General features: G+C 72.2%; 71 protein-coding genes and 2 pseudogenes. 24 read left to right on the top strand and 49 right to left on the bottom strand.

All coding sequences use genetic code 11. The annotated features are described in order from the left end of the window. A pseudogene (locus VMF51_RS15855) lies at window positions 1-851 on the bottom strand (glycine hydroxymethyltransferase); the annotation flags it as partial. A gap of 294 nt (window positions 852-1145) precedes the next feature. Between VMF51_RS15855 and VMF51_RS15850 the strand changes: the two are divergent. From VMF51_RS15850 to VMF51_RS15835, 4 genes are all read left to right on the top strand, one after another. Then, on the top strand, window positions 1146-2867 hold the full coding sequence (locus VMF51_RS15850; protein WP_325475422.1) for a nitrite/sulfite reductase: 1722 nt from the start codon (window positions 1146-1148) through the stop codon (window positions 2865-2867). Then, complete coding sequence (locus VMF51_RS15845) at window positions 2864-3061, top strand: hypothetical protein (RefSeq protein ID WP_325475421.1); 198 nt, start codon at window positions 2864-2866, stop codon at window positions 3059-3061. The genes VMF51_RS15850 and VMF51_RS15845 overlap by 4 nt, the downstream gene beginning before the upstream one ends. Then, a complete protein-coding gene (locus VMF51_RS15840) occupies window positions 3058-3807 on the top strand; it encodes a phosphoadenylyl-sulfate reductase (protein ID WP_325475420.1) in 750 nt (249 codons plus the stop codon). The genes VMF51_RS15845 and VMF51_RS15840 overlap by 4 nt, the downstream gene beginning before the upstream one ends. Window positions 3808-3880: 73 nt before the next feature. Next, window positions 3881-4624 (top strand): sirohydrochlorin chelatase, encoded by a 744-nt coding sequence (locus VMF51_RS15835; protein ID WP_325475419.1) that lies wholly within the window; start codon window positions 3881-3883, stop codon window positions 4622-4624. A gap of 63 nt (window positions 4625-4687) precedes the next feature. Here VMF51_RS15835 and VMF51_RS15830 read toward each other — a convergent pair whose 3' ends face one another. Next, window positions 4688-5068, bottom strand: a complete 381-nt coding sequence (locus VMF51_RS15830) for a DUF3037 domain-containing protein (protein ID WP_325475418.1) — start codon at window positions 5066-5068, stop codon at window positions 4688-4690. Then, a complete protein-coding gene (locus VMF51_RS15825; protein WP_325475417.1) occupies window positions 5065-5841 on the bottom strand; it encodes a HipA family kinase in 777 nt (258 codons plus the stop codon). Before VMF51_RS15825 ends, VMF51_RS15830 begins: the two co-directional genes overlap by 4 nt. A 113-nt stretch (window positions 5842-5954) precedes the next feature. Here VMF51_RS15825 and VMF51_RS15820 point away from each other — a divergent pair, with 113 nt between their 5' ends. Then, a complete protein-coding gene (locus tag VMF51_RS15820; RefSeq protein WP_325475416.1) occupies window positions 5955-6635 on the top strand; it encodes a hypothetical protein in 681 nt (226 codons plus the stop codon). Window positions 6636-6667: 32 nt separating this feature from the next. Here VMF51_RS15820 and VMF51_RS15815 read toward each other — a convergent pair whose 3' ends face one another. The 6 genes from VMF51_RS15815 to VMF51_RS15790 form a co-directional block, all read right to left on the bottom strand. Further along, a complete protein-coding gene (locus VMF51_RS15815; RefSeq protein WP_325475415.1) occupies window positions 6668-7510 on the bottom strand; it encodes a PPK2 family polyphosphate kinase in 843 nt (280 codons plus the stop codon). Further along, window positions 7510-8004, bottom strand: coding sequence for a phosphoribosyltransferase (locus tag VMF51_RS15810; protein WP_325475414.1), 495 nt, complete (start codon window positions 8002-8004; stop codon window positions 7510-7512). Before VMF51_RS15810 ends, VMF51_RS15815 begins: the two co-directional genes overlap by 1 nt. A gap of 26 nt (window positions 8005-8030) precedes the next feature. Beyond that, window positions 8031-8702 (bottom strand): regulatory protein RecX, encoded by a 672-nt coding sequence (locus VMF51_RS15805; RefSeq protein ID WP_325475413.1) that lies wholly within the window; start codon window positions 8700-8702, stop codon window positions 8031-8033. 198 nt (window positions 8703-8900) lie between these two features. Beyond that, window positions 8901-9944, bottom strand: coding sequence for a recombinase RecA (gene recA, locus VMF51_RS15800; protein ID WP_325475412.1), 1044 nt, complete (start codon window positions 9942-9944; stop codon window positions 8901-8903). 191 nt (window positions 9945-10135) lie between these two features. After that, entirely contained in the window at window positions 10136-10330 is a 195-nt protein-coding gene (locus VMF51_RS15795; protein ID WP_325475411.1) for a DUF3046 domain-containing protein, read from the bottom strand. 36 nt (window positions 10331-10366) lie between these two features. Beyond that, on the bottom strand, window positions 10367-10906 hold the full coding sequence (locus VMF51_RS15790; RefSeq protein ID WP_325475410.1) for a DinB family protein: 540 nt from the start codon (window positions 10904-10906) through the stop codon (window positions 10367-10369). A 69-nt stretch (window positions 10907-10975) separates the two neighbouring features. On the opposite strand from VMF51_RS15790, the gene VMF51_RS15785 reads away from it, so the two are divergent. Together VMF51_RS15785 and VMF51_RS15780 are read left to right on the top strand one after the other, a co-directional pair. Beyond that, window positions 10976-11470 carry a GNAT family N-acetyltransferase gene (locus VMF51_RS15785; protein ID WP_325475409.1) on the top strand — a complete coding sequence of 165 codons (495 nt, stop codon included), beginning with the start codon at window positions 10976-10978 and terminating at the stop codon, window positions 11468-11470. A gap of 79 nt (window positions 11471-11549) precedes the next feature. Then, window positions 11550-11759, top strand: coding sequence for a hypothetical protein (locus VMF51_RS15780; protein WP_325475408.1), 210 nt, complete (start codon window positions 11550-11552; stop codon window positions 11757-11759). A 3-nt stretch (window positions 11760-11762) separates the two neighbouring features. Here VMF51_RS15780 and VMF51_RS15775 read toward each other — a convergent pair whose 3' ends face one another. The 10 genes from VMF51_RS15775 to VMF51_RS15730 all read right to left on the bottom strand — a co-directional run bounded on the left by VMF51_RS15775 (window position 11763) and on the right by VMF51_RS15730 (window position 21742). Then, the gene (locus VMF51_RS15775) at window positions 11763-12548 is read right to left on the bottom strand and encodes an ABC transporter permease (protein ID WP_325475407.1); all 786 of its coding nucleotides are present in this window, start codon (window positions 12546-12548) and stop codon (window positions 11763-11765) included. After that, window positions 12545-13336: an ABC transporter permease gene (locus VMF51_RS15770; protein ID WP_325475406.1), complete on the bottom strand. Its 792-nt coding sequence runs from the start codon at window positions 13334-13336 to the stop codon at window positions 12545-12547. Before VMF51_RS15770 ends, VMF51_RS15775 begins: the two co-directional genes overlap by 4 nt. A gap of 12 nt (window positions 13337-13348) precedes the next feature. After that, on the bottom strand, window positions 13349-14287 hold the full coding sequence (locus tag VMF51_RS15765; protein ID WP_325475425.1) for an ABC transporter ATP-binding protein: 939 nt from the start codon (window positions 14285-14287) through the stop codon (window positions 13349-13351). A 67-nt stretch (window positions 14288-14354) separates the two neighbouring features. Continuing rightward, on the bottom strand, window positions 14355-15350 hold the full coding sequence (locus tag VMF51_RS15760; protein WP_325475405.1) for an LLM class flavin-dependent oxidoreductase: 996 nt from the start codon (window positions 15348-15350) through the stop codon (window positions 14355-14357). 67 nt (window positions 15351-15417) lie between these two features. Continuing rightward, on the bottom strand, window positions 15418-15786 hold the full coding sequence (gene mnhG / locus VMF51_RS15755; protein ID WP_325475404.1) for a monovalent cation/H(+) antiporter subunit G: 369 nt from the start codon (window positions 15784-15786) through the stop codon (window positions 15418-15420). Then, window positions 15783-16085, bottom strand: coding sequence for a monovalent cation/H+ antiporter complex subunit F (locus VMF51_RS15750; protein WP_325475403.1), 303 nt, complete (start codon window positions 16083-16085; stop codon window positions 15783-15785). The genes mnhG and VMF51_RS15750 overlap by 4 nt, the downstream gene beginning before the upstream one ends. Then, the gene (locus tag VMF51_RS15745) at window positions 16082-16648 is read right to left on the bottom strand and encodes a Na+/H+ antiporter subunit E (RefSeq protein ID WP_325475402.1); all 567 of its coding nucleotides are present in this window, start codon (window positions 16646-16648) and stop codon (window positions 16082-16084) included. Before VMF51_RS15745 ends, VMF51_RS15750 begins: the two co-directional genes overlap by 4 nt. Then, window positions 16645-18345, bottom strand: a complete 1701-nt coding sequence (locus tag VMF51_RS15740) for a Na+/H+ antiporter subunit D (RefSeq protein ID WP_325475401.1) — start codon at window positions 18343-18345, stop codon at window positions 16645-16647. Before VMF51_RS15740 ends, VMF51_RS15745 begins: the two co-directional genes overlap by 4 nt. Continuing rightward, window positions 18342-18857, bottom strand: a complete 516-nt coding sequence (locus VMF51_RS15735) for a Na(+)/H(+) antiporter subunit C (protein ID WP_325475400.1) — start codon at window positions 18855-18857, stop codon at window positions 18342-18344. Before VMF51_RS15735 ends, VMF51_RS15740 begins: the two co-directional genes overlap by 4 nt. Then, the gene (locus VMF51_RS15730) at window positions 18854-21742 is read right to left on the bottom strand and encodes a Na+/H+ antiporter subunit A (RefSeq protein ID WP_325475399.1); all 2889 of its coding nucleotides are present in this window, start codon (window positions 21740-21742) and stop codon (window positions 18854-18856) included. Before VMF51_RS15730 ends, VMF51_RS15735 begins: the two co-directional genes overlap by 4 nt. Window positions 21743-21906: 164 nt before the next feature. On the opposite strand from VMF51_RS15730, the gene VMF51_RS15725 reads away from it, so the two are divergent. Continuing rightward, a complete protein-coding gene (locus VMF51_RS15725) occupies window positions 21907-26493 on the top strand; it encodes an ATP-dependent helicase (protein WP_414689475.1) in 4587 nt (1528 codons plus the stop codon). 1 nt (window position 26494) lies between these two features. Beyond that, window positions 26495-27298, top strand: a complete 804-nt coding sequence (locus VMF51_RS15720; RefSeq protein WP_325475398.1) for a DNA-formamidopyrimidine glycosylase family protein — start codon at window positions 26495-26497, stop codon at window positions 27296-27298. A 10-nt stretch (window positions 27299-27308) separates the two neighbouring features. Here VMF51_RS15720 and VMF51_RS15715 read toward each other — a convergent pair whose 3' ends face one another. From VMF51_RS15715 to VMF51_RS15670, 10 genes are all read right to left on the bottom strand, one after another. Then, window positions 27309-27617, bottom strand: a complete 309-nt coding sequence (locus tag VMF51_RS15715) for a helix-turn-helix transcriptional regulator (RefSeq protein WP_325475397.1) — start codon at window positions 27615-27617, stop codon at window positions 27309-27311. Window positions 27618-27650: 33 nt separating this feature from the next. Beyond that, a complete protein-coding gene (locus tag VMF51_RS15710; protein ID WP_325475396.1) occupies window positions 27651-28154 on the bottom strand; it encodes a CinA family protein in 504 nt (167 codons plus the stop codon). 101 nt (window positions 28155-28255) lie between these two features. Continuing rightward, window positions 28256-35971, bottom strand: coding sequence for an ExeM/NucH family extracellular endonuclease (locus tag VMF51_RS15705; RefSeq protein ID WP_325475395.1), 7716 nt, complete (start codon window positions 35969-35971; stop codon window positions 28256-28258). 245 nt (window positions 35972-36216) lie between these two features. Then, on the bottom strand, window positions 36217-38772 hold the full coding sequence (locus VMF51_RS15700) for a 5'-nucleotidase C-terminal domain-containing protein (protein ID WP_325475394.1): 2556 nt from the start codon (window positions 38770-38772) through the stop codon (window positions 36217-36219). An 83-nt stretch (window positions 38773-38855) separates the two neighbouring features. Beyond that, window positions 38856-39464 carry a CDP-diacylglycerol--glycerol-3-phosphate 3-phosphatidyltransferase gene (gene pgsA / locus VMF51_RS15695; protein WP_325475393.1) on the bottom strand — a complete coding sequence of 203 codons (609 nt, stop codon included), beginning with the start codon at window positions 39462-39464 and terminating at the stop codon, window positions 38856-38858. Further along, the gene (rimO, locus tag VMF51_RS15690) at window positions 39465-40880 is read right to left on the bottom strand and encodes a 30S ribosomal protein S12 methylthiotransferase RimO (RefSeq protein WP_325475423.1); all 1416 of its coding nucleotides are present in this window, start codon (window positions 40878-40880) and stop codon (window positions 39465-39467) included. A gap of 791 nt (window positions 40881-41671) precedes the next feature. Then, a complete protein-coding gene (locus tag VMF51_RS15685) occupies window positions 41672-42070 on the bottom strand; it encodes a universal stress protein (RefSeq protein WP_325475392.1) in 399 nt (132 codons plus the stop codon). After that, a complete protein-coding gene (locus tag VMF51_RS15680) occupies window positions 42067-43626 on the bottom strand; it encodes a tripartite tricarboxylate transporter permease (protein ID WP_325475391.1) in 1560 nt (519 codons plus the stop codon). Before VMF51_RS15680 ends, VMF51_RS15685 begins: the two co-directional genes overlap by 4 nt. Further along, entirely contained in the window at window positions 43626-44150 is a 525-nt protein-coding gene (locus VMF51_RS15675) for a tripartite tricarboxylate transporter TctB family protein (RefSeq protein ID WP_325475390.1), read from the bottom strand. Before VMF51_RS15675 ends, VMF51_RS15680 begins: the two co-directional genes overlap by 1 nt. Then, a complete protein-coding gene (locus tag VMF51_RS15670; RefSeq protein ID WP_325475389.1) occupies window positions 44147-45133 on the bottom strand; it encodes a Bug family tripartite tricarboxylate transporter substrate binding protein in 987 nt (328 codons plus the stop codon). The genes VMF51_RS15675 and VMF51_RS15670 overlap by 4 nt, the downstream gene beginning before the upstream one ends. An 86-nt stretch (window positions 45134-45219) precedes the next feature. Here VMF51_RS15670 and VMF51_RS15665 point away from each other — a divergent pair, with 86 nt between their 5' ends. After that, window positions 45220-46836 (top strand): sensor histidine kinase, encoded by a 1617-nt coding sequence (locus tag VMF51_RS15665; protein WP_325475388.1) that lies wholly within the window; start codon window positions 45220-45222, stop codon window positions 46834-46836. 3 nt (window positions 46837-46839) lie between these two features. Next, a complete protein-coding gene (locus VMF51_RS15660) occupies window positions 46840-47508 on the top strand; it encodes a response regulator (RefSeq protein WP_325475387.1) in 669 nt (222 codons plus the stop codon). Here the strand turns inward: VMF51_RS15660 and VMF51_RS15655 are convergent. After that, a complete protein-coding gene (locus VMF51_RS15655; protein WP_325475386.1) occupies window positions 47490-49229 on the bottom strand; it encodes a helix-turn-helix transcriptional regulator in 1740 nt (579 codons plus the stop codon). The two genes, VMF51_RS15660 and VMF51_RS15655, sit on opposite strands and share 19 nt — an antisense overlap. Then, on the bottom strand, window positions 49226-51946 hold the full coding sequence (locus tag VMF51_RS15650) for an FtsK/SpoIIIE family DNA translocase (protein ID WP_325475385.1): 2721 nt from the start codon (window positions 51944-51946) through the stop codon (window positions 49226-49228). The genes VMF51_RS15655 and VMF51_RS15650 overlap by 4 nt, the downstream gene beginning before the upstream one ends. 165 nt (window positions 51947-52111) lie before the next feature. Here VMF51_RS15650 and VMF51_RS15645 point away from each other — a divergent pair, with 165 nt between their 5' ends. Next, window positions 52112-56074 (top strand): Ig-like domain repeat protein, encoded by a 3963-nt coding sequence (locus VMF51_RS15645; protein ID WP_325475384.1) that lies wholly within the window; start codon window positions 52112-52114, stop codon window positions 56072-56074. 7 nt (window positions 56075-56081) lie between these two features. On the opposite strand, the gene VMF51_RS15640 is transcribed toward VMF51_RS15645, so the two are convergent. From VMF51_RS15640 to VMF51_RS15620, 5 genes are all read right to left on the bottom strand, one after another. Continuing rightward, window positions 56082-56777 carry a hemerythrin domain-containing protein gene (locus VMF51_RS15640; protein WP_325475383.1) on the bottom strand — a complete coding sequence of 232 codons (696 nt, stop codon included), beginning with the start codon at window positions 56775-56777 and terminating at the stop codon, window positions 56082-56084. Window positions 56778-56830: 53 nt separating this feature from the next. Then, entirely contained in the window at window positions 56831-58516 is a 1686-nt protein-coding gene (locus VMF51_RS15635; protein WP_325475382.1) for a ribonuclease J, read from the bottom strand. Window positions 58517-58525: 9 nt separating this feature from the next. After that, entirely contained in the window at window positions 58526-59434 is a 909-nt protein-coding gene (gene dapA, locus VMF51_RS15630; protein ID WP_325475381.1) for a 4-hydroxy-tetrahydrodipicolinate synthase, read from the bottom strand. A 112-nt stretch (window positions 59435-59546) separates the two neighbouring features. Then, window positions 59547-60464: an LLM class F420-dependent oxidoreductase gene (locus VMF51_RS15625; protein WP_325475380.1), complete on the bottom strand. Its 918-nt coding sequence runs from the start codon at window positions 60462-60464 to the stop codon at window positions 59547-59549. 27 nt (window positions 60465-60491) lie between these two features. Beyond that, window positions 60492-61106, bottom strand: coding sequence for a TetR family transcriptional regulator (locus tag VMF51_RS15620; protein ID WP_325475379.1), 615 nt, complete (start codon window positions 61104-61106; stop codon window positions 60492-60494). Window positions 61107-61206: 100 nt separating this feature from the next. Here VMF51_RS15620 and VMF51_RS15615 point away from each other — a divergent pair, with 100 nt between their 5' ends. Beyond that, complete coding sequence (locus VMF51_RS15615) at window positions 61207-62646, top strand: MFS transporter (protein WP_325475378.1); 1440 nt, start codon at window positions 61207-61209, stop codon at window positions 62644-62646. Here the strand turns inward: VMF51_RS15615 and VMF51_RS15610 are convergent. Genes VMF51_RS15610 through gcvT form a run of 6 tightly spaced genes read right to left on the bottom strand, consistent with a single transcriptional unit; the run spans window position 62643 to window position 67486 of the window. After that, window positions 62643-63140 (bottom strand): dihydrofolate reductase, encoded by a 498-nt coding sequence (locus VMF51_RS15610; RefSeq protein ID WP_325475377.1) that lies wholly within the window; start codon window positions 63138-63140, stop codon window positions 62643-62645. The genes VMF51_RS15615 and VMF51_RS15610 overlap by 4 nt on opposite strands. Continuing rightward, a complete protein-coding gene (locus VMF51_RS15605; RefSeq protein WP_325475376.1) occupies window positions 63137-63931 on the bottom strand; it encodes a thymidylate synthase in 795 nt (264 codons plus the stop codon). Before VMF51_RS15605 ends, VMF51_RS15610 begins: the two co-directional genes overlap by 4 nt. A 9-nt stretch (window positions 63932-63940) precedes the next feature. Further along, a complete protein-coding gene (locus tag VMF51_RS15600; protein ID WP_325475375.1) occupies window positions 63941-64771 on the bottom strand; it encodes a PhzF family phenazine biosynthesis protein in 831 nt (276 codons plus the stop codon). A 17-nt stretch (window positions 64772-64788) separates the two neighbouring features. Beyond that, window positions 64789-66075, bottom strand: coding sequence for a hypothetical protein (locus VMF51_RS15595; protein ID WP_325475374.1), 1287 nt, complete (start codon window positions 66073-66075; stop codon window positions 64789-64791). A 24-nt stretch (window positions 66076-66099) separates the two neighbouring features. Beyond that, window positions 66100-66357 (bottom strand): hypothetical protein, encoded by a 258-nt coding sequence (locus VMF51_RS15590; protein WP_325475373.1) that lies wholly within the window; start codon window positions 66355-66357, stop codon window positions 66100-66102. A 4-nt stretch (window positions 66358-66361) separates the two neighbouring features. Further along, entirely contained in the window at window positions 66362-67486 is a 1125-nt protein-coding gene (gene gcvT, locus VMF51_RS15585) for a glycine cleavage system aminomethyltransferase GcvT (protein WP_325475372.1), read from the bottom strand. A gap of 39 nt (window positions 67487-67525) precedes the next feature. Between gcvT and VMF51_RS15580 the strand changes: the two genes are divergently transcribed. Next, the gene (locus VMF51_RS15580; protein WP_325475371.1) at window positions 67526-69025 is read left to right on the top strand and encodes a leucyl aminopeptidase; all 1500 of its coding nucleotides are present in this window, start codon (window positions 67526-67528) and stop codon (window positions 69023-69025) included. Window positions 69026-69245: 220 nt separating this feature from the next. Next, window positions 69246-70541: an HNH endonuclease gene (locus VMF51_RS15575; RefSeq protein WP_325475370.1), complete on the top strand. Its 1296-nt coding sequence runs from the start codon at window positions 69246-69248 to the stop codon at window positions 70539-70541. A gap of 217 nt (window positions 70542-70758) precedes the next feature. On the opposite strand, the gene VMF51_RS15570 is transcribed toward VMF51_RS15575, so the two are convergent. Next, a complete protein-coding gene (locus tag VMF51_RS15570) occupies window positions 70759-71121 on the bottom strand; it encodes a hypothetical protein (RefSeq protein ID WP_325475369.1) in 363 nt (120 codons plus the stop codon). Window positions 71122-71262: 141 nt separating this feature from the next. On the opposite strand from VMF51_RS15570, the gene lpdA reads away from it, so the two are divergent. Both lpdA and sucB read left to right on the top strand, forming a co-directional pair. Further along, window positions 71263-72666 (top strand): dihydrolipoyl dehydrogenase, encoded by a 1404-nt coding sequence (gene lpdA, locus VMF51_RS15565; RefSeq protein WP_325475368.1) that lies wholly within the window; start codon window positions 71263-71265, stop codon window positions 72664-72666. A gap of 36 nt (window positions 72667-72702) precedes the next feature. Further along, entirely contained in the window at window positions 72703-74481 is a 1779-nt protein-coding gene (gene sucB, locus VMF51_RS15560; RefSeq protein ID WP_325475367.1) for a 2-oxoglutarate dehydrogenase, E2 component, dihydrolipoamide succinyltransferase, read from the top strand. Window positions 74482-74498: 17 nt separating this feature from the next. On the opposite strand, the gene VMF51_RS15555 is transcribed toward sucB, so the two are convergent. After that, complete coding sequence (locus VMF51_RS15555) at window positions 74499-77639, bottom strand: response regulator (RefSeq protein ID WP_325475366.1); 3141 nt, start codon at window positions 77637-77639, stop codon at window positions 74499-74501. A gap of 57 nt (window positions 77640-77696) precedes the next feature. Here VMF51_RS15555 and VMF51_RS15550 point away from each other — a divergent pair, with 57 nt between their 5' ends. Further along, entirely contained in the window at window positions 77697-78611 is a 915-nt protein-coding gene (locus VMF51_RS15550) for a TIGR01777 family oxidoreductase (protein ID WP_325475365.1), read from the top strand. Here the strand turns inward: VMF51_RS15550 and VMF51_RS15545 are convergent. Continuing rightward, complete coding sequence (locus VMF51_RS15545; RefSeq protein WP_325475364.1) at window positions 78574-79110, bottom strand: hypothetical protein; 537 nt, start codon at window positions 79108-79110, stop codon at window positions 78574-78576. The genes VMF51_RS15550 and VMF51_RS15545 overlap by 38 nt on opposite strands. Window positions 79111-79175: 65 nt before the next feature. Here VMF51_RS15545 and lipB point away from each other — a divergent pair, with 65 nt between their 5' ends. Then, entirely contained in the window at window positions 79176-79889 is a 714-nt protein-coding gene (gene lipB, locus VMF51_RS15540; protein ID WP_325475363.1) for a lipoyl(octanoyl) transferase LipB, read from the top strand. Window positions 79890-79917: 28 nt separating this feature from the next. Here lipB and VMF51_RS15535 read toward each other — a convergent pair whose 3' ends face one another. Next, window positions 79918-81408, bottom strand: coding sequence for an IPT/TIG domain-containing protein (locus VMF51_RS15535; RefSeq protein WP_325475362.1), 1491 nt, complete (start codon window positions 81406-81408; stop codon window positions 79918-79920). Window positions 81409-81659: 251 nt separating this feature from the next. Here VMF51_RS15535 and VMF51_RS15530 point away from each other — a divergent pair, with 251 nt between their 5' ends. From VMF51_RS15530 to VMF51_RS15515, 4 genes are read left to right on the top strand one after another with little or no spacing between them, the layout of a single operon-like run. After that, entirely contained in the window at window positions 81660-82607 is a 948-nt protein-coding gene (locus tag VMF51_RS15530) for an ABC transporter ATP-binding protein (RefSeq protein WP_325475361.1), read from the top strand. Then, window positions 82604-83620 carry a hypothetical protein gene (locus VMF51_RS15525; RefSeq protein ID WP_325475360.1) on the top strand — a complete coding sequence of 339 codons (1017 nt, stop codon included), beginning with the start codon at window positions 82604-82606 and terminating at the stop codon, window positions 83618-83620. Before VMF51_RS15530 ends, VMF51_RS15525 begins: the two co-directional genes overlap by 4 nt. Before the next feature lie 53 nt (window positions 83621-83673). Then, on the top strand, window positions 83674-84615 hold the full coding sequence (gene lipA, locus VMF51_RS15520; protein ID WP_325475359.1) for a lipoyl synthase: 942 nt from the start codon (window positions 83674-83676) through the stop codon (window positions 84613-84615). 44 nt (window positions 84616-84659) lie between these two features. Then, window positions 84660-85367: a DUF4191 domain-containing protein gene (locus VMF51_RS15515; protein ID WP_325475358.1), complete on the top strand. Its 708-nt coding sequence runs from the start codon at window positions 84660-84662 to the stop codon at window positions 85365-85367. 84 nt (window positions 85368-85451) lie between these two features. Here the strand turns inward: VMF51_RS15515 and VMF51_RS15510 are convergent, their stop codons facing one another. Continuing rightward, window positions 85452-86306 carry an LppX_LprAFG lipoprotein gene (locus tag VMF51_RS15510; RefSeq protein WP_325475357.1) on the bottom strand — a complete coding sequence of 285 codons (855 nt, stop codon included), beginning with the start codon at window positions 86304-86306 and terminating at the stop codon, window positions 85452-85454. Between the two features lie 75 nt (window positions 86307-86381). Beyond that, entirely contained in the window at window positions 86382-86804 is a 423-nt protein-coding gene (locus VMF51_RS15505) for an RDD family protein (protein ID WP_325475356.1), read from the bottom strand. 188 nt (window positions 86805-86992) lie between these two features. Between VMF51_RS15505 and glnA the strand changes: the two genes are divergently transcribed. Beyond that, the gene (gene glnA / locus VMF51_RS15500) at window positions 86993-88420 is read left to right on the top strand and encodes a type I glutamate--ammonia ligase (RefSeq protein WP_325475355.1); all 1428 of its coding nucleotides are present in this window, start codon (window positions 86993-86995) and stop codon (window positions 88418-88420) included. A gap of 747 nt (window positions 88421-89167) precedes the next feature. Here the strand turns inward: glnA and VMF51_RS15495 are convergent. Further along, a pseudogene (locus tag VMF51_RS15495) lies at window positions 89168-90170 on the bottom strand (hypothetical protein); the annotation flags it as partial.

The raw sequence follows: 90170 nt of genomic DNA, 5'->3' as shown, positions 1-90170 counted from the left end.
ATGCCACCGCGCGGCCCGCGTAGCGACTTGTGCGTGGTGGTTGTCACGACGTGAGCGTGTGGCACCGGGTCGAAGTCACCGGTGAAGACCTTGCCGGCCACGAGCCCGGCGAAGTGGGCCATGTCGACCATCAGGGTCGCGCCCACCTCGTCGGCGATCTCGCGCATCGTGGCGAAGTTCACCCGCCGGGGGTACGCCGAGTAGCCCGCAACGAGGACGAGCGGCTTGAACTCCTGCGCCTTGGCGCGCACGGCGTCGTAGTCGAGCAGCCCGGTCTCCGGGTCCGTGCCGTACTGCTGCTGGTGGAACATCTTGCCGCTGATGTTGGGGCGGAAGCCGTGGGTCAGGTGGCCGCCCGCGTCGAGCGACATGCCGAGCAGGCGCTGGTTGCCCAGTTCGTTGCGCAGCTTCTCCCAGTCGGCCTCGGAGAGGTCGTTCATGTTCTTGACGCCCGCGTCCTGCAGCCACGGAACCTCGACCCGGTGGGCCAGGATCGACCAGTACGCCGTGAGGTTGGCGTCGATGCCGGAGTGCGGCTGGACGTAGGCGTACTCGGCGCCGAACAGCTCCCGGGCGTGCTCGGCCGCGAGCGACTCCACGGTGTCGACGTTCTGGCAGCCCGCGTAGAAGCGGTGGCCCACGGTGCCCTCGGCGTACTTGTCGCTGAACCAGGTGCCCATCGTCAGCAGCACGGCGGGCGAGGCGTAGTTCTCGCTGGCGATCAGCTTCAGCGAGCCGCGCTGGTCCGCGAGCTCCTGGCGGGTCGCGGCGGCGATCCGGGGCTCCACCGAGGCGATGACCTCGAGTGCTTGGGAGTAGGCGCTGCTGGTGAGGGCGTCGAGGTCACTCATGGCCCTCAGCCTACGGCTCCGCGGCCCCGGGCAGACACTCGGGCGATGCGGCCTGTCTCACATCGTGGCCATCGATCCCACATCATGAGATCGGCGTTTGTGGCGAGGGGGTCCGGTGGCTGAGACTCCTTGACATGATCTCCGCTGCCACCCATGTCTTCCTCGTGGTACGTCGCCACGTGGACCTGGGCCGCACGCGCAGCTCCATGTGTTGGCCTCGCTGAGCCCGGCCCTTCTCCAGCAGCCCTCGCGCAGTCTCCGCGCGCACTCCTCAGCGTAAGGACGCACTCCCTCATGCCCGACCTCCGGTTCAAGTCCCAGCCCCCCGCGCACACCGAGATCCCGCGCACCAAGAAGGGCGAGGGTCAGTGGGCGCTCGGGTACACCGAGCCGCTGAACAAGAACGAGCAGTCCAAGAAGGACGACGACCCGCTGAACGTGCAGGCGCGCATCCTGCACATCTACTCCAAGCGCGGCTTCGACTCGATCGACCCGGCCGACCTGCGCGGCCGGTTCCGCTGGATGGGCCTCTACACCCAGCGCGCCCCGGGCTTCGACGGCGGCAAGACCGCGCTGCTCGAGGAGGAGGAGCTCGACGACCGCTACTTCATGATGCGGGTCCGCTCCGACGGCAAGCTGCTGAACGCCGCCACCGTGCGTGCGCTCGGCACCATCGGCCGCGACTACGCCCGGGACACCGCCGACGTCACCGACCGCGAGAACATCCAGTACCACTGGATCCGCATCGAGGACGTCCCCGCGATCTGGGAGACCCTCGAGAGCGCCGGGCTGAGCACGCTCGAGGCCTGCGGCGACTCGCCGCGGCCCTTCCTCGGCTCGCCGGTCGCCGGCGTCGCGAAGGACGAGATCATCGACGGCAGCTCCGCGCTCGACGAGATCTACCGCCGCTACATCGGCAACCCCGAGTTCTCGAACTTCCCGCGCAAGTTCAAGACCGCGCTGACCGGGCACCCGGGCCACGACGTCTCCCCCGAGACCAACGACGTCTCCTTCGTCGGCACCGTCCACCCCGAGCACGGCCCCGGCTTCGACCTGTGGGTCGGCGGCGGCCTGTCCACCAACCCGATGCTCGCCAAGAAGCTCGGCGTCTGGATCCCGCTCGACGAGGTGGCCGACGCCTGGTCCGGCGTCGCCGGCATCTTCCGCGACTACGGCTACCGCCGGCTGCGCTCGCGGGCCCGGCTGAAGTTCCTGGTCCAGGACTGGGGCGTCGAGAAGTTCCGCGAGGTGCTGGAGAAGGAGTACCTCGGCCGCGAGCTGGTCTCCTGCGAGTCCCCCGCCTCCCCCGTCGGTCACCGCGACCACATCGGCGTGCACGAGCAGAAGGACGGCAGGTTCTACGTCGGCGTCGCGCCGACCGCCGGCCGCGTCTCCGGCACGCTGCTGATCCAGCTCGCCGACCTGATCGAGGAGTACGGCGTCGCCGGCGCCCGGCTCACGCCGTACCAGAAGATCGTGCTGATCGGCGTCGAGGGCGACCGCGTCGAGGAGCTGGTCGCCCGCCTCGACGAGATCGGTCTCTCGGCCCGCCCGTCGAACTGGCGCCGCAACACGATGGCCTGCACCGGCATCGAGTTCTGCAAGCTCGCCATCGTCGACACCAAGGAGCGCGCCCGCGACCTGGTGGCCGAGCTCGAGCGCCGCTTCCCCGACCTCGACGTGCCGATCACGGTCAACGTCAACGGCTGCCCCAACGCCTGCGCCCGCACCCAGGTCGCCGACATCGGCCTGAAGGGCCAGCTCGTGATGAGCGACGGCCAGCAGGTCGAGGGCTTCCAGGTGCACCTCGGCGGCGCCACCGGCCTGCAGGCCAACTTCGGCCGCAAGCTGCGCGCCCACAAGGTCACCAGCGCCGGCCTCGACGACTACGTCACCAACGTCGTCACGGCGTTCCTGGCCGACCGCACCGAGGGCGAGACCTTCGTCGACTGGGTCCAGCGCGCCGACGAGGAGCTGCTGCGCGGCGAACGCGCCCTGGAGAGCGTGCCCTCATGAGCGAGCGCGCCGTCCCCTTCCACTGCCCGTTCTGCGGGGAGGAGGACCTGCGCCCGCACGAAGTCGTCTCCGAGTCCGGCGAGGTCACGTCCCCCCACGGCGCCTGGGAATGCCGAGGCTGCCTGCGGGCCTTCTCCCTGCGGATGCTCGGACTGGTCCGACCGTCCTCCGCACGAGAGGAAGCCACGTCATGACCGCCGTGACCACCACGACCGCCGCCCGCAACGCCCGCGGGGTGCAGACCGAGGGCCGCTCCCCCGAGGAGCTGCGCGAGCTGGTGTCCCACTGGGGCGCCGAGCTCGAGCTCGCCCCCGCCGAGGTGATCGTCGAGTGGGCCGCCGCCACCTTCGGCGAGCGGTTCTGCGTGACCTCCTCGATGGGCGACGCCGCCCTCGCACACCTGGTCTCGAAGGTCGTCCCCGACGTCGACGTCGTCTTCCTCGACACCGGCTACCACTTCATCGAGACCATCGGCACCCGCGACGCGGTCCAGGCCACGATGAACGTCAACCTGCTCTCGATCACGCCCGTGCAGAGCGTGGCCGAGCAGGACGCGGCGTACGGCAAGGACCTCTACAAGACCGACCCCGACCTGTGCTGCAAGCTGCGCAAGGTGCAGCCGCTGGCCGGCACGCTCGACAAGTACGACGCCTGGGCGACCGGGCTGCGGCGCGCCGAGACCCACAACCGGGTGATCGCTCCGGTCATCGGCTGGGACGCCAAGAAGGGCAAGGTCAAGGTCTCGCCGCTGGCGCGCTGGTCCGACGAGCAGATGGAGCGCTACATCGCCGAGAACGGCGTGCTGGTCAACCCGCTCGTGTACGACGGCTACCCCTCCATCGGCTGCGCGCCCTGCACCCGCCGGGTCGCGCCGGGAGAGGACCCGCGCTCGGGCCGCTGGGCCGGTACCAACAAGACCGAGTGCGGGATCCACTCGTGACCGCCTCGCCGAACCCCATCCACACGGACAACGTGGTCCGTCGTACCCCTGCACCCCCGAGGAGGCCGCGCTGATGGCTGCTCCTGCCCTGGTGGCCCTGGCTCACGGTTCCCGTGACCCGCGTTCCGCCCGCACCATCACCACCCTGGTCGACGAGGTCCGCGGCATGCGGCCCGACCTGCGCGTCGAGCAGGCGTTCCTGGAGCTGTCGAAGCCGTCGTTCCAGACGGTCGTCGACCGGCTCGTCAAGGCGGGCCACGACGAGATCGTCGTCGTCCCGCTGCTGCTCACGGAGGCCTACCACGCCAAGGTCGACGTCCCGTCGGCCGTGGCCGAGGCCGCCGCGCGCCACGAGGGGCTGCGGATCCGCGCCACCTCGATCCTCGGTCTCGAGGCGTGCTTCCTGGAGGTCCTCGACGTCCGGATGCGCGAGGCGCTGAGCGCGGCCCGGGTCCGCGAGCTCGACGCCCTGGTGCTGGCCGCGGCCGGCTCCAGCGACGCGCTCGCCAACCAGGCCGTCGCCCGGCTCGCTCGCGTCTGGGGAGCGCACCACAAGCTCCCGGTCACGGCTGCGTTCGCATCCAGCTCGCCGCCCGCCACCGGCGAGGCCGTGCGCGCCTTCCGGGCCGAGGGCCGCCGCCACATCGCGGTCGCCTCGCTGTTCCTGGCCCCTGGGTTCCTCCCCGACCGGGCCGCCGAGCTCGCCCTGGAGGCGGGCGCTATCGCTGTCTCCGCCCCGCTCGGCGCCCACCCCGAGGTCGCCCGGACCATCCTGGCCCGGTACGCCGTCGGCGCCGTCGAGCTCGTCCCCGTCTGACCGCCGACCCGGCGTGAGTTTGTCGCCGACCCGGCGCGAACTCGCGCCGGGTCGGCGATGGGGTCAGTTGACGAGGCGCTCGCGGAGGCGGGTCAGCTCGGCAGCCGGGTCGTCGGTGACGCCACCGTGCACGGGGCCAGGCTGCAGGACCGTGCTCTTCGGTGCTTTGAGGAAGCCGAAGCGCTGGCCGATCGGGTGGCCGGCCGCTGCTCCCCCGCGCCGGTCGCCGGAGCAGACACCCTCGACGAACCCCAGCCCATCGCAGACCTGGTCGAGGTCGAGCCGCGGGGCGAAGGCCGCGAGGCGGTCGCGGTCGACGTCCCAGGAGACGTCGAGGTAGTCGGTCGCCTGGCAGTAGAGCACCACGCCGACGTTGAGGAACTCCTCGCGGTCGACGCGCGGGACGCAGCGCAGGACGACGTACTGGTAGGACAGCGAGGTCATCGGACCACCTCGGGCAGCCACTGCCGGGTCGCGAGCCGCGCCGTCAGGAAGGCGACGTACGCCGCCCGTACGGCGTCGGGCGTCTCCGCACCCGGGACCGGCTCCAGCCAGGCGTCCGGCACCAGCGACAGCACCTCGGGGAGGTCGTCGGCGGACAGCAGCTCGCGCACGGCATCGTCCGCCGCGGGCAACGCGTCGGCGTACCGCTCCAGGACGTGGTCGGTCAGGTCCCAGGGCTGGGCCGCGAACCTCTCGGCCGCTCCCTCCTTGGTCAGCGAGCCTCCGGGCCACGCGTGGTGGAAGTACAGGGAGGCGCCGTGGTCGATGACCCACAGGTCGCCGTGCCAGACCAGCAGGTTGGGGTTGCGCCAGGACCGGTCGACGTTGGCGCAGAACGCGTCCAGCCACAGCACCCGCGCGGCGACGTCCGCGCCCGTGGGCACCTCGCCGTCGTACCCGAACGAGCCGGGGAGGAAGTCGACCCCGAGGTTGAGCCCGATGCTCGCCCGCAGCAGGTCCTGGACCTCCTCGTCGGCCTCGTAGCGGGCGATCTCCGCGCCCAGGTCGAGCGCGACGAGCCGCGGCGTACGCAGCCCGATACGGCGGGCCAGCTCGGCGACGATCGTCTCGGCGACCAGCACCCGCACCCCCTGCCCGGCTCCGCGGAACTTGCACACGTAGGTGCCGAGATCGGCCGCCTCGACGATGCCGGGAAGGCTGCCGCCCTCCCGGAGCGGGGTGACGTAGCGGGTCACCGGAACGGTCGGAATCACCGGGCAACCCTATCTGTGTCACAGGTCCGTTTAGGACCGCTCTTGCGGAGGTAAAGAACGTCCAGCGGCTCGGGCCGCCACTCCCTCCCGCACTCGAAGAATGGACTCCCGCCTTGCGCGCACGCCGCCTCCTGGCCGCCGTCGTCACGACCGGCCTGATCGCTCCCACCGCGGTCGTCGTGGCCTCCTCCACGGCCCCTGCCTCCGCCGCGACCGCCACCCGGGTGGTCTCCGGTTACTCCAACCAGCCCGCCGTGTACGCGAGCCGCAAGCCCGCCACCACCGGTGACAACGTCTACGCCGCCGGCTACGCCCTGGACGGCGCCGGCCGCCGGGTCACCGAGGGCACCGTCTACCTCCAGCGTCAGCTCGCCGGCGAGGCGACGTGGAGCAACATCGCCGTCGGCACGACCAGCTCGGTCATCGCGACCAGCAAGGCCGTTCGCAACGCGAACTACCGCGTCTACTACACCGGCAGCGCCAACTTCACCCCGTCGTGGACCCCGACGATCAAGATCAACGTCGGCCGCAAGGTCAAGACGAAGAGCATCCGCGGCAAGCAGGCCGGCCTGAAGGGCAACGTCAAGCCCGCCGCCAAGGTGAAGATCATCGTCCAGAAGAAGGTCGGCAAGAAGTACAAGAAGTTCAAGACGCTGCGCACCAACCGCAAGGGCAGCTTCAAGATCATCCTGCCGGCGCCGCGCTCGGGCCGCTCCTACTGGAAGATCACCTTCGCCGGCAGCAAGGGCTACAGCAAGACCGTGTGGAAGGGCTACACCTACAAGTCGTTCTGATCGGCTTCGCACCAGACTGACCACGCAACGGGTCAGGCGATCGGCTCCTCGCCGGTCAGCCTGGCCCGTTCGTGCGTCACGTCGAAGTCGGCGGCTGGCCACTGCGGGTCCAGGCCGCGCAGCGTCTCCAGGAGCAACTGCGCGATCGCCAGGTCGCGGTACCACTTCCGGTCGGCGGGTACGACGTGCCACGGCGCCGCGTCGGTGCCGGTGCGCTCGAGGGCGATCTCGTACGCCTCCCGGTACGCCGCCCAGTGGACGCGCTCGTCGATGTCGCCGGGGTTGAACTTCCAGTGCTTCGTCGGGTCGTCGAGCCGGGCCAGCAGCCGCTCCTTCTGCTCGGCGGCGGAGATGTGCAGCATCACCTTCACGATGGACGTTCCGGACTCGACCAGGCGGCGCTCGAAGTCGACGATCGCGGCGTACCGGCGCTCGATCTCCTCGGCGCTCGCCAGGCCCCGGACCCGAGCGATCAGCACGTCCTCGTAGTGCGAGCGGTCGAACACGCCGAGGTAGCCCGGCGCCGGGAGCGCTCGCTCGATGCGCCACAGGAAGTCCTGCGCACGCTCCTCCTCTGTCGGTGCCTTGAACGAGGTGATCCGGACGCCCTGCGGGTCCACGAGCCCGACGGTGCGCTTGAGCGTGCCGCCCTTGCCCGAGGTGTCCATGCCCTGGAGCACCAGCAGCAGACGCCGCGGCGACCCCGCCTGTCCCTCGGCCCACAGCCGCTCCTGCAGGTCGGCCAGCTCCTCACCCAGCGCGGCCAGGGCTTCGCGACCCGCCGCCTTGTCGCCCTCGAAGCCCGGCGTCGCGTCGCTCGGGATCGCGCGCAGGTCCACCGGACCGGCCGGGACGCGCAGCAGCTCGGCGACCATCAGTGCGCCCTTCCGCCCCGGCGGTCGACCAGCGGCGGTTCGGAGGACCACGGGAAGTTGATCCACAGGTCGGTACGTCGCCAGACGTAGTCGGCGCGCACGACCGTGTGCGGCTTCTCGTAGATGACCGCGGTGCGGGCCTCGGCGACGTGGTCGGCGCAGAACTCCTGGACGATCTCCAGGGTCCGCCCCGAGTCGGCGACGTCGTCGGCGATCAGCACCCTCAGTCCCGACAGGTCGACGGCCTGCGGGGTCGGCGGCAGCATGATGGGGACGTCGAGTCGCTCGTCGACGCCGGTGTAGAACTCGACGTTCACCGCGGACAGGTTCTTCACGTCCAGGGCGTAGCCCAGTCCCATGCCCAGGCCGAGGCCGCCGCGGGCGATGGAGAGCACCAGGTCGGGCTCGTAGCCGGAGTCGACCACCTGCTGGGCCAGGTCTCGGACGGCGGTGCCGAACAGGTCGTAGGTCAGGATCTCGCGCTCGTCGGCCACGAGGGCATTCTTTCCTCCCGACCGGGTCAGTCGTCCAGTGACGACCGTCCCGCCACGGCCAACTCGTCGCGAACCACCGCGAAGGCCAGCCCCGATCCGTAGCCCTTGCGGGCCAGCATGCCGACCAGCCGGCGCGTGGCGACCGTGTCGTCGACCCGGGTGAGGGTGCGCAGCTTCTTGCGGACCAGGGCGCGGGCCGCCTGCTCCTCGTCGTCGGGGTCGATCTCGTCGAGCGCCTCGCGCGCGACCTCATCGTCGATGCCCTTGCGGCGCAGCTCCTGGGCCAGCGCCCGCTTGGCCAGCGCCCGGCCGCCCCCGGCGCCCCGGCTGGCGACCCAGGACCGGGCGAACGCGCCGTCGTCGACCAGCCCGACCTCCTCGAACCGGTCGAGGAGGCGGGTGGCGATGTCGGTGGGGACGTTCTTCTCGGCGAGCTTGTCGCTCAGCTGCTGGCGGCTGCGGGCCTGCCCGGTCAGCTGGTCGAGCAGGATCTTGCGGGCCACCGACTCCGGGTCCGCCTCGGGCACCTCGGTGCGGCGGTCGGGCGGCGGCGCCGCCTGACGGCGTCCGGACCGCCGCGCCGTCCGGGGCCTCTCGGGCACCACCGGGGCCGGCCCGGACGCACGTCGCGTCCAGGCGTCGACCCCGGCCGAGACGTCACCGGCCCAGGAGGGCGCGGGGCGGTCGTCGTCGATCATGGTCGGCACCTCCGGGTTCCTGGGTCTCGATACGCTCGCTGGCGCTCGCTACTCGACCAACGTGCGCTCTCGGTGGTCGAGTGCCGTCGCGAGGGACGAGCGACGGTGTATCGAGACCCCCGCGACGGCGTCTCCTGTCGGGTCACCGGGTTTCGAGGCTCAGGCCTGGCGGCCTTCACACCTCAACCAGCGGGTGGCTCAGAAGTCGTCGACGCCGACGGGGTCGGCCACCTCGGCGGGGGCGTCGGCCTGGGGGCCGACCCCGAGCTTCTCGAGGATCCGCTTCTCCAGCTCGTTGGCCAGGTCGGGGTTGTCCCGGAGGAACTTGCGGGAGTTCTCCTTGCCCTGGCCGAGCTGGTCGCCCTCGTAGGTGTACCAGGCGCCGGCCTTGCGGACGATGCCCGCCTCGACGCCGACGTCGATTAGACCGCCCTCGCGGCTGATGCCCTTGCCGTACATGATGTCGAACTCGGCCTGCTTGAACGGCGGGGCGACCTTGTTCTTGACGACCTTGACCCGGGTCCGGTTGCCGACCATGTCGGTGCCGTCCTTGAGAGTCTCGATGCGACGCACGTCGAGGCGGACCGAGGAGTAGAACTTCAGCGCGCGACCACCGGTGGTGGTCTCGGGCGAGCCGAACATCACGCCGATCTTCTCGCGCAGCTGGTTGATGAAGATCGCGGTGGTCTTGGAGTTGTTGAGCGCACCGGTCATCTTGCGCAGCGCCTGGCTCATCAGGCGGGCCTGGAGACCGACGTGGCTGTCCCCCATCTCGCCCTCGATCTCGGCGCGGGGCACCAGGGCCGCCACGGAGTCGATGACGATCAGGTCGAGCGCGCCCGAGCGGATCAGCATGTCAGCGATCTCCAGCGCCTGCTCACCGGAGTCGGGCTGGGAGACCAGCAGCGCGTCGGTGTCGACGCCGAGCGCCTTGGCGTACTCCGGGTCGAGCGCGTGCTCGGCGTCGATGAAGGCGACGATGCCGCCGGCCGCCTGGGCGTTGGCCACCGCGTGCAGGGCGACGGTCGTCTTGCCGGAGGACTCCGGGCCGTAGACCTCGACCACCCGGCCGCGCGGCAGGCCGCCCAGGCCCAGCGCGACGTCGAGCGCGATCGATCCGGTGGGGATGACCTCCAGGGGGGCGCGCGTCTCGTCACCGAGGCGCATCACCGAGCCCTTGCCGAACTGCTTCTCGATGTTCAGCAGGGCGGCGTCGAGGGCCTTGTCGCGATCTCCAGCCATGGCCGGACCTTCTTTCTTCGCTCGTCGGGTGTCAGGCACGTCGACGACGCTAGAGCGGACCACCGACAGCGCCTGATCAGCGCCGTCGTGCCTGTGGAGAACCCGCCCCGACGTCATGCCTGTGGACCCAACCTAGCCCGAACAGGTGTTCGATCACACCATCGACACGCGCATGTCGCGGTCCGGTGGGCTCAGCGCTCGGTCTCAGGCAGCCCGAGCGCCTGCCACACCGCGGCCCAGACCTCCTTCGGCGGTACGCCGGCGTCCAGGGCCTCCTGGGCCGTCCGGCCGTCGAGCGCACCCATCACGTGCTGGCTCGCCCAGGTCGGGGCGTACGCCGACCCGAGCGCGTCGTCCATCCGCGACCAGAACTCGGTGTGCCTCACGCCGACGAAGCGTACGACCCCACCCCAGCCGCGGGATCAGCCCTCCCCGGTCACCGCGTTCCGCACGTCGTAGGCGTGGTGGACGATGTCGTGCAGGTGGTAGCGACCGAGGCTGTCGACGGTGAACTCGCTGCCGTTGCTGCGCCGCCCGGTCCGCTCCCAGGCGTCCGCCGGCACCGCGTCGTACGCCGCCGCGACGGCCTCGGCGGCCGCGACCAGCTCGTCGGCGACGACCGCGGGGTCCTGGCGGTCGTAGCGTTCGGCGACGGCGGTCTCGTCCTGGTCCCAGTTCGCGAAGACGGGGTCGTCCTGGTCGAGCATCAGCCCGACCCGCTCGCCGAAGATCCGGTGCACGTCGCGCACGTGGCAGGCGTACTCCAGCACGGACCACACCGACGGCGCCGGGCGTACGGCGGCGCCTGGCGCGGCGAGCAGCGGCGGCCAGAGTGCGGCGTTGGTGCGCACCACCGCCCCCAGCTCGGCGCGGGTCGGCGCCTCCGCGACGAACCCGCACTCGGGACAGGGCTCGTGCAGGACCCAGGTCCAGTCCTTGGTGTCGGGCTCGATCGCGCTCATGAGGCGATCCTCGCGGGTGCCGCGCCCCCGGGCCACGGACTTCCTGCCAACCTCCGCGAAGATGGCGCCATGCTCGTGCGCTCCGCCACCTCGGCCGACCTGCCCGCGATCAAGACGATCTACGACGTCCAGGTCCGCGACGGCGTCGCGACCTTCGATCTCGAGCCCCCGCCGCTCGCCTACTGGGAGGCCCGGCTCGGGAGCACCGAGCCCGGCGACCACGTGCTCGTCGCCGACGAGGAGGGCGTGGTGCTCGGCTATGCCTACTCGTCGGCGTACCGCCCACGGCCGGCGTACCGCCACACCCGCGAGACCTCGGTGTACGTCGACCCCGCCGCGCTGGGCCGCGGCCTCGGCCGGGCGCTGTACGACGAGCTGCTGGCCCGCCTGCGCGCGGACGGCATGCGCACCGCGGTGGCGGTCGTCGCGCTGCCCAACCCCGGCAGCCGCGGCCTGCACCGGGCGTGCGGCTTCGAGCCGGTCGGCGTGCTGCGCGACGTGGGCTTCAAGCACGACCGCTGGATCGACACCGAGTGGTGGCAGCTCGCGCTCGCCGAGCGGTGAGGGCGCAATAGTCCGTTCGGGCCTCTCCGATCTGGGGAGGCGCCGCCCACCCTGGGGACCAGGGACGGAGGTGGTGGACATGGCGGACACGGCCAGGATCGGGGTCGACCGGCTGAACGGGATCGTCGACGTGGCGGCGGCGCACGCGTGCCGGGCACTGCTGGAGCTGCAGGACCACCGGCGCTCGCCGGATCCGGGGATGCGGGCGGCGTACCAGGCGGTGCACGACCTGATCGGCGACCTGGGCGGTCTCCGGCTGGCGCTCGCGGTGCTGGTCGATCCGCGCTGAGGTCTAGGTCAGCAGCAGCGTGTCGAGCCGCTTGCGCACCACGAGCAGGCCGACCAACCCCATCACCAGCAGGTAGACAACCGAGATGGCGGAGTCCCACGAGAGCGCCCCCGTGGTCAGCTCGCGGCACAGCACCACCCCGCGGTAGAGCGGCGTGCACTCCACCACCCAGCGCAACCAGCCGTCGAACGCGGTCACCGGGAAGAACGTCGCCGAGAACAGGAACAGCGGCAGCTGCACGAGGGTGACCTTGTCGAAGTCCTGCCACGAGGTCATGTACGTCGTGAGTGCCATGCACACGGCGCTGAAGGCGAAGCCGATCAGCAGGGCGGCCGGGAAGGCCAGCACCGCCCACCACGAGTCGACGAGCCCCATCGCGACCATCACCAGGAGGAACGCCAACGAGTAGCTGCCGCCGCGCAGCTGCCCCCACAGGATCTCCGAGCGCGCGATGTCGCCCGTCGTGAGCGGGGTGGCCAGCAGCTGGTCGTAGAGCTTGATGAACTTCAGCTTGAAGAAGACGTTGAAGGTCGAGTCGAGCAGCGCCCCGTTGAAGGCCGACGCGGCGAGCATCGCGGGCGCGACGAACACGGCGTACGGGACCGTGCGGCCGTTGAACTCGAAGGAGTCGATGAGCTGACCGACGCCGACGCCGATGGAGAGCAGGTAGAGGACCGGCTCCAGGAAGCCGGTCAGGAAGAGCTTCCAGGCGTCCTTGTAGACGAGGTAGTTGCGCAGCACCAGCAGACGCATCGCCTGCGTGCTCGACAGCGGGGCCGCGGTGCTCACGAGACCAGCCGCTTCCGCAGACCGGCGATCGCCCAGAACCAGCCGACGACCACCAACGTCACCAGCACGACCACGTTGACCGCGGCGGTCGACCAGTCGATATCGTCCAGGCAGAACATCCGCGACAGGCTGACGCCGTGCCACAGCGGCGTCAGCCGGGCGAGCCAGGAGCCGACCTCGCCGAGGTTGGCGACCGGGAAGAACGCCCCGGAGAACAGGAACATCGGGATCACGCCGATCCGGAACAGCAGCCCGTAGGCCTGCTCGTCCTCCAGCCGGGCGCTGAAGCCGTAGACCCAGACCCCGAACGCCATGCCGACCAGCAGCTGCCCGGCGTACGCCACGAACGGCCCCCACCAGGACTCGAACACCCCGAACGGCGCCAGCACCAGCATGTAGACGGCGCAGGTCGTCGCCACCCGGAAGAAGACGAACGACAGCGTCGCGCCGGCGAGGTGCTGGACCTGCAGCGGCGTGGCGAGCATCGAGTCGTAGACCCGCTGCCACTTGATCAGCCCCATCACCGGGTACGTCGTCTCCCCCACCGCCGTCTGCATGGCGTGGGCCGCGACCAGGCCCGGCACCACGAAGGCGAGGTACGACGTCGCGCCCTCCAGCTCACCGGTGTCGGACTCGACGAACCCGCCGAGCAGCACCCCCATCGCGACGACGTAGAACAACGGAGCGACGAAGGAGCTGAAGACGGAGGAGCGCCAGGTGCGCTTGTAGACCGTCAGCCAGTAGTCGGTCTGCCGGCGTACGCCGTCGGCGAAGGCGAGATCGGGCACCGCTCCTCCCACTCAGTCGACCAGCGTGCGGCCGGTGAGGCGCAGGAAGACGTCCTCCAGGGAGGAGCGGCGCACCAGCGTCGCGACGGGGGTGAGCGCGCGCTCGTGCACCTTCGCCACGACCTCCTCGCCGTCCTCGCTGTAGACCAGGAGCCGGTCGGGCAGCACCTCGACCCGGACGCCGAGGTCGGCGACCTTCTCGGCGAGGGTCTCGTGGGTCGCGCCCTCCTCCGCGACCCCGAACCGGAGCTCGGCGACCTCACGGGTGGAGTGCTCGCGGATCAGCTGCAGCGGCGATCCCTCCGCGACGATCACGCCCTTGTCCATCACGACCAGGCGGTCGCAGAGCTGCTCCGCCTCGTCCATGTAGTGGGTGGTGATCACCAGCGTCACGCCGGCCTGCTTGAGCCGGAACAGCCGGTCCCACAGGACGTGGCGCGCCTGCGGGTCCAGGCCGGTGGTCGGCTCGTCGAGCAGCAGCAGGTCGGGGCGGTTGACCAGGCTGCGGGCGATCGTCAGGCGCCGCTTCATGCCGCCCGAGAGGTCCTCGACCTTGGCCTTGGCCTTCTCGGTCAGCTGCACGAACTCCAGCAGCTCGTCGACCCGGTCGCTCACCTCGGCCTTCGGGATCCCGAAGTAGCGGCCGTAGATGTAGAGGTTGTCGCGGACGTTGAGCTCGATGTCGAGGGTGTCCTCCTGCGGGCACACCCCGAGCCGGCCGCGGATCGCCGGCCCGTCGGTCGCGGGGTCCATGCCGAGGATCCGCAGATCGCCGCCGCTGACCGGCGAGACCGCGGCGATCATCCGCATGGTCGAGGACTTGCCGGCACCGTTCGGGCCGAGGAAGCCGAACGCCTCCCCGCGTCGTACGTCGACGTCGATGCCCTTGACGGCCTCGAACTCCGCGCCCGGCGGACCGAAGGACTTGCGCAGGCCGCGCGCCAGGATCATGGAGTCCGGATCCACCGAGAAGTCGGGCACGACCAGCACCCTAGTGCGGCCCGCCGACACGGCGTGCTCAGGCGCGGGCGGTCGTCGGCTCCAGCGCCTCGGCGGTCAGCTCGACCGAGCGCAACCGGCCCTCGGTGGTGGGCGCCTGGTGGGCGGTGATCAGCTCGTCGGCGGCGATCCGGTCCCGGAAGCCGTGCAGGTAGTCGGCCACCTCCGGCGGCGTACCCACGGCGGCGTAGGTGAACATCTGGTCGACGTGCTGGCCGGCACCGCGCCGCAGCAGGACGTCGGCCTCGACGTCGGAGAGCTCGCGCCCGCCCGCGAAGAGCCCGATCGCGAGGGTCCGCCGCATGGCGGCGTGCTGCTCGTGGGCCTGCTCGGCGGTGTCGGCGGCGATGACGTTCACGCCCGCGATGACGTACGGCGCGTCGAGCTGGTCGGAGGGCCGGAACTCGCGGCGGTACGCCGCCACCGCGGCCTCGAGCGCCTGCGGGGCGAAGTGGCTGGCGAAGGCGTACGGCAGCCCGAGGCGGGCGGCCAGCTGAGCCCCGAACATCGACGAGCCGAGGATGTAGAGCGGGACCCGCGATCCCCGGCCCGGGATCGCCTCGACGCCCGGCACCCGCGACTCCCCCGCCAGGTAGCCCTGCAGCTCCAGGACGTCCTCGGGGAACCGGTCGGAGGAGCTCGGGTCGCGCCGCAGGGCGTACATGGTGTTCTGGTCCGAGCCCGGGGCCCGGCCGAGCCCGAGGTCGATCCGCCCGGGGTACATCGCCTCGAGCGTGCCGAACTGCTCGGCGATCGTCAGCGGGGCGTGGTTGGGCAGCATCACCCCGCCGGCGCCGAGCCGGATGGAGCTGGTGTGCGCGCCCACGTGGGAGATCAGCACGCTGGTCGCCGAGGACGCGATCCGCGGCATGTTGTGGTGCTCGGCGTACCAGACCCGCTCGTAGCCGTGCTGCTCCGCGCGTCGGGCGAGCTCGACGCTCGCGGCGATGCTGCTGGTGACGCTCTCCCCCCGGGTGATCGGGGCGAGGTCGAGCACGGACAGGGGGATCTGCATGGGAAGCCTTCCGGTCGGGGTTCCCCTGGACAACGCCCGGCGGCCCCGCTCCCTTCCCGGCCACGGTCTACGGCGCCCCGCGGGGCTCCTCCCAGTCGTCGGCCCGGTCCCCGAGTTCGTCGACCACCAGCAGGTCGTGGCGGACCTGGCCGGCCCGGAACGCGGCCCGGCCGACCATGTGGCTGGCGACGACGCTGGTCGCCATCTGCAGTACCACCACCAGAGCCAGGATCCCCAGCACCGACGGCTCGCGCAGCTTCAGCGCGACCCCGGTGAGCACGAACATCAGGCCGATCACCTGGGGCTTGGTCGCGGCGTGCATGCGGCTGAGAAGGTCGGGGAGCCGGAGCACGCCGATCGCCGCGACCAGCGCGAAGCCCGCGCCGGCGAGCAGGCAGGCGGCGGCCAGGACGTCGGCGAGCGTGGTCCAGCTCATCGCTCCCCCTGCCGCTGGTCGTCGTCGTCCTCGGCCGCGACGTCGTCGCTGCCGCTGGCGTAGCGGGCGATGCTGACGGCGCCCACGAAGCCCACCATGCTCAGCCCCAGCAGGAGGGGCAGCACGGTGGTCGAGCCGGTGTGGCCGGCGTACAGACCGACGGCGCAGATGGTGACCGCCATCAGCACGTCCAGCGCCACGCTGCGGTCCAGGATGGTGGGGCCGACGGTCATCCGCACCAGGAGCACAGCTGCCGCCAGACCCAGCATGGCGGCGACCACGATGACGACGATGCTCATGCGGGCCTCCCGGCGACGTGCTCCTCGCGCGGGACGAACGCCGCGAGGAAGCGCTGCTCGACCGCGAGGGCCTCGGCCCGGAACTCCTCCGCCCGCTCGCGGTCAGGGGTGTCGAGGACGTGCAAATACAGCGTGTGGGTCGAGCGACGTACCTCCACGACCACCGACCCGGGCACCAGCGACAGCATCGCGGCGACGCCGGTGAGGACGAAGTCGGAGGAGCTCTCGAGGTCGACCGCCACCACCGCGTTGCGCACCGGACGGCGGCGCAGCACCACGAGGGAGACCTGGACGCTGGCCCGCACGATGTCGACCATGAACCCGGCCGTGAGCACGACGAGCGGCCAGGCCCGGACCTGGGAGAACAGCACGACGGGCGGGAGCGGGAAGACCAGGCAGACCAGGACCGCCACGACGACCCCGGAGGCGACCACCAGGACGCTGAGGTCGCCCCACAGCGCCGTCCACACCAGGACGAGCCACGCGACGGGGACCGGCTGCACGGCCCGGTGCCGGGACGGGCGGGTCGTGCCGTCGCGGCGGGTACGGGTCTGCGGGCTCATGGGCGCTCCTCGGGGGGACCGTCCGGCAGCACGACCCCGATGTACGTCGTCGGGTCGAGCAGGTCCTCGGCCGCGCGGTCGGAGTAGGCGAACAGCGGGCCGGCGACCGCCGTGAGGGCGACGCTCAGCACGACCAGCGACGCCGCCGGGACCACCATGCTCGCCGGGAGCCGGCGGTTGTCGTCGCCCGCCTGGATCAGCTGGTGGAGGTCGCGGTCGGGCTGCTCGTCGTCGCCGAGCCGGCGGGCGTCCGCGACGTCCTGCGCCGAGACCACCCCGGTGGCGGTGTGCAGGTGGCCGCGGTGCCGGATCGGCAGGTCGCCGCCCTCCGGGGACGGGTCGTCCTCGCGCCCGAGGGCGGCGAGCGCGTCGTGGGCCTCCTCCGGCGTACGCCAGAAGGCGACCGCCCAGGTCTTGGCGACGGCGTACAGGGTGAGCAGGCTCGTCAGCACGCCGCCCACGACCAGCACCCAGGCCAGGGCGCTGCCGTTCTGCTGGGCGGCCTGCAGCAGGCCGACCTTGCCGATGAAGCCGGAGAACGGCGGGATCCCGGCGAGGTTCATCGCCGGGACGAAGAAGAGCACGGCCAGCATCGGGGCGATCCGGGCCAGGCCGCCCATCCGCAGCAGCGAGGTGCTCCCGGCCCGGCGCTCGACCAGCCCGACGATGAGGAACAGCGCCGTCTGCACGGTGATGTGGTGGACGATGTAGAAGATCGTGCCGGAGACGCCCGCGCGGTTGGCGAGCGCGATCCCGAGCACGAGGTAGCCGATGTGGCTGACCAGGGTGAAGGACAGCATCCGCTTGATGTCGGACTGCGCGATCGCGCCCAGGATCCCGATGACCATCGTGAGCAGGGCCGCCCACAGCAGCAGGTCGGTCAGCGGGCTGTCGGGGAAGAGCAGCGTCTGCATCCGCAGGATCGCGTAGACGCCGACCTTGGTCAGCAGGCCCGCGAACACCGCCGTCACCGGCGCCGGAGCGGTCGGGTAGCTGTCGGGCAGCCAGAACGACAGCGGGAAGACGGCCGCCTTGATCGCGAAGGTGGTCAGCAGCAGCAGCTGCAGCATCAGCGCGACGTGGTCGGGCAGGTCGGCTATCCGCTCGGCGAGGTGCGCCAGGGTGAGCGTGCCCGTGGCGGCGTACACGACCGCGATGGAGATCAGGAACAGCGTCGAGGACAGCAGGTTGACCAGCACGTAGATGGTGCCGGCGCGGATCCGGGTGGCGGTGCCGCCCAGGGTGAGCAGCACGTAGCTGGAGAAGAGCAGCATCTCGAAGCTGACGAACAGGTTGAACAGGTCGCCGGCCAGGAACGCGTTGGCGACGCCGGCCACCAGCACCAGGAAGGTCGGGTGGTAGATCGAGAGCGGCGCGCCCTCCTCGTCCTCGGTCATGCCCTGGCCGATGGAGTAGCCGAGGACGGCGAGCGTGACCAGGGCGCTGACCAGCAGCATCAGAGCGGCCAGCCGGTCCGCCACGAGGACGATGCCGAGGGTCTCCGGCCAGCCGCCGACCCACTGCGTCTGCGGGCCGGACGTGTCGGCCTGCACCATGAGGACGGCGGCGACGGCGACGATGCCGACGAGCACGACGATGCTGACCCAGCGCTGGATGCGCGGGTAGCGGCCGAGGACCAGGGAGATGCCGGCCCCCAGCAGGGGCAGCACGACCGGGAGCGGGACGAGGGCGTTCACGGGCGCTCCTCGGGATCGGTGTGCTCGACCGGCTTCGCCGGCTCGTCGGGCTCGCGCGGAGGGCCGAGATCCTCCGCGGTCGGCTCCTCGCGCGGGTCGTCGGGTCCGGGCGAGTCGGTGACGGCGCCGTACGCCTCGGAGGTCACGTCGGCCGTCGCCAACCGGCGGATCCGGGCGTCCTCGACGTCGTCCTGGACGTCGTCGTGGGAGTTCAGCTGCCAGCTGCGGTAGGCCATCGCCAGCACGAACGACACGGTCGCCAGGGTGATTACGATCGCGGTCAGCACCATCGCCTGCGGCAACGGGTCGGCCATCGGTTCGCCCTCCGTCTCCCCCACGATCGGGGGTGCGCCGGCCGGGCCGCCGGCGACCAGGAACGCGATGCTGACGCCGTTGCCCATCATCACCAGCCCGACGAGCACCCGCGACAGGCTGCGCTCGAGCAGCAGGTAGACCCCGCAGCCGAGCAGGGCCGCGGAGACCAGGACCAGGGTGAGGTTCACGTCGGTCATGCGGACACCTCCGAGTCCGCCGCGTCGGCGGCACGCCGCTCGCGCAGCACCTGACGGTCGATGTGCGAGCCGAGGGCGCGGAGCAGGTCGAGGACGAGGCCGACCACGACGAGGTAGACGCCGATGTCGAAGAGCACCGAACTGACCAGGTGCAGGTCGCCGACCAGCGGGACGTGCACGTCGACGACGGCGCTCTGCAGGACCGAGCCCCCGAAGGCGAGCGGCGCCACGGCCGCCACCGCCGCCACGGCGAGCCCGGTGCCGATCAGCCGGCCCGCGTCGACCGGCGCCGCCTCGTCGAGCTCGTAGCGCCCGCCGGCCAGGTAGCGGATCACGAGGGCCAGGCCGGCGACCATCCCGCCGGCGAACCCGCCGCCCGGGTCGTTGTGACCGGCGATCAGCAGGTAGACCGAGAAGATCATCACCGTGTGGAAGATCATCCGGGTGATCACCTCGAAGACGATCGAGCGCTTCTCCGGGGGCAGGGTGCGGGGCGCGGGCAGCCAGGCCCGGCGGCCGGGGCCGGTCGACTGCTTGCGCACCCCGGCGGGGAACGGGATCTGGTTGACCCGGCGGATGTCCGCGCCGCGGGCGTCGATGAAGATCAGGCTGGCGACGCCGGTCGCCGCCGCGACCAGCACGGAGATCTCGCCCAGGGTGTCCCAGGCCCGGACGTCGACCAGGATGACGTTGACGATGTTGTAGCCGCCGCCGTACTCCACGGCCTCGGCGGGGAGCGCGGTCGAGACCGGCTCCGCGGTGCGCGAGGACGCGCCGACCAGCATGAAGCCCGCGGCCGCCACGGCGACTCCGAGACCGAGGCCCATCCGCCAGTACCGCTGCCGGTTGAGCGGGCGGTCGGTGAAGTACTCCGGCATCCGCCGCAGGGCCAGCACGAACACGACGACGGTCAGCGTCTCGACCAGCACCTGGGTGAGCGCCAGGTCGGGGGCGCCGTGCAGCACGAAGATCAGCGCGGTGCCGTAGCCGGTGGCCCCGGCGAGCAGGACCGCACGCAGCCGTCGACGGGACCGGACCGCCATCACGGCGGCCGCCACGATGATCACGCCGACGAGGGCCTGTGCCGGGACGTCCCAGGCGCGGACCGAGACCCGGTCCCAGGCTCCGATCAGCGTCGAGCCCGGCAGCAGGACGACGACCAGCAGGATGATCCCGAGGTACGCCGCCGCGGAGCCCCGCTGGACGACGGCCGTGACCTCCACGGCGGTCCGGTCCAGCATGCGCACGCCGCTGCGGTAGGCGTTCTCCAGCGAGAGGTCGTTCGACAGGCTCGCCTGGAGCCGCTCGACCGGCGCGCGCGCCACGAAGAGCAGCCCGCCCACGAGCACGGCCGCGACCGTGGCCGCCAGCGGCAGGCCCACCCCGTGCCACAGCTCCAGGGCGGGCTCGTGGGCACCCGGCGGCACGACGTCGGCGTACGCCGCGACCGCGCTGGTCACCGCGCCACCGAGGAAGCCCGTCGCCAGGGAACCGGCCGCCAGCACGACGGGCCCGATCGCAAACCCCGGTCGGACCGGGCGTACGACGAGCTCCTCCTCGACCGCGCGGTCGGCGAAGGCGCCCCAGACGAATCGCGCGGAGTAGGCGACGGTGAGCGCCGAGCCGAGCACCACCCCGGCGAACAGCAGCCAGCCCGGGACGCCCTGGAGGCCGGTGCCATCGCCCGTCCGGGCCACGTCGACGAGCGCGACGAACACGCTCTCCTTGGCGAGGAACCCGAGCGTCGGCGGCAGTCCCGCCATCGAGGCGGCGGCGATCGCCGCCGCCACCGCGATCACGGGCATCCGGTGCCGCAGACCGGTCAGCCGGCGCAGGTCGCGGGTGCCGGCGCAGCGGTCGATGACGCCGACGATGAGGAACAGGGCCGCCTTGAACAGGGCGTGCGCGAGCAGGAGGCCGAGCCCGGCCACCAGCGCGCTGCGGGAGCCGAGGCCCAGCACCAGGATGAGGAAGCCGAGCTGGCTGACCGTGCCGTAGGCCAGCAGCAGCTTGAGGTCGTGCTGGCGCAGTGCCCGCAGCCCGCCGAGGAGCATCGTGACCAGGCCGAGCACCAGCAGCACCGCGTGCCAGCCCGCGACGCCGGCGAACGCCGGGGCGAGCAGCGCGACGAGGTAGACGCCGGCCTTCACCATCGAGGCGGCATGCAGGTAGGCGCTGACCGGGGTGGGCGCGGCCATCGCGGCGGGGAGCCAGAAGTGGAAGGGCACCAGCGCCGACTTGCTGATGGCACCGACGAGCAGCAGGTGCACCGCGACCACCACGGCGGTGCCGGTGGGCGGGTCGGCCAGGATCGCGCTGATCCGGTGGGTGCCGGCCTCGTGCCCGAGCATCAGGGCGCCCACCAGCATCGCCAGCCCGCCCAGCGTAGTGACGACCAGGGCCTGGATGGCGGCCTGCCGGTTCGCCCGGCGGGCGGGGTCGTGACCGATGAGCAGGAAGGAGAAGACGGTGGTCAGCTCCCAGAAGACGTAGAGCAGCAGCAGGTCGTCGGCGATGACCAGTCCCAGCATGGCTGCCACGAACGCCGTCAGGACACCGGCGAAACGCGCGACGCCGAGGCTGTCCTCGTGGAAGTACCACCCGCAGTACGCGAGCACGATCGCCCCGACGCCGAGCACCACCAGGGCCAGCAGCCACTGCAGCGGGCCGAGCCGGAACGCGAGCTCCATCCCGATGGCTCCGACCCACGGGTGCACCTCGACGAGCGCGTCGCCGTCGAGGACGGCAGGACCCTGGGCAGCGACCCAGACCGTGCCGGCGAGCGGCCCGAGGGAGATCAGTGAGAAGGCTCGGCGCCCGAACCGGAGCACCAACCAAGGCGCGACCGCCGCGAGGACGAACAGCGCGACGACCGCGAACAGCAACAGGATGGAACCTTCCAGGGTCTCGGGTGCCCGCCTTCATCCTGCCTCGTCGGCCCAAGTCGGCGCTATGGGGTCCACCACCCATCTCCGGTCGTGGTCGGCGAGTGCCGCCGTCGGCCTTGCTGTCGGCCGTGTTGTCGGTGGCGTGAGCAAGACTGGTCGGCGTGTCCGACGTGCTCGCCCGGTTCACCGCCCCGACCCGCACCTGGTTCGAGGCGGCGTTCGCCGCGCCCACCCCCGCCCAGGCGGGCGCGTGGGACGCGATCGGTGCCGGTCGGCACGCGCTGGTGGTGGCCCCGACCGGCTCGGGCAAGACGCTCAGCGCGTTCCTGTGGAGCCTCGACCGGCTGCTCTCCGCTCCGGCTCCCGAGGACAGGCAGCGGCGCTGTCGCGTCCTCTACGTCTCCCCACTCAAGGCCCTGGCGGTCGACGTCGAGCGCAACCTCCGCGCGCCGCTGACCGGTATCCGCCACACCGCGGACCGACTCGGAGAGCCGGTCTCCGAGGTGCGGGTCGGCGTCCGCTCCGGTGACACCCCCGCGGCCGAGCGCCGCAAGCTGGTGACGGCCCCGCCGGACATCATGATCACGACGCCCGAGTCGCTGTTCCTGATGCTCACCTCCCAGGCCCGCGAGTCGCTGCGCGGCGTCGAGACGGTGATCGTCGACGAGGTGCACGCCGTCGCCGGCACCAAGCGCGGCGCCCACCTCGCGGTCTCCCTGGAGCGTCTCGACGCCCTGCTCGATCGCCCGGCCCAGCGCATCGGCCTGTCGGCGACCGTCCGCCCGCTGGAGGAGGTGGCCCGCTACCTCGGCGGCACCGCCCCCGTCGACATCGTCGCGCCACCCTCGGCCAAGGAGTGGGACCTGAAGGTCGTCGTCCCGGTCGAGGACATGACCGCTCCCGGAGAGTTCGAGGAGGACGGCGACGAGCCGGCCCGCGCCCAGTCGATCTGGCCGCACGTCGAGGAGCGGGTCGTCGACCTGATCGAGCAGCACCGCTCGACGATCGTGTTCGCGAACTCACGCCGGCTCGCCGAGCGGCTGACGGCGCGGCTCAACGAGATCGCCACCGAGCGCGCCGGCGGGGAGTTCCCCGACGACGCCGTGCCGGCCGAGGTGATGGCGCAGTCCGGGCAGTCGCAGGGGGCCGAGACGGTCATCGCCAAGGCCCACCACGGCTCGGTCTCGAAGGAGCAGCGCGCGCTCATCGAGGACGACCTCAAGCGCGGCCGGCTGCCGGCCGTGGTCGCGACCAGCAGCCTCGAGCTCGGCATCGACATGGGCTCGGTCGACCTGGTCGTCCAGATCGAGTCGCCGCCGAGCGTGGCGAGCGCGCTGCAGCGCGTCGGCCGCGCCGGCCACCAGGTCGGCGAGGTCTCCCGCGGCGTGCTGTTCCCCAAGCACCGCGGCGACCTGGCCCAGACCGCGGTCGCGGTCGAGCGGATGCGCAGCGGGGCGATCGAGTCGCTGCGGGTGCCGGCCAACCCGCTCGACGTGCTCGCCCAGCAGATCGTCGCCGCGACCGCCCTCGAGTCCTGGGACGTCGACGAGCTGTTCGCGCTGATGAGGCGCACCGCCTCCTTCAGCCAGCTCCCCCGCCCGGCGTACGACGCCACCCTCGACCTGCTCAGCGGTCGCTATCCCTCCGACGAGTTCGCCGAGCTCCGTCCGCGCATCGTGTGGGACCGGGTGACCGGCGAGCTGACCGGCCGTCCCGGGGCGCAGCGGCTCGCGGTCACCAGCGGCGGCACCATCCCCGACCGCGGCCTGTTCGGCGTCTTCCTGGTCGGCGACGGCAGCGGCCGCCGGGTGGGCGAGCTCGACGAGGAGATGGTCTACGAGTCGCGCGTCGGCGACATCTTCGCGCTCGGCGCGACCAGCTGGCGGATCGAGGACATCACGCACGACCGGGTGCTGGTCACCCCGGCGCCCGGCATCCCCGGCCGGCTGCCGTTCTGGAAGGGCGACGCCCTCGGTCGCCCCGCCGAGCTCGGCGCGGCCATCGGCGCGTTCACCCGCGAGCTGGCCGCCCTGCCGAAGCCGGCCGCCGAGGCCCGCGCCCGGGAGGGCGGTCTCGACGCGTGGGCGGCCGGCAACCTCGTCACCTACCTGCACGAGCAGCTCGACGCGACCAACGTGCTGCCCAGCGACACCACCCTGCTGGTGGAGCGCTTCCGCGACGAGCTCGGCGACTGGCGTCTGGTCGTGCACTCGCCGTACGGCACCCCCGTGCACGCGCCCTGGGCGCTCGCGATCAACGCCCGGCTCCGGGAGCGCTACGGCGTCGACGGCCAGGCCGTGGCCTCCGACGACGGCATCGTGATCCGGATCCCCGACACCGACACCGAGGCTCCCGGCGGCGAGCTGCTGGTGTTCGAGCCCGACGAGATCGAGGACCTCGTCACCGCCGAGGTCGGCGGCTCGGCGCTGTTCGCGGCCCGGTTCCGCGAGTGCGCCGCCCGCGCCCTGCTGCTGCCCCGGCGCGATCCGGGCCGGCGCTCGCCCCTGTGGCAGCAGCGGCAGCGTTCGGCGGCCCTGCTCGAGGTGGCCTCGCGCTACCCGTCGTTCCCGATCGTCCTGGAGGCGGTGCGCGAGTGCCTCCAGGACGTCTACGACCTGCCGTCCCTGGTGACGCTGATGCGGCGCGTCGACCGCCGCGAGGTGCAGGTCGCCGACGTGTCCACGCACGCGCCCTCCCCGTTCGCGCGCAGCCTGCTGTTCGGCTACGTCGCCCAGTTCATGTACGAGGGCGACTCCCCCATCGCCGAGCGCCGGGCCGCCGCCCTCTCGCTCGACCAGGGGCTGCTCGCCGAGCTGCTCGGCCGCGCCGAGCTGCGCGAGCTGCTGGACCCCGAGGTGCTGGCCGAGGTCGAGGCCGAGCTGCAGCGCCTCGCCCCCGACCGTCGCGCCCGCAGCGCCGAGGCGCTGGTCGACACGCTGCGGCTGCTCGGCCCGCTGACCACCGAGGAGGCCGCCCTGCGCTGCGTCGAGGGCGCGCCCGCCGGAGCCTGGCTGGGCGAGCTGGCCGCGGCCCGGCGCATCGTCGAGGTGCGGATGGCCGGCGAGGAGCGCTGGGCGGTCGTCGAGGACGTCGGCCGGCTGCGCGACGGCCTCGGGGTCCCCGTCCCGCCCGGCACCCCCGACGCGTTCACCGACCCGGTCGAGGACCCGCTCGGCGACCTCGTGGCCCGCTTCGCGCGCACCCACGGCCCCTTCACCACCGACCAGGTCGCCGCCCGGCTCGGGCTGGGCGCCGCCGTCGTGCGCCACACGCTGCAGCGACTGGGCGCCCAGGGACGGGTCCTCGACGGCGAGTTCCGCCCCGCCGGCGCGGGCCCGGAGTGGTGCGACGCCGAGGTCCTGCGCAAGCTCCGACGGCGCTCGCTGGCGCGGCTGCGCCAGGAGGTCGAGCCCGTCGAGCCCGAGGCGCTGGGCCGCTTCCTCGCCGCCTGGCAGCACGTCGACACCGGCGGCCGCGGCGGACCCCGCGGCGTCGACGGCGTGCTCACGGTGATCGACCAGCTCGCCGGGTGCCCGGTGCCCGCGAGCGCGCTCGAGCCGCTGGTGCTCGGCTCCCGGGTGCGCGACTACGAGCCGTCGTACCTCGACGAGCTGACGGCCTCCGGCGAGGTGATCTGGGCCGGTCACGCCGCCCTCCCCGGCTCCGACGGCTGGGTCAGCCTGCACCTCGCCGACCAGGCACCGCTCACCCTGCCCGAACCGGCACCGGGACCCGAGGGCGGCGACCAGGCGGGCACGGAGCTCGCCCAGGCTGTCCTCGACGCCCTCGCCCCGGGCGGCGCCTGGTTCTTCCGCCAGCTCGCGACCAGCGTCGGCAGCACCGACGACCAGGCCCTCTCCGCCGCCCTGTGGTCGCTCGTGTGGTCCGGCCGGATCAGCAACGACACCCTCACCCCGCTCCGAGCACTGACCCGCGCCGGCACCGCCAGCCACCGGACGAAGCGACCCCCGGCGCGCCCGCGGATGTCCTCGACCACCGGGCGCGGGCGGATGCCCGCCCGCACGGGTCCGCCCGAGACGGCCGGGCGGTGGGCGCTGCTGCCCGAGCTCGACACCGACCCGACCCGGCGCGCCCACGCGAGCGCCGAGCACCTCCTCGACCGTCACGGCGTGGTGATCCGCGGCGCGGTGCTGAGCGAGCGCGTCCCGGGCGGGTTCGCGGCGACCTACAAGGTGCTGTCCGCCTTCGAGGAGTCCGGGCGTTGCCGACGGGGCTACTTCGTCAACGGGCTCGGTGCCGCCCAGTTCGGCACCGCGGGCGCGATCGACCGGCTGCGGACCTTCAGCGAGACGTCGACGACCTCGACCACCGGCGGCGACGCCAAGCCGACGGCCGTCGCGCTGGCCGCCACCGACCCGGCCAACCCGTACGGCGCTGCCCTCCCCTGGCCCGCCTCGACGACCGCCGCGGGCGAGAAGGGCGAGGGCTCCGGGCACCGCCCGGGCCGGAAGGCCGGCGCGCTGGTCGTCCTGGTCGACGGCCGCCTGGTCCTGTACGTCGAGCGCGGCGGCCGGACCCTGCTCACCTGGTCGGACGACGTCGACCTGCTCACGCCCGCCGCCGCGTCCCTCGCGGAGTCCGCCCGGCGCGGGGCGCTCGGACGGCTCACGGTCGAGCGCGCCGACGGCACGCAGCTGCTCGGCTCGGGCGGCACCCCGCTGCGCGAGGCCCTGCAGGCCGCCGGATTCGTCGTGACCCCCAAGGGCCTCCGGCTGGGGCGGTCCTGAGGTGCCCGAGGGCGACACCGTCTACCGCGCGGCCCGGCTGCTCGACCGGTCCCTCTCCGGGCACCGCCTCACCGCCACCGACTTCCGAGTGCCGCAGCATGCGACGGCCGACCTCACCGGCGCGACCGTCGTCCAGACCGTCAGCCGCGGCAAGCACCTGCTGACCCGGATCGCCGGCCCCGACGCCGAGCGCTGGACGCTGCACACCCACCTGAAGATGGAGGGCAGCTGGCGGGTCTACGAGCCGGGCCGTCCCTGGCGCCGGCCGGCCCACCAGGCCCGCGTGGTGCTGCGCACCGAGGGCGCCGTGGCCGTCGGGTTCTCGCTCGGCATCGTCGAGCTGATCCCGACCGACGGCGAGGACGACGTCGTGGGTCACCTCGGGCCGGACCTGCTCGGCCCGGACTGGGACGAGGACGAGGCGCTGCGCCGGCTGACCGAGGACCCGGCCCGGCCGATCGTCGAGGCGCTGCTGGACCAGACCCGGCTCGCCGGGATCGGCAACATGTATGCCGCCGAGCTCTGCTTCGTCGCCGGCGTCCACCCCGCGACCCCCGTCGGCGACGTGGCGGGGCTCCCCCGCCTGGTCCGGCGCGCCCGGCAGATGCTCGACCTCAACAAGGAGCGGGCCGTGCAGTCGACGACCGGCGACCTGCGCGAGCGGGAGCGAATGTGGGTCTACCGCCGCGACCGGTCGCCCTGCCGACGCTGCGGCACGCCGATCGTGGTCGCGCAGCGCGGACCGGCCGGCCGGGAGCGGGCGTCGTACTGGTGCCCGGCGTGCCAGCCGGCGCCGGCGACCTGAGGAGCGAGGGTCAGGCGGCGGAGGCGACCACGTCGGGAGCGCCCACGCGCGCGCCGACGCCGATCGGCGTCGCCGTCAGGGCGGCCTCCTCGACGGCCACCGCGTCGGAGACCTCGCGCAGCACGTCGGACAGGGTGACCTCGAGCGCCGTGCACAGGGAGGCGAGCAGCTCGGAGGAGGCCTCCTTCTGCCCGCGCTCGATCTCGGAGATGTAGCCCAGGCTCACCCGGGCCTCGGCCGAGACCTCACGCAGCGTCATCCCACGCTCCATGCGTTGGGCGCGCAGAACGTCGCCGAGCTGTCGACGGAACAGCACCATGCGGGTCTCCTTCCTGGCCTGTGTGGCCCAACGCTACCCGAGACCTACTTCTTCCCTCTGCAGGATGGCAGCCAGCGCCGACAGCGCCTCGTCGCAGGTGCGATCCGTGATCTCCGCCCGGTCGCCCGACAGGTCGAGCGCCACCGCCTCCAGCAGGCCGGGGCCGGCGAGGCCCACGTAGACCGTGCCGGGAGGCTTGCCCTCCTGCTCGGCCGGCCCCGCGACCCCCGTCGTGGCGATCCCGAAGCTCGCGCCGGTCCGGGCCCGGATGCCCGAGGCCATCGCCCGGGCGCACTCCGCGGAGACGACGCCGTACTGCTCGACCACCTCGTCGGACACGTCGAGCAGGGTCTGCTTCAGGGCCGTCGCATAGGTGACCACGCCTCCGAGATAGGTCTCCGACGCCCCGGGGGTCTCGGTGAACCGCACCGCCAGCTTGCCGCCGGTGAGGGACTCCGCGGTCGCGACGGTGAAGCCGCCGGACCGCAGGAGGAGATGGGTGCGGGTCGCCTGCTCCTGACGATCGCGTGCGCGCATGGCCGCAGGGTATCCGGGCCGGATGCGACGCAATCACCCTGCCGAAATCGGCCGGCGGGAGCCGGTCCTGAGGACCGACTCCCGCCGAGCTCCGTCCCGGGCTACCGCTTGCGGCGCACCGTCAGGGACAGCCGGTCGTTGCTCGGCTCCAGCAGGTCACTGCCGAGGTAACGCACGGTGACGCTCTTCCGGCCCGTGCTGGTGAACGGCGCCAGCCTCAGCGCCGCCCGGCCGTTGCGGACCGTGACCGTCTTCGTTCGTTGACCCGCAACGGTGATCCTCACCTTGCCGGTGGCCCGCACGCCGTCCGCACCGGTGACCACGACGCGCACGGTGGCCCGGGTCTTCCTGACCACGATCTTCTTCGGCGTGACCGTGCCTCGGGTCCTCGAGGTCGCCTTGGCGATCCGCGCGGTCAGCGTGGCCGACCCCGGACCGAACCGGCCGTCCCCGGAGTACGACGCCGTCAGCGTCGTGGTCCCCGGCGTCAGCGACTTCGCCGGCAGGGTCACCACGGCCACCCCGGCGGCGACCGCAGCCGAGCCGAGCACCCGGTTCCCGGCCCGGACCGAGACGCTCCCGGTGGCACTCGGGTCCAGCCGGACCCGGACCGTGGCTGCCTTGCCGTAGCGGAACGACACGTTGTCGGCCGCGATCGGGCTGGTCGCCTTCGCGACCGTCAGGACGACGTCCTCGGACACCTCGTCGTAGATGTCGTCGCCGGAGTAGACGACCGACAGGTCGTGCTCGCCCGGCTCGACCGACCGGGCCGCGATGGCGACCGTGGCCGCCCCGTCGACCAGCGGGGCGGACCCCAGGACGGTCGCGCCGTCCCGGACCTCGACCGTGCCGGTCGGCGTGCCCCGGTTGCCGCTGACGGTGACGTCGATCGAGGCCGCCTGACCCCAGGTGACCGAGTCGCCCTCGGCGGCGACCGTCGCCGCCGCCGCGACCTCGGCGACCTCGACGACCACCGGGATCTCGGTGCCGGTCGTGGCGCCCCGGACCGTGAGGGTGACCGGGCCGGGCGGGAGGTCGTCGGGCAGGTCGACCGTGACGCTCGCCTTGCCGGCGTCCTTCACCGTGGTGTTGTTGTCGGGCGCCTCGCCGGTCGAGTTGTCCACGGTGGCGGTGCCGAGCGACTCCTCCCCGAGGAACACCTCGACCGTGGCGTCCTTCTTGTCCGCGACACCGGCCGCCGAGCCCGTCATCGCGAGCGCCGCCAGGTCGAAGGACACCGTGCCGCCCGGCTCGTACGACGCCGGAGCATCGGCCGGGAACTGCACCTGCACGGCCCGCTGGTCGTACGCCGGCTCGATCGACTCCGTGCCGGAGCCGAACTCGTCGAAGTAGTCGACCATCGACTGCAGGTCGGTCATGCCCCAGTCGGTCTTCTGGGTTCCCCCGGCGAAGGCGCGGAAGTTGTCTCCGCCCGGCGAGAGGAAGGAGTTGACCGTCACGGAGTACGTCGCGGCCGGGTCGATCGGCTCACCGTCGAGCCACATCCCCGTCACGACGCCCTTCTTGGCGCCCGCGATGGCCGGGTCGTCGATCTCCTCGTAGGTGTAGGTGAAGCCCTCCGAGACACCGAGGCGCAGGAACGCCCGGGTCGGTACGGCGCCCGCCGCCGTCCGCTGCCACTGCTGCTCGAGGGCGGCCTTGATCTGGTCACCGGTGAGCCGCATGTTGATCAGCGAGTTGGCGAACGACTGGACGTTGGCGGCCTGCCGGTAGGTCAGGTCGCGCGGGAACGCGCCCGACCCGCTGCCGACCATGTCGCCACGGATGCCACCGGGGTTCATGAAGGCGATCTGGGCACCCAGCCGCTCCGGGGTCGCCCAGCGCTGGACCTCGGCGATCAGGTTGCCCGCCGTCGACGAGCTGCCGCGGTTCTCCGTGCCGTTGCTGTACTTGGCCCGGCTGAACGGCGCCGCGATCTGACCGAGCACCTGGTCGCCGATCGGTCCGGCGGCCGTGACGGCCGCGTCGACGATCGACTTGGTCGCCGGGTCGACCGGGTAGAGCGCCGGCGGCAGGCCGGGGCCGGAGCCGTCGGGGTCCGGACCCATGAGCGGCAGCAGCGCCTGCTGGATCGACTGCAGCTCGGCGTCGTTGTCGAAGGTGAGCTTCAGCTGGTTCAGGTTCATGCCGTACTGGCCGGCCGAGACCACCGGGCGCTCCTTGACGGGGCGGTCCGCCCACGCCGCGACCGGGAACCTGCAGTCGTAGGCGAGGTGGGTGTGGCCCGAGACGATCGCGTCGACGTCGGCGTTGACGCCGGTCACGATGTCGCCCCAGGTCGTGCCCGGCTGGTTCTGCGGGGCGCACGCGGTGCTCGGGGCACCCTCGTGGACCAGCATGATCACCGCGTCGGCACCGTCGGCCTTCAGCTCCGTCGCCTCGGCGTTGACCGACTCGACGATGTCGCGGACGTCGAGCTCGGCGATCCCGTCGGGGTTCACCAGGCTCGGCAGGTCCTCGGTGACGGCCCCGACGAACCCGATCTGGACGTTGCCGAACTCCTGCAGGAAGGTCGCGGGCACGGCGTCGTCGCCGGTGGCCTTCATCTTCAGGTTGGCGGCGATGTACTGCCACTCGGCCCCGCCGAGCGGGTTGTCCTCGGCGTCGTAGTCGGCCAGCACGCGCTCCATGAGGTCGGCGTACCCGCCGTCGAGCTCGTGGTTGCCCACGGCCGAGACGTCGAGACCGGCCTCGTTGAGGGCGTCGATGGTGGGCTTGTCGCGCTGCACGAACGAGTCGAACGTGGAGGCGCCGATCAGGTCGCCCGCGGCCGCGAAGACCGTGTCCGGGTTCTGCGCGCGCAGCTGCTTGACCGCACCGGCGAGGACGGCGGCACCGGCCTCGCCGTTGGAGGCGGTCTGCGGGATCCGGCCGTGGAAGTCGTTGGTCGCCAGGACCTGCACGACCTGCTCGCCGTCGTCGACGGTGATCTCCACCGGGACCTCGGTGCCCGTCTCCGGGCCGACCAGCATCAGCGTGGTCCGCCCGTCGGGCAGGCCCTGCGCGGGCAGCGGCACGCTGACCGCCGCGGTGCCGGTGTTGTCGTACGGCGTCGTGCCGACCGTGTTGTTGACCGTCGCGGTGCCGAGCACCTCGTCACCGAGCTTGACCTGCAGCAGCTGGTCGCGAGCGTCGTCCGCGGCCGACATCGACCACGAGGCGACGTCGAAGGCGACCGTCGCGCCCGGCGCGTAGGTCTGGGGTGCGCCCGCCGGGAAGGTCACCTCCACCCCGCGCTGGCGATAGTCGACCGCCAGCGGGTTCGCGACGCTCTGATACTGCGCCATGTAGTCGACCATCGCCTCGAGGTCGACCTTGCCGGTGTCGACCTTGTCCGTGCCGTCGGCGAGGGTCCAGAAGTTGTCGCCCCCGCCGCCGAGGAACGAGTTGACCGTCACGGAGTACGACGCGGCCGGGTCGACGGGCTCGCCGTCGAGCCACATGCCGGTGACCTCGCCCACGAAGGTGTTGACGGGCGCCGCGTTCGGCACGGAGACCGTCACGGCCTTCTCGGTGTAGGTGTAGGTGAACCCGGCCGAGACACCGAGGCGCAGGAACGGTCGCGACGGCACGCCGCCCGCGGCGTTGCGCTGCCACTGCTCCTCCAGCACCTCCTCCAGCTGGACACCGGTGAGCTTCAGGTTGACCAGCGTGTTGGCGAACGGCTGGACGTCGGCGGCCTGGCGGTAGGACAGGCTGCGCAGGTCGCCCTCGGCCGTGCCCGGCATGTCGGCGCGCAGGCCGCCCGGGTTCATCAGGGCGAGGTCGGTGTCGATGCCCGCCTGCTGGGTCGCCCAGCGCTGCACCTCGGCCACCTGGTTGCTCAGCGTGGACTCGCCACCGCGGTTCTCGATGTCGGTGTTCTGCGCGCGGTAGGTCGCCCGGTCGAACCGGCCGTCCATCTTGCCCAGCGGCTTCGCACCTTCGACGGCCGCGAAGTCCACCGCGTCGTCGACGATGCCCTGGACCGTCGGGTCCGCGGCGTACCCGACGCCGGCCGCCGCCACGACGTCCTGGGTGACGGCGACGAGCTCGTCGGTGGTGGTGTCGAACTTGAACACCAGCTTGTTGAGGTTGGTGCCGTACTGGCCCGCCGAGACCACCGGGCGCTTGGTCACCGATCGGTCACCGGAGACCCAGTCCGCGACCGGGAAGCGGCAGTTGTAGGCGAGGTGGGTGTGGCCCGAGATGATCGCGTCCACGTCGGCCGAGGTGTTCTGGACGATGTTGCCCCAGGTGGTGGCGGCGTCGGTGAAGCTGGACGACGCGCAGTCGGTCGAGGGCGAGCCCTCGTGCACCAGGAGCACCACGAGGTCGACGGGCTCGGGGCCGGAGCGGAGCGCGGCCGCGGCGGCGTTCGTCGCGTCCACCACGTCGGTGACGGTGACGCCCTCGATGCCGGCCGGGTTGACCAGGGCCGGGAGGTCCTCGGTCACCGCTCCCACGAAGCCGATCCGCTTGCCGTCGATCGTCTTGGTCCACTGCTCCGCGAGGTCGGTCATGCCGGGCTCGACGTCGACGTTGGCCGCGATGTACTCCCAGTCGGCCAGGTTCTGGATGCGGCCGACGAGGTCGTCGTACCCGCGGTCGAACTCGTGGTTGCCCGCGGCCGAGACCTCGAGGCCCATCGCGTTGAGGGCGTCGATCGTCGGCTCGTCGTCCTGGACGAACGACTCGAACGTCGAGGCGCCCACGAGGTCACCGGCCGCCGCGAAGACGGTGTTCGGGTTCTCCTGGCGCAGCTCCTCGACCGCCGTGGCGAACGGCGCCGCCCCGGCCGCGTTGCCCGCGTCGGGCAGCAGGCGACCGTGGAAGTCGTTGGTGCCGAGGACCTGGATCTCCTGGTAGTCCGTGGGCGTGAAGTCCGGGACCTCGATGCCCACGATCTCCGGGTTGTGGTCGGAGGTCGCGAACGGCCGGTCCGGCTGCCAGAAGTTCGTCAGGTTGTAGTTGAAGCGGCTGTACTGGAAGGCCACCGACTCGTTGGCGTTGATCTCCCAGATGTCGGCCCCGGTCACCATGGCCATCGCGGCCTCGTTGCCGAGGACGTGGTCGAGCGAGCCGGAGAGGCCGTTGTAGGAGTACGACTCGTCGCCGGGCTGGTCGGACTCGATCAGCTCGAAGCCGCCGTCCTCGAGGACCGTGATCGGCTGCTCCTTGGTGTAGGCGTTGAAGTCACCGGCGAGGAAGACCGCGTCGATGTCGCGCTCGGCGGCGAAGTCGTCGGCGAACTCCACCAGGCGCGCGGCCTGGCGGGTGCGGTCGCCGTTGAACGCACCGACGCCGGTCTCGGTGTCGTTGGCGTTGTCGCCGCCGGCCGGCGGGGCGGGGTCGGCGTTGTCACCCTTGGACTTGAAGTGGTTGACGATCACCGCGAACGCGTCGGAGTCGGGCGCGCCCTTGGCCTTGAACGCCTGGGCGAGCGGCTCGCGGGCGTTGGCGAACTGGTCGGTGCCGAACAGGATGTCGGACTGGCCGACGGGCTCCACCCGGTCGCGCTTGTAGATGAAGGCGGGCCGGATGACGTCCTGCTCGGCGACCGCGGCGGCGGTCATCGCCTCGCCGGGGCTGCGGACGTAGGCCCAGGTGCCCGGGTCGGCGTCGTTGAGGAGGCCGACCAGGTCGGCGACCGCGTCGTCGCGGTTGGACTCACCCGGGAGCTTGATCGAGTTCTCGATCTCCTCCAGGCCCACGACGTCGGCGCCGAGCGCGTTGATGGTGTGGACGAGCTTGGCCTCCTGGCGGGCCAGGCTGGCGTCGGTCGCCGCGCCGCGCGGGCCGCGCCCGTCGTTCGGGTTGGAGCTGGTGTAGGTCTCGCCGGGCTGCTTGACGCCGCACTGGTCGTTGCCGATGTCGTTGCCGGCGCGGTCCTTGTAGTAGGCGCAGTGCGTGACGATCGGCGGGTTCTGCTGCGCGCCGGAGTCGACGTAGGCGTGCCCCGTGGTGTTGAAGTAGTTGAGGACGTTGAACGTCGCGATCTTCAGGTCGCCGCCGACGTTCTGCGGCACCAGGTTGGCCGCGCGGGTGTCGGAGAAGGTCGCGACGTCCGCGCCCTCGTCGGTCACCTGCTCGGTGGGCTGGAGCTTCCAGGCGTTGTTGCGCCAGTCGAGGACGACCGGGCCGGTGAAGGTCGCCCGGGCACCGACCCGGACCGGGTTGGCCGTGCTCAGCCACGGCAGCGGCTGGTTCTTGGCCTGCGCGTTGGTCATGTAGTTGAGCGAGGAGCCGTCGTCGAGCAGGACGCCGCGGGCGGCGTTCTCGGCCTTGACGGCGTCGATGGCCGGCTTGTCGCTCGGAGCGGCGTGCTCGGTCATCTGCTTCAGCGGAGTCGTGCCGGTCGCGAGGCCGATCTCGGCGAAGGTGTTGATGTTGTAGTTGTTGGTGACCGTGAAGTCACCGGTCGGGGCGATCAGCTCGCCCTCGAGGACCTCGCGCTCGGCATCGGTGGTCGGGTACGCGACCGACTTCGGGGTGACCGTGCCGAGGCTGGTCTCCAGCGTCGTGACCCCGCCCGCGCCCGGGACGATCTGGGTCAGGTTGTTGAACTCGGCGACCGGGCCGGTCACGCGCACGGAGTCGCCGATGGCGAGCGTCGAGGGCACGTTGGCGTTGGTCGGCCCGCCGTAGACGAAGATGCCGTCGGAGGCGTCCGGGGTGTCCGCGCCCGGCGTCTGGATGTAGACGCCGTTGAAGCCACCGGAGGGGTAGACCGCGGTGACGACGCCCTCGGTCGACACCACCGTCGTGCCCGAGCCGTTGCCGGTCGCCGGTGCCAGGGGCGAGCGCGGACCCGTCCCCTGGATCTCGGCGATCGGGCGGATGTCGGGCGCGGCCGTCACCGTGATCGTGAAGGTCTCGCTGGACGTGGCCGGGGTGGGCGTCGCGGAGTCGGTGGCGGTGACGGTCACCTCGGTGGTGCCCGTCTGCATGGGGCTGCCCGCGATCTGGCTGCCGGTCAGGGTGAGGCCGTCGGGCAGGGCCGTCGACTGCCAGGTGTACGGCGGGGTGCCGCCGCTCGCCGCGAGGTTGACGGTGAGCGCGCCGCCGACGAACACGGACTTGTCGCCCGGGTCGGTCGCGTCGAGCGGCTCGGGCACCGACGTGCTGGTCGGGCTCGGCGCTGCCGCGGCCGCGAAGTCGTCCGCGTTGGAGTCGGTGTCCTGGACGACCGCCGGGCTGCCGGTGGTCTTGCGGGAGATCGAGGTGCCGTTGGCGGTGGCGGGCGCGGTGTTGCGCGTGGCCGGCGCCACCGGAGTGCCCTCGTAGCTGGTCGTCGACGTGCCCCAGCCGACGAAGTCGATGACGTTCGGGTTCGAGATCGTGCCCGTGCCCGGGTCGACCGCGCCCGTACCGTTGGCCAGGAAGATCTGACCGCCGGTGCCCGACAGACTGAGCGTGCTGCCGGTCGTCTGGGCGTCGGGGGTCACCGGCAGTGGCTTGTCCGTCACCGTCGTGCCCGCCGCGGCCTGAACCAGGAAGTAGCCACCCGGCTGGATCGTCTTGTTCGGGAGAGCGAAGACGTTCGACGAGCCGGGTGCACCGGAACCGCCGGCGGCGCGGTACTGCAGGCTTAGCCCGTTGACCGAGATCGGCTGCGAGCTCGGGTTGTGCAGCTCGATGAAGTCGTTGGTGAAGGCGGCGCCGCCGTTGCCGCCACCGCCGTACACCTCGTTGATCACCAGGCCGGTGCCGGCGGGGTTGGCCAGGGCCGAGGGGGTGGCGACCAGCTGGAGGCCGGTGACGGCGAGTCCGAGGCCGAGAGCGGAGGACAGGTGCAGCCGGGTGCGTGAGGACACGTGGGGGACCTTTCGGGGGCACGATCGAACCGGGGGGACCGTAACCCGCCGATTCGGGCCGTTGTCCGGACATTCGATGAACGCGACGTAACGCTTTGACCCAAGACGGATCACGACCGGACGACTACTGCAGGCTCCGCCAAAGGACCGGCAATTCTTTGTCGGGTTCTACCGTTGCCGGAAACGCCGGACGCCGGGCGGGGTCCCGGAGGACCCGCCCGGCGCCGGGTCGGAGCGAGGGCGGCTCAGCGCCGCGTGACGCGCACCCGGATCGTGCGGGTGGCCCGCTTGACGGTGGTGGTCCCCAGGTAGGTGATGTCGATCCGCTTGCGCCCCGGGAACCGGAAGGTGGGCAGCCACATCACCGCGCGGCCGTTGACGAGCCGCAGCCGCGCCCGCTTGCCGCCCTTGATGACGACCCGGACGTCCCCGCTGACGCTGTCCAGCCCGGCCGGCGGGCGTACCCGGACGGCGAGCAGCGGCCGGTGGCGGCGTACGACGATCCGCTTGGCCTTGACGTCGACCAGGAGCTTCCGCGGGGTGGCCTTCGCGACGCCCACCCGGATCTCCCTCCCGGCGTTGGAGCCGAGGTTGTCGTCGCCGAGGTAGGCGACGCGGAGCCGGTGGTAGCCCGGCGCGAGGCTCCGGCCGGCGACGGAGATCGTGACCTTGCCGTCGACCAGGTCGGCGCGCCGGACCAGCCGGTCACCGTCCATCAGCCGCACCCGTCCCGAGGGCAGGAGCGGGCCGCCGACGGTCACCGGGATCGACCAGGCCTGGCCGTAGGTCAGCTTCGCCGGCAGCGGCGCGCTCAGCGTCGAGGGCAGCTTGGGTAGCGCGGCACCGACGAGGGTCCGGCTGGGCTCGGCGATCAGCGCGAGACCCTGCTCCCCCGCCAGGTCCGCGGGCACGGTCAGGTCGACCGAGGCGGCGCCGTTCGTGACCGGGAAGGTGCCGAGCTCGCGGTAGCTCGCCCCGGAGACGGCGAACGCCTTCACCCGGGTGTTGGCGGGGCTGCCCTGCGACGTGAGGTCCAGGTCGGCGAGGTCCACGTCGACCTCGTCGCCCGCGCCGACCGTGGCGGGCAGCGTGCCGCTCACCTCGACCTGCTGACGGGCGTAGTCCGGCCGGACCGTCTCGGCCCTGCGCAGGTGGTCGGCGAACATCTCGATGTCGAGGATGCCCGTGTCGGTCACCTCGCCCTGGCGGAAGGCCGTGAAGCCGTCGGCGCCGCCGGCCAGGAAGCTCAGCGTCGAGACGGTGTACGACGTCGCCGGCTGCAGCAGCGTGCCGTCGAGCCGGATCGAGGTGATCCGGTCCCCGGCGGGGCGGCTCGGGTCGGCGGTGACGCGCAGGTTGTCCGAGACGCCGAGCTGGAGGTACGGCTCCTCCGCGTCCTCACGCCACTGCTGCTCGAACAGCTCGTCGATCTGCGCCCCGGTCATCTCCACCAGGGCGACCGTGTTGCCGAAGGGCAGCACGGCCGCGGCCTCGGCGTACGTGACGACGCGGTCGGCGTTGAGCGGATTCTGGGCGGTGTCGCCGGCGGCGAGCAGCTCGGCCCGCAGACCGCCGGGGTTGGTGACGCCGAAGTCGGGGTCACCGGCCGCGGGACCGGCCAGCAGGGTCTCGGCCACCAGGTTGCCGAGCGTCGACTCCCCGGACCGGTCGTCGCGGGTGCCTCCGGTGTAGCGCCCGTTGGCGTACGTCCCGCCCGTGTAGGCCGTGGTGATGTCGCCGACCTGGCGGCCGATGGGCTGGTTGCCGACCTGGGCGGCGTGGGCGAGCGCGGCGTCCACGATGCCCTTCACCTTCGCGACCGCGGGGAGCGCGGTGTTCGCCTCGGCGACGCGCGGCACGTTCGTGGCGTCGTACGACGTGACGGTGTCGGTGTCGGGGTCGTAGGTCAGCGTGACCCGGCCGACGTGGGCGCCGTACGACCCGGTCTGCACGATCGGGCGGGTCGCCCCCTCGCCGTCCGGGACGGGGGCGTCCCAGGCGTAGGTCGCGTGCGTGTGCGCGGTGAAGATGACGTCGACCGCGGCCGAGGTGTCCTCGACGATGGAGGCGAACGCCCCACCCTTCGCGACCTCCCCGGCCAGCGTCGAGTCGGCCTCTCCCTGGCCGGCGCCCTCGTGGTACTCGGCCACCACGACGTCGGCCTCGCCGTTGCCCGGGACGCCGTCGGTCAGCCGGCCGGCCACCCGGTTGACGGCCTCGACCGGGTCGCCGAACTCCAGGTCGGCGATGCCGGCGGGCGTGACGGCGGTCGCGGTCTCCTGCGTGACGACCCCGATGACCCCCACCGTGACCCCGCCGACCTCGAAGGTGTCGTACTCCGGGAGCGCGGGCGTGGTGGTGCCCTTGCGGTAGACGTTCGCGCCGAGGTAGCGCCAGTCGGCGCGGGCCTCGATCCGGCCGGTGAGGTCGGCCGCGCCCTTGTCGAACTCGTGGTTGCCGACCGCCGAGCTCTTCAGGCCGAGGGCGTTGAGGACGTCGATCGTTGGGTTGTCCTGCTGGGTGCTGGAGGCGAACACCGTGGCCCCGACGTTGTCGCCGGCCGAGAGCAGCAGGGTGTTCGGCTCGGCGGCCCGCAGGCCCTCGACCGTCGTCGCGAACTTCGTGGTGTCGGCGTCGATGCGGCCGTGGAAGTCGTTGAGGTTGAGCAGCTGCAGCTCGACCGGGTCGGCGGCGTGGGCCGCTGGAGCGGCCACGACGCTGAGGGCGGTGCCGGCCAGCCCGAGGGCGGTGGCGGAGGCGACGGCGCGCCACAGGCGCCGGGAGGAATGCGGAGCGGACACGGCGACGGGCCTTCCCGAGGGCGATTGGTTGGCTCCGGCACCTTAACCGTCGCCTCCCCCCGTGCCCGGGAGCCTCGCCCGGCTCAGCGCAGGCTGGCGCGCTGCCGCCACACGTCGCGGTAAAACTCGTAGCCCGACCACAGGGTCAGCGCGACGGCGACGGCGAGGCACGCCTGCGACACGTAGAACACGACCTCGCCCGGCGTCTGCAGCGCGCTCGGGAGGTCCGCGTCGCGCAGCGGCAGGATCAGCCCGCCGAGCGCCAGTGCCTGGAACGTCGTCTTCAGCTTCCCGAGGTCCTTGGCCGCGATCACGACCTTCTTCAGCACCGACAGGCGCAGCAGCGTGACGCTCCACTCGCGCAGCAGCACGAGGATGGTGACCCACCACCAGATGTCGCCGACGATCGAGAGCCCGATGAAGGCCATCCCGGTGATCGCCTTGTCGGCGATCGGGTCGGCGATCTTGCCGAAGTCGGTGACCAGGTTGCGCGAGCGGGCGATGTCGCCGTCGATCTTGTCGGTGATCATCGCGACCGCGAAGATCACCCACGCCACGGTGCGCCACACCGCCGACTCGCCGCCGTCGATGAGCAGCGCCCAGGCGAAGAACGGGACCAGCACGATCCGCAGGGTCGTGAGGACGTTGGGCAGGTTGAAGTTGCTCACCCGCTGCTGCTCGGTCCCGGTCATTCAGACCTCCTTCGCGATCAGGTCGACGCCGTCGGTGGCGACCACCTCGGCGCGCACGAGGTCCCCGACCTGCGGACCCGGCCGGTCGAGGTACGTCGTACCGTCCACCTCGGGACCCTGGTGCGCGGCCCGTCCGGCGACCTCGCCGTCCTCGACGGACTCGACGAGCACCTCGACGATCTCGCCGATCCGCTCCTCGGCCCGCTGGGCGTTGAGCTCCTCGACGAGCGACTGCACGTGCTCGGTGCGGGCGCGGACCTCGTCCTCGTCGAGCTTCCCGTCGTACGACGCGGCCTCGGTGCCGTCCTCGTCGGAGTAGCCGAACACCCCGGTGACGTCCATCCGCGCGGCGACCAGGAAGTCGCACAGCGTCTGGAACTCGTCCTCGGTCTCGCCCGGGAAGCCGACGATGACGTTGGAGCGCACGCCGGCGGTCGGCGCCAGCGCGCGGATCCGGTCGAGCAGGCCCAGGAAGCTCTCGGGGTCGCCGAAGCGACGCATCCGCCGCAGCACCGTCGCGCTGGCGTGCTGGAAGGAGAGGTCGAAGTACGGCACCACGCCGGGGGTGCTCGCGATCGCCTCGACCAGACCCGGGCGGGTCTCGGCCGGCTGGAGGTAGGAGACCCGGACCCGCTCGACGCCGTCGACCGCGGCCAACTCGGGCAGCAGCGTCTCGAGCAGTCGCAGGTCGCCGAGGTCCTTGCCGTACGACGTGGAGTTCTCCGAGACCAGGAAGAGCTCGCGGACGCCCTGGCTCGCCAGCCACTGCGCCTCGACCAGCACGTCGGCGGGCCGGCGGCTGACGAAGGAGCCGCGGAAGGCCGGGATCGCGCAGAACGTGCAGCGCCGGTCACAGCCGCTGGCCAGCTTCAGCGGAGCCATCGGGCCGCCGTCGAGGCGGCGGCGCAGGCCGCGGGGTCCGGTGAGCGGGCCGCCGATCCCGACGTCGCCGCTGGTGGCGACGGCGTGACCGGGCACGCTCAGCGCGGAGGCGTCGCGCTCGGCCGGCGAGATCGGCAACAGCCGGCGCCGATCCTGCGGGGTGTGCGCCTGGTGGGTCTCCCCCGCCACGATCGAGCGCAGCCGCGCCGCGATGTCGGGGTAGTCGTCGAAACCCAGCACCGCGTCGGCCTCGGGCAGCGACTCGGCGAGGTCCTTGCCGTACCGCTCGGCCATGCAGCCGACCGCCACGACCGCCTGCGTGCGGCCGGACTCCTTGAGGTCGGCGGCCTCCAGCAGGGTGTCGACCGAGTCCTTCTTGGCCGCCTCGACGAAGCCGCAGGTGTTGACGACGACCGTGTCGGCGTCCTCCGGGTCATCGACCAGCAGGAAGCCGTCGGCCTCCAGCCGGCCGGCCAGCTCCTCGGAGTCGACCTCGTTGCGGGCGCACCCGAGGGTCACGAGGGCTACGGACAGCAGGTCGCGGGCAGGGGACGTCTCGGTGGTCTGGCTCATGGTCGTTCCCGAGTATGACCGCCCGGAGCCCACGTCCGCGAACTGCCGCACGCTGGTTGAGGTGCGAGGGCCGCCAGGCCCGAGCCTGCCCCGACGCTGGTTGAGGTGCGAGGAGCTCCAGCGACGAGCCTCGAAACCCAGCAAGACCTACGACGGCCCCGATCGAGGCCGACGCTCGACAAGACGGGTTTCGAGGCCCCTCCGCTCGTACCTCGCTCCGGAGCACCTCAACCAGCGGCACACGCCGGTCGAGGTGGCCCCGACGACGCTGGTTGAGGTGCGAGGAGCTCCAGCGACGAGCCTCGAAACCCGGCGAGACGTACGACGGCCCCCGATCGAGGCCGACTCTCGACAAGACGGGTTTCGAGGCCCCTCCGCTCGTACCTCGCTCCGGAGCACCTCAACCAGCGGCACACGCCGGTCGAGCCCGCCCCGACGCTGGTTGAGGCGCGAGGGCCGCCAAGGCCCGAGCCTCGAAACCCAGCAAGACGTACGACGGCCTCGATCGAGGCCGACTCTCGACAAGACGGGTTTCGAGGCCCCTCCGCTCGTACCTCGCTCCGGAGCACCTCAACCAGCGGCACGACCACGCTGGTTGAGGTGCGAGGGACGAAGTCCTGAGCCTCGAAACCCGGCAAGACGCACGACGACCCCGACCGAGGCCGACTCTCGACAAGACGGGTTTCGAGGCCCCTCCGCTCGTACCTCGCGCCGGAGCACCTCAACCAGCGGCATACGTCCTCGACCAGCGCTCAGACCGGCTCCGTGTCCGGCTTCACGGTGAGCACGGGGCAGTGCGCGCCGAGGATGACCCGCTGGGCGACGCTGCCCATCAACAGCTTGCCGACGGGCGTACGCCTCCGCATGCCGAGCACGATGAGCCGGACCCGCTCCTCCTCGGCGATCCTGAGCAGCTCGTCGGCCACGTCGGCGACGACCGGCTGGCGCACCTCGACGTCGACCCCGTCCAGGTCGTCCCCGACGTGCTCGAAGACCTCCGGGGCGGCGAAGCGCTGGTCGACGTACGCGTCGCCCTTGCTGCCGTTCACGATCAGCAGGTCGTAGCCACGCTGGCGGGCCTCGACGGCGGCGTGCCGCACCGCCGCCCGGCCGTACTCGTCGGGCGTGAAGCCCACCAGGATCGTGCTCATCGGTCCACCAGCTCTCGATCGTCGGACGGGCCGTCGGCCGGGCCGTCGTCAGCGGGGTCGTTCGTCCGGTCGAACCGCGACGGGAGCAGGAAACGCGCCGCGATCGGCACGACCAGGAACAGGGCGATCAGCACGTAGACGATCACCGACAACGGCTCGTTCACCAGCCCGGAGGCGTCCCCGCCGGAGAGGGCCAGCGCCTCGCGGAGCTTGGACTCCATGATCGGCCCGAGGATGACGCCGAGGATCAGCGGCAGCACCGGCAGGCCGAAGCGGCGCATGGCCAGGCCGAGCAGCCCGAAGATCAGCAGCAGGAACAGGTCGAATGCGTCCAGGTTGACCGTGTAGGCACCGAGCGAGGCGAAGAACAGGATGCCGGCGTACAGGTAGGGCCGCGGCACCCGCAGCAGCTTCGCCCACAGCGGCGCGAGCGGCAGGTTGAGGACGAGCAGCATGGTGTTGCCGATCAGCAGGCTGGCCAGCAGCGTCCAGACCAGGTCGGGCTGCTCGGTCATCAGCTGCGGCCCCGGCTGGATGCCGTAGCTCTGCAGCGCGGCCAGCATGATCGTCGCGGTCGCGGTGACCGGCAGCCCCATCGCCAGCAGCGGCACGAAGGTGCCGGCTGCGGAGGCGTTGTTGGCCGCCTCCGGTCCCGCCACGCCCTCGATCGCCCCCTTGCCGAACTCCTCGGGGTGCTTGGTGAGCTTCTTCTCCGCCAGGTAGGACAGGAAGGTCGGGGTCTCGGCGCCGCCCGCCGGGATAGCCCCGAACGGGAAGCCCAGCGCGGTCCCCCGCAGCCACGGCTTCCACGAGCGCCGCCAGTCCTCCTTGCCCATGAAGGGCTGGCCGACGGGGGTGATCTGCAACGGCGTACGACGCAGGTGCGCGGCGACCCAGAAGGCCTCGCCGAGCGCGAAGATGCCGACCGCCACCACCACGATGTCGAGCCGGTCCGCGAGCTGGGTGGTGCCGAAGCTCAGCCGCGGCTGCCCGGTGTTCAGGTCCAGGCCGACCAGACCGATCGTCAGGCCGATGAAGAGCGCGATGAAGCCGCGCAGCTTGGAGCTGCCGAGCACCGCCGTCACCAGCACCAGCGCCATCACCGTGATCGCGAGGTACGACGGCGCGCCGATCTTGACCGCCACCTCGGCGAGCGCGGGGGCGAAGAAGACCACGCCCATGGTCCCGATCGTGCCAGCGATGAACGACCCGATGGCGGCGGTGGCGAGCGCCTGCGCGGCCCGCCCCGCCTTGGCCATCTTGTTGCCCTCGATGGCGGTCATCACCGACGCCGACTCACCGGGGGTGTTGAGCAGGATCGACGTCGTCGAGCCGCCGTACATGCCGCCGTAGTAGATGCCGGCGAACATGATGAAGGCCTGGGTGGCGTCCAGCCCGTAGGTCACGGGCAGCAGCAGCGCCACGGCCATGGCCGGGCCGATGCCCGGCAGCACGCCGACGAACGTCCCGAGCAGCACGCCGAGCGCGGCCCAGAGCAGGTTCTCGGGGGTGACGGCGGCCTCGAGGCCGCCCCAGAGCAGGTTGAGACTGTCCATCAGAGGATCCCGTCCAGGAGGCCGGGGCTGAGCGGGATCCCGAGACCGACGTAGAAGCCGTACCAGCTGGCCACCGACATCACGATGCCGACGAGCACGTCCCGCACGAGGGTGGTGCTGCCGAGCGCCCAGGCGGCGCCCGCGAAGAGCAGCGCCCCGGAGATGGCCCAGCCGAGCACGGTGATGGTGGCGATGGTGAAGACCAGGACGCCGACCAGCTTGCCGACCGTCACCCAGTCCGCGGGCGTGTCCAGGTCGACGTCCTCGCCGTCGTCGGCCTCCGGGCGCGAACCGCGCAGGGTGGCGATCACGAGCAGCACGGCCAGCAACAACAGCACCGAGCCGATGACGTAGGGGAAGACGCGCGGGCCCACGGGGTCGGCGAACCCGACCTCGAGGGTGCTGGCGTCGTACAGGGTGTAGCCGCCCAGCAGGGCGAGGAAGCCGGCCAGTCCGAACTGAGCGCGGTCGATCCGGACCGGCTCGGTGGCAGCCGCGGTGGTCTCGTGGCTCGTCTCGGTCACAGCAGACCGACCTCCTCCAGGGTCGACGCGACGCGCGCGTCCTGCTCGTCCAGGAACTCGCCGAACTCGTCGCCCGTCTTCAGCGCATCGGTCCAGCCGTTGTCCTCGAGGGCCTGCTCCCACTGTGGGGTGGCGTGCATCTCCTCGATGAACCCGATCAGCTCGGCGCGACGCTCCTCGGAGATGTCCGGCGGTGCGAGCACCCCGCGCCAGTTGGTGAACACCAGGTCGATGCCCGACTCGGTCAGCGTCGGCGCGTCCTTGACCGACTTGCCGGTGAGCCGTTCCTCGCCCGAGACGGCGAGCACCCGAAGCTCGCCGGCCTCGATCTGGCCCTCGAACTCGCCGAGACCCGAGAAGCCGACCGCGATCTTCTCGCCGAGCAGGGCGCTGGTCAGCGGCCCGCCGCCGTCGTACGGCACGTAGCGGACCTCCGACGGCTCGATGTCGACCGCCTCGGCGAGCTGCATCGGGAACAGGTGGTCGGGGCCGCCGGGGCTGGAGCCGCCGCCGACGGCGATGCCGGAGGGGTCGGCCTGCCAGGCCGCGACGAAGTCGTCGATGCTCTGGTACGGCGAGTCCGCCGGCACCAGCACGCCCTCCTGGTCCTCGATCAGCTGGGCGATCGGGGTGGCATCGGTGACCTTGTAGGGCAGCGCGAAGGAGTACGCCGAGCCGACCACGCCCAGGCCCATGGTCATCAGGGTGTGCTCGTCGCCCGACGCGCCCATCAGCCGGGTCAGGGCGACCGAGCCGCCGGCGCCGAGGATGTTGGTGACCTCGAAGTCGCCACCCGTGATGTCGGTCTGGTCGAAGACGCCCACCGCCGCGCGGCCGGTCTGGTCGTACCCCCCGCCGGGGCTGTTGGGGATCCACATCGCCAGGTCGCGGCTCTCGTCGCCGCGGGTCACCCCGCACCCGGCGAATGTCGTCACCGCCATCAGCGCGACCGCGGTCGCGACCACTCGTGTTGCCGTCAGCATGGTTCTCCTGTCAGGTTCCGTGGTGACGAGCATCGTCACGAATGTGGCAGCGGTCACTCTTGGGAAACCAAAGGAGGTTGTGGAACTTGTGGTCACGTGCGGCACGGGTGTCGCTGGCCGGCCAGTTCCTGGCCCTGCAGCTCGCCGTGCTGCTGGTCGTGCTCGTCGTGGTCAGCGTCTTCTCGGTCCGGCAGAACGACGCGGACTTCCGCGACCAGCGACGTGACCGGATGACCGCCGCGGCCGAGGCGGTCGCCAGCACGGCTGCCGTTCAGGACGGCTTGGAGGGCGAGCCGGACCGGATGGCGCTGGCCTTCTCGCTCCAGCAGCGCGCCGACGACGTCGGCGCGTCCGTGGCCTTCCTGACCGACACCGACGGCACCGTGCTCGTCAGCACCGACCCCACGCGCGAGGGCGACACGGTCGACCTCGGCGAGCAGGAGGTGGTCGGGCGCCGCTCGTTCGGCGAGACCGAGGACCGCGGCTCGCGGGCAATCGGCGTGTCGGTCCCGGTGATCGCCAACAACGACCCCGAGGACGGGCCGCCGCCCGTAGGCACGCTGGTGGGTGGCGTCGTCATGCTCGAGCGGTACCCACCGCTCGGCGAGCGGCTCGCCAACGCCTTCGACGACCTGCTGATCTTCCTCGCCCTCGGCCTCGCGCTCGGCGGCGCTGGCTCGTGGCTGCTCTCCCGCCTCATCAAGCGCCGCACCCGCGGCCTGGAGCCCGCCGAGATCGCCGCGCTCGCCGACCAGCGCGAGGCGCTGCTGACCTCGATCCGCGAGGGCCTGGTCGCCGTCAGCGCCGACGGGGTCGTGACCGTGCTCAGCGAGAGCGCGCGGGAGCTCCTCAACCTGCCCGCCGACGCCCAGGGCCGGTCGCTGCGCGACCTCGACCTCGAGCCCCGGGTGGCCGACCTGCTCGGCGGCGCCGACCAGGTGCAGGACGCGGTGCTCCTCGTCGACGGGCGCCTCCTGGTCGTCAACCGGAACCCGGTCGAGGCCGCGGGCCGCCCGGCGGGGACGGTCGTGACGTTGCGCGACCGCACCGAGCTGCTCGCCATGCAGAGCGAGCTCAGCGCGCGCCAGGGCGTCACCGAAACGCTGCGCGCGCAGACCCACGAGTTCAGCAACCAGCTGCACACCATCTCCGGCCTGCTCCAGCTGCAGGAGTACGACGAGGCGGGCCGGCTGATCGGCACCCTCACCCGTCGCCGCGCCGAGATCAGCGACGCCGTCACCGCGCTCGTCGAGGACCCCGCCGTCGCGGCGCTGCTCATCGCCAAGACCAGCCTCGCCGCCGAGCGCCGGGTCGAGCTCCGCCTCGACGAGGACAGCGCACTCCCCCGGCTCGACCCCGACCTGTCGGCGGACGTGGGTACGGTGCTCGGCAACCTGGTCGACAACGCCGTGGACGCGGTGGCCTCCACGGGCGCGCCGGGCACGGTCGTCGTACGCCTGCTCGCCGACGGGGACGCGGTCGTGCTCCAGGTGGCGGACACCGGGCCGGGCGTCCCGCCCGAGCAGGTCGCCTCGGTGTTCCGCCGCGGCTTCACGACCAAGCCCTCGGACGCCAGCGGCCGCGGCGTCGGACTCGCGCTCGTGCAGGTCGTGTGCGAGCGTCGGGGCGGCTCGGTCTCGGTGCACAACGAGAACGGCGCCGTCTTCACCGCCCGCCTGCCCGCCGAGGACCTCCAAGATTGAGCCATGACTGACCTGCGCGTGCTCGTGGTGGACGACGACTTCATGGTCGCCTCGATCCACACCCGGTTCGTCGACCGCACGCCCGGCTTCGTCGTCGTCGGACAGGCGGCCACCGGCGCGACCGCGCTCGCCGAGATCGAGCGGCTCGTCCCCGACCTGGTGCTGCTCGACGTCCACCTGCCCGACCTGAGCGGCATCGAGGTGCTGCGGCGGCTGCGCGGCGCCGGCAACGACGTCGGGGTGATCGTGGTGACGGCCGCCCGGGAGTCGGACACCGTCCGCGCCGCGTCGGCCGGCGGCGCCACGCACTACCTCGTCAAGCCGTTCGAGTACGACGACCTGGTCGCCCGCCTCGAGGCGTTCCGCCAGTCGCACCGGGCGCTCGCCGGCTCCGAGGCGCCGGACCAGGACGACATCGACGCGGTCTTCGCGCCGGTCGGCCGCGCCCGGGTCGCGCTCCCGAAGGGGCTGAGCCCGGAGACCGCCGCCCTGGTGGACGCCGCCCTCGACGAGGGCGAGCTGTCCGCGGCCGAGTGCGCCGAGCGGGTCGGGATCTCCCGGGTCAGCGCGCGGCGCTACCTGGAGCACTTCGTCGCCGCGGGCCGCGCCGCCGTCCGCCTGCAGTACGGCGGAGGCGGGCGGCCCGAGCGTCGTTACCGACGGACGACGTAGGTCTGCGACGCGCGCTCGCCGGTCTCCCCGATCGCCTTCGCGTCGCCGTCGCCCACGGTGACGACGAGCGAGCCGTCGGAGCTGGTGACCTTGATCGGGGTGACGACCTTCTTCAGGGTCTTCACCTGACCGAAGGCCAGGTCGCCGGTGAACACCAGCTGGCCCTCGCCGTCGACGACCTTGACGGCCGCGCCCCCTCCCGCGGCGTCGAGCCGCAGCGAGGTGACCGAGCCGGTGGCGCTGCTGCTCAGGCCGGCCGAACCGTCCAGCGGCGGCTCCTTGTCGAGCGCGACCGGACCGTCCATGAACAGGCGGGCGACCGACCAGGCGAGCACCAGCACCATCACGGCCGCGACCAGCACGGACCAGCTCGGCCCGCCGCGGGTACCGCGGATGCCGCCGCTGCTCCCGGTCGCCAGCTCCGCCTCGAAGACCCGTCGCGGGTCGACGGGCGCGTCGGCGTACCGCTCCTCGTAGGTGGCGAGCAGCGGGGCCACGTCGATGCCGACGATCCGGGCCAGCGTGCGCAGGTGGCCGCGGGCGTAGAAGTCGCCACCGCACGGCGCGAAGTCGTCGACCTCGATCGACTCGATGACGTGGGGGCGGATCCGGGTGCGCTCGGCCAGCTGGTCCACGCTCAGCCGGAGCCGCTCGCGGGCCGCGGCCAGCTGCGGACCGATGACCGGGTCGGGTGCGGCCTCGGGCGCCTCGAGGTCGTCGATGCGCAGCGGCGCGACCGCCGTGACGCTCGCCGCCTCGACCTCGGGCACGGCCTCCTCGACCAGGTCGACGCGCCCCGGACGGCGGAGCTCGCGCACCGCCGTCTGCTCGAGCTCGTCGGGGTCCGTCGTGAGGTCGCTGCGGACCTCGATGCGCGCGGCCGTCAGCGGGTCGCGCAGCGGGGCCGGGGTCGGGGTCGTCTCGGCCAGCGCGGCGACGTGCTCGTCGGCGATGACCTGGTCCTCCGGGACGCCCTCACCGGGAGTACGGCGCAGCCGCGCCAGCCCGTTGATCGCGCCCGCCAGCCACGGCCGCGGGTCGGGCAGCCGCCGCTCCTCGGCCCGCTCCTCGGTCTCGTCGGGCACGAGCTCCGGCGCCTCGGCGGCAGCCACGGCCGGCTCGGCTTCGATCCCGGTCTCAGGCTCGATCTCAGACTCGACCTCGGACTCGACCTCGGACTCCGCCGAGTAGTCGTCGTACACCTCGACGACCTCGGCCGCACCGGCCGCGAGCGCGTCGAGGGCGGCGGTCAGGTCGTCACCGGCGCCGGCGACACGGGTCGACAGGGACAGCGGCACGGAGAGCGGCTCGCCCTCGACCGGGAAGACCTCCAGCCGGCCGTCGCGCAGCACGCTGGTGCGGGGCAGGTGCTCGAGCGCCTCGACGGCGTCCCACGGCATGCCGTGCCAGGCCCGGCCCTGCCGGACCCGCAGGCCGTGGGCGTCCGCGACCAGCAGCGGGGTGCGAGCGTCGACGAAGGCCTGCAGCCAGGCGGCGGCGACCGCGCCCATCCCCAGGCACAGCGCCCAGTCGAGCCAGGCGCCGCTCCCGCTGGCGCGGGAGAGGTAGAGGATCGCGACGACGGCCGCGACGCCGCCGATGGCGCCGGCCAGGCCGGCGTTGCGGCGGACGGTCACCTCGACGGGCGGCGTACCGGCCCCGTCGACGTCGGTGACGACGTGGGTGTCGGTAATCTCGTGGTCGTGCAGCTGCTCGCTCACATCTCCCCCTGCAGGGTCGCGATGACGCCGTCGATCTCGTCGGGCTTGACCAGCACGTCGCGGGCCTTCGAGCCCTCGCTGGGACCGACCACGCCGCGGCTCTCCATGATGTCCATCAGTCGTCCGGCCTTGGCGAAGCCGACCCGCAGCTTGCGCTGCAGCATCGACGTCGAGCCGAACTGCGTCGACACGACCAGCTCGATGGCCTGGATGACCAGGTCCATGTCGTCGCCGATATCGTCGTCCAGCTCCCGCTTGGACGCGGCGGGTGCCGTCACGTCCTCGCGGTACGTCGGCTCGAGCTGGCCCTTGCAGTGGTTGACCACCTGGGCGATCTCGGCCTCGGTGACCCAGGACCCCTGGACGCGCAGCGCCTTCGAGGAGCCCATCGGCAGGAACAGGCCGTCACCCTGGCCGACCAGCTTCTCGGCGCCCGGCTGGTCGAGGATGACGCGGCTGTCGGCCAGCGACGACGTCGCGAACGCGAGCCGCGACGGCACGTTGGCCTTGATCAGGCCTGTGACGACGTCGACCGAGGGGCGCTGGGTCGCCAGCACCAGGTGGATGCCGGCGGCCCGGGCGAGCTGGGTGATCCGGACGACCGAGTCCTCGACGTCGCGCGGGGCGACCATCATCAGGTCGGCGAGCTCGTCGACGATCACCAGCAGGTAGGGGTACGGCGAGAGCACCCGCTCGCTGTGCGCGGGCACCTCGACCTTCCCGGCGCGGACGGCCTTGTTGAAGTCGTCGATGTGCCGGAAGCCGAAGTTGGCGAGGTCGTCGTAGCGCATGTCCATCTCGCGCACGACCCACTGCAGCGCCTCGGCCGCCTTCTTCGGGTTGGTGATGATCGGGGTGATCAGGTGCGGGACGCCCTCGTAGGCGTTCAGCTCGACCCGCTTGGGGTCGACCATGATCATCCGCACCTCGTCCGGCGTCGCCCGCATCAGCACCGAGGTGATCATCGAGTTGATGAACGACGACTTTCCGGAGCCGGTGGCGCCGGCGACCAGCAGGTGCGGCATCTTGGCCAGGTTGGCGACGACGAAGCCGCCCTCGACGTCCTTGCCGAGGCCGGCCACCATCGGGTGGGTCGCCGACCGGGCCGCGTTGGAGCGCAGCACGTCGCCGAGGGAGACGATCTCCTTGTCGGTGTTCGGGATCTCCACGCCGACCGCCGACTTGCCCGGGATGGGCGAGAGGATCCGGACATCGGCCGAGGCCACCGCGTAGGCGATGTTCTTCTGGATGTTCATGATCTTCTCGACCTTGACGCCGGGGCCGAGCTCGACCTCGTAGCGCGTCACCGTCGGCCCCCGGGTGTAGCCGGTGACCTGGGCGTCGATGTTGAACTCCTCGAGCACCTGGGTCAGCCGGTCGACCACAGCGTCGCTGGCCTTCGACTTCGCCTTGTGCACGGAGCCGGGCTTGAGGACCTCGTCGGCCGGGAGGGAGTAGACGATGTCGCCCGACAGGGCGAGCTGCTCGACCCGGGCCGGGAGCGGCGTGTGCGGCGGCGGCACCAGGTCGGCCTTCTCGGCGTCCGGGTCGCGGACGACCGGTCGCTCGACGGTGTCGTCGGGGCCGCGCGCGCTGATCGCCTCGGAGACCTGCGTCTCCGCGTCGGCGTCGACGTCGTACACCTCGTCGGGCGAGAACAGGTCCACGCCCACGTCCTGCGGGTCGTCCTGCTCGAGCGCGACGTCGACCGGGTCCTTCTTGCGCCGGCGCTTCTTGACCTCACGGTCCTCCAGCACCGGGGTGTCGTACGCCGGGTCGCCCATGTCGGGGTCGATCTCGTCGTCGTCGCGACGGCCGCGCCCGCGCGGCTCGTCCTCCTCCTCGTAGTGCTCGCGGCCCAGCAGCCGGTCGCCGAGGTCGCGGAGCCGGTCCGGGACCTGGTAGAGCGGCGTCGCGGTGACCACCAGGACGCCGAAGAAGGCGACCAGGGCGAGCAGCGGTACGACGACGTACGGCGAGCGGAGCAGGTCGAGCAGCACCGAGGACACGACGAAGCCGATCGCCCCGCCGGCGTCCTGCAGCGGCGCGGTGTCGCCGTCGATCGGCTCGGGCGAGCCGTTGGCGATGTGCACGATGCCGAGCACGCCGAAGGCGACCGCCGTCCAGCCGATCACCTGGCGGCCGACCGGACCGTTGTGCTCGGGGTCGCGCAGGGTCCGCCAGCCCGTCCACACCAGGACGAGCGGGACGAACCAGCCCATCTTGCCGACGGAGCCGGCCACCGCGGTCCGGGTGAACGACATGACGTCGCCACCCGGCTGGAACCACACCGCGGCGGCGACCACCAGCGCGATGCCCATCACGAACAGGCCGGCACCGTCGCGCCGGTGCGCCGGGTCCAGGTCGCGCGCGCTGCGGCCGATGCCGCGCGCGAGCGCCCCGACGCCGTGGGCGACGGCGAGCCAGATCGTGACCAGGCCGCGGGCGAGGCTGGTGAAGAGTCGGGCGACCGGCCCCGGTCCGCTGCGCACCGCCCGAGGTGCCGGGCGCGCGCTGCTCCCGCGGGAGCTCTTCGCGGGGGCGCGCTTCGCCGGTCGCTTGGCCGGCTGCTTGCCGGTCCGCGACGAGCTGGTGCGGCTGCTGCTGGTACTCCGGGCACGGGTGCTCGAGCCACTACTTCGTCCCGAGCCTCGCGACCCGGAAGTGGACGTGCTCTTGCTCCGCGACCCCGGCGGGGAAGACGTACGGGTCGCCATGGTCCCGACCCTAGGCGATCGTCACACCCGTCACAGGGACCCCAGGAGTGACGGGGCGGCGTGTCGTCCCCCTGGACCGCTGTCGGCGGGTATCCCTAGGGTTTCCGCTGGCGGCGGGCCTGGTCCGCGCCACCCACCACATCCGCGTCGAGGGGTAGCTCAGTCGTGAAGATCCTCAGTCAAGGCCTCAGCCTCGTGCTGCTCGGCGCCGGCCTCGCGGCCGTGCCCCTCGCCACGAGCTCGGCAGCCCCGGCGGCCGCCGAGCCGTCGATCGTGCAGCGCCTGAAGGACGACGCCCAGGGCACGGCCCGGGTCGCCGTGGAGCCCGCGACGGGCCGGATCGGTTTCGCGCGCGCCCGCGACCTGCTCCCCTCCGTGCCGGCGACCTCGCGGTCGTCCGCGACGGCCAAGGCCACGGCGTACCTCGACGAGTACGCCCCCGCTTTCGGCGCGCGCGCGAGCGAGCTGGAGCGCGGTGAGGTCCGCAGCACGACCGGCGGCTGGACGATCGAGTACCACCAGTCCTACCGCGGTGTCCCCGTCTTCGGCGCCGAGCTGCGGGCCCACGTCGACGCCGAGGGCGACCTCACGGCGGTCAACGGGTTCGCCGTGCCCGGCCTCGACCTCTCCGTCACCCCGGGTCTCAGCGAGGCGGAGGCCTCGGCGAAAGCCGTGCGCCTCGTGCGGAACGCCCCGTCCGGCGGGAGGGAGGCCCAGCAAGGGGCCGCCGGCCTGCGCGCCGCGAGCGCCGAGCTGATGGTCTACCGGATGGGCTCGACGCGCGGCGTCGAGGGCGACGCGGTCCTCGCCTGGGTCGTGGAGGTGACAAACGAGCAGGACACCCGCGAGACGGTGATCCTCGACGCCGACACCGGCAAGTCGGTCAACCGCTGGTCGATGATCGCCCACGCCCTCGACCGGGAGCTGTACGAAGCGCACGACAACGGCACACCCCGCGACTTCAGCGACGACACCCGCACCCTGGAGTGGCAGGAGGGCGACCCCTTCCCGGCCGGGCTCGACGACGACCAGGCCAGCGAGGTCCTCGGCGCGAGCGAGACGTACTGGCTGTTCAAGAACGCCTTCGGCTACGACTCCTTCGACGGCGCCGGCGCGAAGATGATCACGGTCAACAACGACCCGCAGATCCAGTGCCCCAACGCCAGCTGGAACGGTGTCTCCACCAACTACTGCAGCGGCGTCTCCTCCGACGACACGGTCGCGCACGAGTGGGCTCACGCCTACACCGAGTACACCTCCGGTCTCGTCTACCAGTGGCAGTCGGGCGCGATGAACGAGGCGTACTCCGACATCTGGGGCGAGACCGTCGACCTGCTCAACGACCGGATGAACGCCGACGAGGACCTCCCGCGGCAGGCCGAGGACTGCTCGGCGTACAGCAAGGCCCTGATCACCGTCGAGATCACCGCACCCGCGAGCGTCGCGGGCCCCTGCCTGGCCGCCGCGGCCGCGGGTGCCGACAGCTTCGTCGGCGAGACCGTCGCCCAGGTCGTCGTCGGCCGGGACAGCGCCGCGAGCGGCAGCACCACGGACGGGTGCAGCCCGTTCACGAACGCCGCTCAGCTCGCCGGCAAGTGGGTCTATGTCGACGAGAACCTCACCCGGAACGGCTGCTACAACACCACCCAGGGCGAGAACGCCGCGGCCGCCGGCGCGACCGGCATCATCATCGGTTCCGACCCCGCCTTCGCGCCGTGGAACATGCCGGGCGAGGAGTTCACCATCCCCGCCCTGCAGGTCGACGGCGGCTCGGGAGCCCGCTTCAAGACCGCGGGCACCAGCACGGTGCGCGTGGCCGCGACGACGGTCACCGACGACCCGTCGGCCCGGTGGCTGTCCGGCGAGGAGGACGCCGCCTTCGGCGGCGCGATCCGCGACATGTGGAACCCCACCTGCTACGGCGACCCGGGCAAGGTCTCGGACGAGGAGTACCACTGCGACACCTCCGACGCGGGCGGCGTCCACCACAACTCCGGCGTGGTCAACCACACCTTCGCCCTGCTCGTCGACGGGAGCACCTACAACGGCGTCACCGTGCCGGGGATCGGGCTCGACAAGACGGCGCACATCTTCTGGAAGACCCAGGTCGACTTCCTCACACCGACGTCCGACTTCGCCGACCTCGCCGACAGCCTCACCCAGTCCTGCTCCGACCTCATCGGGGAGGACATCAAGCAGCTGGTGATCGGCACCAGCGAGACCGGCGGAGCCGAGGTCGCCGCGCCGCTCGCCGACCCCGTCACCGCGACCGACTGCGAGGCGGTCACCGCGGCCGTCACCGCCACCGAGCTGCGGGCCGAGCCCGTGCAGTGCGCGTTCGGCCCGATCCTCGACCCGAACACCCCCGCCCTGTGCGGGCCGGGCTTCCGCACCGCCGTCGCCTTCGCCGAGGACTTCGAGGACGGCCTCGCCGGCTGGACGCAGGACCAGACCGTCGTCTACCCGGGCGCGTCGGGCATCCCGTGGGCGGCGGACACCTACGCTCCCGGTGACCGCGCCGGCGGCGTCGCGTACGGCGCCACCCCGGGCGGCGGGAGCTGCCTGGGCGACGCCGACGACCTCTCGTCGCGCAACGGGCTGATCAGCCCGACCATCACCGTCCCGGCCGGCACCGCACCGCGGCTCTCGTTCGACCACTACGTGGCGACCGAGATCGACTACGACGGCGCCAACGTCAAGGTCAGCGTCGGCGGCGGCGCGTTCACCACCGTCCCGACCGCGGCGTACGTCTTCAACGCTCCGGGCGCCCAGCTCGCGACCGCGGAGGAGGAGAACACCAACCCGATGGCCGGCGAGCCCGCCTTCACCGGCACCAACGGCAACGAGCCGGGCGGCTCGTGGGGCACCTCGATCATCGACCTCGGCCAGGTCCCCGGGGCCGCTCCGGGCGCGCAGGTGCGGTTCCGCTTCGACGTCGGGCGCGACGGCTGCGGCGGGCTCGACGGCTGGTACGTCGACAACGTCGAGGTCTCGGTCTGCGTCGCGGACGCGGACGCCGTGCGGATCACCCACGTGCCCGAGCCGTCCGGGTACGGACAGCCTCACCGTCTGGACGTGACCATCGCCGGCCGCGTACCGGGTGGCACCGTGACGGCGATCGAGGACGGGAACCCCCTCGCGACCGCGCCCGTCGAGACAGGACGCGCGAGCATCGACCTCCCTGCGGATCTGGCGATGGGCAGCCACGACCTCACCGTCGAGTACTCGGGCGACTCCCGGAACGATCCGGCCTCCGCCAGCATCACGATCCAGGTCACCAAGGCCGTCAGCACGATCAGCGCCGTGCACACGCCCGAGCCCGTGACTCTCGGTCAACCGCACAGCCTCGCGGTCACCGTGAGTGGCACCAGTCCAACCGGATCGGTCTCGGCGTTCGCCGGAGACACTCCGCTGGGCACCGCCACCCTCGGCGACGGGATCGCCACGATCCCGCTCCCGATCGACTTCAGCGCCGGGACCCACGCGCTCCGGCTGGAGTACAGCGGCGACGCCCAGAACAACAGTGCGGTCGCGACCACGACGATTTCGGTCGCCAAGGTGGCGAGCACCGTGGTGTTCACCCACACGCCCGAACCGGCCACGTACGGACAGCCGCACCGTCTCGACGTCACCGTGGCGGGCACCTCCCCCACGGGAGTCGTGACGGCCACGACGGGCGGTCGGACCCTCGGAACCGCGACACTCAGCACCGGCAGGGCGAGCATCGCTCTGCCCGCGATCCTGGCGGCGGGCAGCCACGCGATCAGCGTCCGCTACCTGGGTGACGCGGTGAACGCCGCAGCCTCGCGGGCGATCACGGTCCGGGTCGCGAAGGCGAGGTCCAGGACCTCGGCGTCCGCCTCGCCGAAGCGGGTCGCTGCCGGCCGGGCGATCCGGGTCCGCGCGCGCGTCACCGTGCCCGGGTCCGTGCGGCCCACCGGCAAGGTCGTCGTGACCTCGAAGGGCAAGCGGGTCGGCACCGGCTCGGTCAACCGGCAGGGCCGGGCGACCCTGAAGGTCCGGCGCCTGAGGGCCGGACGGCACACCCTCGTGGTGACCTACGCCGGCACCCACTCGATCGCCGCCAGCAAGGACCGGGTCCGCGTCGTCGTGACCCGCCGGAGGTAGGCCCGGCTCAGGTCCAGTCGGCGTAGTTCTGCAGCGTGAGCGCCGGCACCCGGGCGGCCGGCGTCCCCGCCCACAGCTTCCGGGACCGCCGGGCGTAGGCCCGGCGCCGGAGCCGGTGCAGCAGCCGGGGTACGGCGGGCATCCGCGCGAGCACCGCGCCGCGGGTGGACGGGTCGGCGCCGTCCAGCAGCCAGTGCACCTCCAGTGCCCGCTGCGCCGGGCTGGTCGCGCCGGCCGCGCGCAGCCGTTGCCAGTCCTGCCACTGCTCGGCGCTCAGGCTGCCGAGGGCGACGGGCACCAGCTCGGCCTCCTCGCGCTCCAGGTGCGGCAGCAGCACCGAGTCGAGATCCGTCAGCGCGCTCAGCAGCCGGTCGGGCTCCGCACCCTCGGCGAACTCGCGGGCCGCCTCCTCCAGCACCCCCGCCGCAGGCGCGATCGCACCGTGCTCGGCGTCGACGGTCGCGACCAGCGGCGCCGCCGCCGGCTGGCGGTCCACCACGAGCGGGTACAGGGCGTCCTCGGCCTCGTGATGACGACGGAGAGCGCCCATCAGCCACACCAGGTGGTCGCCGAGCACGAGACGACGGCCGTCCCGGTCGCCGCCGGCGGCGACGATCCGGGCTCGGACCAGGTCACGCCGGAAGGCCGCGTGGGCCGTCCGGATCATCGAGGGGTCGGGCGCTGGGGGTGCCTCGCTCGCCATGGGACCCGAGTCTCGGGTCCCGAGGTCGAGCGCAGCGAGCGTTTACGTCACGATCAGGCTTCGATGACGACCGGGATGATCATCGGCCGACGCCGGTGCGCGCTGTTCACCCAGCGGCCCACGACGCGTCGTACCGTCTGCTGGAGCTGGTAGGCGTCGGTGTTGCCCTCCGAGATGGCCCGGTCGAGCGCGTCGATGATCGGCTGCTTGATCTCGTCGAAGGTCGCGTCGTCCAGCGCGTTGCCGCGGGCGTGGATCTCGGGTCCGGCGGCGACCTTCCCGCTCACCGAGTCGACGACGACGATGATCGAGATGAAGCCCTCCTCCCCCAGGATCCGGCGGTCCTTCAGGTCGGACTCGGTGACGTCGCCGACCGAGGAGCCGTCCACGAAGACGTTGCCGCACTCGACCTTGCCGACGACCTTCGCGACCTTGTCGACCAAGTCGACGACGACGCCGTCCTCGGCGATGACGACGTTCGGTACGCCGGTGGCCCGCGCCAGGTCGGCGTTGGCCAGCATGTGCCGGATCTCGCCGTGCACCGGCAGCACGTTGCGCGGCTGCACGATGTTGTAGCAGTAGAGCAGCTCGCCGGCACTCGCGTGACCCGAGACGTGCACCATCGCGTTGCCCTTGTGGACCACCTTCGCGCCCCAGCGGGCCAGGCCGTTGATGACGCGGTAGACGGCGTTCTCGTTGCCCGGGATCAGGCTCGAGGCGAGCAGGACGGTGTCGCCCTCCTCGATGTGCACGAAGTTGTGGTTGCGCTGGGCGATCCGGCTCAGCGCGCTCATCGGCTCGCCCTGCGAGCCGGTCGAGATCAGCACCACCCGCTCGGCCGGGAGCGTCGCGAGCTCCTTGGCCTCGACCAGCACCCCCTCGGGCACGTTCAGGTAGCCCAGGTCGCGGGCGATGGCCATGTTGCGGACCATCGAGCGGCCGACGTACGCGACCTTGCGGCGGTGCGCGACGGCAGCGTCGAGGATCTGCTGGACGCGGTGCACGTGCGAGGCGAAGCAGGCCACGATGATGCGCTGGCTCGACTCGCGGAAGACCTGGTCGATGACCGGGGTGATCTTCTTCTCCGACGGGGTGAAGCCCGGGGTCTCGGCGTTCGTGGAGTCGGTGAGGAAGAGGTCGACGCCCTCGTCGCCCAGCCGCGCGAAGGCACGCAGGTCGGTGATCCGACCGTCCAGCGGCAGCTGGTCCATCTTGAAGTCGCCGGTGTGCAGCACCATGCCGGCACCCGTGCGGATCACCACCGCGAGCGCGTCGGGGATGGAGTGGTTGACCGCGACGAACTCCAGCTCGAACGGGCCGAAGGTGAGCTTGTCGCCCTCCTTGACCTGGTGGTGCACGGTCTCGCGCAGCCGGTGCTCGCGGAGCTTGCTGTCGAGCAGGGCGAGGGTCAGCTGGGAGCCGACGAGCGGGATGTCCTGGCGCTCACGCAGCAGGTACGGCGTCGCGCCGATGTGGTCCTCGTGCCCGTGGGTGAGCACCAGCGCCTCGACGTCGTCGAGGCGGTCCCGGATCGAGCTCCAGTCGGGCAGGATCAGGTCGACGCCCGGCTGGTGGTCCTCCGGGAAGAGCACGCCGCAGTCGACGATCAGGATGCGGCCGTCGTACTCGAACGAGGTCATGTTGCGCCCGACCTCGCCGAGACCGCCGAACGCGGTGACCCGGAGCCCTCCTTCCGGCAGTGCGGGCGGTGCGGAGAGCTCGGGGTGGGGGTGACTCATGCGTGTCCTTTACAGCAGGTCGGATGCCGCCAGCCCCGCCCGCAGTGCCGCGACCTCCGCGTCGTCCAGCGCCACGAGCGGCGAGCGGACGTTGCGGTTGTCGAGCACACCGAGAAGCTGGAGAGCGGCCTTGGCAGTTGTCGCTCCGTAGTTGGCGACGCCCATGACGGCGTCGATCGCGGGGAGCAGCCGCGTGAAGATCTGCAGGGCCGTGGCGTGGTCGCCGGCCCAGTAGGAGTCGGCCATCGCCTTCAGCTCGGAGCCCGCCGCGTGGCCGACCACGCTGACGAACCCGACGGCGCCGTGCGCCAGCCAGGCGAGGTTGGCCTCGTCGTCGCCGGAGTAGACGGCGTAGCCGAGCTCGCGGATGCGGACCCCGCGCGCGAAGTCGCCCACGGCGTCCTTGACCGCGACGACCTCGTCCCAGGCGATCGCCTGCTCGTAGGTCTCGAGTCCGATCGTCGAGCCGGTCCGGCCCGGGACGTCGTACAGCATGACGGGCAGCTCCGCCGCGTCCACCACCTGGCGGAAGTGCGCGAGGATGCCGCGCTGGCCGGGCTTGTTGTAGTACGGCGTGACGAGCAGGACGCCGTCGGCGCCGTTCTTGCGGGCCTGGTGGGCCAGCGAGATCGAGGTGCGGGTGTCGTTGGTGCCGACGCCGGCGACGATCTTGATCTCGGTGCCGACCGCGTCGCGGACCGCCGCGAGGATGTCGCCGTCCTCGTCGGGGGTCGTCGTCGGCGACTCGCCCGTGGTCCCCGAGACCACCAGCCCGTCGTGGCCGTGGGCCACGAGGTGCTTCGCGACCTTCACCGTCCCGTCGAGGTCCAGGGACCCGTCGTCGTGGAACGCGGTGGCCATCGCCGTCAGCACATGGCCGAACGGCGCCGCGGGCGCAGAGGTGGTGCCGGACGTCATGGGAGCCAGGCTATCCCTCCCCCCACCGAGCCGCGCGACCCGTCACCTTCTCGGCACTTCCCGCGGCGTGTCGTCGCACGATCGACGGGTTCGGCCGCGGCGCCGGCGCGCCTCAGACGTACGGCATGACCTCGGCCGCGACCAGGCGCAGGTGATCGAGGTCGGCGAGGTCGAGCACCTGCAGGTACACCCGCTCGGCGCCGAGGGCGGCGTACCGCGCGATCTTGTCGACGACCTCCTGGGGCGTGCCGGCGAGGCCGTTCTCGCGCAGCTCGGCGGGCTCGCGCCCGATCGCCGCGGCCCGGCGGGCGATCTCGGCCTCGTCGGAGCCGACGCACAACACCAGGGCGTTCGACCACGCCATCGTCGCCGGATCGCGCTCGATCGCCTCGCAGGCGGCACGGACCCGGGCGAACTGGTCCTTGGTCGTGGCCTCGTCGACGAACGGCAGGTTGAACTCGTCGGCGTACGACGCCGCGAGGGCCGGGGTGCGCTTCTTGCCGAGACCGCCGATCAGCACCGGCGGCCTGGCCTGGGTCGGCTTGGGCAGACCCGGGCTGTCGGTGACGGAGTAGTGCGCGCCGTCGAAGCTGAAGCCGCCCGGTGTGGCCCAGAGCCCGGTGATGATCGCGAGCTGCTCCTCGAACCGGTCGAACCGCTCCCCCGTCGACGGGAACGGGATGGCGTACTTGGTGTGCTCGGCCTCGAACCAGCCGGCGCCGATGCCGAGCTCGACCCGCCCGCCGCTCATCTGGTCGACGTTCGCGACGCTGATCGCCAGCGGCCCCGGGTGCCGGAACGTCGCGCTCGTCATCATCGTCCCGAGCCGGATCGTCGAGGTCTCGCGAGCCAGCCCCGCGAGCGTGATCCACGCGTCGCTCGGGCCGGGCAGGCCCTCGGTGCCCATCCCCAGGTAGTGGTCGGAGCGGAAGAACGCCTCGAAGCCGAGCTCCTCGGCCTCGAGGGCGACCGCGAGAAGGTCGTCGTACGTCGCGCCCTGCTGGGGCTCGGTGAAGATGCGCAGCTCCATGCCTCGAGCCTGTCAGACGGGTGGGGATCAGCCCGCGTCGCCACCCGCGATCGCGCGGATCAGGCGGCCGAGCTCGGCACGGAGTACGTCGGGGTCCGCGCTGACGAGCGGCTCGCCGGGGATCAGGGACCGCAGCAGCGTCACCCCCGAGAGCAGGGCGAACAGCAGCTCGGCCCGCAGGCGCGCGGTCGCCGGATCGGCGGGCGGGTCGACCAGCACCTGCTCCATCCGGTCGATCGACGCCATCAGTCCTTCCTGGCGCAGCCCGCCGACCCGCTCCTCGTCGATCCCCCCGCCGCGCAGCAGGAGCAGCAGCGGATGCTCGTGACCGAACTCCGGCCAGGCGTCGGGTGCGAGGTTCGCGATGATCGACTCGACGAGGGACTCCGGCGTCGGGACCGGCTGATCGTCGAGGACCTGGGACGAGTCCGCCACCACGGCGGCGAAGAGCCCGTCCTTGGAGCCGAAGTAGCGCGCGATCAGCGACACGTTGACGCCAGCGTCGGAGGCGATGTCGCGGGTCGTGGTCCGGTCGTACCCGAGGACGGCGAAACGCCGCCGGGCGGCGCGCAGCAGCGCCGCCCGGGTCGCCTCGGCGTCGCGAGCGCGGCCACTGCGTGCAGGTTCGGGCTTCGGGGACACGCCGCCATTCTGCCGCATGTAATCAAGCGTTTGACAAGAACCCCGCCTCGTTCTTAACGTCCATATGTAATCGCGTGTTTGCATGTTCGAGAGGACCTTGATGAGCTCCCACCCCACCCCGTCGCCCCTGCGGGCGAACCTCGAGATCGCGGCCATCGGTCTCGGCGCCCTGATGGCGTCGCTGTCCCAGACGCTGATCATCCCGGTGCTGCCGGTCATCGAGGCCGACATCGGGGCGTCGGTGACCCAGTCGCAGTGGCTGCTGACCTCGACGCTGCTCGTCGGCGCCGTCGCGGTGCCGATCATCAGCCGCCTCGCCGACATGTTCGGCCGGCGGCGGATGCTCCTGGTCGCCCTGCTGTCGCTGGCCGCCGGCTCCCTGATCGACGCGCTGACCACCGACGTGACCCTGATGATCATCGGCCGCGCGCTGTGCGGCCTCTCGGGCGCCTCGATCCCCCTGGGCATCAGCCTCCTGGCCACCCAGCTGCCCCCGGCCCGCCGCGGCTCGGCCACCGCGCTGATCAGCGCCATGCTCGGCATCGGCGGCGCCCTCGGCCTGCCGCTGGCCGGCCTGCTGGCCGACAACGTGGACTACCACGCCCTGTTCTGGATCGGCGGCGTCGGCGCCCTGCTGAGCGCCGTGACCGTGTTCGTCCTCGTCGACGAGCCGCCGCTCGGCGACCCCGGCAAGGTCGACTTCGCCGGCATGGCCCTGCTGGCTCTCGGCCTGGTCGCCCTGGTCCTCCCGCTCTCCCAGGCCTCCAGCTGGGGCTGGGCGTCCGCCCGGACGATCGGCCTGCTGGTCGCCTCCGTCGTCCTGCTGGCGCTGCTCTGGGTGATCGAGCGCCGCGTGCACAACCCGCTGGTCGACATGCGCACCCTCGCGCGCCCGCCGATCGTGATCACGAACGTCGCGTCCCTGTTCTTCGGCTTCGCGCTGTTCGCCAGCTTCGTCGGCACCGCCAACTACGTGCAGATGCCCGAGGAGACCGGCTACGGCTTCGGCTCCAGCGTGCTGGTCGCCGGCCTCTGCCTGCTGCCCAGCGGCGTGCTGATGCTGGTGCTCGCCCCGGTCACCGCCCGCCTGATCGCCTCGTGGGGTCCGGGTCGCGTGCTCGCCACGGCCGGCGTCATCCTCACCGCGGGGCTGCTGCTGCGCATCGTGCTCGTCGACGAGCTGTGGCAGATCATCCTCGGCACCGCCATCATCGGCGCGGGCAGCGGCATCGGGTACGCCAGTCTCCCGGCGCTGATCAACACGCACACGCCGGCCGCCGAGCTCGCGGCCGCCAACGGGATCAACACCCTGGCCCGCTCGCTCGGCAGCACCCTGGCCAGCGCCCTCGGCGGCACCCTGCTCGCCTCGCTCACCGTCAGCGTCGCCGCCCTCGGCGGGGCCGAGCTGCCGTCGCTGACGGCCTTCCGGGTCCTGTTCGGCATCTGCGCCGGCGCGTCGCTCCTCGCCGCGCTGGCCGGGCTCGCGCTCGCCTCGCCGAAGGTCGACACCCCGGAGTCCCGCGAGGAAGTGGTCGTCTAGCCGCGTCCGGACCGCGCGCGGAACACCCGGTCGTACCCCTCGTGGTGCTCCCGCGCGGTCTCGGGCCAGGCGGTCACGTCGTACGGCGGGAAGAACGCGTCGCCCTCCGGAGCCAGGTCGATCTCGCTGAGGACCAGCTCGTCGGCGTACGGCAGCAGGGCGGCGTACACCTGTCCCCCGCCGGCGACCATCACGTCGCCCGGCAGCGTCTCGGCAAGCGCCAGCGCTGCGGCGACGTCGTGGGCGACGAGTACGTCGGGGTGGCCCGCCGACCAGTCCGGGTCGCGGGTGAGCACCACCGTGGTCCGCCCCGGGAGCGGACGGCCGATGGACTCGTAGGTCGTCCGGCCCATCAACAGGGTGTGTCCGAGGGTCAGCTCCTTGAAGAGCCGCTGCTCGCCGGGGACCTGCCAGGGGATGTCGGGACCGTTGCCGATGACGCCGTTGCGGGCGACCGCGGCGACCAGCACCACACGCGTGCCGGTGGGGGTCATACGGCGATCGGCGCCTTGATCCCGGGGTGCGGGTCGTAGCCCTCGACCGCGATGTGCTCGAGGTCGAACTCGTCGAGCGCGGTCACCGACGGGTCCAGCCGCAGCGTCGGGAGCGGGCGTGGCTCGCGGGTGAGCTGCAGCTCGGCCTGCTCCAGGTGGTTGAGGTAGAGGTGCGCGTCGCCGAAGGTGTGCACGAAGTCGCCGACCTCGAGCCCGGTCACCTGGGCGACCATGTGCGTCAGCAGGGCGTACGACGCGATGTTGAACGGCACGCCCAGGAACACGTCGGCCGAGCGTTGGTAGAGCTGGCAGGAGAGCTTCCCGTCGGCCACGTAGAACTGGAACATCGTGTGGCACGGAGCGAGCGCCATGTCCGGGATGTCGGCGACGTTCCAGGCGCTCACGACGTGGCGACGCGAGTCGGGGTTGGTGCGGATCTGCTCGACGACCTGGGCGATCTGGTCGACGTGGCGCCCGTCGGGCGTCGGCCAGGACCGCCACTGGTAGCCGTAGACCGGGCCGAGGTCACCGTTCTCGTCGGCCCACTCGTCCCAGATCGACACGCCCCGGTCCTGGAGCCACGTCACGTTGGTGTCACCCCTCAGGAACCACAGCAGCTCGGCGAAGACCGAGCGCGTGTGCACCTTCTTCGTGGTGACCAGCGGGAAGCCCTCGCTCAGGTCGAAGCGGAGCTGGTGGCCGAAGACCGACCGGGTCCCGGTGCCGGTGCGGTCGCTCTTCTCGACACCCTCGTCGAGGACCCGGCGGAGGAGATCGAGGTAGGCCTGCACGGGCTCAGCCTAGAGGCCGAGACCGACGGTGCCGACGATGGTCGTGAGGGTGTCGCCCCCGACCCAGACCTCGTCTCCGTCGCGCCGCACGTGTACCCGGCCGGCGCGGCCGAGCGCCGTCCCCTGGCTCGCGACGTACGACGCCGGCAGCCGGTCGCCCGCCAGCCACTGCCCGATCCCCGCGTTGAGCGATCCCGTGACGGGGTCCTCGGCCATCCCGTAGCCGGGGCAGAACGCGCGCACCTCGATCGCCAGCGGCCCCTCGTCGTACGCGCCGACGACGCCGATCTTCAGGTCGCCGAACGCAGCGAAGTCGGGGGTGAGCGACAGGACGGAGGCGGCGTCGGCCAGCTGCACCCCCACCCAGCCAGGCCCGTTGTCGATCCACGTCGACGCCACGATCGCCGACTCCTCGATCCGCAGCGCCCGGCAGATCGCCCTGAGGTCCCCGGCGTCGACCGGTCCGGAGCGCATCAGCGGCGGCGCCTGGAAGGAGAGCCGGCCGGCGTCGTCGCGGGCCAGCCGCACCAGCCCGGCGCCGCACTCCTGGACGACGTCGGCCCCCGCCGCCACCCCGCCGGCCTCCAGCCAGGCGTGCGCGCTGCCGAGGGTCGGGTGCCCGGCGAACGGCAGCTCGCCCCCGGGCGTCCAGATCCGGAGCCGGTAGTCCGCCCCGGGCACGGTCGGCGTCAGCAGGAAGGTGGTCTCGGACAGGTTCGTCCAGCGCGCGAACCGCGCCATCGTCTCGTCGTCCAGGCCGTCGGCGTCGTGGACGACGGCCACCGGGTTGCCGAGCAGCGGCTCGGAGGAGAACACGTCGACCTGGCAGAAGGAGGGCATCTCTGGATGCTAGGCGGTCAGTCGGCGAAGAGCGGCACGTCGCCGGCGGCCGACAGCAGCGTCTCGATCACGCACTGCCCGCTGCCGAGGATGCAGGTCCGCAGCTCCCACGAGCCCGAGGCCGAGCGCCGGGGGAACTCGTCGTCGGCCGACCGCTCCGGCACCGCCACGACCATCACGATGCGCCCGTCGCCCACGAGGGTCGCGGCCACAGCGCGCTCCCCCGGTCCCAGTCCCGTCGAGACGACGCCGCCCAGGACGTCGAGGACGACCGGCCGCCCGTCGACCGCGACCAGGGCGAAGCGCCCGTCGGGCGAGAGCGTCCCGCCGCCGTCCCCACCGTCGCCGACGTACGACGGCCGCCCGCCCGGTCCCTCGAGCCGGACCCGGCCGTCGCCGGCCTGGTAGAGGCGGGCGCCGTCCCGGATGTCGAGGAGCGTCCGGCCCGAGACCCGCACCGGCCTCTCTCCGGGGGCGAGCGCGACGGACCCGGCCGCGTCGTCGACGTAGAGCCGACCCGCGTCGATCGCGACCGGCTCGAGCTCCGAGCCGGTGACGCGGCCGACCTCACCCGGGACGTCGAGGTTGTGGAGGACCACGTCGCCGCCTCTCTCGCGCCAGGCCACGAGCCGGCCGTCGGCCGAGGCGACGACCGGCGACCGCGGGTCGGCCCGGCCCAACCGGAGCCGTCGCCCCGCCTCGTCGACCCGGACCACCGCGCCGTCCCCCGCCACGTAGACGGCTCCGTCGCCCGACGGCACGAGCGCCCGGACCGCGCCGACCGACACGATGGACTCGCGCAGCCGGATCGACCCGCTGGCGTACCAGACCGTGTCGACGAGGCCCGCTGTCGGCTGGACCTCGGCCGGCGGCAGCTCGTCGTAGTCGTCGCTCCCCCGCGCGGACCACACCGCGGTGACCCCGGCCGCGACGAGCAGCGCGGCCACCAGGGCCGCCACGAAGCGCGCCGCGGGCCGGCTGCGGCGGTGGCGCACCAGGTCGTCCAGGACGTCGGCCACCTGCCACGGGTCGAGACCCGCGACCTCCGTGAGCACCGGGGCCACCCGGTCCTGCCACTGCGACGACCTGCGCCGGTCCTCCCAGGTCGCGATCAGGGTGCCGAGGAACACGACGTCGGCGTCGTCCTCGCGGACCGCGCGCACCCAGCCGCGGCGGCAGCGGCCGACGGTCTCCCGGATGACACCGGGCACCAGGAAGCGGGGACAGTCCAGACGCAGCAGCACCTCGCGCAGCACGGGCGCGCGAGCGGCGGCGTACGAGTCGAGGTCGTCGTCCGCCGTCACGGTCGCTCCTCGGGTCGCCCTCCGTCAGGCGTGCAGTGACATCGGGCCGTAGACCCGACGATCGAGGTCGAAGAGGGTGACCGCGTCGACCCCCTGGGCGGCCAGCTCCGACCAGGTCTCGCCGACCCAGGACTCGGCGTCGGCCTGGCTCGGGAAGCGCTGGTCGGCGAGCTCGCCCTCCACGACGACCTCCGTGCCGGTGGCGTCCTCGAGCCGCCAGCGCCACGGGAGCTCGGTCGGCGTCGGCTGGCGGAACGTGTGCGGCTGGTCGGGAAGGTTCACGAGGTCAGTCCTCTCGCACGGACGGGTCGACGAACGGCGGCTTCGTGAGCCGGAAGATCTCGCGCCGCCCGCGGATGTCGACGCCGACCTCGGCGTCCTCGGCGACGAAGGCCGGCAGCAGCGCCAGCCCGACGCCCTTGCGCAGGGTGGGTGAGAACGTCCCCGAGGTGATCTCGCCGAGCAGCACGTCGGGCGTCAGCGAGACGGACATGTGCGGGCGCGGGATGCCGCGCCCGGTCGCGACCAGACCCCGGAGGATCCGCTTCGGCCCGTCGGCGCGCTCGGCGAGGAGGACGTCGTGTCCCCAGAAGGCGTCCTTCTTCCACCCGACGGCCCAGCCGAGACGGGCCTCGTTGGGGGTCACGTCGAGCGAGATGTCCTGCCCGTGGAGCGGGTAGCCCATCTCGGTGCGCAGCGTGTCGCGCGCACCCAGGCCGCACGCCACCATCCCGTGCGCCTCGCCCGCCGCCATCAGGGCGTCCCACAGCGGCTCGGCGACCGCGACCGGCGCGACCAGCTCGTAGCCCCGCTCCCCCGTGTAGCCGGTGCGGCAGACCACGACGGTCGCACCCTCGAAGGGCGCCTCGGCGAACGACATGTAGTCGTGCCCGACGGGCATCCCGACGGCCGCGAGCACCTCGTCGCTGAAGCGGCCCTGGACGGCGAGCACGACGTGGTCGCGGTGCTCGTCGGTGACGCTCACACCCTCGGGCGCGGCGGCCGCGAGGCGACGTACGACCTCGGCGGTGTTGGCGGCGTTGGGGACGAGCAGCACCCGCTCGTCGTCGTGCCAGTAGACGATCAGGTCGTCGACGATCCCGCCGGTCTCCTCGTCGCAGCAGAGGGTGTACTGCGCCTTGCCGGGCCGGATCTTGGCCAGCGAGTTGCTCAGCGTCGCGTCGACGTACGCCGCCGCTCCCGGACCGGTCACCGTCGCCTTGCCGAGGTGGCTCACGTCGAAGATGCCGACGGCCTCGCGCACGGCCGTGTGCTCCTTGACCACGCCGGTCGGGTACTCCAGCGGCATCGTCCAGCCGCCGAACTCGGCGAACTTGGCGCCGAGCGCGACATGGCGCTCGTGCAGCGGCGAGCGGATCAAGGCGGAGTCATCGGCTGCCTGGTCGACCATGTCCGGAACCTATCGCAGCGCCCCGACTATCCTGCGGCGATGACCTCGTTCACGCTGCGCAGCGCCAGCCCCGCCAAGACCCGAGCGGACGCCGTGGTCGTCGGTGTCGTCCAGGGCACGAAGGGCGTCGAGCTGGCGACCGGCGGCGAGGACGTCGCCCAGGCCTACGGCCGCAAGCTCCGTCCGCTGCTCGCGACGCTCGGCGTGACCGGCAAGGTCGGCGAGGTCGTGAAGGTCCCCACCGCCGGCGCGCTCTCGTCGCCGCTGCTGGTCCTGGTCGGCCTCGGGAAGGAGCCCACGCCCGGCGCCGTACGACGGGGCGCGGGCGTCGCCGCGCGCGCCGTGACCAACTCCGCCTCGGTGGCCGTCGCACTGCCGGCGGACTCCGCCGAGCTCGTCCGGGCGGCGACCGAGGGCTGGATCCTCGGCGGGTACGCGTTCACGACGTACAAGAAGGACGCGAAGCGGGAGGCGCCCGGCGAGGTCGTGGTGCTCAGCCCGGTGGCTCGTCGCAAGGAGGTCTCGGCCGCCTTCGACGAGGCCCAGCTCGTGGCCCGGGCGGTCGCGACCACCCGCGACTGGGTCAACACGCCCCCCGGCGACCTGACCCCGCCGGCGTTCGCGGACGCCGTCGTCGCGGCCGGCAAGGAGCTCTCGAAGGGACGCGGCGCACCCAAGGTCAAGATCACGGTCCGCGACGAGCAGGAGCTCGCCGAGCTCGGCTGCGGCGGCATCCTTGGCGTCGGCCAGGGCTCCGCGGCGCCGCCGCGCCTGGTCGAGCTGACCTACGCGCCCCGCGGCGCGAAGCGGCACCTCGCGCTGGTGGGCAAGGGCATCACCTTCGACTCAGGCGGCCTGACCATCAAGCCGGCCCAGAGCATGCACGAGATGAAGTCCGACATGGCGGGCGCCGCCGCCGTGGTGCAGGCGACGTTCGCCATCGCCGCCCTCGGCCTGCCGATCAAGGTCAGCGCCTTCGCCCCGATGGCCGAGAACATGCTCTCCGGCGACTCGGTGCGCCCCGGCGACGTACTGACGATGTACGGCGGCACCACCGTCGAGGTGCTCAACACCGACGCCGAGGGCCGCCTCGTGCTCGCCGACGCGCTGGTCCGCGCGACCGAGGCCAAGCCCGACGTGATCCTCGACGTCGCCACCCTCACCGGGCACATGGTCGTGGCCCTCGGCGACAAGGTCGCGGGCGTCATGGGCTCCGACGACGTCGTCGACCAGGTCCTCGCCGCCGGCCGCACCGCCGGCGAGGAGCTCTGGCCGATGCCGATCCCCGAGCACATGGACGAGCGCGTCCACGGCAGCAAGATCGCCGACCTCGCCCAGCACGACTGGATCCGCTGGGGCGGCGGCCTCTTCGCCGCCGCCTTCCTGCGCGAGTTCACCGCCGGCCTCCCCTGGGCACACCTCGACATCGCCGGCCCCTCCTTCGCCTCCGGCGGCCCCTCCGGCCACGTCACCGCCGGCGGCACGGGCTTCGCCGTCACCACCCTCGTCGAGTACGCCCGCACGATGAGCGGCGCCTGACGCTGGTTGAGGTGCGAGGCGCGCCGACACACACGGCCCCGCCCGACGCTGGTTGAGGTGCAGGCACGCCGACACGGCACCGCCCGACGCTGGTTGAGGTGCGAAGGACGAAGTCCTGAGCCTCGAAACCCGGTGAGCCGAGAGACGGCGCCGAGCGAGCACTCCCGGCCGCTGTGGATGACGAACCCGGACTGTCGGTGCCCGTATCTACCATCTTCGTATGGCCACTCGGGAACTCCACGACTGCGACAACGCATCCGCGTTGCTCGCCTACCTGGGCGCCCGACGCACTGCGGTGATGCGGGGCGAGGCCGACCAGCTCGCCGCCGCCGTCGCCTGGGCCGGCATGCACTCGACTGATTCGTTGGATGACGCCGCAGTGCTGGTCGCCGGCGCCGAGGACGCGCTGACGATCGCGGGGCCGGGTGCCCCGCTGGTCGCCGAGTTCAGCGTGCTGGAGTTCGCCGCAGCGCTCGGGCTCTCCACCGATGCCGGGCGGATGTATCTGGGTGAGGCGGTCGAGCTGGCCCACCGGCTCCCGCGCCTCTACGCCCGGGTCCAATCGCTGGATCTTCCGGTGTGGAAGGCGCGGCGGATCGCCAAGTCCACCGTCGACCTCCCGATGGCGGGTGCGGCGTACGTCGACGCGCACCTGGCGCCGGTCGCGCACAAGGTGTCCATCGCGCAGCTCGACCGCACCATTGAGGAGGCGCGGGTCCGCTTCGACCCCGACGAAGCCATGGCTCGTCAGGTCGCCGCGCAGGAGGGGCGGCACTTCGACATCGAGACCCGTCAGGTGTCCTTCGACGGCTGCGTCGACGTCCACGGCACCCTCGATCTCGCCGACGCCCTCGACCTCGAAGACGCCGTCGCCCGGCGCGCCCGTGACCTCGGCGCCCTCGGCCTCGACGCGCCACTCGACGTACGGCGCTCCATCGCCGTCGGCGATCTCGCTCGCCGTCAGCTCGCTCTCGACCTGAACACCGACGAGCCTGCAGACGGATCAAAGACGAAGCCGCGGCAGGTCCTGCTGCACGTGCACCTCTCCGAGGCCGCCCTCGCCGGTGCCGGCACCGACCTGGACCTCGCCCGCGTAGAGGAGACCCGCTCGTTCGTCTCGGCCGAGCAGGTCAAGACCTGGTGTGCCAATACCGACACCCAGGTGATCGTGAAGCCGGTCATCGACCTGGCCGATCACGTGCACGTGGATGCCTACGAAGTCCCGGATCGGCTGCGTGAGCGCCAGGTCTTGCTGCAGCACACGTGCGTGTTCCCGTGGTGCCAGAGACGAGCCCGGCGTGCGGACTGCGACCACATCGACCCCGCCGCCCGCGGTGGACCGACCTGCGACTGCAACATCGCACCGCTGTGCCGGCGACATCACCGCGCGAAGACCCACACCCGATGGCGCTACGACAAGACCGACGACACCTCGTTCGTCTGGCGAAGTCCCAACGGGCTCGTCTTCGGACGCGACCACCACGGCACCAGCCCGCTCGACACCCTGCAGCCCTGACCGGCACCGGCCCGTCAGGGCTACAGGCACGCCCTCCCCGCACGCTGGTTGAGGTGCGAGCGCAGCGAGCCTCGAAACCGGGTGAGCCGACCGGTCGCAACGACTACCGGCTGCTTCTCGGGTCGCCGGGTTTCGAGGCTCAGGACTTCGTCCTTCGCACCTCAACCAGCGGGCGGAGTAGGTCAGACCTGCGTCCCCTCCGCCTCAACCAGCGGGGTCAGAGGCCGGGGCGCTTCTGCTGGAGCTTCTGGCGGCGGTTGTAGTCGCGCATCCGTTGGGGGATGCCGACGACGGCGGCGTCGTACGACGGGATCTGGTAGGTGTTGCAGAACTTGTGCGCCCACGCGACGGAGGGCACGCGGCGGCGGGTCCACTCGCCGTCGTGGGCGACCAGGAGCAGGGTCACGTCACTGACGGCGGTACGCGGCTCGACGAACCCCTCGACCCCGCGTCGCTCGGTCACCCACTGGTGCAGGTGCGTCTCGTCGACCTTGTCCGAAGCCCGCACCTGGGTCGACCCGGTGCGGTAGCCGTCGCTCGCCGGCTTGCTCATGCGCGTGCCGCGGCGAAAGCGGTCCATCCAACCCATGGTCCCTAGTCTGCCGTGTCTTCCTCAACGCGCGCTCCACGACGGCGGAAATCGGGCACCGACCCGGTGTGGACGCGCCGCGCGGAAGTGCGAAGATGGTCCGGCGCTTCGACGACCCACGGAAGGAACGCGGTGGCCACCCCCGACAACGGCGACTCCGGCACGACCGGCTTCGACGTACTCGTCCTGGGCGCAGGCTCCGGCGGGTACGCGTGCGCACTGCGCGCCGCGCAGCTCGGCCTGCGCGTCGGCCTGGTGGAGAAGGGGCCGCTCGGCGGCACCTGTCTGCACGTCGGCTGCATCCCCACCAAGGCGCTGCTGCATGCCGCCGAGGTCGCGGACAGCGCGCGCGAGTCGGCTCAGTTCGGGGTCCGCGCGACGTTCGACGGCATCGACATGGCCGCGGTGAACTCCTACAAGGACGGCGTCGTCGGCCGACTGTTCAAGGGCCTGAGCGGCTTGATCGCGAGCCGCGGCATCACCGTCATCGAAGGGGAGGGCAGGATGACCGGCCCTCGCGAGGTGACGGTGGGCGGGTCGACGTACTCCGGACGCCACCTCGTCCTTGCCTCCGGCTCCTACTCCCGCACCCTTCCCGGGCTCGAGATCGACGGCGAGCGGGTCATCACCTCCGAGCAGGCGCTGCGCCTCGACCGGGTGCCCACCTCGGTCGTGGTCCTCGGCGGCGGCGTGATCGGCGTCGAGTTCGCGAGTGTGTGGCGCAGCTTCGGCGCCGACGTCACCATCGTCGAGGCGCTCCCCCGCCTGGTCGCCGCCGAGGACGCCGCCTCGTCGAAGGCCCTCGAGCGCGCGTTCCGCAAGCGTGGCATCGCCTTCCGCACCGGCACGGCCTTCCAGAGCGTCAAGACCACCGACACCGGAGTCGCCGTGACCGTCAAGGGCGGCGACGTCATCGAGGCCGAGCTGCTGCTCGTCGCGGTCGGCCGCGGGCCGAGCACCGACGGTCTCGGGTACGCCGAGCAGGGCGTCGCCATGGAGCGCGGCTTCGTGCTCGCCGACGAGCGCTGCCGCACCAACCTCGACGGCGTGTACGCCGTCGGCGACATCGTCCCCGGACTCCAGCTCGCCCACCGCGGGTTCGCGCAGGGCATCTTCGTCGCCGAGGACATCGCCGGGCTCGACCCGCGACCGATCGACGAGGCCGGCATCCCGCGGGTCACCTACTCCCACCCCGAGCTCGCCTCGGTCGGCCTCACCGAGGACGACGCCGCGGCGACGTACGGCGCCGACGCGATCGAGACGCTCACCTACGACCTCGGCGGCAACGGACGCAGCCAGATCCTGAAGACCCAGGGCTTCGTGAAGCTCGTCCGCCGCACCGACGGCCCCGTCGTCGGCATCCATCTCGCCGGCGACCGGGTCGGCGAGCTGATCGGGGAGGCCCAGCTGATCTACGGCTGGGAGGGGTACCCGGAGGACGTGGCCCCGCTCGTGCACGCCCATCCCACCCAGAACGAGGCCCTCGGCGAGGCACACCTCGCGCTCGCCGGCAAGCCGCTGCACGCTCACTCCTGAACCCATCTCCACCCACAGAGAGACGAAGGAACTCCATTGGCCACCGAAGTCAACCTCCCAGCCCTCGGGGAGTCCGTCACCGAAGGCACCGTCACCCGCTGGCTCAAGCAGGTCGGTGACACGGTCGCGGTCGACGAGCCCCTGCTGGAGGTGTCCACCGACAAGGTCGACACCGAGATCCCCTCCCCGGTCGCCGGCACCCTGCTCGAGATCAAGGCCGAGGAGGACGACACCGTCGAGGTCGGCGCGATCCTCGCGGTGATCGGCGACGAGGGCGAGTCCTCGGGGAGCTCCGAGAGCGCCGCCGAGCCCGAGCAGCAGTCCGAGCCGGAGCCCGAGCCGGAGCCCGAGCAGGAGAAGGCCGAGGAGCCCGCCGCCGCCGAGGAGCCCGCTCCCGCCGCGGAGGAGGCCGAGAAGCCCGCCGCCGAGACCAAGCCGTCCGGTGGCTCCGGCACCGCCGTCACGCTGCCCGCGCTGGGCGAGTCGGTCACCGAGGGCACCGTCACCCGCTGGCTGAAGTCGGTCGGCGATGAGGTCGCCGTCGACGAGCCGCTGCTGGAGGTGTCCACCGACAAGGTCGACACCGAGATCCCCTCGCCCGTCGCCGGCACCCTCCTGGAGATCAAGGCCGAGGAGGACGAGACCGTCGAGGTCGGCGCCGAGCTCGCGATCATCGGCTCGGCCGACGCCGCGCCCGCCGCTCAGGAGCCGGAGCCCGAGCCGGAGCCCGAGCCGGAGCCCGAGCCGGAGCCCGAGCCCGAGCCGGAGCCCGCCCCGAAGGCCGAGGAGCCGAAGGCCGAGCAGCCCGAGCCCGAGCAGCCGAAGGCCCCCGAGCCGCAGCAGGCCGCCAGCACCCCGGCGCCGGCGCAGTCCTCCGGATCCTCCTCGGAGGGCGCCGGGTACGTCACGCCGCTCGTCCGCAAGCTCGCCGGCCAGCACGGCGTCGACCTCGCGTCGGTGACCGGCTCCGGCGTCGGCGGTCGGATCCGCAAGCAGGACATCCTGGAGGCCGCCAAGGCCCAGCAGGCGCCGGCCGCACCGGCCGCCGCCGCTCCCGCTGCCGCCGCTCCGGCCGCGCAGGCCCCGTCGGTCACGCCGTCGCCGCTGCGTGGCACGACCGAGAAGATCAGCCGGCTGCGCAAGATCATCTCCGAGCGGATGGTCGACTCGCTGCAGACGGCGGCCCAGCTGACCCAGGTGGTCGAGGTCGACGTCACCAACGTCGCCCGGCTGCGCGACGCCAAGAAGGCCGACTTCCTGGCGCGCGAGGGCGTGAAGCTGTCGTACCTGCCCTTCTTCACCAAGGCCGCGATCGACGCGCTGAAGGAGCACCCGAAGCTCAACGCGACGATCGACACCGACCAGGGTGAGATCACCTACTACGACCGCGAGAACGTCGCGTTCGCGGTGGACACCGAGAAGGGCCTGCTGACCCCCGTGGTCAAGGACGCGGGCGACCTGTCGATCGCCGGCCTGGCGAAGAAGATCGCCGACGTGGCCGAGCGGACCCGGACCAACAAGATCGGTCCGGACGAGCTCGGTGGCGGCACCTTCACCATCACCAACCTCGGCAGCGTGGGCGCCCTGTGGGACACCCCGATCATCAACAAGCCGCAGGTCGCGATCCTCGGTCCCGGCGCGGTCGTCAAGCGTCCCGTCGTGATCGACGACCCGAACCTCGGCGAGACGATCGCGGTGCGGCACATGGTCTACCTGGCGCTGACGTACGACCACCGCCTGGTCGACGGTGCGGACGCGGGCCGTTTCCTGCAGGACGTGAAGAAGCGGCTGGAGGCCGGCGTCTTCGACGTCTGAGCGACCTCCTCAGCTGGTCACTCTGGGCCGCGCAGCCTTCGGGCTGCGCGGCCCAGCTCGTCCACGGCCTCGATCGTGGCGACCCGCAGTCCGGTGAGCGCCGCCGCGTGCGGGACCCGCCCCTCGCGTGCGGTCTCCTCCAGCTCCGCCGCCAGCGCGGCGAGCCGGGTCAGCCCGAGGTTGGCGGCACTCCCCCGCAGCCCGTGCGCGATCCGGACGACCGCGACCGGGTCCTCGGTCGCGACGGCGTCGTCCAGCTCGGCGACCGCCCGGGGCGCCGAGGCGCCGAACCGGGAGACCATCAGCTGCACGAGCTCCAGGTCGATCCCGTCGTCCTCGACCAGGGTCCGCAGCCGGGTGTCCGCGTCGCCGCTGTGCGCCCAGCGCTCCAGGCTGGCCTCCAGCAGGGCGGGTACGACGGGCTTGCTGAGGAAGTCGTCCATCCCGGCCTCGCGGCAGCGCTCCCGCTCCGCCTCGGTCGCCGCGGCCGTCATCGCCACGATCGGGACCCGCCCCACGTCCCCGGGCATGGCGCGGATCGCCCGGGTCGCGTCGAAGCCGTCCATCACCGGCATCTGGCAGTCCATCAGCACGACGTCGAACCCGCGCGGGTCGTCCGCGAGCATCTCGATCCCGACGGCCCCGTTGTCCGCGAGCCGCAGGTCGTACCCGAGGCGCCTCAGGATCCCCTCGGCGACGAGCTGGTTGACGGGGTTGTCCTCGACCACGAGGACCCGCCCGCGCGAGCCCTCCTCGACGGCCGGATCGGCCTCCGGGGGTGCCACCGGCTGCACCCTCCCGACGAGCGTCGCGAGGGTGTCGAGCAGGCGGGAGGGGAAGACCGGCTTGCCGAGGTAGCTGTCGATCCCGGCCGACGCGAGCCACTCGGCGGTCGGCTCGACGCCCGACGAGAGCAGGGCGAGCCGCAACTCGGTGTACCGCTCCTCGCAGCGGATCGTACGGGCCAGCTGCTCCCCGTCCATGCCCGGCATCATGTAGTCGAGCAGCGCCACGTCGTACGGCGATCCGCCGCGCACCGCGGTGTCCAGCTCGACCAGCGCGTCGTACGCCGACGCGACGGTCTCGGTCTTGACGCCCCAGGCCGAGAGCTGCTCGGCGAGGATGAACCGGTTCGTCTCGTTGTCGTCCACGACCAGGACCCGCAGGTCCTCGACCGCGGCCGCCGGGATCGGCTCCTCAGGGACACCCGCGCCGCTGGGCTCCGCGAAGGCGGCGGTGAACCAGAAGGTGCTCCCGACGCCCGGCTCGCTGCGGACGCCGATCCGGCCGCCCAGGGCCGCGACGATCCGCTCGCTGATGGCGAGTCCGAGGCCGGTGCCGCCGTACTCGCGGGTGGTGGAGCTGTCGGCCTGGGAGAAGGCGTCGAAGAGCCGGGCCTGGACGTCCGGCTCGATGCCGATGCCGGTGTCGGTGACCTCGACGCGCAGGTCCGCGCCGCCGGTGCCGGTGACCCGCACGACGACCTCGCCCTCGTGCGTGAACTTGACCGCGTTGGCGACCAGGTTGGTGATCACCTGCCCGAAGCGCACCGGGTCCCCGCGCACCAGGCTGGGACTCGAGCCGGCGCTGCCGACGACCAGCTCGAGGCCGCGCGCGCTGGCCCGCTCGGCGAGCAGGCTCACGCTCTGCTCGAGCACCTGGCGCGGGTCGAAGTCGACCTCCTCCAGGTCGAGCCGGCCGGCCTCGATCTTGGACAGGTCGAGGATGTCGTTGACCAGGGCGAGCAGTGCCCGCCCCGCCTGGTCGACGCCCTCGGCGAGCCGACGCTGGTGGGAGCTGAGCTCGGTGCGGCCGAGCAGCTCGCTGAGCCCGATCACACCGTTCAGGGGCGTGCGGATCTCGTGGCTCATCGTCGCCAGGAACTCGGACTTCGCGCGGGACGCCTCGACCGCCGCGTCCCGCGCCCGGGCCAGCTCGTTGGCGCTCTCCTCGCGCTCGCAGACGTGGGCGAGGAGGTTCAGCATCTGCCGGAAGATGGCCAGCTCGGAGGTGCGCGGCGGGAGCATCGACCGGCTGTCGGAGGTGACCACGCAGACCACCCGTCCGGCGTGGACGACCGGGCCGGAGACGAGGTAGGTGCCGCGCGGACCGGGCTCGCTCACGAGGGCCGCCGCCTCGACCGCGCGAGCGGCCAGCGCGCGCGCCGCCGTCACGTCCTCGGGACCGATGTCGTGCCAGCCGCTGTCGAAGTGTTGCAGCTCGCCGCTGCCCGGGATCGGGAACGACACCTGGACCGCGGGCCACTGGGTGTGCGGACGGACCACCTCGTCGGCGGCCAGGAGCGCCTCGGGCAGCGTCCGTGCCTCGTTGGCCGCGCCTGCCATGGCGCTGAGGAACGCCAGTCCCTGCTCGTGCGCCTTGGTCTCCGTCACGTCCTGGACGGTGCCGCCCAGGCGCAGCACCGAGCCGTCCTCGGCCCGGGTCACCCGGCCCCGGACGCGGACCCACCGGGTCGGCAGGCCCGGCGCCCGGTCGAGGCGGACGTCCACGTCGAGCGCGTCCTCGCCGGCCATCATCCGGTCGGCGGCCTCCCGCGAGTCGAGCCGGTCGTCGGGGTGCAGCCGCTGGCGGAAGGAGTCCGGCGTCGGCACGAACGTCGCGGGGTCCACCTCGAGCACCCGGTAGAGCTCGTCGGACCAGTGCAGCTCCCCGTCGCCGGCGACGTCGATCTCCCAGCTGCCCATCCCCGCGATCGACTGGGCCTCCGCGAGCTTCAGCTCACCGCGGCGGAGGTCCTCGACGAGCCGCCGCTGCTCGGTGTTGTCCCGGACCCGGAGCAGCCAGCCACGCCGCTCCCCGGACTCGTCGCGCAGCGCCACGTGGCTCACCCGCGCCCAGAAGGTGCTCCCGTCGCGGCGTACCAGCCGGCACTCGATGTCGTCGCCGCGGCCGGCGTCGTCGAACGGCTCGCGGAGGCGTCCACGCAGCCGCTCGCGGCCCTCCTCGTCGAAGGCCCGGGCGAGCGGGAAGCCCACGATCTCCTCGGGATCGAGTCCGAGCAGCTCGGCCAGGCAGCCGTTGCCGTACGTCGTCCGGCCGTCGTCGTCGACGACCCAGAGGCCGTCCGGGACCGCCTGCAGGATCCATGCGCCGAGCTCCCCCAAGCCCGCCGGGTCCGGTGAACCACCGAGATTCATGGCCCCATGCTCCCCCATCCCCGCCGGCCCGGTTTGCCGGCGGTGGAAACTGGGCGCATGCCGACGCAGACGATCGTCATCGCCGGGGCCTCGGGCTTCCTGGGCCGCCACCTCGCCGCCGCCCTGCGCGGTCGCGGACACGCCGTCACGACGCTGGTACGGCGCCCCGCGACCGGCGCCGACGAGTCCACCTGGGACCCGTACGCCGGCCGCTACGACCGGTCCGTCATCGAGGCCGCGGACGTCGTGGTCAACCTCGCCGGCGCGCCCACTCTCGGCAACGTGCACTCCGACCGCTGGGCGCGCGAGCTCATGGAGAGCCGGGTGACGACCACCCGGGTGCTGGCCGAGGCGGTCGCCGCGACGGGTGGCCGGGCGGCGTACCTGGCGGGCAACGGGATCTCCTACTACGGCGACCATGGCGGTCCCGGCGATCCAGTGCTGACCGAGGTCTCCGACACCCGCGGCCAGGCGCTGCTGACCCGGGTCGCCCGCGAGTGGCAGGCGGCCACGGAGCCGGCCGGGGAGGCCGGTGCCCGGGTGGTGGTGCTCCGGACCGCGCCGGTGATGGATCGCCGCAGCGCCCCGCTGAAGCAGCTCGCCCTGCTCTTCCGGTCCGGCCTGGGCGGCCGGCTCGGCTCGGGGCGCCAGCACATGCCGATGGTCTCCCTCGCCGACTGGGTCGGCGGCGTCGTGCACGCGGCGGAGCACGACACGCTCACCGGCCCGGTCAACCTGTGCTGCCCGGTGACGCCGACCAACGCGGAGTTCACCCGGACCCTCGCCGGGCTGCTACACCGTCCGGCGGTCGCCACGGTCCCCGGCCCGCTCCTGAGCCTGGCGGCGGGACCGATGGCGCCCGAGCTCCTCGGCTCGCTCAACGTCCGCCCGGCCGCGTTGGAGGCCGCGGGCTACGCCTTCGAGCACCCCGACGTCAGCGCGGTGCTGCGGGCGGGCCTGGCAGCGTCCTGACCGAGACGACGCGCCAGGTCCCGTCGGCTCGGTCCAGGACGATCCGGCGGGTGCTCCAGCCGTCGCGCGGCAGCAGGCTGCGCGTACGACGGCCGACCGCCTCCCCGCCCGCGAGCCGATCCGTGACGACCAGCTCCCGTCGCGCTCCGTCGGCCTCGTCGGCGTGCACGTCGAGGACCTGCATCCGCAGGCCCTGCACGCGCAGCCCCCGGTCCAGCCACCGGCGCAGCATCGCGACGTCCTGGCGACCGGCCCGGCTGCCGGGAACGTAGAGATCAGCCAGGCCCTCGGGATCGCCCGCGGCCCAGGCCGCGGCCCGGCGCCGGTCCCAGTCCGCGAGGACGGCGACGGCCTCGGCACGCGGAGGCGCCGCTCGCCCCGACGACGCGTCCAGCTGCGGGGACGGGCGGCGCGCGTCGAGCAGCGCGAGCGACGCCGCGACCAGGACGGTGACGGCCAGCAGCGCCAGAACGACGAGCGGCAGCCGCGGAGGGGTCACGGCTCCGTTCCTACCGGTCCTCGGGCCGGCCCGCGACCGCTCCTCCACAGGCGTAGGGTCGAGGGGTGAACTTCGAGGACGCCGGACTGGTCGACTACCTCGCCGCCTGGGAGCTGCAGCGCCAGGTGCACGCCCGCGTCGCGGACGGCGAGCAGTCCGACACCGTGCTGCTGCTGGAGCACCCGCCGGTCTTCACGGCCGGCAAGCGGACCCAGCCCCACGACCGGCCGCTCGACCCGAACGGCGCTCCCGTCGTCGACGTCGACCGCGGCGGCACCATCACCTTCCACGGCCCCGGCCAGCTCGTCGGCTACCCGATCGTGGCCCTGCCCGACCACGTCAAGGTCGTCGACTACGTCCGCCGCGTCGAGGAGGCCCTGATCCAGGTGTGCGCCGACTTCGGCGTGACCACCGCGCGGGTGCCCGGGCGCAGCGGCGTGTGGCTGCGCGCCGACGACCGTGGCCCCGAGCGGAAGATCGCCGCGATCGGCATCCGGGTCAGCCGCGGCGTGACCATGCACGGCTTCTCCCTGAACTGCGACGTCGACCTGAGCTGGTTCGACCGCTTCGTCCCCTGCAGCATCGACGACGCCGGCGTCACCTCGCTCTCGGCCGAACTCGGCCGCGACGTCCCGGTGTTCGAGGTGCTCCCGTCGGTACGCCGCCACCTGGGTGACCTGCTCGCCTGGACGCCGTACGACGCCACGCCCGACTACGACGCGCGCCCGGACCCGGCCAAGGGTCCGCGGATCGAGCTGCTCACGCCCACCTCGCCCTAGCGCCGGAGCGCCGGCACGACCGCGACGTTCACGGGACCAGGTCGAGCCCGGGGACGAGGGTGGCGGAGCGAACGGTCTGCCTGAAGTCACCGCCGGGCAGGACCCAGCCGTACCCCCACACGGACACGCGGCCATCGGCGTGGAGCGCGTGGAAGCGACCGTTGGCGGCAGCGATCCCGACGACGCCGGACACGCCCGGCACCTGAGTGGGCGCGAGACGGGTGCCCTCCCCGGGCGCGCCGCCCGCGGGGTCGCAGTAGGTGCACGCTCCCCAGCCCCAGACGGTCCCATCGCTCCTCAGCGCGAGGCCCTGCGGGCCGATGCCCGCGCTGTCGGTGACGTGGGTCAGCGACGTCCTCGTCGGGGTGCGCACCGGCGGGCCGGAGAACCCCAGGCCCGCGGCTCCCCCGGCCTCGCCGTCGTTGACCCCCCAACCCCACAGGCTCCCATCGGCGGTGACGGCGTTCACGCTCCCCAACCCGACGCGCACTCGGGCGACGCCGCCCAGGGACCCCACCTGCCGCGGCAGGGCGCTGGAGCCGGCGGCGTCCAGGCCCAGGGCGGGGCCCGCCCCGAGGCCCCAGAGCGTGCGGTCGTGCCTGATGACGAGGACGTTGGACGCGCCCGCAACGACGTCCCTGACCTGGCGCAGCGAGGTCAGCCGGACGGGGAGCTTGGTCATGTGGCGGCCACCGCCGAACTCCTTCGCCGTCTCCCATCCCCAGCCGAGCACGGAGCCGTCGGCCGTGCGGGCGACGGTCTTGTCCCCCGCCGCCGAGATCTGGACCACCGGTACGTCGAGCAGCGCCCGGCTGGGCAGCAGCCGTACGCCGAGGCGACCGTCGCCGGCCTGTCCGGCGGTGGCGGCGCCCCAGGACCACACTTGTCCGCCGGCGGTGAGCGCGGCGGCGTGACTCGATCCCGCGGTGACCGCCACGATGCAGCCGAGTCCCTTCACCCGCACCGGACCGGGTGCTGGAGTCTCGTTGCCCTGGCCCAGCACGCCGTACTGGGCGGCGCCCCAGGCGAAGACGGCGCCGTCGCGGCGCAGGGCGACGCTGAAGCGGTTCCCCGCCGCGACCGCCGGGCGGGCCACCCGGCCGGCGTAGGTGAACCGGGTCCGCTGGGTGACCCGGCTGGCACCGGCCCTGGTCCGCACCACCACGCGTGCGACCGTCCGGGCGCAGGTGGGCGCCTCGGGCGTCCGGATGACGATGCGGTTGCGACGCGCCGCCAGCACGGTGGCGGTTCGCCCACCGACAGCGACCCGCGTGGGGCGGGCCAGGTTCCTGCCCGAGATCACCACCCGGGTGCCGCCCGCGGTCGGACCGGACGCGGGCGCGACCTTCGTGACTCTCGGCCGGGCTCGCTTCGGACCCGGTCTCGGCTTCGCCCGGTCGAGCTCGGCGACCTCGTGTCCGGCCCGTGCGGGGGCGGCCGAACCGGCTGCGGGGCCCGCCCCGGTCACCCAGAGCGCGGACGAGCAGGCGAGGACGACGAGGATCGTGAAGGAACGCATGGGGACTCCCCGGGTCGAGCGGTCCCCGAGCGTCCGCGCGGCCGCCGCGACCACCGCTGGTCACCGCACGGCCCTGCTGGTGCGTCCACCCTGGGTGCGCCCGCCCGGGAGGTCAAGAGAGCCCTCGGCCCCGGTGGGCACGGTCTGGACCTCTCGGCGCGTTCGTCCTCCAGGCAACCAAAGCGGCTGCTTGGATCGTCTGAGCATGGGACCGGACGATCGCCGGTCGCACCCGCGGCGAGAGGCAGCACGTGACGGACCTGGTGATCGAGACCTCGGGACTCCGCAAGGAGTTCCGCAACCGGAAGGGTCGACGGGTGGCCGTGCAGGGCCTCGACCTCGCGGTGCCGGCCGGCGGGGTGCACGGGTTCCTCGGACCCAACGGGTCGGGCAAGACCACCACGATCCGGATGCTCCTCGGCCTGGCCCGCGCCACCAGCGGCTCGATGCGCCTGTTCGGCCGCCCGGTGCCCGAGGCGCTGCCCGAGGTGATCGGCCGGGTCGGCGCCGTGGTCGAGTCGCCGAAGTTCTCGCCCAACTTCACCGGCCGGCAGAACCTGCTGCTGCTGGCCCGCTCCATCGGTGCGCCCGACGGCCGCGTCGACGCCGCCGTGCAGACGGTGGGCCTCACCGGTCGCGACGGGGACCGCTACAAGAGTTACTCCCTCGGCATGAAGCAGCGGCTCGCGATCGCCGCCACCCTGCTCAAGGACCCGCGGCTGCTGATCCTCGACGAGCCGACCAACGGCCTCGACCCCGCCGGGATCCGGGAGATCCGCGAGACCATCCGCACCCTCGGCGAGTCCGGCGTGACGGTGCTGCTGAGCTCGCACATCCTGGCCGAGGTCCAGCAGGTGTGCACCTCCGCGACCATCATCGGCAACGGGCGGCTGCTCGCCTCCGGGACCGTCGACGACCTGCTCGGGTCGAGTACGGCGTACCGCGTCGCCGTCCCGGACCCCGTGGCCGGGAGCGCCGCGCTCGTCGCGGCCGGCCTGACGCCCGTTCCCGATCCCGCCGGCGGGCTGCGCGTCGAGACCGAGGACCCCGCCGCGGTGACCCGAGCCCTCGCCGGCGCCGGGATCTGGCTCACCGAGCTGACGCCGCTGCGCCCCGACCTGGAGACGTTCTTCCTCCAGCTGACCGCCGCCGACAACCTGGCGACGTCCGCCGACGCGACGATCGGGGCGGGCCGATGATCCCCCTGCTGCGCGTCGAGCTCACCCGGCTCCGCTGGCGGCGAGCGGTCTGGCTGCTGCTGGCCGTCGCCGTCGTCGTCCCGACGATCATCGTGATCTCGGCGATCCTGACCAGCCGACCGCCCTCCGCCGAGGAACTGACGCGGATCGAGCAGATGGTCGCCGAGGAGCGCGAGCAGCCCCACGTCCAGCAGGAGCTCGAGAGCTGCGTCGACGACCCGGACATGTACGGCGTCTCCCCCGGCGTCACCGACCTCGAGGCAGAGTGCGCGTCGATGGTGGAGCCGCAGGTCGAGTGGTACAGCAGCTACGAGCCGCTGAGCCTGCGCGACCAGATGGACTTCGGCGAGGGCGTCGCCGTCGTCACGGTGCTGACCCTGCTGCTGATGCTCGCCGGGACCACGTTCATCGGGCACGACTGGAACAGCGGGTCGATGAGCAACCAGCTGCTCTTCGAGTCGCGGCGCGGCCGGATCTGGGCGGCCAAGGGCCTCGTCGTGACGCTGACGGCCTTCGTGGTCGCGGCCGTCGTCTCGTCGGCGTACTGGCTGCTGCTGTGGGCGGTGGCGCGATCGCGCGACCTGCCGAGCGGGACCGGCCTGCTCGTCGACAGCCTGCAGTTCGGCCTGCGCGGCGCGCTCTTCGCCGCGGGGGCGGCGCTGGCCGGCTTCGCCCTCACCATGCTGTTCCGCAGCACGGTCGCCACGATCGGGGTGCTGTTCGCGCTCTCGGTCGGCGCCGGGGTGCTGATCGCCGTGATCGGCCTCTCCGGCAGCTGGCAGCCCGGCCCCAACCTCGAGGCGATCGCCAAGAACGGGACGACGTACTGGGTCGAGATCCCGGAGCACTGCTACCGGCAGATGGAGAGCGGGAACGAGGAGGTGCCGCCGAACTCCGAGTGCGACGACTCCCGGGACCTCTCACTCACCCAGGGCGCCACCTACTACGGCGTCCTGCTGCTCGGCAGCTCGGTGCTCTCGGCCGTCTCGTTCCGCCGACGGGACGTGCCGTAGCCCACCCCCGCCGGATCGGTTCGGGTGGGGGCAGCGGCGTACAGTTGCTCGATGTGACGCAAGCTCCCGCCCCCGAAGGTCGCAAGCTCCTCCGCCTCGAGGTCCGCAACGCCGAGACCCCCATCGAGCGCAAGCCGTCGTGGATCAAGACCAGGGCGAAGATGGGGCCGGAGTACACCGAGCTGATGGGCCTGGTGAAGTCCGAGGGTCTCCACACGGTCTGCCAGGAGGCCGGCTGTCCCAACATCTTCGAGTGCTGGGAGGACCGCGAGGCGACGTTCCTCATCGGCGGTGACCAGTGCACCCGACGTTGCGACTTCTGCCAGATCGACACCGGCAAGCCCCAGGCCCTCGACCTCGACGAGCCGCGCCGGGTCGCGGAGTCGGTGCAGAAGATGGAGCTGAAGTACGCCACCATCACCGGCGTCGCCCGCGACGACCTGGAGGACGGCGGCGCCTGGCTGTACGCCGAGACCGTGCGCGCCATCCACGAGCTCAACCCCGGCACCGGGGTGGAGAACCTCATCCCCGACTTCAACGGCAAGCCCGACCTGCTGGCCGAGGTCTTCGAGTCCCGGCCCGAGGTGCTGGCCCACAACGTCGAGACGGTCCCGCGGATCTTCAAGCGGATCCGCCCCGCCTTCCGCTACGAGCGCTCCCTCGACGTGCTCACCCAGGCCCGGGCGTTCGGGCTGGTCACCAAGTCCAACCTGATCCTCGGCATGGGCGAGACCCGCGACGAGGTCTCGCAGGCGCTGCGCGACCTGCACGACGCCGGGTGCGACCTCGTCACCATCACCCAGTACCTCCGGCCCTCGCTGCGGCACCACCCCGTCGAGCGCTGGGTCAAGCCGGAGGAGTTCGTGGAGCTGCAGGCCGAGGCGATGGAGATCGGCTTCGCGGGCGCCCTGTCCGGCCCGCTCGTTCGTTCGTCCTACCGCGCCGGGCGGCTGTACCGTCAGGCCATCGAGGCCCGCGCCGGCGCGTCGGCCTGATCCACCCGTCCACCAGCACTTCGGCAGATAGGCAGCAGCACCGCATGGCCAACCCGAACCCCGCCGCTGACATGAGCCGGCGGCAGCAGTTCGTCGAGACCTACCGTCTCACCAAGAAGACCGACCCCCGCATCGGTCTGGTGCTGCTCGCGACCTTCGTCGTCGCCGCCGCGGCCGGATTCGCGATCTTCTGGCTGCTCCCCGGCTCCGGCGTCATCGCCTGGATCATGTCGGTCGTCGGCGCGCTGCTGTTCGGTGCGCTGGCCACGATGATCCTGTTCGGACGGCGCGCCCAGCGCTCGGCGTACTCCCAGATGGAGGGGCAGCCCGGCGCGGCCGCGGCCGCCCTCCGGATGCTGCGCCGCGGCTGGGTCACCGAGCCCGCGATCGCGTTCAACCGCCAGCAGGACGTCGTCCACCGGCTGGTCGGCCCTCCGGGCATCGTGCTCATCGGCGAGGGCAACCCGACCCGGGTGCGCCAGTTGCTGACCGCCGAGCACCGCAAGCACGAGCGCGTCGTCGTCGACGCCCCGATCCACGACATCGTCTGCGGCCGCGGCGAGGGCGAGGTGCCGCTGCCCAAGCTGGTGCGGCACGTGCAGAAGCTCGGCCGCCAGGTCAAGGGTCCGGAGATCACCGACATCCTCAACCGGCTCAAGGCCATCGACGCGCGCCGGGGCACGGTCCCGCTGCCGAAGGGTCCCGTGCCGACCAGCATGAAGGGCATGCGCGGCAACCTGCGCGGCCGCTGACCCGCACTCCCCCGGCACTCCGCAACAACGGCGCCGGCCCCGCGATCCGATCGCGGGGCCGGCGCCGTTCGTCGTCGTGCGGGATCAGCCCGCGGCGGTCATGCCCGGGAAGTCCGTGACCTGGCTCGCCGGCGGCGCCTCGATCGTGACGTCCTTGCCCCAGTCGGTGAAGTCCATGGTGACCGAGCCGAGCGTCGAGCCCATGTCCATCTCCATCCGGCGGAACAGGTCGTCGGCGAAGTAGACGGTGTAGCTGAACTCGTCGGGCAGGTCGACGCCCTCCGGCAGCTCCTGACCCTGCGCCTTCAGCACCTCGGCCGCGTCGACGTTGACCTCGTACGCGTCCGCCGACTCGCCGTCGACGTCCTGCTCGCCCTGGTAGGTCACCGAGGTGAGCCCGTCCTCGAACTGCTCGAACATCGCCTTCGGGTCCAGCTGGGTGGTGAAGCTCTGGCCCAGCGGGTTGTCGGGGTCGTTGAGGTCGAGCTTGAAGTACTTCTCGTCAGCGCCCATGCCCGGGATCTTCATGTACATCACGCCGTCGACCATCACGGCCTCGATGCCGGAGCCCGGCATCATGCCGCCGCTCATCGTCAGCTGCATGTCGACCGGGTTCTGGGTGTAGTCGGCGTCGCCCTCGCCCGTCATCTCGCCCGCCGCCGTGCTCATGTCCATCGTCATGTGCACGGTGGTGGCGTCCTCGAAGGCTCCCTCGAAGACCTTCATGAAGGCGTCCGGCTCGATCTCCTCGCCCTCGGCGACGGCCGGAGCGGCGTCGGTCCCGTCGTCCGCACCCTCGTCCGTCGAGGCGGGGGTGGAGGAGGAGGGCTCCTTGGCGGCCGAGCCGCCGTCGTCGCCGCAGGCGACGAGCGTGGTCAGGGCCAGGGGCGCGAGGGCGGCGACGGCGAGCCGACGGGCGGGCAGGGTACGGCGGGACATGGGAGGCGACCTTTCTCGGGGAGTCCTCCCGAGCCTAGCCAGGGGCCGGATGGCCGAAACCGCCGAAGGTGCTGGTCAGGGCCGGTCGGCGCGGCCGGTGATCGAGCGCCAGGTCTGCAGGTCGACGGTCGCCGAGCCGGCGACGATGTCGTGCAGGCCGCGGCCGTCGGGGCGGTAGACGAGCGGCGGGATCACCAGCGCGATCATCACCGAGCGGATCAGCGCCTGGAGCAGGCCGATCGGGCGCGGGTCCCCGTCGACCCGGACCACCCGGAGCCGGGTCGCGAGCTTGCCGAACGAGCCGCCGGCCAGGGCCGTGAAGAGCGCCGACTCGACGACGTACACGGCCAGGACCAGCCACGGCGCCCGGCTGCCGGTCTCGCCGTACGCGTCGATCCCGATGAAGGCGATGACCACCAGCGTCGAGGCGAGCCAGTCGACGAGGAGAGCGATCACGCGTCGGGCCCAGCTGGTCGTCTCGAAGGTCGGCGAGGTCACGCCGGTCAGGGTAGAGGGGCGCCGTCGGGGGCCGGGATCCGGCGTACCTGTTACGTCGGTGAAACAAAGCGGCAATCGCCTGGCAACGGCCCCTGCGCTAGGTTTCGAGGACCAGCCGGCGCATCGTGGCACCGGACCTTACGCACTCTGCACCACGGCCGCGGCCCGCCCGCAGCCAAGGAGGATGAATGTTCCAGAACAGCGACGAGCTGCTCAAGTACATCAAGGACGAGGGCGTCGAGATGGTCGACGTCCGCTTCTGCGACCTGCCGGGCATCATGCAGCACTTCACGGTCCCGGTGTCCTCGTTCGACCAGTCGGTCTTCGACGACGGCCTCGGCTTCGACGGCTCGTCGATCCGCGGCTTCCAGGCGATCAACGAGTCCGACATGTCGCTGTTCCCGGACCCGACCACGGCGTACATCGACCCGTTCCGCAAGTCGAAGACGCTGAACCTCAACTTCTTCATCCACGACCCGATCACCGGCGAGGCCTACTCCCGCGACCCGCGCAACATCGCGCGCAAGGCGCTGGCCCACCTGGAGACGACCGGCATCGCGGACACCGCGTTCTTCGCCCCCGAGGCCGAGTTCTACATCTTCGACAACGTCCGCTACTCCACGGGCGTCAACGAGGGCTACTACCACATCGACTCCGTCGAGGGCTGGTGGAACTCCGGCAAGGAGACCGAGGGCCAGGCCAACCTCGGCTACAAGACCCGCCTCAAGGGCGGCTACTTCCCCGTCGAGCCGTACGACCACTACAGCGACCTGCGCGCCGACATGGTCAAGAACCTCGAGGCCTGCGGCCTCCAGGTCGAGCGCGCCCACCACGAGGTCGGCACCGCGGGCCAGGCGGAGATCAACTACCGCTTCGACACGCTGCTCAAGGCCGCCGACGACGTGATGAAGTTCAAGTACCTCATCAAGAACACCGCTTGGCAGCAGGGCAAGTCGGTCACCTTCATGCCGAAGCCGATCTTCGGCGACAACGGCTCGGGCATGCACGTGCACCAGTCGCTGTGGAAGGGCGGCGAGCCGCTGTTCTACGACGAGACCGGGTACGGCGGCCTCTCGGACATGGCCCGCTGGTACATCGGCGGCATCCTCAAGCACGCCCCGTCGCTGCTGGCCTTCACCAACCCGACGGTGAACTCCTACCACCGCCTGGTCCCCGGCTTCGAGGCCCCGATCTCGCTGGTCTACTCCTCGCGCAACCGCTCCGCCTCGGTCCGGATCCCGATCACCGGCTCCAACCCGAAGGCCAAGCGCGTCGAGACCCGCTTCCCCGACCCGTCGGCGAACCCCTACCTCGCGTTCTCGGCCCTGATGCTCGCCGGCCTCGACGGCGTCAAGAACAAGATCGAGCCCGCCGCCCCGATCGACAAGGACATCTACGAGCTCCCGCCGGACGAGATGGCCGAGATCGACCAGGTCCCGACCTCGCTCGGCGCGGTCCTCGACGCCCTCGAGGCCGACCACGAGTTCCTCACCCAGGGCAACGTCTTCACGCCCGACCTGATCGAGACCTGGATCGACTACAAGCGCGTCAACGAGATCGCCCCCGTGCAGCTGCGCCCGCACCCGCACGAGTTCGAGCTCTACTACGACATCTGATTGAGCGCGGCTGGCTGGCCGCCTCCTTGGTGCCTGAAACGGCCCCTGACCTGCGAAGACGTCTTCCGACGTCTGTCAGCGTCAGGGGTCGTTTCTCGTTGACGTGTGCCCTCAGTGTGTCCTCGGCGCGCACCGATAGCTCCGTGCCCAGTCGTCGAGAAGCACGAACTCGACCGAAGAGGAGCCATGTGCCAAGGCATCGACCCCGACGCGAGCCGTCTTGGCACGCTCCTCTCATTGGCCGCGGCCGGCGGGCGTTCTTGGAGTCTCGGCCATCGCCCGCACCGGCTGTGATCGCTCTACCATCGCCCCATGACGTGGTCCTCTGGTCGAAGGCACGCGGCTCATCGCGCTGCGAATGAGATGCCCTCGTGGAGGAGCGAGTCGGCCGGACCTCCCAAGAGGCCACCTGCCAACGCGTGGTCTCGCGCGGTAGCCACCGCCGGATGGTTCGCACTTCTCGGGTTCAGTACGGGGCTGTTCGGATTGCTGATAGACCGGCCATTGGTGTGCCAGGTCGGGCTAGCGGCGGGTGTGACCGCCGGCCTGACCCGCTACCTCCTGGAGTGGTTCGCTCCACGCGCGGAGATCGGTCTTAGCCGGTGAACGATCCAGCGGTTGACGGAACGCCCCGACACCGCTCGTCGTGCACATGATGAGGCGCGTACGTCTTGACGCCGCGAGCGCAGGAGCCTCGCCACCGACGATCCACTGTGGTCCGAGCTGGTCGCTCGACGCCGCAGACCGTCAGTCGTCTGACCGCGAGGGGGCGCGCTGTACTGACCCATCGACCAGGTGGGTGCCGGTGGGGTCGACGAGGCGTTGTAGCCCGTGGGGTGTGGTCCACAGGTAGGTCGTGCGGTCGAGCTGGTCGACGGTGTAGCCCAGGTGGGTCTTGGCGCGGTGATGTCGCCGGGCCAATGGGGCGGCGTTGTGGTCGCCGGTCTGGCCCGGTGGTCCGCCGGGGTCGTACGGGACGGCGTGGTCGAGGTCGACCCGTCGGGTCAGGGTCGTGGAGTGGGGGAACGCGTCGGCCGGGACGAGGACGGCAGTGCGGTCACGGACGCTGGTGGGGTGCTCATAGGCGTCCACCGCCACGGACCCGGCGAGGTCGAGGACCGGGCGGAGGGTCACGTTCGCGTGCGCGAGGAGCCGGACCACCTGGCCGAGGAGCAGGGGGCCGAGCTCCTCCACTCGCGCCACCCCGACACCGGCGTCCAGTGCGGCCTGGTGCAGATGGACGTGCAACACCGCACCCGGACGACGACGCTTCCGCTCCGCGCCCGATGCGTCCTGCGTGTCGGCGGTGTCGGTGCCGTCGAGGATCCCGAGCAGTTCGGCCAGGTCGTGGGGGCGGGCCAGCCAGCCCAGTGCCACGGCCCGGAGCTCGTCCTTGCTCACGTCGGCGGGGAGGTCGGGGTGGTGGGTGGCGCGCAGGTCGTCGTCGGTGGCGAGGAGGTCGGCGACCCGGTCGATGGTGGCGTCGACCCAGACCGCGTCGGCGGTCTCGAGGCGGGCGATCAGCATCCGCAGGCCGTGCTCGTCGGCTGGGGTCAGCACGACCCCGCGGTGGCGGCGCTGCTCGGCGACGCGTTCGGCGTGCGCCTGGGTGTCGGCCTCGATGATCTTGGCCTCGGCGATCCGCAGCACCCGACCCGGGGCGCAGGCCACCGCGGCGGCGACCGCGGCGTCCACGAGCGCGACCCGGTGCCGGTCCAGGCCCCGGCTCATCGAGGCGACCTTGCAGGCC

Origin of the sequence: Nocardioides sp., from assembly GCF_035503875.1 — a bacterium.
In the GTDB taxonomy this organism is placed as follows: Bacteria; Actinomycetota; Actinomycetes; order Propionibacteriales; family Nocardioidaceae; genus Nocardioides.
The sequence above is the reverse complement of the archived record's forward strand: the minus strand, read 5'-3'. Positions and strand labels throughout refer to the sequence as shown.

What these genes read in the sequence shown, in the direction of transcription:
- VMF51_RS15850 (WP_325475422.1), top strand. Translation starts at nt 1,146, where the DNA reads ATGCCCGACCTCCGGTTCAAGTCCCAGCCCCCCGCGCACACCGAGATC.
- VMF51_RS15845 (WP_325475421.1), top strand. Translation starts at nt 2,864, where the DNA reads ATGAGCGAGCGCGCCGTCCCCTTCCACTGCCCGTTCTGCGGGGAGGAG.
- VMF51_RS15840 (WP_325475420.1), top strand. Translation starts at nt 3,058, where the DNA reads ATGACCGCCGTGACCACCACGACCGCCGCCCGCAACGCCCGCGGGGTG.
- VMF51_RS15835 (WP_325475419.1), top strand. Translation starts at nt 3,881, where the DNA reads ATGGCTGCTCCTGCCCTGGTGGCCCTGGCTCACGGTTCCCGTGACCCG.
- VMF51_RS15830 (WP_325475418.1), bottom strand. Translation starts at nt 5,068, where the DNA reads ATGACCTCGCTGTCCTACCAGTACGTCGTCCTGCGCTGCGTCCCGCGC.
- VMF51_RS15815 (WP_325475415.1), bottom strand. Translation starts at nt 7,510, where the DNA reads ATGGTCGCCGAGCTGCTGCGCGTCCCGGCCGGTCCGGTGGACCTGCGC.
- VMF51_RS15805 (WP_325475413.1), bottom strand. Translation starts at nt 8,702, where the DNA reads ATGATCGACGACGACCGCCCCGCGCCCTCCTGGGCCGGTGACGTCTCG.
- recA (WP_325475412.1), bottom strand. Translation starts at nt 9,944, where the DNA reads ATGGCTGGAGATCGCGACAAGGCCCTCGACGCCGCCCTGCTGAACATC.
- VMF51_RS15790 (WP_325475410.1), bottom strand. Translation starts at nt 10,906, where the DNA reads ATGAGCGCGATCGAGCCCGACACCAAGGACTGGACCTGGGTCCTGCAC.
- VMF51_RS15785 (WP_325475409.1), top strand. Translation starts at nt 10,976, where the DNA reads ATGCTCGTGCGCTCCGCCACCTCGGCCGACCTGCCCGCGATCAAGACG.
- VMF51_RS15780 (WP_325475408.1), top strand. Translation starts at nt 11,550, where the DNA reads ATGGCGGACACGGCCAGGATCGGGGTCGACCGGCTGAACGGGATCGTC.
- VMF51_RS15765 (WP_325475425.1), bottom strand. Translation starts at nt 14,287, where the DNA reads ATGATCCTGGCGCGCGGCCTGCGCAAGTCCTTCGGTCCGCCGGGCGCG.
- VMF51_RS15760 (WP_325475405.1), bottom strand. Translation starts at nt 15,350, where the DNA reads ATGCAGATCCCCCTGTCCGTGCTCGACCTCGCCCCGATCACCCGGGGG.
- mnhG (WP_325475404.1), bottom strand. Translation starts at nt 15,786, where the DNA reads ATGAGCTGGACCACGCTCGCCGACGTCCTGGCCGCCGCCTGCCTGCTC.
- VMF51_RS15750 (WP_325475403.1), bottom strand. Translation starts at nt 16,085, where the DNA reads ATGAGCATCGTCGTCATCGTGGTCGCCGCCATGCTGGGTCTGGCGGCA.
- VMF51_RS15745 (WP_325475402.1), bottom strand. Translation starts at nt 16,648, where the DNA reads ATGAGCCCGCAGACCCGTACCCGCCGCGACGGCACGACCCGCCCGTCC.
- VMF51_RS15735 (WP_325475400.1), bottom strand. Translation starts at nt 18,857, where the DNA reads ATGACCGACGTGAACCTCACCCTGGTCCTGGTCTCCGCGGCCCTGCTC.
- VMF51_RS15715 (WP_325475397.1), bottom strand. Translation starts at nt 27,617, where the DNA reads ATGGTGCTGTTCCGTCGACAGCTCGGCGACGTTCTGCGCGCCCAACGC.
- VMF51_RS15710 (WP_325475396.1), bottom strand. Translation starts at nt 28,154, where the DNA reads ATGCGCGCACGCGATCGTCAGGAGCAGGCGACCCGCACCCATCTCCTC.
- pgsA (WP_325475393.1), bottom strand. Translation starts at nt 39,464, where the DNA reads ATGACCGGGACCGAGCAGCAGCGGGTGAGCAACTTCAACCTGCCCAAC.
- VMF51_RS15685 (WP_325475392.1), bottom strand. Translation starts at nt 42,070, where the DNA reads ATGAGCACGATCCTGGTGGGCTTCACGCCCGACGAGTACGGCCGGGCG.
- VMF51_RS15680 (WP_325475391.1), bottom strand. Translation starts at nt 43,626, where the DNA reads ATGGACAGTCTCAACCTGCTCTGGGGCGGCCTCGAGGCCGCCGTCACC.
- VMF51_RS15670 (WP_325475389.1), bottom strand. Translation starts at nt 45,133, where the DNA reads ATGCTGACGGCAACACGAGTGGTCGCGACCGCGGTCGCGCTGATGGCG.
- VMF51_RS15660 (WP_325475387.1), top strand. Translation starts at nt 46,840, where the DNA reads ATGACTGACCTGCGCGTGCTCGTGGTGGACGACGACTTCATGGTCGCC.
- VMF51_RS15650 (WP_325475385.1), bottom strand. Translation starts at nt 51,946, where the DNA reads ATGGCGACCCGTACGTCTTCCCCGCCGGGGTCGCGGAGCAAGAGCACG.
- VMF51_RS15640 (WP_325475383.1), bottom strand. Translation starts at nt 56,777, where the DNA reads ATGGCGAGCGAGGCACCCCCAGCGCCCGACCCCTCGATGATCCGGACG.
- VMF51_RS15635 (WP_325475382.1), bottom strand. Translation starts at nt 58,516, where the DNA reads ATGAGTCACCCCCACCCCGAGCTCTCCGCACCGCCCGCACTGCCGGAA.
- dapA (WP_325475381.1), bottom strand. Translation starts at nt 59,434, where the DNA reads ATGACGTCCGGCACCACCTCTGCGCCCGCGGCGCCGTTCGGCCATGTG.
- VMF51_RS15625 (WP_325475380.1), bottom strand. Translation starts at nt 60,464, where the DNA reads ATGGAGCTGCGCATCTTCACCGAGCCCCAGCAGGGCGCGACGTACGAC.
- VMF51_RS15615 (WP_325475378.1), top strand. Translation starts at nt 61,207, where the DNA reads ATGAGCTCCCACCCCACCCCGTCGCCCCTGCGGGCGAACCTCGAGATC.
- VMF51_RS15610 (WP_325475377.1), bottom strand. Translation starts at nt 63,140, where the DNA reads ATGACCCCCACCGGCACGCGTGTGGTGCTGGTCGCCGCGGTCGCCCGC.
- VMF51_RS15600 (WP_325475375.1), bottom strand. Translation starts at nt 64,771, where the DNA reads ATGCCCTCCTTCTGCCAGGTCGACGTGTTCTCCTCCGAGCCGCTGCTC.
- gcvT (WP_325475372.1), bottom strand. Translation starts at nt 67,486, where the DNA reads ATGGTCGACCAGGCAGCCGATGACTCCGCCTTGATCCGCTCGCCGCTG.
- VMF51_RS15580 (WP_325475371.1), top strand. Translation starts at nt 67,526, where the DNA reads ATGACCTCGTTCACGCTGCGCAGCGCCAGCCCCGCCAAGACCCGAGCG.
- VMF51_RS15575 (WP_325475370.1), top strand. Translation starts at nt 69,246, where the DNA reads ATGGCCACTCGGGAACTCCACGACTGCGACAACGCATCCGCGTTGCTC.
- VMF51_RS15570 (WP_325475369.1), bottom strand. Translation starts at nt 71,121, where the DNA reads ATGGACCGCTTTCGCCGCGGCACGCGCATGAGCAAGCCGGCGAGCGAC.
- VMF51_RS15555 (WP_325475366.1), bottom strand. Translation starts at nt 77,639, where the DNA reads ATGAATCTCGGTGGTTCACCGGACCCGGCGGGCTTGGGGGAGCTCGGC.
- VMF51_RS15550 (WP_325475365.1), top strand. Translation starts at nt 77,697, where the DNA reads ATGCCGACGCAGACGATCGTCATCGCCGGGGCCTCGGGCTTCCTGGGC.
- VMF51_RS15535 (WP_325475362.1), bottom strand. Translation starts at nt 81,408, where the DNA reads ATGCGTTCCTTCACGATCCTCGTCGTCCTCGCCTGCTCGTCCGCGCTC.
- VMF51_RS15525 (WP_325475360.1), top strand. Translation starts at nt 82,604, where the DNA reads ATGATCCCCCTGCTGCGCGTCGAGCTCACCCGGCTCCGCTGGCGGCGA.
- VMF51_RS15515 (WP_325475358.1), top strand. Translation starts at nt 84,660, where the DNA reads ATGGCCAACCCGAACCCCGCCGCTGACATGAGCCGGCGGCAGCAGTTC.
- VMF51_RS15510 (WP_325475357.1), bottom strand. Translation starts at nt 86,306, where the DNA reads ATGTCCCGCCGTACCCTGCCCGCCCGTCGGCTCGCCGTCGCCGCCCTC.
- glnA (WP_325475355.1), top strand. Translation starts at nt 86,993, where the DNA reads ATGTTCCAGAACAGCGACGAGCTGCTCAAGTACATCAAGGACGAGGGC.